The organism is Pandoraea morbifera (genome assembly GCF_902459575.1).
Taxonomy (GTDB): Bacteria; Pseudomonadota; Gammaproteobacteria; order Burkholderiales; family Burkholderiaceae; genus Pandoraea; species Pandoraea morbifera.
Genome location: NZ_CABPSD010000009.1, coordinates 1 through 114921, shown reverse-complemented (window position 1 = coordinate 114921; position 114921 = coordinate 1). Strand labels below are relative to the sequence as shown.

Below are 114921 nucleotides of genomic sequence, written 5' to 3'. Positions count from 1 at the left end.
CCACGGCGGACGTCGGCTACGACCGCACCTCGCCGATCTACCTGGGCGACTACGTGACGACCGACACGGGCACGGGCGTGGTGCACTCGGCGCCCGCCTACGGCGTGGAAGACTTCATGTCGTGCAAGGCGCACGGCATGCCGGACTCGGAAATCCGCATGCCGGTGCTCGGCGACGGACGCTATCAGGACAGCCTGCCGCTGTTCGGCGGCCAGTCGATCTGGGACGCCAATCCGCAGATCGTCGAGGCGCTGCGCGAGGCGGGTACGCTGTTCCACTCGTTCAAGTACACGCACAGCTACATGCACTGCTGGCGCCACAAGTCGCCGATCATCTACCGCGCCACCAACCAGTGGTTCGCGGGCATGGACGTGAAGCCGGTCGACGGTGCACCGGGCGACGGCAAGACGCTGCGCGAGATCGCCCTGGCCGGCATCGAGGCCACGGAGTTTTTCCCGTCGTGGGGCAAGCAGCGCCTGCACAACATGATCGCGCACCGCCCGGACTGGACGCTTTCGCGCCAGCGCCAATGGGGCGTGCCGATGGCATTCTTCGTGCACAAGGAAACCGGCGCGTTGCACCCGCGCACGCCGGAACTGCTCGAAGCCGTGGCCAAGCGCGTGGAGACCGAAGGCATCGAGGCGTGGCAGACGCTCGATCCGGTCGAACTGCTCGGCGACGACGCCAAGGATTACGTGAAGAACCGTGACACGCTCGACGTGTGGTTCGACTCGGGCACCACGCACTGGCATGTGCTGCGCGGCTCGCACGCACACGAGCTCGGCTTTCCCGCCGACCTCTACCTCGAAGGCTCGGACCAGCATCGCGGCTGGTTCCACTCGTCGCTGCTCACCGCGTCGATGATGGATGGCCGTCCGCCCTACAAGGCGCTGCTCACGCACGGCTTCACCGTCGATGGCCAGGGCCGCAAGATGTCGAAGTCGATCGGCAACACCATCGTGCCGCAGGAAGTCGCCGGCAAGCTCGGCGCGGAAATCATCCGCCTGTGGGTCGCGTCGACCGACTATTCGGGCGAACTGTCGATCTCCGACGAAATTCTCAAGCGCGTGGTCGAGAGCTATCGTCGTATCCGCAACACGCTGCGCTTCCTGCTCGCGAACCTGGCCGACTACGACCATGCGAAGCATGCGCTGCCGCCGGAGCAATGGCTCGAGATCGATCGCTACGCCGTGGCGCTCGCCCAGTCGCTGCAGACCGAAGTCCTCGGCCACTACGACCGCTACGAGTTCCACCCGGTCGTGGCCAAGCTGCAGACGTTCTGCTCGGAAGACCTCGGCGGTTTCTACCTCGACATCCTGAAGGACCGCCTGTACACGAGCGCGCCGGACGCCCCCGCGCGCCGCGCCGCGCAGAACGCCCTTCATCACATCACGCACGGCCTGCTCAAGCTCATGGCGCCGTTCCTGTCGTTCACTGCCGAAGAAGCGTGGCAAGTGTTCCAGCCCGGCAACGACACGATCTTCACGGAAACGTATTACGCGTATCCGGAAGTCGCGCAGGGCACGCGTTTGCTGGAGAAGTGGCACCTGTTGCGCGCTGTGCGCGGCGACGTGACCAAGGCACTCGAAGAGGCGCGAGCGGCCGAGAAGATCGGCTCGTCGCTGCAGGCCGAAGTCGACGTGCGGGTCTCGGGCCGCAAGTTCGACGTGCTGGCCAGCCTCGGCGACGATCTGCGCTTCGTGCTGATCACGTCGGCCGCGACCGTCACGCAGGTGGCCGCGGAAGCCGACGAAGGCGTGGTCGTCACGCCGTCGTCGCACCAGAAGTGCGAACGCTGCTGGCACTACCGCGAAGACGTGGGTGCCGACGCAGATCACCCGACCCTTTGCGGGCGTTGCGTGTCGAATCTCTTCGGCAGCGGCGAACACCGGAGCGCGGCATAATGGCAAGCAAAGCAGGCGCGCGTTCAGGCGCGCAACGACGAAACGGCAATAGCGGCAGCAATGGCAGCAGGGGCGGCGCGCGTGGTGGCGCCACCTTCGGGCTGGCGCCCTGGCTGGGGATCGCGGTCATTGCGATCCTGCTCGACCAGGTCACCAAGCTGACGATTCTGAAGACGTTCCAGTACGGCGAATTCCACCCGCTGACGTCGTTCTTCAATCTGGTGCTGGTGTACAACAAGGGCGCGGCGTTCAGCTTTCTGGCCGCCGCGGGTGGGTGGCAACGCTGGTTCTTCACGCTGCTCGGCGTGGTGGCGGCAACGGTCATCGTCGTGCTGCTCAAGCGTCACAACGGCCAGAAGATGTTCTGCCTGTCGCTGTCGTTGATTCTCGGCGGTGCGCTGGGCAACGTAATCGATCGCGTGATCTATGGCCACGTGATCGACTTTCTGGACTTTCACGTCGGCGGCTGGCACTGGCCGGCGTTCAATGTGGCCGACTCGGCAATTTGCGTGGGCGCCGTACTGCTGGTGATCGACGAGCTGCGGCGCGTGCGACGCGGCAAGTAGTGCTCATCGCAGGATCCGCCGCGGCAGCCGCGGCGCGATCCGCGCGCACGGCCACGGCACGTGCGCGCGGACGACATACACCGTCGCGGCGCCCCGAAGGCGCCGCGCGGCACTTTGGAGGAAGCATTTCTATGGAACGCGGCGAACTGGCGGGCAAGACCATCGTTCTCGGCCTGACGGGCGGCATTGCCTGCTACAAGTCGGCCGAACTCACCCGGTTGCTCATCAAGGCAGGCGCCACGGTACAGGTTGTGATGACCGAAGCCGCCACGCAATTCATCACGCCGCTCACGATGCAGGCCCTCTCCGGGCGTCCCGTCTTCACGAGCCAGTGGGACAACCGCATCGACAACAACATGGCGCATATCGACCTCTCGCGCGCGGCCGACGCCATTCTGATCGCCCCCGCTTCCACCGACTTCCTCGCCAAGCTCGCGCACGGCATGGCCGACGACCTGCTCTGCACGCTGTGCGTAGCGCGCGACTGTCCGCTGCTCGTGGCGCCGGCCATGAACCGCCAGATGTGGGCCAACCCTGCCACCCAGCGCAACGCGGCAACCCTGCGCGGCGACGGCATCGTGGTGCTCGGCCCGGACAGCGGCGATCAGGCGTGCGGCGAAATCGGCGACGGACGCATGCTCGAACCTGAAGCGCTCTACGAGGCGCTCACCGCCTTCTTCCAGCCCAAGCGCCTTGCCGGACGACGCGTGCTGATCACCGCCGGCCCGACCTTCGAGCCGATCGATCCGGTGCGCGGGCTGACCAATCTGTCGAGCGGAAAGATGGGTTTCGCGCTCGCGCGCGCCGCCGCGCAAGCGGGCGCCGAGGTGCACCTCGTGGCCGGCCCGAGCGCGCTGGACACACCCTACGGCGTGACGCGCACCAACGTCCAGACCGCCCGACAGATGTACGACGCGGTCATGGCCGACGTCTCGCACAACGACATCTTCATCGCGGTGGCTGCAGTGGCCGACTGGCGGGTGCGCGACGTCGCCGGAGAAAAGATCAAGAAGACCGGCGAGGCGGACGTGCCGCGCCTCGAGTTCGTGCAGAACCCCGATATTCTGGCGGCCGTGGCGCAGCTGCCCAACGCGCCGTACTGCGTGGGATTCGCCGCCGAATCGGGCGATCTGGAAAAGCACGGCGCGCAAAAGCGCCTCCGCAAGCAGGTGCCGTTACTCGTGGGCAATCTCGGCCCCGCGACGTTCGGCAAGGACGACAACGAAGTCATTCTCTTCGACGAAGCCGGTCAGAAACGCCTGCCGCGTGCCGACAAGGCCTCGCTTGCGCGCAGCCTGATCGTGGAGATCGCCGCCCGATTGCCGTCAAGCGCCCCGGGCTGACGCGGGCGGATCATCGCGGCGGCAGCGTGACGCCGCATGAGGTCGCGAGCCGTCGCGCGACATCTGAGGGCATCCGCCCCGCCGCGCCGCGCTGCCCCAAGCCGTTCCCCGGCGCGAGCGTCTGTCATCGTCGTTGTCCGGCAACGCTGGCAGACTCCTGGAAACCGGTGGCCCGCCGGTCGCCGCAACGTCCGCCCGTCATTGGCCCATCGCGGCCGGCGGGCCATGGCACCACCCCCTATCGAAAATGACGCAACCTCCTACGTCCGCGCGTCCGAGTGTCAGTGTCTACGGGACACTGAGCATGCTCGCCGCGATCATGTTCTTCGGTTTCATGACAATCGGCATGCCGCTGCCCGTGCTGCCGGTCTACGTGCACGAAACCCTCGGCTATGGCTCGTTCGTGGTCGGGGTGACGATCGGCATCCAGTCCGTCGTCACGCTGCTGCTGCGCTCGTATGCCGGGCGCACCGTCGATACGCGTGGTCCGCGCCGCGCCGTGCTCACCGGACTGTGCGGCTGCGCCGCCGCGGGGGTGCTCTATCTCGTCGCGTCCATCGCACCGAATCCCGCGCTTGCACTGGGTATCCTGATTGCCGGGCGCGTCGTGCTGGGTTTCGGCGAAAGTCTGATCCTGACCGGCGGCATGTCGTGGGGCATTGGCCTGCTCGGCGCCGCGCACGCCAGCAAGGCGATTTCGTGGCAGGGCGTGTCGATGTACACGGCGCTGGCCACCGGCGCTCCATTCGGGGCGTATCTGCTGCAGTCGGCAGGGTTCACCGTCGTCTCGCTCGTGAACATCGCGCTGCCGGCCGTGGCCTTCGCGATCGCCTTGCGTCTCCCCGCAGCGGCGCCCGTGGGCGGCAATCGCCTGCCGTTCTTCCGTGTCGTCGGACTGGTCTGGCGTCCGGGCCTCGCCATGACGCTCGGCAGCATCGGGTACGCGGTCATCGCGGCATTCATCACGCTGTACTACGCCAGCCATGGCTGGACGGGGGCCGCATACGCGCTCACGCTGTACAGTGCCTGCTTCATCGGCATGCGGATTCTGCTCGCCCATGCGGTCGATCGCTTCGGCGGACGCCGCGTGGCCATGTGCTCGCTGGTATTCAGCGCAATCGGTCAGTTCCTGCTTTGGGGCGCCGTGAGCCCGCACATGGCGCTCGCGGGCGCAGGATTGACCGGCGTGGGCTTCTCGCTGGTATTTCCCGCGCTGGGCGTGGAAGCCTTGCGCCAGGTGCCGCCACAGAACCGCGGCGCGGCGCTGGCGGCCTACTCGGCGTTCTTCGATCTGGCCCTCGGCCTGATCGGGCCGATGGCCGGCCTCGTCGCCAACTTTTTCGGATATGCCTCGATCTTCCTGTGCGGCGCACTGGGCGGTATCGTGGCGATTCTGATGATTGCGCGCCTGCCGCATGCAGGACCCGGTACCGTACCGGTGGATTCGTCCGCCGGCAGCGGCCACTGACTCGCAAGACGACGCGCCGGCGCCCTGCCCGTCGGCCCCTCGGAGCCCGAACGCATGTCACAACCCTCCACTGCCCGCATCAAGCTGTCGATCCTCGATCAGACGCCCGTCATCCACGGCCATGATGTGGCCGATGCCATCGCGGCGACCGTCGAGCTGGCCCAGGCCGCCGACGACCTCGGCTACACGCGTTACTGGTGCGCGGAACACCACGGCCTGCGCGGCGTGGCGAATCCCGCGCCGGAGGTCATGATCGCCCGGCTGGCGAGCGTGACGAAGCGGCTGCGCGTGGGCTCGGGCGGCGTGATGCTGCCCTACTACAGCCCGTTCAAGCTGGCGGAACAGTTTCTGATGCTCGAAGCGCTGTTTCCGAACCGCATCGACCTGGGCGTGGGACGCGCGCCGGGTGGCGACATGCGCACCGCGCGCGCCGTCGCGAAAGGCCCGTACGACGCCGGCGAGCACTTCCCGCAGCAGGTCGCGGAACTCGCGGCGCTGTTCGATGGCACGCTCGCCGACGACCATCCCTATCGCGGGGTGTTGCTGCAACCTGCCGTGGCCACTCGGCCCGAGGTGTGGGTGCTGGGTTCCAGCGAATTCGGCGGACTGCTCGCCGCACAGCTCGGTCTGCGCTACTGCTTTGCGCACTTCATCAACGCGCATTACGGACACCGCGTCACGCAAGCCTATCGGGAGCGCTTCACGCCCGGACGACTGGACAAGCCGTACTGCGCCGTTGCGCTATTCGTCATCTGCGCCGACACCCAGGCCGAGGCCGAAGCACTCGAAGCCGGTGTGGATCTGCGACGCGTGCAAATGGCCTACGGCATGAACGAGCCGATCCCGAGTCTGGAACAGGGCGCTCAGGCCAGGGCGCAGTATCGCGAACGGGAATTGTCGGTGATCGCGCGCGAGAAACCGCGTAGTATCATCGGCACCCCGGAGCGGGTGACCGAGCGCGTCATGGAATTGCAGGAGCAGTTCGAAGCCGACGAAATCGTCGTGCTTACGGTCGCCGGCAGTTATCGCGCGCGCCTGCGCTCGCATGAACTGCTCGCACAGGCCTTCGCGTTGCGAGCGGACGACTGAACCGGTGCGCGTGCCCGAGCCACTACGGGCACGCCCCGCCCCCACGTCCCGGCATAGTTTCCATGCGCCTTGCGCCCCCATGTGTTCGCACACAGGGTTGCTCGGCCCCGCTGTCCTCATTAACGTCGTCACGCCCTAACGTACCCACTTCCTAACGCCATGAAACTCGACGTCAAGATCCTCGACGAACGCCTGCGCTCGCAGTTGCCCGCTTACGCCACGCCGGGCAGCGCCGGGCTTGACCTGCGCGCCTGCCTCGATGCGCCCATGACCATCGCCCCCGGTCAAACCGTGCTCGTCCCCACCGGGATGGCGATCCATCTGGAAGACCCGGGCTACGCCGCGTTGATCCTGCCGCGCTCGGGCCTCGGCCACAAGCACGGCATCGTGCTGGGCAATCTGGTCGGGTTGATCGACTCGGACTACCAGGGTCAATTGATGGTGTCGACGTGGAACCGCGGCAACGAGCCGTTCGTCCTTAACCCGTTCGAGCGCCTGGCACAGCTCGTGATCGTGCCGGTCGTGCAGGCCGAGTTCAATATCGTCGACGAGTTCCCCGAGAGCGATCGCGGTGCGGGCGGCTTCGGCAGCACCGGCAAGCACTGACGCACCGACGTCGAAAAAAAAGCGCCGCTCGAAGCGGCGCTTTTTCATGGGCGCGAGGCCCTGAAGTTGACTGACGGGGCCTGACGGTTACTCGACCTCGGCCGCTTCCGGCTCGGGACGCGTGTTGCCGTCCTCGGGGAACGACAACTGCACCTGATCGTGCTCGTCCAGATCGACGGTCACGCGCCCACCGCCGGTCAACCGCCCGAAGAGCAGTTCGTCGGCCAGCGCACGACGAATCGTGTCCTGGATCAGACGCTGCATCGGACGTGCGCCCATGAGCGGATCGAAGCCCTTCTTCGCCAGATACGCACGCAGCTTGTCAGTGAACACCACCTCGACCTTCTTCTCATGCAGTTGGTCTTCCAACTGGATGAGGAACTTGTCGACGACGCGCAGGATGATCTGCTCGTCGAGCGGCTTGAAGCTGATGATCGCGTCGAGGCGGTTGCGGAACTCCGGCGTGAACATGCGCTTGATGTCGGCCATTTCATCGCCGGCCTGGCGCTCGTTCGTGAAGCCGATGCTCGCGCGGTTGATCGTCTCGGCGCCCGCGTTCGTCGTCATGATGATGATGACGTTGCGGAAGTCCGCCTTCCGGCCGTTGTTGTCCGTCAGCGTGCCGTGATCCATCACCTGGAGCAGCACGTTGAAGATGTCCGGGTGCGCCTTCTCGATTTCGTCGAGCAGCAGCACGCAGTGCGGCTTCTTCGTCACGGCCTCGGTCAGCAGGCCACCCTGATCGAAGCCCACGTAACCCGGCGGCGCGCCGATCAGACGGCTCACCGCGTGGCGCTCCATGTACTCCGACATATCGAAGCGAATCAGCTCGATGCCCAGCGTGAACGCAAGCTGCTTGGCGACTTCGGTCTTGCCGACCCCGGTCGGACCCGAGAAGAGGAACGCGCCGATCGGCTTGTCCGTCTTGCCCAACCCGGCGCGCGACATCTTGATCGCCGCAGAGAGTGCGTCGATGGCCGGGTCTTGTCCGAACACCACGCTCTTCAGGTCGCGATCGAGCGTCTGAAGCTTGCCGCGATCGTCCGCAGAAACGCTCTGCGGCGGGATGCGCGCGATCTTCGAGACGATTTCCTCGATCTCGCCCTTGCCTATCGTCTTCTTCTGCTTGGACTTCGGCAGGATGCGCTGCGCGGCACCGGCTTCATCGATCACATCGATGGCCTTGTCCGGCAGGTGACGATCGGTGATGAACTTGGCCGACAGTTCCGCGGCGGCGGACAGCGCGCTCGACGAATACTTCACGCCATGGTGCTCTTCGAAGCGCGACTTCAGTCCACGCAGGATCTGCACGGTTTGTTCGACGGTCGGCTCGTTCACATCGATCTTCTGGAAACGGCGCGACAGCGCGGCGTCCTTCTCGAAGATGCCGCGGTACTCGGTGAAAGTCGTGGCGCCAATGCACTTGAGTTGCCCCGACGACAACGCCGGCTTGAGCAGATTGGACGCGTCCAGCGTGCCGCCCGAGGCGGCGCCTGCACCGATCAGCGTGTGAATTTCGTCGATGAACAGGATCGCGTTACTGCGCTCCTTGAGTTCCTTGAGCACCGCCTTCAGGCGTTGCTCGAAGTCGCCGCGATACTTGGTGCCCGCGAGCAGCGCGCCCATGTCCAGCGAGTAGACAGTGGCGTCCTGCAGGATCTCGGGCACTTCGCCGCGCGTCACGCGCCACGCAAGCCCTTCGGCGATGGCAGTCTTGCCCACGCCGGCTTCGCCGACGAGCAGGGGATTGTTCTTGCGGCGGCGGCACAGGACCTGCACCACGCGCTCGACTTCCGATTCGCGCCCGATGAGCGGATCGATCTTGCCGTCGCGCGCCATCTGGTTGAGGTTCTGCGTGTACTGCGCGAGCGGGCTTTCCTTGGTGTTGGCGCCCTCCTCGCCTTCGGCACTGCCCTCACCGGCCTTGGCCGACTCGCCCGACGCACCGGTCTTGGTGATGCCGTGCGAAATGAAATTGACGACGTCCAGCCGCGTCACGCCCTGCTGCTGCAGGTAGTAGACGGCGTGGGAGTCCTTCTCGCCGAAAATGGCGACCAGCACGTTCGCGCCCGTGACTTCCTTCTTGCCGTTGGAAGTGGACTGCACGTGCATGATGGCGCGCTGGATCACGCGCTGGAACCCGAGCGTGGGCTGGGTGTCGACCTCGTCGCTGCCAGGCACCGTCGGCGTATTGTCGGCGATGAAGTTGCGCAGGTTCTGCCGCAAATCGTCGAGATTCGCGGCGCACGCGCGCAACACCTCGGCGGCGGTCGGGTTATCCAAGAGGGCGAGCAAAAGGTGCTCGACCGTGATGAATTCGTGTCGTGCCTGGCGCGCTTCCATAAACGCCATGTGCAGGCTGACTTCCAATTCCTGGGCAATCATGCTTCCTCCATCACGCACTGCAGCGGGTGCCCGGACTGCCTTGCATGGCTAACGACTTGCTCAACTTTGGTCGCCGCGACGTCGCGCGTAAAGACCCCACAAACTCCCCTGCCCTCGCGATGGACCTTGAGCATGATCTGCGTGGCAGATTCCCGGTCCTTATTGAAATATTCCTGAATGACCATCACCACGAATTCCATCGGGGTGAAGTCGTCGTTCAACAGTACCACCTTGTACATCGACGGCGGCTTGAGCTGTTGCTCCTGCCGCTCCTGTACGGTGTCGTCATGCGTTGTCGGTAAGGTTGCCATACGTGGATTCTAAACAACTCCCGGGCGCAGGAAGCAATCGGAGCTCCTATTGCCGCCTGCCGGCCGGTCGTCCACCGGAATGCCAACACTCGTCGATGATCGCGCGCGTTGTCCAGCAAGGCGCCGCAGCCCCCGACCACCGGGGGTGCCACACCCATATGAGTCAGCTTAACCCAAATTTCAAGGGTGTGTCGCGGCACCCTTTATGCCCTGCCAGATATAAGGGTAAAACCTGATCGAACGCTACTTCTATCGTTCAAAAAGGGCTTGACACTATTGGCGGTTAGCGAAAACAATCATCGTGGCGCTTTTCCTCTATAAGCGTTTTAAAAGAAAAGATGCCTGGGTGAGCCTAAGAAGCCGCCGCCAGCCGGCGGGTTTTTCAGATGTGCTCGTTGTTGCGGTGATATGTAGTAGTCGTAATTGTTTAGGGGAAGTTTGTATGGCAACCGGTACGGTCAAATGGTTTAACGACGCCAAGGGTTTTGGTTTCATCACGCCGGACGAAGGTGGCGAGGATCTGTTCGCGCACTTCTCGGCAATCCAGATGAACGGCTTCAAGACCCTGAAGGAAGGACAGAAGGTGCAGTTCGATGTCGTTCAAGGCCCGAAGGGCAAGCAGGCTTCGAACATCCAGGCAGCTCCCTGAGCGCCACGGTTCGACGCATTGGAAACCCGGCTCCGGCCGGGTTTTTTATTGCGCCGCAGCAACATATGCACCAGCTTGTCTCATTTTGGATCCATTTTCGCTCAGTGAATTCGACGCGACTTTCCACTCACGACCCAAAGTCGTGCGAAATTTGTCTGCATTAAAACCTGTATATAAGTTGATTCATCGCAATATTCCGCTCAATTATTAAATTACCCAACGGGATTGCCGGAATGCGGAAATCAATTACGCATTTACTTCAATAATGTAAGCATTCCTACGCAGCCGCTTCCCGCATCTCCGCATCCCAATACCGCCGATTCGGCCGATGGGAAAGGTATCGACCAATACGCCGGCGCGGCGCGTCAGAATGCAATAGGCATTTGACGATCGCGAAAGCACACGGCGCGGGGGCCGGGCAATCCGCAGGATGAACCATTTGTTTCATGTCTTCCCATTTGATTCATCGCGTCACGCCGTCGTGGCGGGACGCGGACTCGCGAGAGGCCGCGCTGCGCTGCAATAGCCACGGGCCGCCCCTGGGGGCAGCCCGTTCATAGGTGGTCTCGATGTTTCAGGGCTGGGAAGGTGCCGTGCTCCGCTTCGCTTGCACCGCTTGGGGGCAGGCCGTCTCAGCCCAGGTCGACGTAAACCTTGTCGGCCTCGATACGGATCGGATAGATTTTCACCGCCTCGGTTAGCGGCGCGCACAGGGCGGCGCCCGTCCGCACGTCGAACTTGCCCTGATGCAGCGGGCACTCGATCTCATGACCTTCCAGAAATCCGTCGCAAAGGCGGGCGTTCCCGTGGGTGCAGACGTTGTCGGTCGCGAACACCTCGCCGCCCACGCCATACAGGGCGATGTCCCGTCCGGCCACCACCACGCCGATCACGTCGTCCTCTGGGATGGCGTCGAGCGACGCCGCTTCCATCCAGTTTCCACTCATGTCGTTCCTCGCTTCAGATCGGGTAGATCAGCGAGTTGGGGATCATCTCGCTGTCGAAAATGCATTGGCGCGACGCGAACTTCCATCCCTCGTCGGTACGTTTGATGACGTCCAGATACCGGCCGACCGACAGGATGTCGCTCAACTGATCCGGTTTGGTGCGAAAAACGGCGTAATTCGCCTCGACCTCGAGCGTGTCGGCATCGCGCTCGCGAATCGACGGCAGGCCGATCACGTGCCGCTGGTAGTAAGGATCGTGAAAGAGTGTGTCGCGAATCCCGTAGATGCGGTCGCGCAGCATGCCCTTGCTCTCGAACGAGAGGGTGGCGAGCGGCAGTCCCATGTCGTAGTTCTCGCGCGGCTGGATCCGGTACACGCAATCGTCGAGAAAGAAGTCGGGCCAGGCGTCCCATTGTTGGGCGTCGAGCGCCGCCGCGTAGGCTGCGTTGAGTTCGACCACGGCCTGAAAGGTTGCGAAATCCACCATCTGTCGTCTCCTCAAACGTCCATCACACGGCGCCAATAGGCATACATGCCGCGAATCAGCGTTTCGGTCACCATGTGGTCGGTGTTCTCCACGCCGGTGCCGCCCAGCTCGGCGATGACGCGGTGCCACGGCTTCTGCGCGAAGCCCTCCTGCGAGCACTCGATGGCCTCACCGTCGTCCGCCGAGACAAAGCCTGCGGGCCCGAACAGATTCGCCTGGCGCAAACGGCGCTGGGTCATCTCCTCGGTGTCGTCCTCGAAGCCGAAGTGTGTCCAGACGAAGTCGAACGCATTGGGCCCGCGCGGCTGGATGTGGCGCGTCGACACCGAATTGACCTGCTGCTGGAGGATCACGCTGGGGAAAAGCGTCATGAGCACGGCGGTCGGCCCCTTCCACCAGTCTTCCTGGACGATGTCGAGAAAGCGCATGTCGTTGAGCGACATCGATTCCTTGAAACTCGACACGCCCGAGGTCACCTCTCCGCCACCGCCCTGACCGCGCGTGGAAATCATGGCCGCGTGGCGACCGTGCGCGTCCATCACGAGACGCGACTTGTTATCGGCACGCCACAGGCCGAACGTGACGAACCAGGTATGCAGCAGCCCCGGGTGATACGGGTCCTTGATGTTCTCCTGCATGAGCTTCCAGTTGCCCGGGATGCGCTGCTTGTTATAGCCCAGCAGTTTGAGCTTGCGCCCGTCGAACAACCGGTCGAAATAGGCGCAGATCTCCGGCCCGAAGAAGTCTTCGAGCGATTCGACCTCGTGATCGAACGACGCGAAGATCACGCCGCCGCGCGTGGCGACCTTCAGTTTGGTCAACCCGTGCTCCTCGGGCTTGAAATCCTTCGGCATGCCGCCGTTGACCTTGCCGTCCTGCTTCACGCCCCGGCGGAACGGAACGCCCTGAAGATTGCCCTTGAGGTCGTAGTTCCACTGGTGATACGGGCAATGGAAATCGGTGCGATTGCCGCGCTTTTCCCGACAGAACTTCATGCCGCGATGCGCACACACGTTCTCGACCACGTTGATGTCGCCCGTGGCGTCGCGCGTGACGATGACCGAGCGCTCGCCGATCACCGTGCGCTTGAAGTCGCCCGGTCCGGGCACCTCAGCCTCCAGCCCGACGTAGTTCCAGTGCTTGCGATAGAAGCATTGCTCGAGTTCCCGGCGATAGAGCTGCTCGTCCGTATAGACGCGAAACGGAATGCGGCTCGATCCCTCGGCGGGCCAGATGTCCGTTGCCGAATGGCCGTCGGACGGCGCCGGGTCGAACCCGGTCTGCGGTGTGGTACTCACGATCGTCTCCTTTGGGTGTGCGAAATCCATCGATACGGCGAAACGTCAGGCCGGTCGGCGCTCACACGACGTGGTCGACAGCGCGCACGTGCACGTCCGCCGCCCGCCTGGGCCGAACGCCCTTTGCGTGCCTAGGGGGCCGTGGCGTAGAACGCGTCGGCGTAGATATGCGCGCCGTCGATTCCACGCTCGCGCAGCAATCGCGTGGCGGCCTCGACCATCGGCGGGGCACCGCACAGGTAGGCGCGCCATCCGCCCAGCGCATCGGGCGAGGCGAAATCGGCCGCGATCGCCTCCGTCACATATCCGACACGGAATGTTTCGTCACGCGGCGCACCCGCGTCGATCGCCGCTGTGGTCGTCACCACGTGCAGGCGAATGCCCGCGTGTCGCGACGCCAGCTCGCGCAGCCACGCAAGACCGTACACGTCGTCCGGCGAACGGGCACCGACGTAGATGTCGATGGGATTGGTCATGCCACGCGCCACCGCCCCACGCACGATTGAGAGCACCGGCGCGAGCCCCGTCCCGCCAGCCACGCAAAGCATCGGCCCCTCATGGCGGGTACGCAGATACGACGTGCCCAGCGGGCCCGATACGCGAACCGCATCCCCCACTTTGAGTTGCTCGGCGACGTAGCCGGTCACCGCGCCGCCCGGCACGCGGCGGATGTGAAACTCGAGCGTGTCGTCGGCGTCGAGGCCTGCCATCGAATACGGACGGACATGCGCGGGCGTGAATTGCAGCGTGGCGTATTGGCCCGGCGAGAAGCTGAGGGGCTTCGCGGGCTTGAGGACCAGCCGTTTGATGTCGTGCGTGAGCGTTTCGATGGCGAGCACCGTCGCCTTCAGGATCTTCGCGGGATGCACGACGACTTCGTCGACCTCCGGCAACGCGATCTCGCAATCGCCATGCACCGTTGACTGGCAGGCCAGCACGTGGCGCTCGCCTTCGCCCGGGGAGGGTTCGTCATGATGACGGTACTCGACCCCGTCGGCCTGACGCACGTCGCCCGACAGGACCCGGCAACGGCAAGTGCCGCATCGGCCGGACAGACAACTGTAGGAAATCGGGATCTGGCGCTCGGTCAGCGTCTTGAGCAGGTTGTCGCCGGGGGCGACATCAAGGCGCTCGCCGAGCGGCTGCACGTGAACTTGCATGGGGGTTGTCTCCGTTCTGACGGTGCATCCAGCGCACCGCGCATGGCGTTTTGACGCCGTTTGCAGACAGCATCGCGCAACCCTCGATATAAACCAATAGAATCTCGTTTATATTCCCCATAAATTTCAGTGATTTCATCGAGCGATCCGGCACGCCCATGGACCTCCATTCTGTCGATCTGAACCTGCTGGTGGTCTTTCAGCACCTGTACAACGCAAGACGCGTATCGCGCGTGGCCGAGGCTCTGGGCGTTACGCAACCAGCGGTGAGCAATTCGCTCGCGCGCCTGCGCAAGCTGTTCAACGACGAGCTGTTCATCCGCACCTCGCGCGGCATGCTGCCCACGCCGATGGCCATTGCGCTGGCCGAGCCCGTGGCGGCGGCGCTCGACGCCCTGCACGGCGTCTTCAACCGTCAGCTTGCGTTCGATCCCGCGACCAGCCGGCGCGCGTTCCAGATCGCCATGACGGACATCGGCGAGGTGCACTTCCTGCCGAAACTCATGCACGCGCTCGGCGAGCGGGCGCCCGGGATCACCGTCAGCACCGTGCGCAATACGGCGGTGAATCTGCAGGAGGAAATGGCGGCGGGTCAGGTCGACCTCGCGGTGGGGCATTTGCCGGATCTCACGGCAGGCTTCTTCCAGCGGCGACTCTTCCGCCAGAAATATGTCTGCATGTTCCGGCCGGGACATCCGCTGGATCGACCGAAGCAGACACGGATGACGCGCGAGAATTTCGAACGCGCCGAGCAGGTGATGGTCGTCGCCGCGGGCACTGGACACGGCCAGGTCGACGAATTCATGGCGCGCGCCCACGTGCATCGCAACATCCGGCTGCGCGTGCCGCACTTCGTCGCGCTGGCCGACATCCTGCATGCGACCGACCTGATTGCCACCGTGACGGAAAAGTTCGCCGAGCGAAGCGCGCGGCATTTCGGCCTGCGTTACGTCGATCACCCGCTCGACGTGCCCGACGTCCAGATCAACCTGTTCTGGCACGCCCGGTATCATCAGGAGCCGGCAAGCCAATGGATGCGCACGCTGCTGTTCGAGCTCTTCTCGGAGTGACCGTCGCCGCGCTCGGCAGCGGCCCAAGCCCCATGCCGGGCGCGTTGGCGACGACGACGCCGCGGCCCCGGGCTTGCGCGCGCCGCGCGACCTGCCGGGCCACGACTCAGGCGTTGAATCCGCCGTCGATGGTGAGACTCGCGCCGGTCACGAACCCTGCCTCCTCGCTCGCGACATACGCCACCATCGCCGCAATTTCCTCGGGGCGAGCGTGGCGCCTGAGCGCCATCAGATCGTGCAGCGCCCCCGCGAAATCGCCGGCAGCCGGATTCATGTCGGTGTTCGTTGGCCCCGGCTGCACGTTGTTCACGGTAATGCCTCTGGGGCCGAGATCGCGCGCCATGCCCTTGACCAGCCCGACCAGCGCCGCCTTGCTCATCGCGTAGGTCGCGCCGCCCGCGAATGGCATGCGCTCGGCGTTGCACGAGCCGATGTTGATGATGCGCCCGCCCTCGCCCATGTGCGCAAGCGCCGCTTGCGATGCGATGAACACGGCGCGCACGTTGACGTTGAGCATGCGGTCGAACTCGTCGACCGGAATGTCCGCGATCGATGCCATGGAAAACACACCGGCGTTGTTCACGAGAATGTCGATCCTGCCAAAGCGAAGCGCCGCCTCATTCACCGCTTGCGTCAATGCGGCGGCGTCGCCCGCGTCGGCATGCAAGGCAAGCGCGCGCCCGCCCGAGGCTTCGATTTCAGCGACCAGATCCTCGGCGGCCGCCCTCGATCCCTTGAACGTAAACGCAACGGCCGCGCCGCCATCGGCCAGCCGCCGCACCACGGCCGCGCCAATCCCGCGCGAGCCCCCCGTCACGAATGCCACCTTGCCTGGAAAGTTCGTCGCCATGTCATTGCTCCACCGGGTTAAGAAGTGGAGCCAGTATGGTTCGCGAATTACATTCCCACTAGACGATAATATCGATCATCAATTTCAACCATTTGGAACAGGTGACCCATGGACGCCATGCATCTGATCGAGTCTTTCGTGCTCAGCGCGCGCGCTGGAAGTTTTTCCGCCGCGGCGCGCCGGTTGGGGATGACGCCCGCGGCCGTGAGCAAGAATGTCGCGCGTCTGGAGGCACAACTGGGGTTGCGCCTGTTCCACCGCAGCACGCGCAGTGTGACGCTCACCGCGGGCGGCGAGCGGTTCCTGCTCGACGTCGACGCGCCATTCGCGGCGCTGACCGATGCGTTTGCCCGCGCCGCCGAGCGCGAGAGCGCGCCATCCGGCGTGCTCAAGGTCAGCGTCGCGCACGCGTTCGGGCGTCAGTACCTCTTGCCGTTGCTCGGCGACTTTCTCGCTCGCTACCCCGAGATCGTGCCCGACTGGCGCTTCGACAACCGCAGCGTGGATGTCGTGGCCGAAGGCTTCGATGCCGCCATCGGCGGCGGGATCGAGCTCACGCCCGGAGTGATCGCGCGACGGCTCGCGCCAACCTATGCGGTCATCTGTGCGTCGCCCGGCTACATGGCCGAACGCGAGACACCCACGCATCCGTCCGCGCTGGCGTCGTTCGATGCCGTGATCCGGCGCTCCGGTGCGACCGGGCGTCTGCGCGCCTGGGACTTGCGCAACGCGCTGGGCGAGCGCGTCAACATCGAGGCGCGCACGCGCATGATCTTCGACGATCCCGAGGCGATGGCGCACGCGGTTGCGCTCGGCTACGGGGTCGCACTGCTGCCGATGCCGCATGCCGCGCCGTTGCTCGCGTCGGGTCGCATTCACCGGCTTCTGCCAGGATGGTACGAAGAGTACGGCGGCGTGTTCATCTATTACTCGAACAAGAAGCAGCTTCCCCTGCGCACCCGGGTCTTCGTCGATCACGTGGTGCAGGCTTTCGAGGCGCAACGCCTCGCCGCATGCTTCGACGGACGGTGATACACCCCCGAGGCACACGATCGCGCGGCGCCTTGCCTTGTGCGCGCGCGTGAACTGTAATGGAAGCATCGTGCCGACGACAGGGATGAGCCGGGAGAACACTCGGCGTCGGCAGTATCGGGGGGTGGGAGATCCGTCATGGATACCATCGAGATCGCATGGCGTGCGGTGGCTCTCGCCATGCTCGCGCTGGCACCCGGCGCGCCGCGTGCTCAGTCAGCGCTTCCCCCGTATCCCCCAAGGGAAATCACGCTTACGGTTGCCGTCGGCGAGAAGGCGGCGATCTGGGTGCAGCCCAACTACAGCGTGCTGTGCCGCTCGCTCGGCCAGCCGACGTTTGAACTCGACTCGACACCCACGCTCGGCGAAGTGATCCCCGAATGGATCGACTACACGGTGCCAGCCGGGCAGCGCTGCGAAAGCATGCGATTTCCCGGCATGGTGGTCTGGTACCAGGCCGGCAAATCGCCCGGCACCGACGTGGTCACCTGGACCGTAGGCTTCCCGCGCGAATTCGGCAGCCACACCCCCACCACCGGCGACCACCGCGTCACGACGACGATCGTCGTGAACTAGCCGGCGCGACGCGCGGGACAGGTTGGCATTGCCGGGCGGTTCGCGGCAAAACGCTTGCGCACGACGTCAAGAAAAAACCCCGCCTGTTCCATTCGGTGGCGGGGTTGTTCAGCAATCCGAGATATCGGATCACATGTTGTCGATCATCACCTGACCGAAGCCGGAACAGGACACTTGCGTCGCGCCTTCCATCAGACGGGCAAAATCGTAGGTGACCTTCTTCGAGAGAATCGACTTCTCCATGGACGCGATGATCAGGTCGGCCGCTTCTGTCCATCCCATGTGGCGCAGCATCATCTCCGCCGAGAGAATTTCCGACCCCGGATTGACGTAGTCCTTGCCGGCGTACTTCGGCGCCGTGCCGTGCGTGGCTTCGAACATCGCGACCGAATCCGACAGATTCGCCCCCGGTGCGATACCGATACCTCCGACCTGCGCCGCGAGCGCATCGGAAATGTAATCGCCGTTCAGGTTCAGCGTGGCGATCACGTCGTACTCGGCCGGACGCAGCAGAATCTGTTGCAGGAACGCGTCGGCAATCGAATCCTTGATCGTGATCTCCTTGCCGGTCTTCGGGTTCTTCACCTTGCACCAAGGTCCGCCGTCGATCTCCGTCGCACCGAATTCGTTCTTGGCGAGCGCATACCCCCAATCGCGGAACCCGCCCTCCGTGAACTTCATGATGTTGCCCTTGTGCACTAGCGTCACGGTGTCGCGGTTATTGTCGATCGCGTATTGAATGGCCTTGCGTACCAGGCGCTCCGTGCCCTCGCGCGAAACCGGCTTGACACCGATGCCGGAGGTTTCCGGAAAGCGAATCTTGGTGACGCCCATTTCATTGCGCAAAAACGCGATCAGCTTCTTCGCCCCCGCCGATTCCGCCTCCCACTCGATGCCGGCGTAGATGTCCTCCGAGTTCTCGCGGAAGATCACCATGTTGATCTTCTCGGGATGACGCACCGGCGACGGGACGCCCTTGAAGTACTGCACCGGACGCAGGCAGACATACAAGTCGAGTTGCTGGCGCAGCGCGACATTGAGCGATCGGATGCCGCCGCCGACCGGTGTCGTCAACGGCCCCTTGATCGACACGACGTAGTCCTTCACGGCCTGCATCGTTTCGTCGGGCAACCACACATCGGGGCCATAGATGCGCGTGGATTTTTCTCCCGCGTAGACTTCCATCCAGCTGATCTTGCGCTTGCCGCCATAGGCCTTCTCCACGGCCGCATCGACGACCTTGAGCATCACCGGCGTAATGTCCACGCCCGTGCCGTCTCCCTCGATGTACGGGATGATCGGATTGTCCGGCACGTTCAGCGAGAAATCCCTGTTGACGGTGATCTTCTCGCCGGCCGGTACCTTGATGTGCTGATACGACATGGTGGGGCTCCAATGGAAAAATCGGGCTGCGCTCGCCAAATGCGCCCGAGGGGGAACGCTCGACGTATTTCGTCCCTATTGTAGTCACTGCATCGCAGGGTGCGCGTAACGCAAGACAACTCTTATATAAGACATAAGACTTACATTCCCGATTATGCATTAACATGGCGGGGCTGACCAGCGGTTCAAGAACGCATATTGCGTTCCGCTGCCATGTCCCACGGCGGGCGTGTCCGTCGGCACTCTCCGATTTTGCGCTACCGGTATGACACTTCTCGCACTCAATAAACCCTTCGGCACGATCTGCCAGTTCTCGCCGCATCCCACTCGCCCCACACTCGCCGAATGCATCGCGCAGCCCGGGGTTTATCCGGCGGGTCGCCTCGATGCCGACAGTGAAGGACTGCTGCTGCTTACCGACGACGGTCGCCTTCAGGCGCGGATTGCGGAACCGGAGCGCAAGTTGCCCAAGACCTATTGGGCGCAGGTCGAAGGGGCTTACGAAGAAGCGGCCGTGGCTCGCCTGCGCGCCGGTCTCGATCTGGGCGATTTCGTCACCCTGCCCTGCGACGCCCGCGAGATTCCCGAGCCGCAGGCACTTTGGCCCCGCCATCCGCCCATCCGCTATCGCGCAAGCATTCCGACCCACTGGTTGGAGATCACGCTGGTCGAAGGCAAGAACCGCCAGGTCAGACGCATGACGGCCGCCGTGGGCAAACCGACCCTGCGACTCGTACGCGTAGCCATCGGTCCGGTCGACGTCTTCGCGCTGAATCTGGCGCCAGGACAATGGTGCGAACTGCCGCAACAAATACTTACACTTTCCGGTCAACGCCGCGACCGTCCATCTCGTTGAGGGAACAGGTGCGCAACATACGCACCACGAACTGAAACGAGGAAACCAAGTCATGAACAAACTGCTGCTCGCATTGACCGCCGGCCTGATCGTGTCCGGCGCCGCGATGGCCCAACAATCGGCGCCGGCCACGGCGCCTGTCGCACCGGCGGCGCCTGCGGCAGCAGCGCCCGCTCCGGCGGCACCGGCAGCGGCTACCCATGCCGCGCCGGCGAAGAAGGCCAAGCACAAAAAGCATCACCACAAGAAGACCGGCAAGAAGGCTGCCCAACCCCCGGTCGGTAACAAGCCGTAATACTTTGGTTCGAAAAAATCTGCGGGTGGGTTGTCAACGGATGTCCTGAACGGACGTTAAAGGAGATGACTCACTTCGCGGGTCAACGAGTACATCACCCCAACATCGAGCTTCAACGAGGAATCTCATGAAAAAACTGATCGCTGCCCTGGTCGCTGGCCTGTTCGCAACTGGCGTGTTCGCTCAAGCTTCGGCTCCGGCCGCTGACGCGGGTGCTGCTCCGGCCGCCGCAAGCAAGCCGGCTGCAAAGAAGAAGTCGACGCACAAGAAGTCGCACAAGAAGTCGGCAAAGAAGGCTTCGGCTGCTGAAGCGCCGGCCGCTGCCAGCAAGTAAGTCCCGCGTGGCGCAGCACGTCTGCGCAACGTGCGGTAACAAGCAGGTTGCTCTCGCAACCTGCTTTTTTTTCGTCCGGCGGCTACAATGATCCGCCTCCCTCTGACGTTCCCCCCGATCTTTCAGGAGTCGTTCGTGATCCGGATTTCACGTCAACTGGCCGCGCTTGCCGCCAGCGCCGCGTTTGCCGCCTCTGCCGCCTTCATGGCCCTTGCGCCGACGAGCGCCGCCGCGCAAATCAAACAACCCGGCCAGTTTCCCACCGTCCAGCTTTCCGCCGGCATGTACCTGATCAAGGCCGAAGTGGCCGCCAACGAAGCCGATCGCGAGCAGGGTCTGATGTATCGCAAGACCATGCCCGACAACGCCGGCATGCTGTTCGTGTTCGAACAACGCGCCGGTCACTGCTTCTGGATGAAAAACACTGATCTGCCCCTGTCCATCGCCTTTCTGGCCGACGACGGCACGATCGTGAACATCGAGGACATGGCCCCGCAGACCGAAGACAACCACTGCCCTCGCGCCGCCGTGCGCTTCGCGCTCGAAATGAACCAGGGCTGGTTCAGTAAGCGAGGTATTGGACCGGGCATGAAAATCTCCGGCCTGCCGCGCTGATCGTCAGTTGCCGGGGCGGCGCACTCAGCGTGCGCCGCTCGATACGCCCAGCGCGGATGTGAGCGATCGCTCGAGAAAGCAGTCGAGCAGCCAGGGATCGAAGTGACGTCCCCGTTCGCCGAGCATCGCACCGACGATTTGCGTCGGGCTGAGCGCGTCCCGATAAGGCCGATGACTCGCGAGCGCATCGAACACGTCGACGATGGCAACGATGCGCCCCGCCAGCGGAATGCGATTTCCCGACAGCCCGTACGGATACCCCAGTCCGTCGTAACGCTCGTGATGGGTCAGCGCCACCGAGGCGGCCAGTTCGCACGCGGCCCCGCCAATGGCGCGGAGCATGTCGGCGCCGAGTCGGGGATGCATCCGCATCACCTGCATCTCGTCGGGTGACAATTTGCCCGGCTTCTCCAATATCGTATTGGGAATGCAAAGCTTGCCCGTGTCGTGCAGCGCGGCCGCGAGGCCGAGCGCCTGCGCCTCCACGGCGGGCAGTCCCAGCGACTTCGCGAAACGCCATGCGAGCGTGCCAACGCGCCACATGTGACTGGCGGTGCCACCGCGCTTGTGTTCGGCCAGGCGGAACAACGTCCATGCGGCACTCGGCAAACTGCGCATTAGCCGGGCATCGGCGAGCCGGCGCCGATGCGGCGCCACGGGCTGAATGTCTGCCGCGGTGACCTCCGGGCCCGCGCGACGCACGTGGCGCTCGGGAAGGGAATCACCGGAAGGGGCGCGGGAGGGTGGCGCAGGGTCTGGCATGAGTCGTTCGTCTGGTTTGGAGCCCTCACTCTATCGGGGCTCGCATCGCCAAACGTTGATGTCGATCAAGCCCACCGCACATCCATGCGATCCGGCAACGGCTGAATACGAAAAAAGCCCACCGCAAGCGGTGGGCTTTTCGATTGCCGGCAACGTCGCGCGCTCGGGTTGGGCGCCTGACGCGGCATCACATCACGAACCGCACCTCGAAATGCGCGATTCGCGATTGTCGATCGGCAAGTTCCGGGACGTTCGATCAGGCGAAGTTCTTCGCGGCGAAATCCCAGTTGACCAGCGTCCAGAATGCCTCGGCAAACTTCGGACGGGCATTGCGGTAGTCGATGTAGTACGCATGCTCCCACACGTCGATCGTGATGATCGGCTTGTCGGTCGTGGTGAGCGGCGTGGCGGCGTTGCTCGTGTTCACGATGTCGAGCGAACCGTCGGCCTTCTTCACCAGCCACGTCCAGCCCGAACCGAAGTTGCCCACGGCCGACTTCGTGAAGGCTTCCTTGAAGGCGTCGAACGACCCCCACTTGGCGTCGATGGCCTTGGCCAGATCACCCGTCGGTGCGCCGCTGCTCTTGGGCGTCAGGGTGTTCCAGAAGAAGGTGTGGTTCCACACCTGGGCTGCATTGTTGAACACGCCGCCCGACGACTTCTTGATGATGTCTTCGAGGCTGGCGTTTTCGAATTCGGTGCCCTTGATCAGGTTGTTCAAGTTGGTCACATAGGCTTGGTGGTGCTTGCCGTAGTGATACTCCATCGTTTCCTTGGAGATGGTCGGCGCCAGTGCATCGATGGCGTACGGCAGTTCAGGGAGCTTGTGTTCCATGGCAATTGTCCTTTGTGCTCTGAGGGGAACCCGATTTGCGTTATCCGGAGCCATCGATTCTAGGGCAGATGCGATAACCCCGCAAACCCAACGGGTACTTGGCTTCCCGCAATGTGCCCGTCGAATGTGACGATTGTTTGCCGATCCCGGCCAATCGACGCAGGATCCCTGCGATTTGCCAGCTTCCCCGAACCGTCCACGCCTAAAAAGTATCGTCTAGCCTGACTTGAACGTCACCAATCCCGACGTCGGCCGCGCCTTGCGCCAAGTGCATGGTGACCTGCTGGCCGCGTTGCAGCCGGCGCGGGTCGCGCAGCGGTTGCCCCTTGGCGTCGAGCACCGCGGCATAACCGCGCTGCAGCGTTCGACGAGGGTTTAGCAGCTCCAGTTGCGCACTGGCGTCGGCCAGACGCTGCGCCGAGCGCTCGGCACGGCGCAACATGGCACGCTGCATGCGCTGCCCGAGCAATGCCATGCGCTCATGCTGCGACGCAATATCCGGCACGGCGCGCGCCAGGCGCAGGCGCAACATCTCGAAGCGGCCTCGCCGCTGCGCCAGCGGGCGCTCCAGCGCGTGCCGCATGCGATCTGACAAGTGCGCGAGCTCGCCGCGCTGACGCGCCAAACGCTCACGCGGCGACACCAGCCCGCGTGACAGGCTGTCCAGTTGCTGGGCGCGTTGCTCCAGCGTACGCCACATGGCGCGCGTGAGACGCTGGCGCTCGCGGTCGACCTCGCGCAGGCATTCGTCGCGCGCGGCACTGATGAGTTCGGCGGCCGCGGTCGGCGTAGGAGCTCGGACGTCGGCCACGAAGTCCGCAATGGTGAAATCGGTTTCGTGCCCCACGCCCGAGACGACCGGCAGTTCGCTTCGCGCAATGGCATGCGCCAGCACTTCCTCGTTGAACGCCCAGAGGTCCTCGATCGAGCCACCGCCTCGGCAAAGCAGAATCGTATCCACTTCGCGGCGGGCATTGGCGATGTCGAGCGCGGCGGCGAGGCGGGCGGCGGCATCGACGCCCTGCACCGGGGCCGGATAGACCACGACCGCGACATGCGGCGCACGACGGGCCAGCGTGGTGAGCACGTCGCGCAGCGCGGCGGCCTGCAATGACGTCACCACACCCACGCGGCGTGCGTACTTTGGCAACGCGCGTTTTCGGGCGGTATCGAAAAGGCCTGCCGCGGCGAGCTTTTCCTTGAGTCGCAGGAACGCCTCGTACAGGTTGCCCTGTCCGGCGCGACGGATAGCCTCCACGTTGAGTTGCACTTCGCCGCGTGGCACATACATCGAGAGCAAGGCGCGAACTTCGACGCGATCGCCCTCCTTGGGCATGAAATCGGCATGCTGGGCGCGTCCGCGGAACATCACGCAGCGCATCTGCGCCTGCGCGTCCTTGATGGAGAAATACCAATGGCCGCTGGCCGCTCGCGTGAAGTTCGAAATTTCGCCGCTGACCCACGCCAGAGGGAAGCTCCGCTCGAGCACGCCGGCCACGGCCTTGTTCAAATCTGAAACGCTTAGCACGCGATCCGCACCACCGGTGGGCCGGGCGTCGTCGAAAGAAAGGTTCATGCGCGTTGGCTGACGAAAAACTGTCCACAGGCCCGCTAATTTAAGGGTTTTCGCGTGCAAACGCCCGACATTTCCAGTCAGAGAAACTCAAACCCTTGATTTATCGGGATTTCCGAGCTGAAGACCGATGGTGTCAAACACGGAATTCGGTACCGGGGCCAAGATATATCCTGACGCGCGGACATGTGCACATAGTTATCCACAGGCTCGCGGGGTTTTCCTGGGATTCGCGAGCTTGCGGTGGTGTTCATTTCTGAAACAGCTCACTGCGCATTTTTTAATCACGGACCAAAAAGCTTCGCTGCGTCAAAGGGTTGCCGAACGTATCCCACTGTTGTCCACATCCTTGTGCTCGTCCAATGTGGAAAACGGTGCTTGCCCATCCCCACCCTGCACGCTACAGTGCGGACTCGTTTGCCCATCCCCCGCAACAAGCAAGAGGTCGTCTTTGTTTGCCGTCATCCAGGCCGCCGGCTGGCCCATCTGGCCACTTCTCATCGCTTCCGTCATCGCCCTCGCCCTGATCGTGGAGCGCGCCCTGTCGCTGCGCCGCGCACGCGTGCTGCCCGCAGGCATTCTCGAGAATGCAATCACACTCGCTCGTCGTGGCGCCAAGCAGGAGGCCACCGACGCACTGGCGAGAGGCTCGCTGCTCGGTCGTGTGCTCGCCACGGGGGTGCGCTACGTTGCCCACAATCCACAGGGGCCGCGCGACGCCGCCAAGGAAGCCCTCGAGGAGACCGGACGTGCCGTCGCCCATGAACTCGAGCGATTTCTGCCCGCGCTCGGCACCATTGCCTCGATCGCCCCGTTGATGGGGCTGTTCGGCACGGTCGTCGGCATGATCGAGATCTTCGGCTCGCAAGACGCCACGGGAACCGACCCGGCGCAGCTCGCCCACGGCATCTCGGTCGCGCTCTACAACACCGGTTTCGGTCTGATGATCGCGATTCCCGCAATGATCTTCTACCGCTATTACCGCACACGCGTCGACGCCTTCCTGGTGGAACTCGAGACGCAGGCGGTCCATTTTCTCGATGCCACGCTGCCGCGGCACTGACGCGAGAGTTGCGCGATGAATTTCCGTCGAGGCCTCTCCACACGCGACGAGCCGGAGATCAACCTGATCCCGCTCATCGACGTGCTGCTTGTCATCCTGATCTTTCTGATGGTCACCACGACCTATACGCGTTACACCGCGCTCAAGGTCAATCTGCCGACCGCCGACGCGGAGAAGGCCGTGGTTCCCCCCCGCCAGATCGTGGTCTCGGTCGGTGCGGACGGCAGCTACGCCATCGACCGGCACGCGCTCGCGCAACGTGACGTGGCCAGCCTGACAGCGGCGCTGCGCCAGTCGGCGGGCCCGGCGAGCGACGACGCGCAAGCGCCCGTCATCATCATCAACGCCGATGCGAAAAGCAGTCATCAGTCGGTCATCAACGTGATGGAGGCCGCGCGCGAAGCCGGGCTGTCGCGACTGACCTTTGCCGCGCGCGCCACGGCCGCGCGCCCGTCCCGATGACATCGCCTCCGCACGACGTCGCGCGAGGTGCGCGCGCTCGGGCGCTGGTACCGCGCCTGTCCGGCTCGCTGGTGCACTGGGTCGGCATGCAATGGCAGCGGCGCGGCGCCGTCGCATGGCTGCTTTGGCCGCTGTCATGGATCTTCGGTGCGATCGCCGCATGGCGACGTCTGAGTTTTCGTCGCGGCTGGAAGGCCTCGACGCGCCTGCCCGTGCCCGTCGTCGTGATCGGCAATCTCACGGTGGGCGGCACCGGCAAGACGCCGACCGTCATTGCGCTGGTCAACGCGTTGCGCGCACGCGGGTACACCCCGGGCGTGCTGTCGCGCGGCTACGGCGCACGGCTCTCGCACCCGACCGAGGTGACCCCGACGGCGCGCCCCGAAGCTGTCGGCGATGAACCCCTGCTCATCGCCAGACGAACGGGCGCCCCGGTGTGGGTCTGGCCGGCGCGCGTCGAAGGGGGACGCGCGCTGCTCGCCGCGCATCCCGAGTGCGATGTCATTCTGTGCGATGACGGGCTTCAACACTATGCACTGGCGCGCGATGTCGAGATCGCGGTGTTCGATCATCGTCTTGCCGGCAACGGGTTCCTGCTGCCGGCGGGTCCGCTGCGCGAACCGCTCTCGCGAACGCGCGACGCCAACCTGATCAACGACCCTTACGGCAAGACATTGCCGGCCTGGCCCAACACCTCGCGCCTGACCCTGTCGCTGGGCGACGCGTGGTGCGTGAGTCAGCCGTCGCTCGCCCGGCCGCTTTCGCACTTCCGCGGCAAGCGGGTGCTGGCAGCCGCCGGCATTGGCGCCCCGGAGCGATTCTTCGCGGCGTTGCGCGCCGCGGGCGTGCAGATCGAGACGCTCCCCCTGCCCGATCATTACGACTTCGCCACGAATCCGTTCGATGGCGTGGCGGCCGATGCCATCCTGGTCACTGAAAAGGATGCAGTAAAATGCGTCACCTGGTCCGACCCACGTGTGTGGGCCGTGCCTGCCGAGGCAGCGCTCGATGCGCGTCTCGTATCACTGGTAGTGGAGAAATTGCGTGGACAACCGACTGTTTGAGATTCTCGTCTGCCCTTTGTGCAAGGGGCCCCTGGAGTACGACAAGAAGGCCCAGGAGCTGATTTGCCACGCCGACAAGCTCGCATATCCGATTCGTGACGGCATTCCCGTCATGCTGGCCGACGAAGCGCGTCAGTCCGTCGAAGGGACGCCCGTGCCCCCGAGCGACGACACGTCCGCATCGTGAGCGCCGCCCCCGCTGTCGTCGACTTCGTCGCCGTGGTGCCGGCCCGGCTCGCGTCGACGCGCCTGCCGAACAAGCCGCTCGCCGATATCGGCGGCAAGCCGATGGTCGTCCGCGTGGCGGAACGGGCGCGCGAGTCGGGCGCCCGCCAGATCGTCGTGGCAACCGATGCGCAAAGCGTTGCCGACGCCGTCTCGGCCCACGGCTTCAACGTTGCCCTGACGCGAGCCGATCACCCCACCGGCACCGACCGGCTGGCCGAGGTGGCAGTGCAACAAGGCTGGTCCGACGACACCATTGTCGTCAACGTCCAGGGCGACGAACCGCTCATCGATCCGCGTTTGGTGCATGCGGTAGCGGCCCACCTCGCGGCGCATCCCGAATGTGCGCTCTCGACCGCGGCACATCCCATCACGGAGAACGCCGAGATCTTTTCCCCGAACGTCGTCAAGGTCGTGCTCGATGCGCACGGCCGCGCGCTCTATTTTTCCCGCGCCCCCATTCCCTGGTCGCGCGACGCATGGTCGGCCGGACTTGCTCACACGGCGACGTTGCCCGCAGCCGGCACGCCGATCTTCCGCCACATCGGGCTGTACGCCTATCGGGCGAAATTCCTGCGCAGCTACCCTAGCCTGCCGCAGGCGCCGATCGAGACCGCCGAATCGCTCGAACAACTTCGTGCGCTGTGGCATGGCGAGCGCATTGCGGTACTCGTCACCGAGGACGCGCCGTTGCCGGGCGTCGATACCGCTGAGGACCTCGAGCGGGTTCGCGCGTTGCTGCAAGGCTGACGCGAGGCGGTTGACGCAAGTCGCCTGCGACAGGCATCGAGGCGGCGCGGTTGGCAGGCCGACTCGACGACGGCACGGAGGTTGAAGTGGCCGGCGACGCGAATTCCAACGCCTGGGCATCGTGGGTCTTACCGCGCGTGCGCACCGCGAGGTCCGTCCCGGAATTCGAACAGGCGCGCCGCGCATCCGTCGGCAAAACGCCGCCGGGCGGGCACGTCGTGGCATAATCGCTCTGATTCTCGCGAGCAGATCCCGGTCGTGCGCGCGTCGCGCCTTGCCGAGCGCGGCGCCGGCGCGCGGTGAGGTTGGCCGGTCAACGGACCCGCAACCCACTGCAGATCGCCGGGAAATGTCTGCCTGCCGCACGCACAGCATTCACAAATCACAAACTTTCAGGAGTCATCGATGCGTCTGATTTTGTTGGGGGCACCCGGGGCCGGCAAGGGCACCCAAGCCACGTTCATCAAAGAAAAATTCGGCATCCCGCAAATCTCGACCGGCGACATGCTGCGCGCTGCGATCAAGGAAGGCACCCAACTCGGTCTCGAGGCCAAGCGTTTCATGGACGCCGGCGATCTCGTGCCGGACGCCGTGATCATCGGCATGGTGCGTGAGCGCCTGACGGCCGACGACTGCAAGAACGGTTACCTGTTCGACGGCTTCCCGCGCACGATCGCGCAAGCCGAAGCCATGAAGGAAGCCGGTGTGGCCATCGACTACGTGCTCGAAATCGACGTGCCTTTCGATGAGATCATCACCCGCATGAGCGGCCGTCGCACGCACCCGGCCTCGGGTCGCACGTATCACGTCAAGTTCAACCCGCCCAAGGTGGACGGCAAGGATGACGTGACGGGCGAGCCGCTCGTGCAGCGTGAAGACGACAAGGAAGAAACCGTGAAGAAGCGTCTGGCCGTGTACGAATCGCAGACCAAGCCGCTCGTCGCCTATTATTCCGATTGGGCGAAGCACGGTAGCCAGGGCGCGCTCGTCGAGGCGCCGCAGTACCGCAAGATCTCGGGCCAGGGTAGCGTGGACGAGATTCGTGCACGCGTGTTCGACGCCCTGAAGTAAGCGCGCCAACGTCAGCGGTAGACGGCACGGCCCGGTCGTGTCGACGCCATACAGGCAGCCGTAACGCCACGAAAAAGGCGGCCAGTGCAGACTCGGCCGCCTTTTTTGCCAAAGGAGGATGACGCATGGAAATTCAGGGCAATGTGTTTCTGATCACCGGTGGCGCCTCGGGGCTCGGCGCGGCGGCCGCGCGATGGCTCGCCGGACTCGGCGCCAAAGTCGTGCTCGCCGACGTGAACGTCGCCGAAGGCGAGGCGCTCGCGGAAAAGCTCGGCGGCAAGTTCGTCAAATGCGATGTGACCCGCGAGGATGACGGCAAGGCCGCCGTCGTCACGGCGCAAGCGCTCGGCACGCTACGAGGTCTCGTCAATTGCGCGGGCATCGCGATCGGGAGTAAGACCGTGGGGCGCGACGGCCCACACCCGCTCGACGCCTTTTCGCGCGTGATCCAGATCAACCTGATCGGCACCTTCAACATGATTCGCCTCGCCGCCACGGCCATGAGCCACGGCGAGCCCAACAGCGAAGGCGAGCGCGGCGTGATCGTCAATACCGCTTCGGTCGCCGCCTTCGACGGCCAGATGGGGCAGGCCGCGTACGCAGCGTCGAAGGGCGGGGTCGCGAGTCTCACGCTGCCCGTCGCCCGCGACCTGTCGCGCAGCGGTATCCGCGTGATGACCATCGCCCCCGGTATCTTCGAGACGCCCATGATGCTCGCCATGCCCGCCGAAGTGCAGGCGTCGCTCGGCCAGATGGTGCCGTTTCCGCCTCGGCTCGGGAAACCGTCGGAGTACGCCATGCTCGTGGAGCAGATCGTGCGCAATCCAATGCTCAACGGCGAAGTCATCCGTCTGGACGGTGCGATCCGGATGCAACCGAAGTAGGCACGGCACGAGACGCACGCTCCCGGGCGTACCTTGACGCACCGCAACATGCCGTCCTCCGGACTGTGACTACAATGGAATGCCGATCGCCACCGCGCTCGGTCCCGACGCCGGTCGAGTCGCCGGCACCCTCGTGTTCTTCCCGTCCCCCCCGAGGCAGGAGGCTGGCATGAAATCACTGGCGCAACAGATGTCGTTCTACCAGCGCTATCACCGCAGTCCCAAGAACCGTCTCACGCATTTCTTCGGCGTTCCCATGATCATCCTCGCCGTGATGCAGGCCCTGTCATGGGTGCCGCTCGGCCCGAGCGGACTGAATCTGGCGCACGTGGTCATGCTGGTGCTGCTGTCGTATTACTTCATTCTCGACGTGCCGCTCGCGCTCGCCATGACGGCGTTCTTCGCCGTGCTGCTGGCCGTGACGCAGCATCTCGCACGCCTGCCTTGGACGTGGGCGCTCGTCGTGTTCGGGGTCTTGTTCGTGGGCGGGTGGATCATTCAGCTGATCGGCCATCATTTCGAAGGCCGCAAACCAGCCCTGCTCGACAACTTCTTCCAGATATTCATCGCCCCCATGTTCCTGATGGCCGAAGTGTTCTTCCATTTCGGTTACAAACCCGGGCTGCAACGACGCGTGCAGGAGCTGGCGGCGCAGTCCGCCTGACGTCTGACGCGGCGCTGTCCGGCAAGCGGCACCGGGCACCCGCTCGCCGCGCGACGCCGTCGCGGCGGTAAGATCGCCAGAATCAAAACGCCAGTCGATACCGACTGGCGTTTTTCGTGGCGAACGGCGAAACCGGCGCGCGCGCCGTCGGCGTCAGCCGTGACCGCCGGGACGTCGGCTCAGATCGTCAAGCACTTGCCGGATGGCATCGCCATCCTCCGCTTCCGGCCGGGCACTCAGATAGCACTCAAGATCGTCCTGCGCCGGACGTACCAGCCCGAGCCGGGCGTATGCCAACCCGCGGTCGCGTTTCTCGACGGGATGGTCCGGCAGCACGAGCACCATGCGCTCCTGCACCGCCAGCAAACGCTCCCAACGCTCGTTCTGCGTGTAGATGGCCCGCAGATTGCGCAGCATCCTGGCGAGGATTTCACGCGGCGTGGCGGGCTCCAGAAACGGGTGGAGCAATGCCCATAGGGCCAACTCCTGAATCGGCTCGGCGCTCTCGTCCCGGTAGTGCTTCAGATACGGCTCGACCATTTCGAGCAAACGCTGCGGCGAGAGCGAATTGCCGGAGAGCGGGTCGATGACGACGTCGCCGGCCGGCACTGCCAGACGCAACAGGAAATGTCCGGGGAACGACAGGCCGCGCAGCGGCAGGCCAATCTGGTGCCCGATTTCCATGCACAACACCGCGAGCGAAATCGGAATGCCGCGCCGACGGTCCAGCACGATGTGCAGATGACTGTTGTCCGGGTCGTAGTAGTCGTTCTGGTTGACGGCGAACCCGAGTTCGCGAAAGAAGAAATGGTCCAGCAACTGCAGCTTTTGCAGCGGCCCGGCGTCAGGCGGCAGCCGCCGTGACAGGCGTGCGGCGAGCGCGTCGATCTGGGTGAGCGTGCCCTGCACGTCGAGGTCGGGATAGACGTCCTGCGCAATGGCAATGGCCGCCTCGGTGAGCGGCAGGCCGTCGTCGGACGCGACCAGCGCAGCAAAATACTCGAGAATTCGATTCGCCATGCGGTATCCGTGAATGCTGCCGTGCCGCAGCCGTCAAGCCTCCGGCCATCGCCCATCGGGTTCTGGCGGGACGCGATCAACGCGTGCGGCGGCGGAAGAACGAGAAGTTGAAACCCATGAGGAATAATGCCCCGAAATACACGACGGCGCATAGCACCAGGCTCGCGCCGAGCAACGCAATGCGCGAGAGCGGGCGCGCGCCGAGCGCAACCCAGTCGAAGCTTTGCGTGAACCACAGCAGCGTGCCGGCCAAAATCAGGCAGGCGGCAAGCAGTTGCACGAAGAACAGACGCCAGCCTGGTGCCGGACGGTAAATGCCGCGTTTGTAGAGCCCCGCGAACAGCAGCGCGGCATTCATGCAAGCCCCCACCCCGATCGACAGCGACAGACCGGCGTGTGCGAACCAGCGCACGAACAGCACGTTCGACAATTGGGTGGCGATGAGTACCACCACGGCGATCTTCACCGGCGTCTTGATGTCCTGCTTGGCATAGAAGCCCGGCGCGAGAATCTTGATGAGAATCAGGCCGACCAGTCCGACGCCGTAGGCGGTGAGCGCGTGCGCGGTCATCACGACGTCGGTGGCGTCGAACCGTCCGTATTGATATAGCGTGGCGGTCAGCGGCTCGGCGTAGACGAACAGCCCCACCGCGCTGGGCATCGCGAGCAGGAACGTCAGCCGAAGTCCCCAGTCCAGCAGGGCGGAATATTCCGCGGCATCGCCATCCGCGTGGGCGCGCGACAAGCTCGGCAGCAGGATCGTGCCCAGCGCCACACCCAGCAACGCCGTCGGGAATTCCATCAGGCGATCGGCATACGCCAGCCACGAAACGCTGCCCTGCGCGAGCCGCGAGGCAATGTTCGTGTTGATGATGAGACTCACCTGAGCGACCGACACGGCCAGCGTGGCCGGCACCATCTTCGCCAGCACGCGCTTGACCCCAACGTTGCGGAGCGCGGCAGCAATATTGAGCGTGATGCGCGGAATCATGCCGATGCGTGCGAGCGCCGGGAGCTGGATCAGCAGTTGCAGCACGCCGCCCACGATCACGGCATAGGCCAGCGCATAAACCGGCGTCTCCAGGTGCGGCGCCACCCACAGCGCGGCCACGATGGAGCTGACGTTGAGCAGCACCGGCGCGAATGCCGGCATCGAAAACTGCCGCCACGTATTGAGCACCCCGGCGGCCAGCGTCGTAATGGAGATGAGCGTGATGTAAGGGAACATCACTCGCGTCATGAACACCGCGGCGTCGAACGTGCCGTTCTCGCGCGACAGGCCCGTCGCCACCGCGTAGACCACCGCCGATGCCCCGAGCACGCCGAGCACGGTGATGGCCAGCAGTACCCAGAAGAGCACCGTCGTGACCGAGTCGACGAGGGTCTTCGTCTCCTGTTCACTGCGTTGCGTCTTGAATTCGGCCAGAATCGGAACGAATGCCTGCGAAAACGCCCCTTCCGCGGACAGGCGGCGCAGCAGATTGGGGATACGGAACGCCACGTTGTAGGCGTCGGTCATGGGACCCGCGCCGAACATGCGTGCGATCAGGATTTCACGGACCAGACCGGTGATGCGCGAGAGCATCGTGAAGCCGCTGACCGTAGCGAGAGCTTTGAGCAAATTCATGTTGCGCGTATTATACGCACAGCCTCGCAGCAAAGAAGTTGCAATTTCCGTTGGCCTTCGGCTATAATCGTCGGTTTCGAAGTCAATGGATTGCTTCCTGGCCACCGTGTCTCCCAGGGAGCCGAGCCAAACTGCATAGAAGCCGCATCAGGCGGAGCAATTCAAGGAATTCACCGAACATGGCAAATACCGCACAAGCACGCAAGCGCGCGCGTCAAACCGTTAAGATCAACGCCCACAACTCGGCGCTGCGTTCGCGCCTGCGCACGGCAGTGAAGGCTGTCCGCAAGGCCATCGCCGCTGGCGATCAGGCTGCCGCCAAGGAAGTGCTGCGCGCTTCGGCCAAGACGATCGACATCATTGCCGACAAGAACATCGTTCACAAGAACACCGCCGCTCGCCAGAAGAGCCGCCTGTCGGCCGCCATCAAGGCGATGTCGGCTGCTGCGTAAGTCAGCAAGACACCATCTGTTGCTTGCCGGTTCCGACTACGGTCGGGACACTAAAAAGCCCGCTTCGCGCGGGCTTTTTTCTTTTCCGCGCCAAACGTCGCATCAGCGTGACGCCCCGCTCCTCCCCCTCAATCGTGCCTGCCGTTGATCGCCGATGAACCCCACGACATATCCGGGAGAGCGGCGCGAATGAATGGCCGGAAGCATCGCGAACGGAGAAGGACGAAGGCGGGATGTTGGCCTCAGGACGGCCGGGGCGGCGGGCGGATCGACGGTGAGTCAGGGCCAAAGGCCCGGCACTCACGTCTGGCCGGAAACGGCCAAGGGGGAATTACTTGACGTCGGGGACGATGCAGGCTTCCGTCAGTTGCAAACCGTTGTCACGCGCGAAATTCATCGCGAAATCGAACGCCATCGGCTCGATATCGCGCAGTCGCTCGTCAACGACGACGCACTTGACGTCACCCACCATAATTGGACGCACGTAGGGGGAGTACTGCATGTATGCGTTCGGGCCGGCATTGCTTCGGCCGCAGAACGACAAGACACCGCACAGACGTTCCGCCCAGTCGCTCGGCCGGAACTTCTTGCCATCCCGGGTGATGCCCTGGATGAAATACTCGCGCGCGGAAACCTGGTCGGTCATATCGCTCAATCACCTCAAAAAACACCTGGCCAGCCGTACGCGGGTAGCGTTGCTGACAGAGACAGTATTATATCTTATATAAGACTCAAACCCGTCTCCCCACCACAGCTGCGGACGTTTTTTTCGGTCTTGCCAGCCGTTTTTGGCTGTGCCGCAGCGGGGTCGATGATACGCTTTTCGTGTGACGGCAAAACGATTTGGTAGACTAGGGCCTGTTCCCCCGAGTCCAGCAACCGGCAGAACACCTTCACGCGCCTGATCGGGGGACAGGCCTCAAGGCTTGTTCGTCGTGCCGCAAGCGAGCGAGTTCCCGGCGAACTCCCGCGAGAGCGGCCTCCAGCAGAACATCCAAATGACCACCGCCAAACCCATCAAGCATTACCTTCAGTTTTCGGATCTGACCCTCGACGAGTACGACTATGTGCTTGAGCGCACCCGCATCCTCAAGAAGAAATTCAAGAACTACGAGACTTACCATCCGCTGCACGACCGCACGCTGGCGATGATCTTCGAGAAGAGCTCGACCCGCACGCGTCTGTCGTTCGAAGCCGGCATTCACCAACTGGGTGGGCATGCCGTATTCCTGAACACGCGAGACACGCAGCTCGGTCGCGGCGAGCCGATCGAAGACGCCGCGCAGGTCATCTCGCGCATGACCGACATCATCATGATCCGCACGTTCGGCCAGGAGATCATCGAGCGCTTCGCGCAACATTCGCGCGTGCCGGTCATCAACGGGCTGACCAACGAGTACCACCCGTGTCAGGTGCTGGCCGATATCTTCACGTATTACGAGCATCGCGGCCCCATCAAGGGCAAGACGGTGACGTGGATCGGCGACGCGAACAACATGTCGTACACGTGGATCCAGGCAGCCGAGATCTTCGGGTTCCAGTTCAACATTTCGACGCCGCCGGGCTACCGTCTCGATCAGGCGATGGTAGCGGAGTCGAGCCGCCCGTTCGTGCGCGAGTTCGACGACCCCCGCGAAGCCTGCAAGGGCGCCGACCTGGTGTCGACCGATGTGTGGACCAGCATGGGCTTCGAAGCGGAGAACGAAGCCCGCAAGGCGGCCTTCGCACAATGGTGCGTCAATGCGGATCTGATGCAGCAGGCCAAGCCCGATGCGCTGTTCATGCACTGCCTGCCGGCCCATCGTGGCGAGGAAGTCTCGGCGGACGTGATCGACGGCGCGCAAAGCGTCGTGTGGGACGAGGCCGAGAACCGCCTGCATGTCCAGAAGGCACTCATGGAGTACCTGATGCTGGGCCGCGTCTGACGCGGTTGCGCCACGCCCGGGCCGGTACTCTGCCCGCCCGGGTCGCCCCCCGCCGTCTCGCGTTTCCCTCGCCTCACCAATAGGCTGCACGGCCGCCTTGGTTCCGCTTCATTCTCGCTTCCTTCCCGCGCCGTTCTCACTCCGTTCCCGCCTTGTTCGGGCGACACGCCCGCCCCACCGCGATCAGCGTTCCGCTATCATCCGTGACGCGCCTCCCGTCCAACAAAGACGCGCGCGTTTCATAGCCGCACTGCATCGTCAAATCCCTTCGTCAGAACATTTCGGCATATGCACCAATACGAGGCAAATCCGTTGTGCAATGCACAAAACGCTCCCGGGTGGACGCGCGAAACGTGCTAGCATGAATTCACGTCCGTCCCGCGGGGATGGGCATCTTCACCACTCCATGCGACTTTCCCTCGCATTCAATACCGCATTCGGTCATGACGCAAAACGCAACGCAGTTCGACAACGTTTCTGTAATCAAGCGCGCCAATACCTACTTCGACGGCAAGTGCGTTTCGCACACCGTGTTGTTCCCGGACGGCACGCGCAAGACGCTGGGCGTGATTTTCCCGGCCACGCTCCAGTTCGGCACCGATGCGCCCGAAATCATGGAACTCACGGGTGGACGCTGCCGCATCCGCCTCGCAGGCCAGAGCGAATGGCAGGAATATGCCGCAGGCCAGCAGTTTTCCGTGCCGGGCGACAGCAAGTTCGATATCGAGGTCGTTGAGACGCTCGATTACGTTTGCCACTACGGCTAACCGACCGGCCAGCATCGCGACGGCGCGGGGCAACCGGCGCCATCGCCCTCTCGGCCGGTTCAGCGCGGCCCGGCGCCGCTACTTACTATGTCGCGTCTGCCCCCCCGACCTGCCGAGACCCTTGCCGACGATCCCGACGGCAACGCCACGGCCAGTGATCCCACCGCTTCGGCGCCTGCCGACGAGCGGGCCGAGACATCGCTGCGCGCGAGCGACCCTGGCTCCGATCTCGAGCCGAGCGACGTCCCGCTGCTCCCACCGGACGGCGCCGCATCCCGCACCAGAACACGCACCAAGGCCCCGAAAGCGGCGCGCTCGCGTCGCGGCAACGCCAAACGCAAGGGAATCGACCTCGGGCTTCAGGGCGGCGGCGCGCACGGTGCCTACGCGTGGGGCGTACTGGATAAATTGCTCGAGGACGGACGTCTCGAGTTCGAAGGCATCAGCGGCGCGTCGGCAGGCACCATGAATGCGGTGGTGCTGGCTCACGGGCTGCTCGATCGCCCGGGCGTCGACCCGCGCGAGAAGGCGCGTGAAGCGCTGCACAGCTTCTGGCTGGGCGTGTCGCAGGCCGGATCGTCGGCCACCGCATGGGCGCAAACCGTCTTCAGCTGGCTCAATGGCCGCCCAACGGAGTACCCGGTGTGGCACGACTGGATGCAGAGCATGCAGCAGTGGATGATGCCGTTCTCGCAACCGACCGCGGAGATCAATCCGCTGCGCACGGTGCTCGAGGCGCAGGTCGACTTCGAGCGCTTGCGCGAGAGTACCGCCACGCATCTGTTCGTGTCCGCGACGAACATCCGTACCGGCAATATCCGCATCTTCCGGACGCACGAAATCACGCTCGACGTAGCCATGGCGTCAGCCTGCCTGCCGTGGCTGTTCAAGCCGGTGAAGATCGACGAAGACTACTACTGGGACGGCGGCTACCTGGGCAATCCAGCGCTCTACCCCTTCTACTACGAGACGGTGACGAGCGACATCCTGATCGTGCACATCAATCCGATCGAGCGAAAGGAGAAGCCCGTGCTGCCGGGACAGATCATGAATCGCGTCAACGAAATCACGTTCAACGCGTCGCTGCAGCGCGAATTCCGGGCCATCTCGTTCGTGCACAAGCTGCTCGACGAGGGGTGGCTGAAGCCTGAGTTTCGCAAGCGTCTGAAGTATCCGCTGATCCATTCGATCCGGGCGGACAAGGAGCTTTACGACCTGTCGTCATCGACGAAATTCGTGACCGACTGGCATTTCCTGACAACGCTGCGCGACCGTGGCCGCGAGGCGGCCGCGCGCTGGCTCGACGAGCACTATGCCGACGTGGGTGTGCGCTCCAGCGTGGACCTGCGGCGCGACTACCTGCAGCGGCTGCCCGACGCCACGGCCATCAAAGCATGAGCGGTTCCGGGTCGAGGCGAATGCCGAAGCGCTCCTGCACGCTCGCTTGCACCGCGCGAGCGAGCGCGACGATGTCGGCGCCGCTCGCGCCGCCGCGATTGACGAGCACCAGCGCCTGACGCTCGTGCACGCCGGCTTTCCCAAGCGATTTGCCGCGCCAGCCGCATTGGTCGATCAGCCAGCCGGCGGCCACCTTCCATGAGCCGTCGGGCTGCGCGTAGCCGACCGCTTGCGGTGAGCGCTCGCGCAACGCGGCGAACGTAGCGGCATCGACCACCGGGTTCTTGAAGAAGCTGCCGGCATTGCCCAGTTCCGCGGGGTCGGGCAGCTTGCGCCGGCGAATGTCCACGACAGCGTCGAAGATCTGCCGCGCCGAGGGCCGATCGATGCCGGCCTCGGCCAGCGTGCGTGCCACATCGGCATAGCCGGTCACCGGCTGCCACGGCTGAGGCAGGCGCAACGTGACGGCCACGATGATGTAGCGACCCGGTTCGTGCTTGAAGCAGGAATCCCGATAGCCGAACGCGCATTCCTCACGCGAGAGCGTGACGAATGCACCCGTGGTGGTGTCGAGCGCGCGCACGTGGGCAAGACGCTCGGCGAGCTCGAGCCCGTAAGCGCCGATATTCTGGATCGGGGCGGCGCCCAATGTGCCGGGAATCAGGGCGAGGTTCTCGAGACCGGCACAGCCCTGTGCGAGCGCCCAGTCGACGAAGTCGTGCCAGACCTCGCCGGCGCCGCCACGCACGTAACGGGCGTGGACATCGTCAGCGAGCCGCTCGCGGCCGCGGATCGCCATGCGAAAGACCACGCCATCGAAATCGCGCGTGAGCACCACGTTGCTGCCACCACCGAGCACCAGGCGCGGCACGCCTGCCAGCTCGGGCATGGCCAACGCCTCGAGCAGGGCCGCTTCGCTGTCGATCGTCACGACATAGCGGGCGCTCGCGGGCAAACCGAAGGTATTGAAATCGCGCAGGCTGACGTCGCGTTGCAACTGGAGCATGGAATATGGGAGAGCCAGTGGGCGCCGCCGGGACGGACGCGGGACCGACGGCTGAATTACAATGTCGGGCGAAAGAATTTTGCGCATCATTATACCGGCCGCGCGGCGCGTCCCGCGCCAACGCCGAATGCCTGCGGCATGCCCGTCGTGCCGCTCCACGAACCCTTTTCAATTCAGGAGAGCCAGATGCCATCGTTTGACGTGGTTAGCGAAGCCAACATGGTAGAGGTCAAGAACGCCGTCGATCAGGCCAACAAGGAGATCTCGACGCGATTCGACTTCAAGGGATCGGACTCGCGCGTCGAGCACAAGGATCAGGAACTCACGCTGTTCGCCGACGACAACTTCAAGCTCGATCAGGTCACGCAGGTGCTCGTGAGCAAGATGGCCAAGCGCAACGTCGACGTGCGCTTCCTCGACTACGGCAAGATCGAGAAGGTCAGCGGCGACAAGGTCAAGCAGGTCGTCAAGGTGAAAAAGGGCGTGGAGGGCGATCTGGCCAAGAAGATCGTGCGTCTGATCAAGGACAGCAAGATGAAGGTGCAGGCGAGCATCCAGGGCGACAGCGTGCGCATCTCGGGCGCCAAGCGCGACGATCTCCAAAGCGCCATCGCGCTGCTGCGCAAGGACGTGACCGACACGCCGCTGGACTTCAACAACTTCCGCGACTGATCGTCGCGGTCGCCTGTCTCGCGGGCCGGCAGACACAAAAAACCCGCAGCTTCACTGCGGGTTTTTTGTTGGGCGTCGACCGGCCGGCCCGGCTCACTTCTTTTGCCCGATGCGACTTTCCTTGCCGGCGATCAGCTTGCCGATGTTTGCGCGGTGACGATAGATCAGCAGGATCGCCATGACGATGACCGCCGGCGCATACGGCCCGAATCCGAACATGAACACGTAGTAAAGCGGCGCGAACACGGCGGAGACCAGCGCGGCGAGCGACGAGTAGCGGAAAAAGATCGCAATGATGAGCCACGTGGCGACCACGGCGAGGCCGAGGATCGGATCGATGGCGATCAGTACCCCGGCCGCCGTCGCCACGCCCTTGCCCCCGGCGAAGCGCAGGAAGACCGGGTACAGGTGACCGACGAACACCGCGAGCGCGACCGCCGCGAGGCCGAAATCGCCCACCCCCCAGGCGTCGGCGAAGCGCTGCGCCAGATAGACGGCCAGCCAGCCCTTGAGGGCGTCGCCAACCAGCGTGAGCACGGCCGCTTTCTTGTTGCCGGAGCGCAGCACGTTCGTGGCCCCCGGATTGCCCGAGCCGTAGCTGCGCGGGTCCGCGAGGCCCATGGTGCGGCTGACGATCACCGCAAAGGGAACCGAGCCCATCAGATACGCAAGGACGATAAAAACCAGTGTGGCCATGAACTTCGTGAGTGAGGAGAATTTGTGATGGGCGCCATTCTACTTGAGCGGCCCCGGCGCCCCATTCTGGCAAACACGGGGTTGCGCCAGCGCCCAAAGTCCCAGGGCGACGCTCGTTACCGCCAGTGTTGGCCCGCGCACCGCGAGCCGAGACGCGCGACGCGCCGAATCGCCGTAGCCGCAGGCGCTCAATCGTCGCTCAAGGCGCAGTTGACCGGCTTCGCACCCAGTGCGTTGAGCAGCACCTGCGGCGCAATGCCGACGAGATAGCCGCGACGTCCGCCGTTGATGTAGATCTTCGGCAAGTCGAGCACCGACGCCTCCACGTACACCACCATCGCTCGCTTGGTGCCGAACGGCGACGTGCCACCCACCATGTAGCCCGAATGCCGCTGTGCGACTTCCGGCTTGCAGGGCTCGACGCGCTTCGCACCGATCTGACGGGCAAGGTTCTTCGTGGAGACCGTGCGGTCGCCATGCATCAGCACGATCAGCGGCTTGGCCTTGTCGTCTTCCATGACGAGCGTCTTGACGACGGCGTGCTCGTCCACGCCGAGCTGTCGCGCCGACTCGCCGGTCCCGCCATGCTCGACATACTCGTAGACGTGCTCGGTAAAGGCCACTTGCTTTTGCTTCAGAAACTGCGTGGCCGGCGTTTCCGAGACATGTTTGGTCTTGCTCATGGGCGCCTATTGTAATGAAACCCGTCGTGCGTGCGGTGACATCATGCGGCCGCGGCCATCGGGTGCCGCACTGCCGATGCTCGTCGGCGCTCCCGGCATTGTCCGACGTCCCTGTCCCTGTCTTCGCTGACCGTGTCTTCGCTGTCCGATGGCGCCGGGCGCATTACAATGCGCCCATGTCAGCCCCTACCGACACCTCAGACGCCCCCGCCATGCCGGACTCGGACCCGTCAGTTGCCGCGTTGCTCGCGACGCTTCCCGCCCGCATCGACGCCCTGCCCGCGCGCATTGCCTCGAACGCGCCCGCGCGCATCGCGCTGATCGACGACTTCGGACGGATGACCTACGGCGAACTCGCGAACGCCGTGGCCGCGAGTGCGGACCGACTGCGCGCGCATGGCGTGCGTGGCGGCGATCGCGTCATGATCGTTGGCGAGAACGGCATCGCATATGTGGTGTTGCTTCTCGCCACGGCGTCGCTCGACGCATGGCCGCTGCTGTGCAACGCCCGCCTGTCGTCCGCCGAGCTAAGCGTGATCCGCGCGCATGCGCGCCCGCGCTGTGCCATTTACACGATCGACGCCTCGCCCGACGCGGCTGCCCACGCGCGTGCCGACGCCGCGAAGGTGGCCTGGACCGAACTCGCGCTGGGCGCCATCGCAGTGTCCGACGTCGACGACGAGAGTGCCGCCGAGCCCGTCTCGGCAGACCCGGCGACCCAATGCGCGGCGCTCATCTATACGACGGGCACGACAGGCACGCCGAAGGGCGTGCGCCTGTCGCATCGCAACCTGATGTTCATCGCCGCGGTGTCCAGCACATTGCGGCGCGTGAGCGCCGACGACATCGCATACGGTGTGCTGCCGATTTCCCACGTCTACGGCCTCACGTCGGTGTGCCTCGGCACGCTCTACGCGGGCGGCACGCTCCGACTGGCCGCGCGCTTCAGCCCGGAGGCCGTGCTCGACTCGCTCGCCCACGACGGCCTGACCATCCTGCAGGGCGTGCCTGCCATGCACGCCCGCCTGATGGCGCATGTGGCGACGCAGGGGGTACCGCTGGTCGCGCCGCGGCTGCGTTTCGTCTACTCGGGCGGCTCGCCGCTCGACGCCGCGCTCAAGGCCCGCGTCGAAGCGTTCTACGGCCTGCCGATCCATAACGGCTACGGGCTGACCGAGAGCAGCCCCACCGTGTCGCAGACGCTGCTCGATGCGCCGCGCGACGATTGTGCCGTGGGACCGGTCATCCCGGGCGTGGCGGTGCGGATCGTCGATCGCGACGGCCGCGACGTGCCCGACGGCGAGGTCGGCGAACTGTGGGTGCGCGGCCCGAACGTCATGCTGGGCTACTATCGCGCACCCGAGCTGACGGCCGCCGCCGTGAGCGCCGACGGTTGGCTACGCACCGGCGACCTGGGGCGCCGCGCCGCCGACGGCGCGCTTTTTCTCGCCGGACGCGCCCGGGAACTGATCATTCACTCCGGTTTCAATGTCTACCCGATCGAGGTCGAACAAGCGCTCGCGAGCCATCCGGACGTGCTTCAGGCCGCCGTGCTCGGTCGCGAACACGAAGGGAACGAACAGGTGATCGCGTTCGTGGAGGCACGTCCGGGCCACGTCATCGACGAACCGGGCCTGGCGGCGTGGGCAGCGCAGCGCCTCGCGCCGTACAAGCGCCCGGCACAAATTCGGGTGCTCGACGCCCTGCCCGCCGCATCGACCGGCAAGGTCCTCAAGCACAGACTCAAGGCATTGCTCTGAGGGGCCTCGCGCGGCACCTTGGCGTGCCCGCGCCCGATCAGCCTCGCGGGTGATGCTGCGCGTGCAGCGACTTGAGACGCTCGCGCGCGACGTGCGTATAGATCTGCGTGGTGGAGATGTCGGCGTGGCCGAGCAACAACTGCACCACGCGCAGGTCGGCGCCGTGATTGATCAGGTGCGTGGCGAAGGCGTGGCGCAGCGTGTGCGGCGAAAGCGGTGCGCGAATGTCCGCCTGCAAGGCATAGCGCTTGATCAGATACCAGAAGGCCTGCCGCGTCATGCCCTCGCCACGCTGGGTAACGAACAGCGTGTCGCACGCGCGCCCGGCAAGCAGCACGCCCCGGCTCTCGGCCAGATAACGCGTGAGCCATCCATTCGCCTCCTCGCCGAACGGCACGAGCCGCTCCTTCGCACCTTTGCCGAAAATGCGCAGCACACCCTCGTTCAGGCCCACTTCGATGGTCTTGAGCGAAACCAGCTCCGACACGCGCAACCCGCTCGCGTACATCAATTCGAGCATGGCCCGGTCCCGCAGGCCAAGCGGCTGGGTGAGATCGGGAGCGGCGAGCAACGCTTCGACCTGCGCTTCCGATAATGTCGAGGGCAGCCGCTGCGCGCGCTTGGCCGAAGCGACGCGCAGACACGGATCCTGCCGTGCGATGTGCTCGCGCAAGGCCCATTGATAGAACCGCTTGAAGACCGACAGACGCCGGTTCACGCTGCTCGCCAGACTGTCGCGCCGCCACGCGAGGTAGGCGCTGAGTGCCGCCTCGTCCACGCCGTCGAGCGACGTGTCGCGGGTCGCAGCCAGCCACTGCGCGAAAAGACGCAAGTCGCGCCGATAGGCGTCGAGGGTGTTGCGCGAGAGACCGTCTTCGAGCCAGAGCGTGTCGCAGAACTGATCGATGAGCGAGGCGCTGCGAATGTAGGTCGCGCCGTCGGCATCGAAAGCGAGCGCGGCGGCCTCGCGGTCGTGCCCATCAGGAGGGTCGGCATCCGCGGCGCCGAGCGCTGCCTGTTCGAAGGGTTCCCCGGCCTCGTCGAACGGGTCGGGGGCCGCGCCGAAGTCGTCGTCAGCCTCGTCGTTGACGTGCACCGGCGGAGGTGTGCGCTTGGTCAAACGGTGACTCCTTCCTGAGCCAGCGCCCATTCGATGTGCTCGCGCACCAGGGCACTGGGATGATCGCGTCGCGCGAGCAAGGCGTCGCGCAACGAGGTCCGGGCGCCGGCGTCGGCCGTCTCGCGCAAGGCATTGCCCAGCCCGACCGCCAGATTGCGCAGCCACCGCTCATGACCGATGCGCCGGATCGGACTGCCGGCCAGTTTCTGCGTGAAGTCGGTTTCGCTCCATGCGAACAGCTCGACCAGCGAGGCGCGATCCAGACCGTTGCGCACCGCGAAATCGGGAACCGAGGCCGGTTGCGCGAATTTGTTCCACGGACAATAGAGCTGGCAATCGTCGCAACCGTAAATCCGGTTGCCCATCTTCGCGCGCAACGGTTCGGGAATCGCGCCCTTGTGTTCGATCGTCAGATATGACACGCACAGCCGCGCGTCGACACGAAAGTCCTCGGTGATGGCGCCGGTCGGACATACGTCGCGGCATCGCCGACACTGCCCGCAGTGTTCGCCGCGCTGCAACGCCCTCGCCCCTGCGTCGCCGCGCGTGCCATGAGTATCGCGAGGCTCGATGGCTGCGTCGACATCCACCGGCAGCGGCAAATCGATCAGGATTTCGCCGAGGAAGAAGAGCGACCCGGCGTCGCGCGAAAGCAGCAGCGTATGCTTGCCACGCCAGCCGAGGCCGGCCTTCTGCGCGAGTTCGACTTCGAGGATCGGGGCGGAATCGGTAAACGCGCGGTACCCAAACGGCCCGATCGACTCGCAGATCCGGTCGGCCAATTGCTGCAGGCGATTGCGCACGACCTTGTGATAATCGCGCCCCCGGGCGTAGAGCGACACCACGGCTTCGCCCGGCACGGCAGCGCGCGCGGCCTCGCGCTCGCGCCAGGTCGCGGTGTCGGTGTCGCTGGGCAGGTAATTCATGCGCACGGAAATCGCGCGCACGGTGCCAGGCACCAGTTCGGCGGGGCGCGCGCGCTTCATGCCGTGCGTGGCCATGTAGTCCATATCGCCATGACAACCGTCGTCGAGCCACTGTTGCAGGCCCGGTTCGGCGTGCGAGAGATCGGTGTCCGTGATGCCGACCTTGTCGAACCCCAACTCACGTCCCCACTCGCGAATTTGTGCGACAAGCGCGCTCAGGCGCCCGGCATCGAGCGCGAGAGATGTCGCATTGTCGCGCGATGACGACACTTCCGAAGCGTTCGGAGGCGTCGATGGCTCGACTTGTGCGGCGGTAGCGGGGAAAATCACGGAAGCTTTCATCGACTCCATTTTACGCAATGCCCGCCATGTCCGATTCTTCGGCGCCGCCCCCGCTGGGCGAGCGCGTTTTCGCGTTGCCGGACGAAACCGCGACCGAAGCCTTCGCGGCGGCCCTCGCGCGCGTGATCGTGGCCCGCATGACGCACACCGACGCGGCGCATGCGGGCCTTCACGTGCAGCTCTCGGGCGATCTCGGCGCGGGCAAAACCACGCTCGTGCGGGCGCTGCTGCGGGCGCTGGGGCACACGGGACGCGTCAAAAGTCCCACCTACGCACTGTGTGAACCCTACAACATCGACACACCCCATGGCGTGTTGCCGGTCTATCATTTCGACCTGTACCGCTTTGCCGATCCGGCCGAATGGCATGACACGGGCTTTCGCGAGCACTTCTCGGGAGACGCGCTGTGTCTGGTCGAATGGCCGGAAAAAGCCGAAGGCCTGCTCGGCACCCCCGATTTGCACCTTTGGCTGGAACCCGTGGGCAACAGCCGCCGTCTGACGACGAGCGCCTACACGCCGGCGGGTCTTGCTTGCCTGAACTCATGCTGATCAAACGCTTTGCCCGAACCGATGACGCCTCATCGCCCAATGCCGGCCGACGCCGAGCACTGCGCGCGGGCGCATCCACACTGATCCTCGCCCTAGCCGGACCCCGCCTCGCGCGCGCCAATGCCATCGTGGCAGTGCGAGTCTGGCCGGCCAAGGATTACACGCGCGTCACGCTCGAGACGGACAATCCGGTCAAGTTCCAGCAGCAGTTGATGGAGAGTCCGAACCGTTTTGTGATCGATCTCGACGAAGTCGATCTGAGTCCGACGCTGCGCGATCTCGTCTCCAAGATCCAGCCGAACGATCCGCAGATCATGCAGGTGCGCGTGGGGCAGTTCAAGCCCGGCGTGGTGCGCATGGTCTTCGACCTGAAGGCCGGGGTGAAGCCCCAATCGTTCACGCTGCCGCCGGTGGCCGGCTACAAGTACCGCACGGTGTTCGACCTGTATCCGGCCGTCGAGCCCGACCCGCTCATGGAGTTGCTCGCGAAGTCCAGCCGCAAGGCCGAGGCGCTCGCTCAGAACCCGCCGCCCGCCACTCCGGGTGCGGGCGCGGGGACGGGCACTCCGAGCACGGACGAGAGCGAAGCGTTCTTCCAGCGTTATGCGCAGCGCGAGCCCGGCCCGCGTGTGTCACGTCCGACGCCGGCGCCGGACAGGACGCCGCCGCTCGCCCAGCGCGGGAACGAAAGCGACGACGGCCTGCCCACGCCGCCCGCGCGCGGGCCGAAGACGGCACGCCTGCTCACCATCGCCATCGACCCCGGTCATGGCGGGGAGGACCCCGGCGCGATCGGCAGCAGCGGCACGTACGAAAAGGTTGTGGTGCTGCAGATTGCCAAGCGGCTGCGCGAGAAGATCGACGCCCAGCCCAACATGCGCGCCATGATGACCCGCGACGCCGACTTCTTCGTGCCGCTCGGCGTGCGCGTCCAGAAGGCGCGCCGCGTGGACGCCGATCTGTTCATGTCGATTCACGCCGACGCCTTCACGTCGCCGTCGGCCAACGGCGCCTCAGTATTCGCGCTGTCGGAGCGCGGCGCGACGAGCGCGACGGCGCGCTTGCTGGAGAAGACGCAGAACGCTTCCGACCTGATCGGCGGCGTGAACATCAAGACCAATGACCGGGCAGTGGCGCACGCCCTGCTCGACATGTCGACGACCGCGCAGATCCGCGACAGCAAGGTGTTCGGCACGGCACTGCTCGCCGAGATCGGCACGGTGGCGGACCGCCTGCACAGCAAGCATGTCGAGCAAGCGGCCTTCGCCGTGCTCAAGGCCCCGGATATCCCGTCGGTGCTGGTCGAGACGGCCTTCATCAGCAACCCCAGGGAAGAACAGTCGCTGAACGATCCCGCCTACCAGGAACGGCTCGCCAACGCCCTGCTCAAGGGCATCAAGGCCTACTTCGCGAAAAATCCCCCCCTCGCGAAGAACCGTACGGCCTGACACCGAACGGCAAGGGCAAAGCAAAATGGCGCGTCCGGGTTTCCGGATGCGCCATCTTTTTGCGGGTCATGCCGGGCGCGGTGCCGGCCCGATTCGACCGGCCTGCGCCGCGGTATGCCTCCTTATTCGCCCTGACGTTGCGGCTCGCGGCGACGACCGCGCGCGAACATCTTCCAGAGCGCGCCGAGCGCGATCGGCACGACGGCGGCCGAGATACCCACCAGCACGATGACGTTCAGGTACTGCTTGACGACCGGCAGGTTGCCGAACAGGTGGCCGCCACCCACGAGCAGCGCGACCCAGATGGCCGCGCCGATCACGTTATAGAGCTGGAAGCGTGCCCACGACATGGCCGACACGCCCGCCACGAACGGGGCGAACGTGCGCACCACGGGCACGAATCGCGCGATCACGATCGTCTTGCCGCCGTGGTGTTCGTAGAAGTCGTGAGTCTTGCGCAGCGCGTCGCGATCGAGAAATCGCCAGTTCTTCTCGTAGACGCGCGGCCCGATCTTCGAGCCGATCCAATAGTTGAGCGTGTTGCCGGTCACCGCCGCGATGAAAAGCAGCGCGCCGAGCAGCCATGGATCCATGGCGCCGGTGGCCGCGAAAGCGCCGCCGATGAACAGCAGGGAATCGCCGGGAAGGAACGGAAACAGCACCAGCCCCGTCTCCACGAACACGATCATGAACAGGAACAGATACACCCAGTTTCCGTACTGATCGATAAACACCCCCAGATGTTTATCGATATGGAGCACCATCTCCAGCAATTGCACCAAAGTATCCAAGACGATTCCTCAAGATAAAGGACGCCGGCCCGTCCCTGCGGGCGCACGACGAGTCGCATCATACCAGCGCGGCCGTCGGGCGTCGTTAAGTCTGCATGACGGCCGGGGCAGGCCGGGTCACGCGTTTTTCATGCCATCTCGCGTCGCGTGCCGACGCGTCCGTCCGCCCGCCCAACCTTCCCACGGTTTCCCGCGATTTGTCGCGATTTCCCGCGATTTCCGACGGTGAGCGGCCAGGCGGTTCGGGTGGATCGGACGGGACGATCTTCCGCCGACACCTTCGCACACGGAAATTAGTTGCGAATTAAGAGGGGTATCGCAGGCTGAAACGCCCGGGACCAATGTCTTTGAGGGCTGCCTTTATAATGGTTCCCATGTCTGCCACCCCGACCCCCGCTCCCGCAGCGCAAGACCCGGCCGCCGTGCCCGTCGACGCCACGCCCGACGCTCCCGAGCGCCGCCCCGGCCCCATGCCGGCGGCCCTCGCGCCGGCGCGCGCCATTCGCGTGCTTCCCGACCAGTTGATCAGCCAGATCGCCGCCGGCGAGGTGGTCGAACGCCCGGCTTCCGTGGTCAAGGAATTGCTCGAAAACGCCCTGGACGCGGGGGCTCGCGCCCTTCAGATCAAGCTCGAGGAAGGGGGTGTGCGCCGCATCGCCATCACCGACGACGGCGGCGGCATGTCAGCCGAACAGTTGCCGCTCGCGCTCACCCGTCACGCCACCAGCAAGATCCGCTCACTCGACGAGCTCGAATCGGTGCTCACCCTCGGGTTCCGGGGCGAGGCGCTTGCGTCCATCGCGTCAGTCGCCCAGCTCACGCTGTCGAGCCGGCAGATCGACGCGCCGCACGCGACCGCGATCGACGGCAACACCGGTGCGCTGACGCCGGCGGCGGGCCCCGTAGGCACCACCGTCGACGTGCGCGACCTGTATTTCAACACCCCCGCGCGCCGCAAATTCCTGAAGACCGAGCAAACGGAATTCGGCCATTGCATGGACGTGATCCGCCGCAGCGCCCTGGCGCGCCCGGACGTCGGCTTCTCGATTCTGCACAACAACCGCGCGGTGGAGCACTGGAATGCGTCGGATGCGGCCACGCGCGTTTCGCGCGTGCTCGGCAGCGACTTTGCCGATGCCCATCTCGCGCTCGACGAAGGGGCGGCCGAGCTTCGCCTGTCCGGTTTCGTCGGCCTGCCCACGGCCAGCCGAGGCCGTGCCGACCAGCAGTTCTTCTTCGTCAACGGCCGCTTCGTGCGCGACAAGCTGCTCACGCACGCCGTACGCGCTGCCTACGAAGACGTGCTTCACGGCGATCGCTATCCCGCCTACGTGCTGTATTTCGAGCTGCCGCCGCAACTCGTCGACGTGAACGTCCACCCATCGAAGATCGAAGTGCGATTCCGCGACGCGCGCAGCGTGCACCAGTTCGTCTTCCATGCCGTGCAGCGTGCGCTCGCGCGCGCAGCCGGCAGCGGCGGCGCCACGCACGCCGCGCACCTCACGGACACCGGCGGCCTTGCCGCCGGTCCTGGCGCCATCGCGGGCGTGGGGGGCTTGGGGGGCGCACGCCCGAGCGGCGGCTTCGGCACGCCCGGGGGCAGCAGCTGGAGTTCGCGCGTGCAGCAAGGCACGCTGCCGGTAGCGCAGCCGCTTTCCGTCTACGACAACCTGTTCGGACGCGCGGCGCCGCCCGCACCGCGCCCATATGGCCAGCCGGGCCAGCCGGGCGCCACGCATGCCTCGGACGCCCCGGCGGCGCCATACGGCAATGCGAGCGGGCCCGGCGACACACAGGACGCCACGGCGCCCGACCAACCGCTCGGCTTCGCACTCGGACAACTGCACGGCATCTACATCCTGGCGCAGAACGACCAGGGGCTGGTGCTCGTCGACATGCACGCGGCGCACGAGCGCATTCTTTACGAGCGCTTCAAGCAGGCGCTGCTCGAGCAACGCGTACCGGTGCAGCCGCTGCTCATTCCGGTGACATTCTTCGCCGATCCGGTGGAAATCGGCACGGCCGAAGAGCATCAGGAAACGCTCACCGCGCTCGGCTTCGACCTCGCGGCTATCTCCCCGACGACGCTTGCCGTGCGCGCCATTCCCGCGCTGCTTGACGGCGCCGACGTGCAGGCGCTTGCACGCGCGGTGCTTGCGGACCTTCGCCAGTACGGCGGCTCGCGCGTGCTCACCGAGCGTCAGCACGAACTGCTGGGCACGCTCGCGTGCCATACGGCCGTGCGCGCCAACCGCCGCCTCACGCATGAAGAGATGAACGCGCTGCTGCGCCAGATGGAAGCGACCGAACGCGCCGACCAATGCAATCACGGGCGCCCCACCTGGTACCAGCTCACGCTCGGCGACCTCGACAAATTGTTCATGCGCGGACGTTGAGCGGTTCATGAAGGCACACTCCCCGATCGTTTGCCTGCTGGGCCCAACGGCATCCGGCAAGACCGCCGCCGCCCTGGCGCTCGCGCAGGAGACACCGCTGGAGATCGTCAGCGTCGATTCCGCGCTCGTCTACCGCGAGATGGATATCGGCACGGCGAAACCCAGCGCCGCCGAACTGGCCGCCGTGCCGCATCACCTGATCGACATCATCGATCCGCGCGACGCCTACTCCGCCGCGCAATTCCGCGAGGACACGCTGCGGCTCGTCGACGAAATCGCTGCGCGCGGACGTCGCCCGCTGCTCGTCGGCGGCACGATGCTCTACTACAAGGCGCTCACGCAGGGCTTGTCGCCGCTGCCGTCGGCCGACGCCGCCGTGCGCGCCAGGCTGGACGAAGACGCCGCGCGCATTGGCTGGCCCGCGATGCACGCCCGGCTCGCGAGCGTCGATCCCGCGACGGCCGCCCGCCTTGCCCCGAACGACGCGCAGCGCGTTCAGCGCGCGCTGGAGATTTTCGAGCTGTCGGGCAAGCCGATGTCGCAATGGCTTGCCGAGCAGGCGCAGACGCCGCGCACGTCACCCGGGCATACGTTCGTGCCGGTGGCCCTCGAGCCCGGCGATCGCTCGGTGCTGCACGCGCGCATTGCCGAGCGGTTTCGTCTGATGCTCGCAGCGGGCTTCGTCGACGAGGTCGAACGCCTGCGTGCGCGCGGCGATCTCGATCCCGGCTTGCCGTCGATGCGCTGCGTCGGCTACCGACAGGTGTGGGAATACCTCGACGGCGAAACGGACTATGACACGATGCGCGACAAGGGCATCTTCGCCACGCGTCAGTTGTGCAAGCGCCAGCTCACGTGGCTGCGCTCGATGCCTGAGCGCCACATCGTGGACTGCACCGCCGCCGACGCCTCACAGCGCGCACTCGCCACCGTGCGCGCTCTCTGGCAAGACTGAAATGCGGCGGCCCCGCCGCCGCGCCCACGCCGACCGCTTCCATTGCGTTTCCGCTTCGGCGGCTACCACCGCGTCCGTCACGTCCATCGCTCCCTCGCTTCTGTCGCTTCTGTCGCTTCTGTCGCTTCTGTCGCTTCGGCGGCTTATCCCACTTGAACCACCGCAGGCGGCTGGCCCGACCGGACGCCCGGCGAGGCTTACCGACGACACGCCGCGTTGCTCGCCAAGCTGCATTCCCATTGCATTCGCGCGCCCTTCCACGGTGCGAAACAGGCACCAGCAGGCACCAGCAGGCACCAACAGGCACCGCCAGACTCGGTTGAAACCCTGACAGCTTTCCGGTTTGCATGTCGATTTTGATATGCTAATTTGCATATCAACGTTTCGATCAATGCAAATTTGCATCGAATCCACGATACGGGGAAGGACGTCAATGACGCAGACTTCGATGGAGCCGAGTGGGATCACGGGCAACGTGCTACCGCGACCCGCCGGTCGGCCGCGGCGTGTACCGCTCGCGGCTTGGGCCGTGCGCGCCGCGGTGACGCTGATCTACCTGTTCATGCTCAGCCCGCTGATCTTCGTGGTCTGGCTGAGTTTCTTCAAAGACGCGATCATCACTTTCCCGCCCAGTGGTTACACGGTCTCCTGGTATCTGAACGCGTGGCGCAATGCCGCGTTTGCCGACGGCTTCCTGCTCTCGCTGCAACTGGCCGCCTGCGCCGCCATTGGCGGCGTGATTCTCGGGGTTGCCGCCTCGCTGGCGCTCGCGCGCTACCGCTTTCCGGGCCGCCGCACGCTCGGCAACGTGCTCCTGCTGCCGTTGGTGGTGCCGGGCATCGTTGCCGGCATCGCCACCTACCTCTTCTACCTGCGCGCCGAAAACGCGCTGGACATGGACATCGTCGGCACATTCGGCGGTCTGGTCATCGCGCACATCTGCCTGACCATTCCGTGGACGATGCGACTCGTGGGCGCGAGCCTGGCGCAAATCGACGGCACCATCGAGGAGGCCGCGCGCAATCTCGGCGCGGGGCCCTGGCGCACGCTGTGGCGTGTCACGCTGCCGATGCTGCGCCCCGCCATCGTCGCGGCGGTGCTGTTCAGCTTCATCGTGTCGTTCGAGAACCTCGAACTCACGCTGCCGCTGGTGGGCCCGGGCAAGACCACGTTGCCCATCGCGATCATGCAGTACCTCGAATTCAATCTCGATCCGACGATTGCGGCGGTCTCCGCCGCGCAGATCGTGCTGCTCGGCATCGTCATGCTGATCACCGATCGCTTCGTCAAACTCAGCCAGGTGATCTGACATGGCCAACGTTTCGCTGCGCGGACTGCGCAAGCAATACGGCACCGCCGCTGCCGTGACGGACTTCTCGCTGGAGATCGCCGAAGGCGAACTCGTCGCGTTCCTCGGCCCGAGCGGCTGCGGCAAGACGACCACGCTGCGCATGGTGGCGGGCTTCGTGGAGCCCACGGCGGGAGAAATCTGGATCGGCGGCAAAGAGGTCTCGCGCCTGCCTCCCCATCGCCGCAACACGGGCATGGTATTCCAGCGCTACGCCCTCTTTCCGCACATGACCGTGGCCGAGAACGTGGCGTTCGGACTGGAGATGCGCCGCGTATCCAGCGCCGAGCGCGCCACGCGAATTCGCGAAGCCCTCGACATGGTGCGCCTGTCCCAGTTGGCCGACCGCTACCCGCGCCAGCTCTCGGGCGGTCAACAACAGCGCGTGGCGATCGCCCGCGCGCTCGCGATTCGTCCCGACGTATTCCTGCTCGACGAACCGCTCTCGAACCTCGATGCCAAGCTGCGCACCGAAGTGCGCGAGGAAATTCGCGCGCTCCAGAGACGCCTGGGCCTCACCACGATCTTCGTCACCCACGACCAGGAGGAAGCGCTCGCGATTGCCGATCGCCTCGCGGTCATGCATGACGGCTGCGTGCAGCAGATCGGCACGGCCGACGCGCTCTACGAGCGACCCGCGAACCCGTTCGTGGCGAACTTTCTCGGCAAGATGAATTTCCTCGCCGGTCAGATGCACGACGGTCACTTCGTGACGGCCCGCGGCGAGCGCCTCGCGCTCGCAAGCGCCACTCCGGACGCCCGCACGCTCGGCATTCGCCCCGAACGTCTGCGCCTGTGCGACGCACCGGCACACGACGAGACGGCCCTGCCCGTCACGGTCGATCAGACAATCTATCTGGGCGCCACGCTGGAGCTGCGCCTGAAGAGTCCGCAAGGCGAGACGCTCGTGGCGCATGTGCCCAATACGGCGCGCGACGACGCAGGCCGTTACGCCCCGGGACGCGCGCTCAAGGCCTGCTTCGCGAGTACGGACTGTCTGTTCTTCAACGCCTGACGACCGCCGACCGCACTGGGTCGCCACGATGGGCCGCTTCGATGCGATAACGCGCGGCGACCTTGCCGACGATCCGATATCCGTAACGCACGCACCACACCACCACACGAAGGCTTCTCGCTCCATACCCCGGCCAGTCGCCTGGCCCACGCTACGAAGGATGACGACATGACGCACGCTCTGAACCGCCGCACGTTTCTGAAGACCGCTTCCGGCCTGGTGATCGCCCCCGCGCTGGGTCTCGACGCCCTTTCGGCACACGCCGCCGCCGCGTGCCCGAACGTGGTCGTGGGCACCTGGGGCGGAGACTACCTGAACCTGCTGGAGCAGAACATCGGCAAACCGATCATCGAGGCGGCCGGCGGCAAGGTCACTTACGATTCCGCGGGACAGGTCGAACGCATGACCAAGCTGCGCGCCGAAAAGGCCTCGCGCCGCGGCTCGCTCGACGTGGCGTGCCTGGCCGATCTCGACATGTACGACATCAACCGCTCGGGCATTCTCGAGACGGTCGACGTCAAGCTCGTGCCGAATCTCGCCAATGCGCTCGACGCCTTGCGCCGCCCCTACTCGATTCCGCACATCTTTAGCGCGATGGTGATCGTGTACAACCCGGAAAAGCTCGGCACGAAGCCCGACTCGTTCACGGCCGCGCTCGATCCGAAGCTCAAGGGCAAGGTCGGGTTCTCGGACATCCTCTACAACTTCAACGTGGTGAGCAGCTCGCTTGCGGCCGGACACAAGGACGGCGACATGGCCGGCGGCGTGCAATTCCTGCGCGAGCTGCGCAAGACGCAACAGCCCAAGGTGTATCCGTCGAACGAAGCGGTGGCCTCGGCGCTCAAGAGCGGCGACATCTGGTTCACCTGCATGTGGAAGGCGCGTGCTTTGCAATGGAAGAAGGCCGGCGTGCCGATCGACTACGTGGTGCCCAAGGAGGGCGCGGTGCCGGTGACTTTCGAGGCCGCCGTGCCGAAGAACTCGCAATCCAAGGTGTGCGGCTTCAACTATCTGAACGCGATGCTCGATCCGCGCGCGCAGATCGGCTTTGCCGAGACAATGGGTTACGCCCCGACGGTGAAGAACGCCAATTTGCCGCCGTCGCTGCAGCAAAGCGTGGGCTTCACCAACGACGAACTCGATCGCATGGTCAAGCTTGATTACGCACGCTTCACCGCCGACAAGCCGGCGCTGCTCGATTTCTGGAACAAGGAATTCAAGGTGGGCCTGTGAATCTCGCCGCCCCGCCCGAGCCCTCGATGACCTCGCCCGCCGCCCCGCCATCCGCGCAAGCCGCCCGGGCCGCCACCGCACGCGCGGTGCGCGGCGCGCTCACCGGGGGCTCGCTCGTCACGCCGGCCACGTTCGTGGTGCTGTTCGTGATCGTGCTGCCAGGCCTGCAACTGGTGCGCTACAGCTTCAACCGGTTCGATCCCGTCGACATGATGCAGGCGGCGCTCACGGCCGAGAACTACGTCAAGTTCTTCACCGACCCGTATTACCTGTCGGTGCTGTGGACGACCATCAAGATCGCTTCGCTGTGCACGGCGCTCGCGCTCGTGTTCGGCTTTCCGGTCGCGTATATGCTCGCCCGCACGCAGACCCGCTTCAAGAGTCTGCTGGTCATGCTGCTGGTCTTCCCGCTGCTCGTGGGCAACGTCGTGCGCGCGGCCGGCTGGATGGTCATGCTCGGCAATGCCGGCTTCGTCAATTCGCTGCTCGTCTCGCTGGGCATCGTGCCGCAGCCGGTGCGATTGCTGTACACGCCGTTCGCCGTGGTGGTGGGCACCACTGCCGTGGTGCTGCCGTACATGATCCTCACGCTGCAAAGCGTGCTCGAAGGCATGGACTTCTCCGTGGAAGAGGCCGCGCGCAATCTCGGCGCCACCTTCGGACAAACGCTCCTGCGAGTGATCCTGCCCATGGCGGCGCCGGGCATCGCGGCCGGCACCATGCTCGTGTTCATCCTGTGCATGAACGCCTACGCGACACCGGTCCTGCTGGGCGGCACCGGCATCACGATGATGACGCCCACGATCTACGACCAGATCGCCAAGGCGAACAACTGGCCCTTCGGCGCGGTGCTCTCGATCGTGTCGATGGTCGTGACCTTCGCGCTCGCCATCGCCTCCCACTGGGTCATCCATCGTCGCTACGCGAAGACGATGATGACCTGACGCTCCCGACGCGTTCCCGACTCGCTCCCGGCGGCAGCGCGGCACTGCCGCAGGCATTTCCGCCGGGCCTTCACAGACAGCGCAGCCGCCTCACAAGGATTTCGCCATGCCAATACTCACCGATGCCACCCGTCAGTACCGCCGCAGTCTCATGAACGACCTGATGGACCGCACGCGCGTCGATGCGCTCGTGTTCACCGCTGCCGACTTCTTCCAGTGGGCCACCAACTTTCACGTCGACGTGCAGACGTGGGAGCGTCCCATCGCCGTATGCGTGCCGCGCAACGGCGAACCGTTTGCCGTGATGAACGAGCTCTCCACGCACCACCTGATGATGGCCCGCGAGCGCCACCATCTCTGGCTGGATCCGGCGCGCGTCACACTGTACGCCGAGCACCCGCGCGTGACGCAACGTCAGCCGCTGCTTGCCGAGGTGCCGACGCTGATCGCCGATGCGTTGAGCGCGGCCGGGCTGGGCGGCTCGCGCATTGGCGTCGACGCCGCCGGTGGCCCCCTCGCGCGCGCGGGCGCCCTGCTGCCCGACGTGAAGCTCGTGCCGATGCTCGCGCAGATGCGCGGACTGCGCTGGGTCAAGCACGACGAAGAGATCGCCATCATGCGCGCGGCGGCCGAACTGGCGGACTGGGTGCAGGAGCGCTATCGCGAGAACATCCGCCCCGGGCGTCTGGTGCAGGAGCTCGATTACTCGATGGCCGCGCTCATGGTCACCGAAGGCGCGAAGCGCTTCCCGGGCGAGAACCTCGAAGTCATGCGTTGCTGGACCCTCTCCGGCCCGGCCTCGGCCTCGCCGCATGGCGACGGCGCATCGTGCGGCGCGCGCATCCAGGCCGGTGACGGCATGGTGAACATCGTGATCCCGCGCCTGAACGGGCTCGTCATCGAGAACGAACGCACGTGGTTCTGCGGGAAGCCATCGAGCGAGCAGGCGCGCTTCTACGAGGTCGCGCGCGCGGCCAACGAAGCCGCGGTGGGCGCCGCCGTCACGGGCAAGCCGGTCTCGGGCATCGACGCGGCCGCGCAGGCCGTCATCGAGAAGGCCGGCTGCGGCGAGTTCATCCGGCATCGCACGGGACACGGCATGGGCATCATCGGCCACGAATACCCCGACGATATGGCGTTCAACCATCGTCCGCTGCTCGCCAACGAGGTCTACTCGGCCGAACCGGGCATCTACGTCTACGGGCTGGGCGGATTCCGCCTGGACGACTCGGTGGTGACGGGCGACACCCCGCTGATGCTCACACGCACGCCGCGAACGCTCGCGCACGCCACGATCGATTGAACGCACATACCCAATTCGGAGGAGAGGTCATGGAGTCGATTCTGTTGTCGAACTGCGCGCTGCTGGACCCGGTCAAGGGCGAACTGCGCGAGGATCACGCCGTTCTGATCGAGAACGGACGCATCAAGGAAGTCTCGGACAAGCCGATCCGCACGCAGGCGGCGCGCGAGATCGACGCACACGGGCGCACCGTGATGCCCGGTCTGATCGATCTGCACGTGCATGTGCACGCCACCCAGCTCAATCTCGCCGCGCAGGCGCATCTGCCGAACGTGCTGGTCACGCTCAAGTCGGTGCCGATTCTGCAGGGCATGCTACGGCGCGGCTTTACCACGGTGCGCGACGCCGGTGGCGCGGGCCACGCGATCAAGCACGCCGTCGAGAGCGGGCTCGCCGAGGGACCGCGCCTGTTCGTGTCGGGCCGCGCGATCAGCCAGACCGGCGGACACGGCGACGGACGCCCACGCACCGACTACATCGGCACCGACGGGCCGTGTCCGTGCTGCGTGCGCGTGGGCGCGCTCTCGCGCGTGGCCGACGGCGTCGACGCCGTGCGCCGCGCCGTGCGCGAAGAACTGCAAATGGGGGCCGACCAGATCAAGATCATGGCCTCCGGCGGCGTGGCCTCGCCCACCGATCCCGTGGGCGCGTGGGGTTACTCCGAAGACGAAATCCGTGCCATCGTCGCCGAAGCGCGCGGACGCGGCACCTATGTGCTCGCGCATGCATACACCGCCGCGGCGATCGAGCGCGCGGTGCGCTGCGGCGTGCGCACCATCGAACACGGCAACCTCGTCGACGCCCCGACGGCGCGCTTCATGGCCGAGCAGGGGGCGTACGCCGTGCCGACACTGGTGACGTACGACGCGCTCGCGAACGAAGGAAAATCGCTCGGCCTGCCGGACGACAGCGTGGCCAAGATCGCCGATGTGCATGCCGCCGGCCTGCGCTCGCTGGAGATCTTCCGCGACGCCGGGGTCAAGATGGGCTACGGCTCCGATCTCCTGGGCGAGTCGCAGCGCCTGCAAAGCGACGAGTTCCGCCTGCGCGCCGAGGTCCTCACGCCCGCCGAGATCCTGCGCAGTGCGACGGTGGTGGGCGCCGAGGTACTCGGCCAATCCGGCCAACTGGGCGAGATCGTGCCTGGCGCGCATGCCGATGTGCTGATCGTCGACGGTAATCCGCTCGCGTCGCTCGACTGCCTGCTCGGTCAGGGCGAGCGAATTCCCATGGTGATGAAGGGCGGTAGAATCCACGCTTTCGCAATGTAAGGCGAGCGCCGCCGGGCGCATCGCATGGTGGCGCCACCGGCGCCGATGCGGCCGCATGCGGCGGTGGCGCACCGCGCGACGCCGTGGCACAGCGGCATTCGGCGTGCGGCGCGGCGACAAGCACGTGCGCCAACCCACACGCCAACCCTTCCGTGGAGAATCGATGGACTTTCGGCACATCGACGCCTTTCGGGCGCTGATGCTCACGCGCACGACCACCAAGGCCGCCCAGGTGCTCGGCACGTCGCAGTCCGCGGTCAGCCGCCTTGTGGCTGACCTCGAACGCTCGACGCGGCTCACGCTGTTCGACCGCGCGAGAGGCCGGCTGGAACCGACGGCCGAAGCTTTCGCGCTGTTCGAGGAGGTCGAGCGCCGCTACGCCGGACTCGACAATATCCGCGAATTCGCGCTGAATCTGCGCAACCCCGATCGCGCCGTCATTCGCGTGGGATCGGTCGTCTCATTCGGTCTCGGCTTCTTCGCCCGGGTGATGGCGGGGTACCGGGCGTTGCATCCGAGCGTGCAACTGGCGCTCACGACCGGTGCGTCGGATCTGATTCGCGATCAGGTCGTCACCCATCAGCTCGCGCTGGGCATCGTGACCGACACGATCGACGTGGCGGCAACGGACGCCGTCTCGTTCGCCAAGCTCGACGCCATCTGCGCCCTGCCCGCCGGACATGCGCTCGCGCGCAAGAAGGTCATTCGACTGGCCGATCTGAAAGGCCAGCCGATTCTCTCGTACGAGCCCACCGACATGGTCCGCTGGGGCATGGACCAACTCTTCGCCGACGGCAATCTGCACGAGCAGGTGGTCGCCACGGCGCGCTACTCGATCAACATCGGCACGATGGTCAAGGAAAACGTGGGCATCGGGTTGCTGCACCCGGTCTCGGCGTACGACTTTCTCGACTCCGACCTCGTGCTGCGCCGCTTCGAACCGTCGATGCCGTTCCACACGCTGCGCATCACGCCGCGCGCCGCCGCGCCCAGCACGCAGCTCGACGATCTCGTGCGCGTGATGGAGACGACGCTCGACGACGTGCTTCGCGCGGTCCAGGCGCGAATGAGGGCCTGAAACCGGTCCCCGCGCCGCGGCGCCGACAAAAAAAGCCCGCCGGGGGATCCCCTGGCGGGCTTTTTCATGCATGGCTCGCGGCGTGGCCGCGCGTTATCGTCGCGCGCGCCTCGCTTCGTTGCCGGGCATCGTCAACACCTTGCGCTTACGAGACGATCGTCTGCGCTTCGCCTTCCTTGCGCTCACGGATCGCGCCCAGACGGTAAACCGTTTCGCCCGAGGCCTCGAGGTGCTTGACCGCGGCGTCGGCGTCGGCCGCCGACACGATCACCGCCATGCCGATGCCGCAGTTGAATACGCGATGCATCTCCGCGTCGGCCACCTTGCCGTGGGCCTGCAGCCACTGGAACAGCGGCGGCAGCGTCCAGGCGTCCTGCTTGATGTCGGCCGTCAGATGATCCTGCAGGACACGCGGGATATTCTCCACGATGCCGCCGCCGGTGATGTGCGCCATGCCCTTGACGTTAAGCGTCTGCATGAGCGCGAGCAGCGGCTTGACATAGATGCGCGTGGGCGCCATCAGCACATCGCGCAGCGGCTGGCCGTGAAAGTCGGCGTCCAGGTCGGGCTTCGCGACTTCGATGATCTTGCGCACCAGCGAATAGCCATTCGAGTGCGCCCCCGACGAGGCCAGCCCCAGCACCACGTCGCCCGGCACGATGGTCGTGCCGTCGATGATCTTGCTCTTTTCCACCGCGCCGACCGCGAAACCGGCCAGATCGTACTCGCCGTCCGGGTACATGCTCGGCATTTCCGCCGTCTCGCCACCGATCAGCGCGCATCCGGCCAGCTCGCAACCCTGCGCGATCCCCTTGACGACCGTGGCCGCCGTGGCCACGTCCAGCTTGCCGCAGGCGAAGTAATCGAGGAAGAACAGCGGCTCGGCGCCCTGCACCAGAATGTCGTTCACGCTCATGGCGACCAGATCCTGGCCAACCGTGTCGTGCTTGTTCAGCGTGAAGGCCAGCTTGAGCTTGGTGCCCACGCCGTCGGTCCCCGAAACGAGCACCGGCTCCTTGTAGCGCTTGGGCACTTCGAACAGCGCGCCGAAGCCGCCGATGCCGCCCAGCACGCCGTCGCGCAGGGTTTTCTTGGCAAACGGCTTGATCGCTTCGACCAGCGCGTCGCCCGCTTCGATGTCGACGCCAGCGTCGCGATAGGAAAGGCCGGAAGTTTCGTTAGGGTGTGACATGACGGGAATGCATCAAGGTTCGGTAAAATGCGATTTTACCCGATGCGCGTGTCCTTTCGGCACGCAAACCGGATATCGGACGCCGGCTGACCCCGTCGTGCCCCGTAAACCGTACTCCGCCGGCCTGTCGCCGGCTTTCTTCGTTCGTGATTCAGCAACTGTATCTCGACCTCGGCACCCCGCCGCCCGCCACGTTCGACAATTTCATTGTCGGGCCCAATCGCGAGGCGGCGCAGACGCTTGCCGGCCTGAGCGCCGAACTGGCGGCCGGCACCGCGCGCGACCGTGGCATCTACCTCTGGGGGGAGGCCGGATCGGGCCGCACCCACCTGATGGAGGCGCTGTGCCATGCCGTGGGCCCGAGCGCCCGGTATCTGCGCCCGCACAGCCCGCTGGCCGCCTTCACGTTCGACGAGGCCAGCACGGTCTATTGCGTGGACGATTGCGACACCCTCTCGTCCACCCAGCAGATTGCCGCGTTCAACCTCTTCAACGAAACCCGCGCCCGGCCCCATTGCGCTTTCGTGGCCGCCGGGTCGCAGCCGCCGGTCGACATGCCGCTGCGGGAAGACCTGCGCACCCGCCTCGGCTGGGGGCTCGTATTCCACATTGTGGGACTCGACGACGAGGGCAAGAAGCAGGCGTTGCAGAACGCGGCCCGCGAGCGGGGCCTGCAACTCGCGGCCGACGTGCCTGCCTATCTGCTCACGCATTTCCAGCGCGACATGTCGAGCCTGATGGCGCTGCTCGACCGCCTGGACCGATTTTCGATGGAACAAAAGCGCGCGGTGACCTTGCCGTTGCTGCGCCAGATGCTCACCCACACCGATCCTGCCGCCCCCGACGGCAAAAACTGACCGGTGTTAGCTTCAGGTAAAATTCGCGCAATGACCAATTTAGCTCTCTTCGATCTCGACCACACGCTGCTGCCCACGGACAGCGACAAGGAGTGGGGTCGCTTCCTCGTGCGCCAGGGCGCGGTCGAGCGTGACTCGTACGCGCAGGCCAACGAGGCCTTCTATCAGGATTACCGTGCGGGCCGGCTCGACATGCCGGCTTATCTGCGTTTCTGCCTGGCGCCGCTCGCGCGTTATCCGCGCGACCAGCTCGACGCGTGGCACGCGCAGTACATGGAGGAGTCGATCCTGCCGCACGTGCGCAGCGAGGCGCTCGAACTGATCGATATGCACCGCAAGGCCGGCGACCTGTGCGCCATCGTGACGGCGACCAATACATTCGTGACGCGTCCGATCGCGAAGGCCTTCGGGATCGATCACCTGATCGGCACCGAACCGGCCACCGCCGGCGACGGTCCGAACGCGCGCTACACCGGCGAGTATGTCGGCACGCCAAGCTTTCGCGAAGGCAAGATCATCCGCACCGAAGCGTGGCTCGCGAGCCTGGGCAAGACCTGGGACGACTTCGACCACGCCTTTTTCTACAGCGATTCCGCCAACGACGTCCCCCTGATGGAGAAGGTGAACCATCCGGTGGCAACGAACCCCGATGAGGCGCTGCGCGAGATCGCGCTGGCGCGTCGCTGGCCCATTCTCGAGTTGTTCCAGTGATCCGCAAACTCATCAAGAAGCTGCTGGGCAAGGACGGTCAGCCCGGCGCGGCCGGCCCGACGCCCCCCGGCACCCCCGTCGTCATTCCCGTTGGCGTTCACCGCATCGATCCCTCGCTGCTTTCGAAGAACGCCGTGCGCGTGACCGACACGTTGCAGCAGGCCGGCTTCAAGGCCTTCATCGTGGGCGGTGCGGTGCGCGACCTGTTGCTCGGTATCGCGCCGAAGGATTTCGACGTCGCCACGAGCGCCACGCCCGAACAGGTGCAGCGCCTGTTCCGCCGCGCCCGCATCATCGGCCGCCGGTTCCAGATCGTGCATGTGCAGTTCGGTCAGGAGATTATCGAGACCTCGACGTTCCGCGCGTTGGTCGACGCCGTCGACAGTGAGCAGATCGGTGCGCGCCGTCCGAAAAAGGGCGAACTCGATCGCAAGACGCACGTGACCGACGAATCGGGCCGCGTGCTGCGCGACAACGTCTGGGGCGAGCAGGAAGAAGACGCCGCGCGGCGCGACTTCACCGTCAATGCCATGTATTACGACCCGGCCGCGCAGACGGTGCACGATTACCACCACGGCTGGGAAGACATCCAGAAGCGCGTGCTGCGCATGATCGGCGACCCGGCCACGCGCTATCGCGAAGACCCCGTGCGCATGCTGCGCGTGGTACGTTTCGCGGCCAAGCTCGGCTTCAAGATCGACGAGGCGACCGCCGCGCCGATCTCGCAGCTCGCCCCGCTCATCGACAACGTGCCCGCCGCGCGGTTGTTCGACGAGATGCTCAAGTTGCTGCTCTCGGGCCATGCCTGGGCGTGCGTGCAGCAATTGCGCGCGCAAGGTCTGCATCACGGCCTGCTGCCCCTGCTCGACGTGGTGCTGGAGCAGCCGATGGGCGAGAAATTCGTCACGCTCGCGCTTGCCAACACCGACGCGCGCATTCGCGCCGGCAAGCCGGTCTCGCCAGGCTTCCTGTTCGCCGCCCTGTTGTGGCATCTCGTGCTCGAGAAGTGGCAGGCCTATCAGCGCGCGGGCGAGTACCCGATTCCGGCGCTGCACCTGGCCATGGACGACGTGCTCGATGCCCAGACGGGCAAGCTGGCGATCCAGCGTCGTTTCGTTGCCGACATGAAGGAAATCTGGGGCTTGCAGGTGCGCCTCGACAAGCGCGTTGGCCGCACGCCGCTGCGGCTGCTCGAACATCCGCGCTTGCGTGCCGGCTACGACTTCCTGCTGCTGCGCTGCGAGTCGGGTGAAGTCCCCGCCGAAGCCGGGCAGTGGTGGACGGACTTCCTCGAGGGCGATGCCGCCGCGCGCGACGCCCTGCTCGCGCACGGCAGTGCGCCGAGCGGTACGCCGGCGGCCAAGCGTCGCCGCCGCCGTCGCAAGCCGACGGGGGGACGGGGCGGCGAAGGATCGGGCAACGAAGCGAGCGGTGGCGACGGCAATGAGAACGCTACCAGCGAGAATCATGGCAAGCGGGTATCATCGCGACAGCATGGTTCCGAAGGTGCTTCATGACTGTTGCCTATATCGGGCTCGGCGCGAATCTCGGCGACGCCCGCCAAGCGATCAAGGACGCCGTCGTCTGCCTGGCGCAGCAAATCGGCGTCACCATCATCGGCAAGTCCGATCTGTATCGCACCGCGCCCATCGAGTCGAGCGGCGAGGACTATCTGAACTGCGTCGTCGCCGTGGAGACGAGTCTCACGGCGCGTCAATTGCTCACGCTCTGCCTGAAGATCGAGCTGCACTTCGGGCGCGAGCGACCGTACAAGAATGCCCCGCGCACGCTCGATCTCGATCTGCTGCTGTATGGCGATGAGCGCATCGCCGAACCCGACCTGATCGTGCCGCATCCACGCATGGCCGCGCGCGCCTTCGTGCTGCGCCCGCTCTCCGATCTCGCTCCCGAACTCGACATTCCCGGCGTGGGACGCGTCAGCGCCCTGCTCGCCGATGTCGCCGACCAGCGCATCGAGCGCGTCGAGGCGTGCTGCTGCCCGACGAAGCGCGCCTACGTCTCATGAGATCGCCCGTCCTCGGGCGTTTCCGCTACGTGGCCGTCGAAGGCCCCATCGGGGTCGGCAAGACATCGCTCGCGCAACGGCTTGCCGATGCGGCCGGCGCCGACGTGATGCTCGAGCAACCCGCGCTCAATCCCTTTCTCGAACGTTTCTATCGCGATTCGGCGCGCTATGCGCTGCCCGCGCAGTTGGCGTTCTGTCTGCGACGCGTGGACGAAGCGATGGAAATCGCGCGCCGGGAAGTCGACGGCAAACCGATCTATACCGACTTCCTCCCGGAAAAAGACGGCCTGTTCGCGCGTCTCACACTGTCGGCGGACGAGCTCGATCTGTATCGCAAGCTCGTCGCGCACGTCGAGCGTGCGCACCGCGCGCCGGACCTCGTGATCCATTTGCAGGCCAGTCCCGAGACGCTATACGCGCGTATCCAGAAGCGCGCGATTCCGATGGAGCAACAAATCCCGGACACCTATCTGCGCGCGCTGTGCGACATCTACGGCGAATTCTTCTATCATTACGCCGCAGCGCCGGTATTGACTGTCGATACGGAACAATTCGACCCGGCGCACAACGACAGCGACTTTGCCCTGCTGGTCGAGCGCATCGATCAAATGCGCGGACGCAAGGAAGTCTTCGTCAAGGGCGCTCGCCCCTGATCGTCACCCGATTCGTCGCCGGCGCACTTGCCGCGCCGGCGAACCCTGCTGAACCGAGGCCGACATGAGTTATCTGCAAGAATCCAATCGCAAGGCCGTGACCGTTCCCGGTCTTGCTCAAATGCGCGAGCGTGGCGAGAAGATCGTCATGCTGACCGCCTACGACGCCAGCTTCGCCGCACTGCTCGACCGCGTCGGCGTCGATGCCATCCTGATCGGCGACTCGCTCGGCAATGTGATCCAAGGGCAGCGCACCACCCTGCCCGTCACGCTGCGCGACATTTGCTATCACACCGAATGCGTGGCCCGCAGTGTGAACAAGGCGCTCGTGCTGGCCGATCTGCCGTTCGGCACCTACGGCACGAAGGAGCAGGCCTATCAGAGCGCCGTGGCGGTCATGCAGGCCGGTGCCCAGATGGTGAAGATCGAAGGCGGCGCATGGCTGGCCGACACCGTGCGCTTTCTGGTCGAGCGCAGCATCCCGGTATGTGCTCACCTGGGCCTCACCCCGCAGTCGGTGCACGCGTTCGGCGGCTTCAAGGTGCAGGCGCGCGAAGATGCCGCGCAGGCGCAGTTGATCGGCGACGCCCGTACCTTGCAAGCGGCCGGCGCGCAGTTGGTCGTACTCGAAGCGATTCCGGCCGCCCTGGCCTCGCGCGTGACGCCGGAAGTGCCCACCATGCCGACCATCGGGATTGGCGCGGGCCCCGATTGCGACGGGCAGGTGCTCGTACTTCAGGACATGCTCGGCGTGTTCCCCGGCAAGTCGCCGAAGTTCTCCAAGAATTTCATGGAAGGCCAGCCGAGCATCGCCGCAGCCATCGAGGCCTACGTGCAAGCCGTGAAGCACGGCTCGTTCCCGTCGCAGGAACATTGCTTCTGACCTGGCGCACAGCACGGCGCATCGCGTGAACAGGCGGCCTTCGGGCCGCTTTTTCATTGCGCTGCCGGCAAAGTCAGCACCACGGCGAAGCCCTCGCCCGCCACACGCTCGAAGGTCATTTGTCCGCCGTGCGCGCCGACCACTTCGGCCACCATGGCCAGTCCCAGGCTGGCCCCTTCTCGGCCATCCGCCCGCGACGAGAACGGCGTGCGCACGCGCGCCCACTCCGACTCGGGGATGCCCGGGCCGTCGTCGAAGAATCGCAAACGCCATTGGTCGTCGACCTTCGTCACATCGACATGCAGACGATGCGGTGCGCCGTAGGCGAGTGCATTGACCAACACGTTCTTGATCGCCTCACGCAGGCTCAGCGGATCGCCTACGATTCGGCACGGCGTGTCCGGCGCATGCAGCGCGACATCGATATCTCGCGTGGCATAGGACAACGTTTCGCGCATGGCCGTTTGCAGCAACTCGTTCAGGTCGACCGGTACGGGCGCCACGCTGTCGGCCCGGTGCTGCACCATCGCGTGATTGATCAATTGATGGATGAGCCCGCCAAGTCCACGCGCCTGCTTCTGGATGCGTGCGACGTGCGCCTGTCGCGCCGTTTCATCCTGTGTCTGCGTGAGCAGTTCGGCCTGCGCCGTGAGCGCCGTCACCGGCGTGCGCAGTTGATGCGCGGCGTCGCCGATCACACGGCGCATCAGCGCGCGCGACGTGGCCAGTCGCTGCATGAAATCGTTGATCGCGCCCACGAGGGCGAGCGTTTCGGCGGGCGCCGTGACCGCCAGCGGCACGAGATCGTTCGAATCGCGTGCGCGTATGGCCGCCTCGATCTGCTTGAGCGGCGCGAGCGCCTGACGCAGCGTCCACAACGCCGCGAGCATCGTCAGCACGCCCGTGGCGATGGTGATGAGCAGCGTGTTGTCGGCGAGGCCGCGCGTGAACCGCACGCGCGCGTTCTGCGTGTGCGCGAGTGCGACCACCGCCCACGGGTGCGCGGCGGCCACCGGCATGCGTCGTCCCACGATGGCGATGCGAATCGGCATTTCCTGATACGTGCCGTCGACGACGAGCGGCCCGTCCGCCAGCTTGTCCCATGGAATCGGCGGACGAAATTCGGAATCGCCGGCCACCGAGCGTCCGTCCGGGTCGAGCACGGTATAGAAGATCTGATCGCCCGGCGCGAGCGCGGAGAACGCGGCCAGCGGAACGTCCACATTCACTTCGCCGTTCTGGTACCACGTGTTCTCGGCGACCTGCAGCGCACTGCCGAGCAGCCAGCGGTCATAGGCGCGGTCGACCGCTGCGCGGGTGGAGAACCAAATGCCGAGCAGCACGGCGGCGACCGCGAACGCGAGCACCGCGCCCATGCGCACGACCAGGCGAAGATACAGGGAACGGCCGGGAACGATCATGACAGCACGAGCTGATAGCCCAGTCCGCGCAACGTGCGGATCTGGAATTGTGCCGCGGCCAGCTTCTTGCGCAGGCGCGCGACATATTGTTCGATGGCATTGGCGTTCGGCACGGGTTCGTCGCCGTACAGGCGATCCATGAGTTCGTCCTTGCCAAAGATGCGCCCAGGCCGCGCCGCGAGAATTTCGAGCAGCGTGACTTCCCGGCGCGTGAGCTCAATGGGATGACCGTCGATCTCCACGCCGCGGCTCTTGCGATCGAGCGTGAGATTCGCGCATGCCAGACGGTTCGTCGCATCCTGGCCGGTGCGGCGCATGAGCGCACGCACTCGCGCTTCGAGCTCGCGAAAATCGAAGGGCTTGGTGAGATAGTCGTCTGCCCCGAGGTCGAGCGCGCGCACGCGCTCCTCGATCTCGGCGCACGCGGTGAGCATGAGCACGCGCGTGGCCAGGCCGCGCTCGCGCACCCGCCGAAGCAGCTCGAAGCCGTCGACGTGGGGCAGCATCACGTCGAGAATGAGCAGGTCGTAGTCGTCGCCGATGCGCGCGGCGGCCGCGGCGCCGTCCGTCTCGCAATCGAGCGCATGACCGAGCTTGCGCAACTGGGTGGCGATCGCTTCGGCGACGTCGGCGGTGTCTTCCACCAGCATGATGCGCATGATGTGTGTGTCTCCTTCTCGTCGGCGGCCACGCACGGCGCTTGACGCGCTTTCGGGTTGCCGGTGGGCGCGATTGTCCCGGAATTCGGCGCGGGCGTCCTCGGGGTTTGCCCTGAATAACGGCCCGGCGGCCGCCGATGTCAGCTTCGTTACAGCTTGGCTGCTTAGTATCGAAGCCGATTATAAAAGCATCCATTCGGAGACACGCCATGCCGCATGCCCCCCTTCCGGGCGCCGGGACACCTGCGTCCACGGTGCCGCCGCTGCTCGAAATCGACGGCGTCACGCTGCAATACAAGACCGACGACTACCTCGTCACCGCCGCCCAGCAAGTGAGCTTCAACGTCTATCCGGGCGACCGGTTCGTGTTGCTCGGCCCTTCCGGCTGCGGCAAGTCGACCTTGCTCAAGGCCATCGGCGGCTACCTGCCGCCGGTAAGCGGCGAGATTCGCCTCAAGGGACGCGCGATCAGCGAGCCGGGGCCGGACCGCATGATGGTGTTCCAGGAATTCGACCAGTTGCTGCCGTGGAAGACGGTGCGCCAGAACGTGGAATTCGCGCTCATCGCGAGCGGTCGCCTCAAGGGGCGCGATGCCGCCGATCGCGCCGCGCACTATATCGAAAAGGTCGGTCTGGCCAAGTTCATCGACAGCTATCCGCACACGCTCTCCGGCGGGATGAAACAACGCGTGTCGATCGCGCGCGGCATGGCGATGGAGCCCGACGTGCTGCTCATGGACGAGCCGTTCGCCGCGCTCGACGCGCTCACGCGTCGCAAGATGCAGGACGAACTGCTGCGCCTGTGGGACGACACGCGCTTCACGGTGCTGTTCGTCACGCACGGCATCGACGAGGCGATCCGCATCGGCACGCGCATCCTGCTGCTCTCGCCGCATCCCGGCCAGGTCAAGGCCGAACTCAACAGCATTGCGCCGGAGCAACTCGGCACGGCGCACCAGAGCGCCCTGGAGGCGCGGATCGATCAACTGCTGTTCGCAACCCATTGAGGACGACGTTCATGAACACGATGGCTCAGGCGACGACGTCGCAGCCCCCTACCCCCAGCAGGATCGAACCCGTCGTGCGGCCCGAGTTCGTGCTCGAACCCGTGCAGGCCGAGTTATCGTCGATCCAGCGCCCGCTCTCGACCTTCGAGACGCTTTACCGCCTCGGCTGGCTGCGCAAGACCGTCATTCTTTGCGTGCTCGCCATCATCTGGGAAATCTACGGCCGCTGGCTCGACAACGCCCTGCTGTTCCCGAGCTTCACCGACACGCTCGGCGCCTTCGTCAATGGCCTCACGAGCGGTGTGCTGCTGCTGCGCGCGGCCGTCTCGCTCAAGACGCTGCTGATCGGCTACGGCATCGGCATCGCGCTCGCCGCCGTGCTCACCACGGTGGCGATCAGCTCGAAGATCGGCAACGACCTGCTCGAAACGCTCACGGCGATGTTCAACCCGCTGCCCGCCATCGCCCTGTTGCCGCTCGCGCTCATCTGGTTCGGCCTGGGCAACGGCAGCGTGATCTTCGTGCTGGTGCACTCGGTGCTGTGGGCCGTGGCGCTCAACACGCACAGCGGATTTCGCGGCGTGTCGAAAACGTTGCGCATGGTCGGCCAGAACTACGGGCTTAAACGCTTTGCACTGGTGCGCCACGTATTGATTCCCGCGGCGTTCCCGAGCATTCTCACCGGCCTGAAAGTGGGCTGGGCCTTTGCGTGGCGCACGCTGATCGCCGCGGAACTCGTGTTCGGCGTGTCGTCGGGCTCGGGCGGTCTGGGCTGGTACATCTTCGAGAACCGCAATTCGCTGGAGACGGCCAATGTATTCGCCGGGCTGTTCTTCGTGATTCTCATCGGGCTGGCAGTCGAGAACCTGCTGTTCGCCCGTGTCGAGAAGCGCACGCTGCATCGCTGGGGCATGCAGCATTGATTGACGCCCCTTCGGGGGCATGAATAATTCCAACTATCCGGAGACGACAACATCATGAATCGACGTCATTTCACGCGCTGGGCCAGCACGCTCGCGCTGGCGGTCACGACGGCCGCGGCCACGCTCGCACCGCTGGGCAACGTTGCCCACGCCGAAGCGAGCACCGTGCGACTGTCGCACGGCTACGGCATTCTCTATCTGCCGCTCATGGTCATGCGCGACCAGCATCTGATCGAGAAGCACGCCAAGGCGATGGGTCTGGGCGACGTGAAGACCACGTGGACCATTCTCGACGGCGGCAACGTGATCAACGACGCGATGCTCGCCGGCAATCTCGACGTGGCCGGCACCGGCGCACCGGGCTTCGTCACCCTGTGGTCGAAGGCGCACGGCATTCCGCGCTCGGAGGTGATCGGCCTGTCGGCACTGTCGACCGGCCCGCTCTGGCTCAACACAAACAACCCGAACATCAAGACGCTCAAGGACTTCACGCCGAAGGACAAGATCGCGATTCCGGGCATCAAGACGTCGCTCTCGGCCGTGCTGCTGCAAATGGCCGTGGCAAAGACGTTCGGCATCGAGAACTATGCGAAGCTCGACCCGCAAACCGTCAGCCTGAGCCATCCGGAAGCCGTGAGCGCCCTGCTCTCGGGCAAGACGGAGATCACCGCGCACTTCACCTCGCCGCCGTTCTCGTATCAGGAGCTGAAGGACCCGCGCATCAAGCGCGTGCTGAATTCGACCGACGTGCTCGGCAACATCACCATCGACGTGGTATTCGCGCCGAAGCAGTTCACGGTGCAGAATCCGAAGCTGGTCCAGGCGATTCTGGCGGCGCAGGACGAAGCCGCGGCCTATATCGCGAAGGATCACGTGGGCGCGGCGAAGACCTTCCTGCGCGTGTCGAAGATGAACCTGCCGCAAGCAGAGATCGAACAGATGCTGGCCGACCCGGGCCTGCAGTTCACCACCACGCCCAACGGCCTGATGCAATACGTCGAATTCATGAGCCGCGCGGGCACGATCAAGACGCGGCCGGCGAAGTGGAGCGAACTGTTCGTGCCGGAGATGGCGTCGCGTCAGGGAAGCTGAGCGACGCGACACGCCTCGCACGATACGCGACACGCAACGCTCCGCGCGCATCGACGGTCCCAGCGCGGGCCGCGATGCGTGAAGCGATGTGCAGGTCGAGGAGAAACGCAGCGGCGCCCGAGGGCGCCGCTGTGCATTTCAGGAGCGGGAGCGGTGAGGGGCGCTCGTCAGGCGGGTGCGCAAGCCAGCTTCGCGGGTAGCGCGCCGCGCAATGCGTTGCAAACCACGATGGCCTGCGCGCTCTCGAGGTCTTCACGGGTCAGCACGTCCTCGACGGCGGCCCACGACGGGTCGTCGAGCATCACGCCGCGCATGATCCCCGGCAACAGCCCGCACGACAGCGGGGGCGTCACCCAAACACCGTCGCGCTTGACGAACACACTGCTGCGCCCGCCTTCGGTCAGCTCGCCGCGCTCGTTGAAGAACAGCATGTCGAACGCGCCACCGGCCTGCGCCGCCTTCCACGCCGCATCGTAGCGCTCGCGCACGGTCGTTTTGTGACGCAGGAAGAGATCGTCGGCACGCGTCGCCTCGCTCATGTTCGCGAGCCACACCGTCACGCTCGGCTGCGCGAGCGGTTCGAGCACGCCGTGCGTGATCGTGACGGTGCCGTCGTGCGAGAGGGCGAGGCGCACGCGATGGATCTTGCTCGCGTCGAGCGTGGCGACCACGGCGTCGAGTTGTACCCGCAACGATGCCTCGTCGAAACGAAAGCCAAAGTACTTTGCCGACGCCGCCAGACGCGCCAGATGTCGCGAGAGATGGTCGATGCCCGACAACGGTGTCGCCCGCATGGTCTCGAAGATCTCGAACCCCGGGTCGAGCGCACTCAGGAAACGCGCCTTGAGCCTGCACTCCTCGCGCTCCTCGCGGGCACGGCTGTCGAGCACGATGCCCGCACCGATACCGAGACGTCCGCGACGTAATCCGCTGGCCATGGGTGCATCGAGTTCGAGGGTTCGAATGGCGACCGACAGGCAGAAGTCGCCGAGCGCTTCCGGCGCGTCTTCGCGGGCATCGAGCCAGCCGATGGCACCGGTATAGAGCCCGCGCGGGGACGTTTCGAGCTCGCCGATCAGTTGCATCGCACGATATTTCGGCGCACCGGTGATCGAGCCGCACGGATACAGCGCGCGCATGACATCGGCCAACGACAGCAAGGGCGGTAGCGTGGCCGTGACGGTCGACGTCATTTGCAGCACGCTCGCGAAGCGGGTGACCTCGAAGAGTTTCGGCACCTTGACCGAACCCGGCGCCGCGATGCGCCCGAGATCGTTGCGCAGCAGGTCCACGATCATCAGGTTCTCGGCGCGGTTCTTCTCATCGGCGGCAAGCGCCGCACTGCGCTCGGCGTCGACGGCGGCGTCGCCGCACGCGGGGGCCGTGCCCTTCATCGGCCGGGCCTCGACCCGTCCGCGCGAATGGCGCAGGAACAGCTCGGGCGAGAGCGAAAGTATCGCCCGACCTGCCACGCGCCCGGCACCGGGAAGCATCACCAGCGCCCCGTAGGGCACGGGCTGGCGCGCACGCAAGCGGCGGTACAGTGCCACGGGCGAGCCGAAGGCGTCGAAATTCAGGCGATAGGTGTAATTGATCTGGTAGCACTCGCCTTGCGCGAGCCAGTCCTGAATGCGAGCGATGGCGTCGTCGAAGGCCGCATCGCTCACGTCGTCCTGCAACGCGGCAACGCCTGCCACGCCCGGCGGCGCGATATCGTCGGTGCCGGCGGCGCGGTCGATCTCCCGCGGGCTCGCCTGCGCGCAGGCGGCCTCACGGCCGGCCAGCCAGGCTTGCGTCTGCGCGGCGCTCAGACGCGCCAGCGTGGCGAACAACAGGGCGCGGAACTGCCCGGGTGCGCGACGCGTCGCGACCGTATGCACGCCGGCCAGGCGCACGCCGAATTCGTAATCGGCCAGCAGCACGGCATGCAGGCCGTCGCGGGTGGCTTCCTCCACTTCGCGAAGCGCGTCGGAAAGCACACCGGGCTCGTCGCAAGTCACCTCGCGCACGAGCCCGGTATACAGACGCGCTCCACCGGCCGGATCGGCGCTGTCGTCCAACAGCGCGAACGCGGCCAAGGGCGCTTCACTTTGCATGAAATTACTCGAAGAACTGCTTCACACGGTCGAACCAGCCTTTGGTCTGCGGGCTGTGGCGCGCGCCGCCCGCCTTGAGCGAAGCGTCGAAGTCGCGCAGCAACTGCTTTTGCTTGTCGTCGAGCTTGACCGGCGTTTCCACCTGCACGTGCACGTACAGATCGCCCGGATAGCTCGCACGCAACCCCTTGATGCCCTTGCCGCGCAGGCGGAACGTCTTGCCCGTCTGCGTGCCTTCCGGTACTTCGAAGGTCGCCTTGCCGTGCAGCGTGGGCGCGTCGATATCACCGCCGAGCGCCGCCGTCGCGAACGAGATCGGCATCTGGCAGTGCAGGTCGTCGCCGTCGCGCTCGAACACGTTGTGGGGCTTGATGTGGATTTCCACATACAGATCACCCGCCGGCCCGCCATTCACACCCGGTTCGCCGTTGCCGGCCGAACGAATGCGCATGCCGTCTTCGATGCCCGCCGGGATCTTGATCTCCAGCGTCTTGGTCTTCTTGAGCTTGCCAGAGCCATGGCAGTTCGTGCACGGCTCGGGGATGTACGACCCCGTGCCGTGGCACTTCGGGCAGGTCTGCTGAATGCTGAAGAAGCCCTGCGACATGCGCACCGAACCCGAACCGTTACAGGTCGGGCAGGTCTCGGGCTTCGTGCCCGGCTTCGCGCCGTTGCCGTGGCAGACCTCGCACTCCTCCCAGCTCGGCACGCGAATCTGCGTGTCGAAACCGTTTGCCGCCTGCTCGAGCGTGATCTCCATGTTGTATCGCAGATCCGCGCCGCGATATACCTGCGGGCCGCCCCGGCCACCGCGCCCACCCGGGCCGCCCTGGCCGAAGATGTCGCCGAAGATGTCGCCGAACGCGTCGGCAAAGCCGCCGAAGCCCTGACCGCCCGCCCCGCCGAAGCCGCCCATATTCGGGTCGACGCCCGCGTGGCCGTACTGGTCGTACGCCGCGCGCTTCTCCGGCTCGGAGAGCATCTCGTAGGCCTCTTTGACCTCCTTGAACTTCTCTTCGGCGTCCTTGCTGTCCGGATTGCGGTCCGGGTGGTACTTCATCGCCAGCTTGCGATACGCCTTCTTGATTTCGTCGTCGGTGGCGTTCTTGGCCACGCCAAGGACTTCGTAGTAATCACGTTTGGCCATAAGTCTTTCCAGTGTTGGCGCATGTCCGCCATCAGGCAAAAAGCCGGGTCGAGATTCCCTTCGCAGAGAACTTCGATACCCGGCCTACACGCGGCGCCCGTCACCGGACACCGCGCGCCACGCACGCCTTACTTCTTGTCGTTGACTTCCTTCACTTCTGCGTCGACGACGTTATCGTCATGCGGCTTGGCCTGCTCGGCGCCCGCGGCACCCGCAGCGCCGGCCTGGGCCTGCATGTCGGCATACATCTTCTCGCCGAGCTTCTGGCTGGCGGTGCCCAGCGCTTCGACCTTGGCATCGATGTCCGCCTTGTCCGAACCGCGCAGCGCACCTTCCAGTGCCGTGATCGCCGATTCGATGGCTTCCTTCTCCGACGCTTCGATCTTGTCGCCGTACTCGGTGAGCGCCTTGCGGGTGCTGTGCACCAGCGCGTCGCCCTGGTTACGGGCATCGGCCAGCTCGCGCGCCTTCTTGTCTTCCTCGGCGTTGAGCTCGGCATCCTTCACCATTTGCTCGATCTCGGCGTCCGACAGGCCCGAGTTCGCCTTGATGGTGATCTTGTTTTCCTTGCCGGTGGCCTTGTCCTTCGCGCCCACGTGCAGAATGCCGTTGGCGTCGATGTCGAAGGTCACTTCGATCTGCGGCGTGCCGCGTGCTGCCGGCGGGATCCCCTCGAGGTTGAACTCGCCCAGCGACTTGTTGCCGGCGGCCATCTCGCGCTCACCCTGGAATACCTTGATCGTCACGGCCGGCTGGTTGTCGTCGGCCGTCGAGAACACTTGCGAGTGCTTCGTCGGAATCGTGGTGTTCTTCGTGATCATCTTCGTCATCACGCCGCCGAGCGTTTCGATACCGAGCGAGAGCGGCGTCACGTCGAGCAGCAGCACGTCCTTGCGATCGCCCGAAAGCACCGAGCCCTGAATCGACGCGCCCGCCGCCACGGCTTCGTCCGGGTTCACGTCCTTGCGCGGATCCTTGCCGAAGAACTCCTTGACCTTCTCCTGCACCTTCGGCATGCGGGTCATGCCGCCGACCAGGATCACGTCGTCGATGTCGCTGACCTTCACGCCGGCATCCTTGATGGCCAGACGGCAGGGCTCGATCGTGCGGGCGATCAGGTCCTCGACCAGCGCTTCGAGCTTGGCGCGCGTGATCTTCAGGTTCAAGTGCTTCGGACCCGAGGCATCGGCCGTGATGTACGGCAGGTTGATCTCGGTCTGCTGGCTCGACGACAGCTCGATCTTGGCCTTTTCGGCGGCTTCCTTCAGGCGTTGCAGCGCGAGCACGTCCTTCGACAGATCGACACCTTGTTCCTTCTTGAACTCGGCGATGATGTAGTCGATGACGCGCTGGTCGAAGTCTTCGCCGCCCAGGAATGTGTCGCCGTTGGTCGACAGCACTTCGAACTGGTGCTCGCCGTCCACATCCGCGATTTCGATGATCGAGATGTCGAACGTGCCGCCACCCAGGTCATACACCGCGATCTTGCGGTCGCCGCCTTCCTTCTTGTCCAGACCGAAAGCCAGTGCGGCGGCCGTCGGCTCGTTGATGATGCGCTTGACTTCCAGACCGGCGATGCGGCCGGCGTCCTTGGTTGCCTGGCGCTGGCTGTCGTTGAAGTACGCGGGCACCGTGATCACGGCTTCCGTGACCGGCTCGCCAAGGTAGTCCTCGGCGGTCTTCTTCATCTTGCGCAGCACTTCGGCGGAAATCTGCGGCGGGGCCAGCTTCTGGTCGCGCACTTCCACCCAGGCGTCGCCGTTGTCGGCCTTGACGATCTTGTAGGGCATCAGGCCGATGTCCTTCTGCACTTCCTTTTCTTCGAAGCGACGGCCGATCAGTCGCTTGACCGCGTACAGCGTGTTCTTCGGATTGGTCACCGCCTGGCGCTTGGCCGGCGCGCCGACCAGGATCTCGCCATCGTCCATGTAGGCGATGATCGACGGCGTGGTGCGTGCACCTTCCGCGTTCTCGATGATCTTGACCTGGTTGCCTTCCATGACGGCCACGCACGAGTTCGTGGTGCCCAGGTCGATGCCGATAATTTTGCCCATATTGTTTCTCCTAGCGTCCTTTGCGTCTTTCCGTCAGGCCCGTGGCCCGTTCAATTCGTTGATCTGCACGTCATATGGGTGCAGCCCGGTACATTTCAAGACCCTTCTTGCGATCCGGTTTTGCCCCCGGCCGCCGCGATCTTCTCGCGGGCGGCGGCGACCGCCAGCCGGAACTGGGGCAGACCGTGCCAACCGGTCGCCCGGCCCAGTTTCTTCCCTCGATGGAAGAAGAAAAACGTCGGAACCCCGTGCAGCGCAAAGCGCTTGGCCAGCGCCATGTCCGCATACACGTTGGCGTGAAACCAGCGCAATCCGAGCGCCTCGATGGCATCGCGCTGCGCGAGCATGGTTTTCTTGGCGACTTCGCAGTTGAAACAGTCGACGCCCCAGAAAAACACCACCGCGAGCGCATCGCCCGCCTCGCGCAGCCCGTCATCGAAGCTGGCGGCCGTGAGTTCGCGCATCGAAAATGCCTCGAACGCCGCACCGTCCACGCGCTTCATGCCCGGATGATCGCCTGCCATGTCCCAAGTCCTCGTCCTCATCGCCCCGCAGGGCCGCGGCGCCGCCCGTGGAACCCGAAGCTTGCCATGATGGCATGGCAGAGCCGGGCGTCGCGCCGACGGATCCGGCCGGTTGGCACCGGCGGCCTTATTTGCCTGCGGCGACCGTCACCAATGCCGGGCGCAACACGCGATCGGCGATCAGATACCCTTTTTGCAGCACCGATACCACGGTATTCGGTTCCTGCTCCGCCGGCACCATCGAAATGGCCTGATGTTGATGCGGATCGAATTTTGCGCCGGCCGGGTCGATGACGGAAACCTTGCTGCGCTCCAGGGCCGAGACGAGCTGGCGCAGGGTCAGGGCCACGCCCTCCTGCAGCTTGGCCACATCGCCGCTCTTGTCGGCGGCGGCGGCTTCCAGACTGTCGATCACCGGCAACAGGTTCTCCGCGAAGCTTTCCACGGCGAACTTGCGCGCCTTGGTCACTTCCTCTTCGGCGCGGCGGCGCACGTTTTCCATTTCGGCCCGGGCACGCAGCGCTTCGTCGCGAAGACTGGCCGCTTCGGCCTGTGCGGCCAGCAGCTGCGCCTCGACCGAGGGCAGCGCGTCGTTCGCGAGCTCAGCGTCGTTCGGGGCCGCTTCGGCCTGGGACGGAATCGGCTGGTCGGGGGTGTTTTGCTGTTCAGTCATGAGCTTGAGTCGTCAAAAGGTTTTCGCAGCGCACCAAGACGATGCGCCACCGGTTCAAATCCCTTTGGATAGTAGGGGCGTTCACACCGATTTCAAGAGCTGGCGGGCATTCCGTGCGCCATACCGGTGCTTGCCGCGTGCCGGTAAATATCCGGTTACACGCGTTACGAGTCCTCTATTGTATCGGCCGTTGCTGCGACCTAACATGAATTACGGTCTGGTGATGCGAAGTGCCGCACCGGACCCGGCCGTCGGACGGACGACGTTCACGTCCGAACCGATGTTTACAGGTGTAAGGAGCGCATCATGAAGCTGCCACTGGCTGTTGTCTTCATCCTTGCGTTGGTGACGACGGTAACGATTACGATCTGCCTGTCCGGCGCGGTCACCCGGCGCGACACCGAATACGGAAGCGTGCGGGCCGTGCTGCATCACTATGTCGAGATGCCGGGCATGCCGGTCCATCGCTCGTCCAACTCCGGAATCCCCTCGCGCTGATCGCCCCCGGGGCGCGCGACACGTCGCCACGCTCACGAGCTACGTTTCCCCTGTTCCTCTTGTTCCCCTTCCGGGACTGCTGACTTCCGATCTTCCGCCCGCCGTCCGGCCCCGCGCCGACGGCGGCGTCCATTCGTGCCTCGGAAAATTCGAACCGTCGCGCCCGCGATGGCACGCAACGTCGCACTGCGCGGCGGATCCGCCGGATCGCGACGCTACGCTATTCGCCGATACCGCCCAGCCGGCGACGATCGCGCTTGGTTGGCCGGCCGTGCATCTGCGCGGCCGGCTCCTGAAACAGGCGTCGGCGCTCACTCTCATCAGCTCGAGCGCGAATACTGGCTTCCGTTTCCTCGTAGAGCGACTGTGCGACCGGCGCCGAGCCGCGAACCTCTGCGATGGCCTTGACCCGCACTTCCCACTTCGTGCTGCCGTTGTCCACTGTCACGACATCGCCCGGGCGCACGTCACGCGCCGGTTTGACGCGCGCTTCGTTGCACAGCACGCGCCCGCGGTCGACTGCCTGCGTGGCGAGCGAGCGCGTCTTGAAGAAACGGGCGGCCCACAGCCATTTATCGATGCGCGTTGCGGCATGCGGCGAATCGTCGACCTTGATCGTCACGTGCGAGCTCCCGGCGCCGTCGGCTCCACCGCCTGCGCGGCAGCGGCAGCCGCCGCGGCATTGGCCGAGTCAAATGCGGCAACCGCGGCAACCTGTCGCTGACGTGTCGATGCGGCCGCCGCGGCGGCCGCATCGGCCACGCCTTCCGGCGTGAGCACCGGCCACCCCTGCAAGTGGCGCGCAGCGATCTCGCCGAGCGCCGTGATCCAGGCGCTCGCACCGTTCAGGCACGGAATGAAATGGAACGCCTTGCCGCCGGCCGAAAGATAGGCGTGACGGCCTTCCATATTGATTTCTTCCAGCGTTTCCAGACAGTCCGAAGTGAAGCCCGGGCAGAAGACATCCACACGCGGCGTGCCGCCCCGGCCGAGTTCCTCCAGGGTGGGCGCCGTGTAGGGCTGAAGCCATTCGGCCTTGCCGAAACGGGACTGGAACGTGAGGCGGCAGGTGGTCTCGTCGAGGCCGAGCGCGGCAGCCAGCAGGCGTGCCGTTTTCACGCATTGGTCGTGGTACGGATCCCCCAGGTCGAGCGTGCGGCGTGGCACGCCGTGGAAGCTCAGCAGCAGTCGCTCGCCCGCCGCGAAGTCGGGCCGGCCGTGCTGCTGCCAGTAACCTTCGACCTGCTGGCGCAGGGCCTCGATGTATGCGGGATGGTCGTGATAGTCACGCACAGTCCGCACGTCGGGCTGATTTCGCAGCCGCCCGAGCACACGAAACACGGCGTCGGTGGCGGTCGCGGTCGTACTGCTCGAATACTGTGGATACAACGGCAGCAGCAGAATCCGCTCGACGCCGTTTTGCCGCAGCGCGCGAATGCGATCCGCGATCGACGGATTGCCATAGCGCATCGCGTAATCGACGACGACGTCGTAATCGTTGGCATGCAGCAGGCCGCGCAAGGCATTGGTCTGCTGCTCGGTGTTGACCTTGAGTGGCGAGCCTTCGCGTGTCCACACGGTCGCGTACTTCTGCGCCGACTGGCGCGAGCGCAACGGCAGGATCACCAGCCGCAGCAACGGTTGCCAGACGAAGGAAGGAATCTCCACGACACGCGGATCCGACAGGAACTCGCGCAAATAACGGCGCACGGCCGCCGGCCGTGGCTCATCGGGGGTGCCGAGGTTGATCAGCAGGACGGCCGTCTTTCCGGACGGACCGTGCGAAATGGGTTCTGGATCGAAGCGCATGAAGCGTACTTTACCGCAAACCCAGGACAAATCCGGCAGCGCTTTGCGCGCCCGCCCCGCGTCGGGGAAATCGACGCAGGGCGACGTCATTCCGGCACTCAGCCGTGCGAGTGCTCGCCTTCGCGCGGCGACCGATGCGCCGACGCGGCGTGCTCGCTCTCATGCGACGGCGCACGTGCGCCCTCCGGGCGTCCTTCGCGCGGCGCAGGCTGCGGATGTGCACGCTCCTGCGGCTGCGGATGAGGCGCGGCTTGCGGCTGGGGTTGCGGTTGAGGTTGGGAACGCGGCGCCTGCGGCCGTTCCTGCGCATGCGCCTGCCGCTGCGGCTCGGGTCGCGGTGCGATCTGCGGCTCAGGACGCGGTTGCCCGCGCTCCATCGGCGCCTGCACACGCGGCTGCGGCGACATCTGGGGTTGGGGTTGGGGCTGCGGCTGGCCGTGCGACTGCCACTGCTGGGGCTGCCGCGTCGGCTCGGCGGCTTCGGGGCGCGCACGCTGTGACATCTCGGGCGCGCCAGGTGCATTCAGCGCACCGGGCGTCCGATGCAGGTCAGGCGAGCCCTGCGGCATCGAACGACGCATCTGCATCTCCCGCTGCGCGGCGTCGTGCCCGGGCTGCGGCACCGCCTGCGGCGCCTCGCCCCGGCCCGCCGGCTGTCCTGCCACGCCCGTCTCACCGATCGCTCCGGGCGGATGCGGCACGCCGGACGGCGCCGGCTGTCCCGGGCGATACGGAGACCCGCCATATACGCCATGAGCGGGAACGCCTGGCTCGCCCGGGGCTCCAGGCGTTCCCGGTGCTCCCGGTGCTCTCGGGCCAGCCGGCTGCCCCGGCACGCCCGTTCGACCGGGAACGCCCGGAGCGCCATATCGAGGCGGCAGGGCGCTGGTGGACGGGTGAGCCCCCTGCGCAGGCGCCGAACCGGTCGCACCGAGCGCCGGCTGTGCGGGCGTTGGCCCATTCACACCGATCGGTGCCCCGACAGGCCCGTGCGTGCCGACCACCGTCACACGAGGCTGTACGCGTCCCGGTGCACTCGGTGAAGTCGTCGCGCCCCGCTGCGCCTGCGGCGTATCCGGGCCGAAATGCAATGGCGCGCCGCCGGCGTTCGGCACGGGATGCAGTTGGCTCGTGAGTTCTCGCGACGGCATCGTGCGCGCCACCGGCGCGCGCGTGGCCAGCACCGCGCGATTGAACACGCCGGCAGGCGGCGCGCCCGCTGCAGGACGGCTGTTACCGAACACACTCCGCTGAACCGGCGCGACGCCGGGCGTATTCCCCACGTGCCATCCCGCCGCCTGGCCCGGCGCGTTGCGCGGCGGCATCGCCAGGGCGGCGGGGGCGCCGACCGGACGTCCCTGCACGAAGGCCGGCGCGGGCATCGTCGAGATCGCGCCGCGCACGTTGCGGTTCACGTAGATGTTGTTGATGTTCGTGATGTTGGTGGTGCGTATCACCGTCGTGCGATTGATGTTCGTGATGTACGCGGAACTGGCGTGATACGCCGGTCGGTAGACGTCGTGCGGCCCCAGTGCGAACCACGCAAGTCCCACGCCGCCCGCGGCGAACGCGACACCCCAGGCGTTCCCGCCGCTGCTGCCGCTGCCGCCGTTGACCCAGCCAACGAGCGCCGGCGCGTACACGGGACGCACGGCGACCGGTCCCGGCACCCAGCACCAGCGGGCATCGACGTACGCCCACCGGCCGTAGTGATACGGCGCGAAGCCCCAGGGTGCATCGTCGACCCAGGTCCATCCCCACGGATCGACCCAGGTCCAGTGCCCCGTGCGGTAAGGCGCCCAGCCCGTCGGCACGTCCGAGGGCACCCATACCGCGCCGTAGTCCGGCGTTTCCTGCCAGGTGCCGTAATCGTCGAGACTCTCGTAGCCGGTCATGTCGCGCGACACGTAGCGGGCGGACACGGAGGCATCTTCCCGGGCGTCGAGCTGTCGCACCCACTGATCGAACGCATCCGCGCTCGACGGCCCGGTCGGCTGCTGCGTCAGATTCTGCCCCACGAACGCCACCCGCTGGCCCTGCCGCAACGGCACCGACGCGCCCTGCCCGTACACCGTGGCCGCACCACGCGACACGCTCACGGTCGTCACGCCGCCGGGATCGACGTCGAGGCGGTACTCGCCGGCCTGCTGGGGGACGAAAGCGAGGTTCGGCGTGTCGATTTCGTAGGGCTGGTTCGGGTCATAGCCGCGAAGTCGCAGCCCGATCGTGCCCTGCGTTACGTTCAGTTGCACATTCTGGTCGGTGACCGCCGAGAGCGCGACGCTCGTCGAGGCCCCCAGGCGCACCGCCGCGCCGCCCACGCGCATTTCCGCGCGGCTGTTGCGGTCGACCCAGACGGCGTCGCCCGTGGTGAGCGGACGGTTGCGCTCGGCGTAGCGCCAGTCTCCCGTGCCGCTTGGCGAGAAGGTCACGGTGCCGTCGAATTGGCTCAGACGCGCCACGCGCCCGGGGGGGTCCGCGCTTTGTGCCTGCGCGAAGGCGGGCATGCCCGCTACGCCAAGCGCCCCGAGCGCCAGCCCAACGCCGACGACGCCGAGATGGCGGACCGCGGTCCGCCAGGAAATCAGGGGGTTCATAAAGACTCCGAGGCCCTTCGGGCAACGCGCCGACCAATGGTGCCGGCGTGCCGCCTTCGTTCTTCTGTCCGAATCCTTCGGCGAACCTGACACCCGCCATTCCGGGGACTTCGCCGCAAGTGACACTTCGAGCGTAAGCCCGTCGTGTGTGACAGCGTGTAAAGGAATGCTACGGGCGTGTAACCGGAAGCCCCGCTCGGCCGGACCGCGCCCTATCGGGTGGCGGGCAACGGGCAGCGGGCGGCCGCGCCAGGGCGTCGACCGACGGATGGCGCGCATGCGCCTGGGCCAGGCGACCCAGGCGACGCGCCGCGGGCACGTCAATGCTGGCTGAGCGCGTTGGACAGGAGCTTGGCGGTGATGTCGACGATCGGAATCACGCGCTCGTACGCCATGCGCGTCGGCCCGATCACGCCCAGCGTGCCGACGACCTCGCCATCGACCTCGTAAGGCGCCGTAACGACTGACATCTCCTCGAGCGGCACCAGATGCGACTCGCCGCCGATGAAGATCTGCACCCCCGAGGCGCGGCTCGACACGTCGAGCAACTGCAGCAGACCGGTCTTGGACTCGAATACGTCGAAGAGCTTGCGAAGCCGCTCCATGTTCGACGACAGGTCCTCCACACCCAGCAGATTGCGCTCGCCAGAAATCAGCACGCTCTCTCGACTGGTGTCGGCCATGGCGTCGCTGCCCGCCTGCACCGCCGCCTGCATCAGCGCGCTCATGTCGGAACGCAAGGCGTCGAGTTCGCCGCGCAAGCAGGCGCGCACCTCATCGAAACTGTGACCGCCGAAATTGGCGTTCAGGTAGTTCGCCGCCTCGACCAGTTGCGCCGGGGAATAATCCTTTTCGGTCAGGATGATGCGGTTCTGCACGTCGCCATCGGGCGTGACGATGATGAGCAGCACGCGCTTTTCGGACAACCGCAGGAATTCGATCTGCCGGAACGTCTGGGTACGCCGCGGTGTCAGGACCACCCCGGCGAACTGCGACAGATTCGAGAGCACCTCGGCGGCGGAGGCGACCAGCTGTTGCGGCCCGGCCGGTTGCAGACGGTTCTGCACCTGCGACGCGAGCTGGTTCACGGCATCCTCGAGCGGACGCACCGAGAGGATCGTGTCGACGAACAGGCGATAGGCACGGGGCGTGGGCACCCGCCCGGCCGACGTATGCGGACTGGCCACGAAGCCCAGGGCTTCCAGATCGGCCATGACGTTGCGGATCGTCGCCGGGGAGAGGTCGAGCCCCGAGTATCGGGAAAGCGTGCGCGAGCCGACCGGCTGGCCATCCGCGATGTACCGTTCGATCAGGGTTTTGAGAAGCGTTTGCGCACGTTGATCTAGCATGGCAAAAATTGTAACGCGAAATATGCATACGCGGCGTGCGGCAAACCCCGAGGCGGAAACCGCCGCAGGCCTTGCGTGCCGATGGTTGCTGTCATCGACTTATGGTGTAATGGCGGCATGAAAACTGGGAGCCCCTTCAAGACCGTGGCGCTCGTCGGGAAATATCATGCCGACGGCGTTGCCGAACCCCTGCTCACGCTCGCGGCATGCATCGCCCAGCGCGGGCACCACGTCGTATTCGAGCGCGACACGGCGCACACCATCGGTGCGGCCGCCGATCCTTATGGAACCCTCGACATCCAGGAAATCGCCACGCAGGCCGACGTGGCGGTGGTCGTTGGCGGCGACGGGACGATGCTCGGCATCGGCCGTCAGCTCGCGGCGTCAAAGGTACCGCTCATCGGCGTGAACCACGGGCGCGTCGGTTTCATCACCGATATTCCGCTCGACGAGATGCGCCAGGTCGTGCCGGCCATGCTGGAAGGTCACTTCGAAGCAGAGCAGCGCACACTGCTGGCCGCGCGCATCGAGCGCGAAGGCAAGACGCTTTACGAAACGCTGGCATTCAACGACGTGGTCGTCAATCGCTCCGGCATCTCCGGCATGGTCGAACTGCGCGTGGACGTGGACGGCCGCTTCATGTACAAGCAGCGCTCGGACGGCCTGATCGTGGCCACCCCGACCGGCTCGACGGCCTATGCACTCTCGGCGAGCGGGCCGATCCTGCATCCGCGTCTGGGCGGCGTGGTGCTCGTGCCGATCGCACCGCACGCCTTGTCGAATCGCCCCATCGTGCTGCCGGACTCGAGCGACATCGTCATCACGATCACCGGCGGACGCGAGGTCGGCGCCAACTTCGACATGCAGTCGTTTGCCGAACTGCGGCAGGGCGACCAGATTCTGGTGGGTCGCTCCGAGCATCAGGTGACGTTCCTGCATCCGGTCGGCTACAACTATTACGCCACGCTGCGCCGCAAGCTGCACTGGAACGAGCATATCTCCGACGAAGATACGCCGCAGAACTGACTCCACGCCTCATCGATATCCCATGCTACGCAGTCTCTCGATTCGCGATTTCGTAATCGTCGATCGTCTCGACCTGGAATTCTCCGCCGGTTTCACCGTGTTCTCGGGGGAGACCGGCGCGGGCAAATCGATCCTGATCGACGCGCTGGCCCTGGCCATGGGCGAGCGCGGCGACGCCAGCATGGTGCGCACCGGGCAAACGCGCGCCGACATCACCGCGGAGTTTGCCGCCGATGCCGAAGCGCGCCCGGATCTCGAAGCCTGGCTGCAGGCGCAGGCGCTCACGCTCGAAGAGCATGGCGGCGTGCTGCTGCGCCGTGTGCTCGATTCCGGCGGCCGCTCGCGCGCCTTCATCAACGGCACGCCCGCCACGCTCGCGCAGCTCCGCGAGCTCGGCGAAATGCTCGTCGACATCCATGGCCAGCATGCGCACCAGCAACTGCTGCGCCCCGACGCCCAGCGTCGGCTGCTCGACTCGCACGCCGGCGCCACCGCGCTGGCCGCCGACACCGCCGCCGCGCACAAGGAGTGGCGCCGTCTCGTCAAGCGTTGCGAGGAAGCCCACGGACGCGACCGCGAGTTGCAACTCGAACGCGAGCGCCTCGAATGGCAAACGTCCGAACTGGACAAGCTCAATCCGCAGGAAGGCGAGTGGGACGAGGTGAGCGCCGAACATCGGCGTCTGTCGCACGCCGCAAGCCTCATCAACGGCGTGCAGGGCGCACTCGACGCGCTTGCCGAAGCCGACGGCGCCATCGTCCCGTCGCTGGGCCACGTGGTGCATCAGATCCGCGAACTGGCCGAGATCGACGCCGGACTCGCCGACACGCTCGCCGCGCTCGAGCCCGCCGAGATCCAGCTTCGCGAGGCGGTGCATTCGCTCACGCACTACGCGCAGCGCATCGATCTCGATCCGGAACGGCTCGCGGTGGTCGAACAACGTCTGGACGCCTTGCATTCGGCCGCGCGCAAATTCCGCGTTACGCCGGAACAATTGCCCGCCGAACACGCCGGGCGCCGGGCGCAGCTCGCCGAACTGACCGCGTCGCAGGACATGGCCGCGATGCAGGCCGCCGCCGACGCCGCGCAGGCGACCTATCTGAAGCTGGCAAAGACGTTGTCCCGGGAACGCGCCAGGGCGGCGGCGTCGCTCGCGCGGGAAGTGACGCGCGCGATGCAGGATCTGTCGATGCCGGGCGGACGCTTCGAAGTCGCGCTCAGCCCCACGACAGAGCCGCAGTCGTTTGGCATGGAGACAGTGGAATTCCTGGTGGCAGGCCACCCGGGTGTGCCCACCCGGCCGCTGGCGAAAGTGGCGTCGGGCGGCGAACTGGCACGCATCAGTCTCGCGTTGCAGGTGATCGCCAGCAGTGCGAGCCTCACGCCAACGTTGATTTTCGACGAGGTGGATTCCGGCATTGGCGGCGCGGTGGCCGAAGTGGTCGGCCGCCTGCTGCGCGAGCTGGGCCAGGGGCGCCAGGTGCTGTGCGTCACCCACTTGCCGCAAGTCGCCGCGCTAGGCCATCAACATCTGCGGGTGAAAAAGCGCAGTGACGGCGACACGACCATGAGCGAGATCGAACCGCTCGGACGGACCGAGCGCGTCGAGGAAATCGCGCGCATGCTGGGCGGCGTCGAGATCACGGCCACGACGCGCAAGCATGCGCGGGAAATGTTGGCGCTTTAGCGCCGCCTTGCGCGCCCCCGAGTCGCCCCGCCGGCGTCAGGCGTCACCTCGAACCGGCGGGCTCTCCCATTCGTCAGGCCGGGGCAACGGCCGAAAACACCGAATCCCAAAGCGCGATCACGGCTTCGCGTTCGGTCGCAACCTGCTCGGCCGGTACGCGCGCCGCTTCCACGCCATCGAGCCGCAGCTTGTGCTGACGCTTGCGATACGTCCGATAAGCGGCGGCCGCGCCGTCCGCGAGGTCCGCATCGATCAATCCGAGTTGCGCCGATTCGCGCAGCAGCGCGATGTTGCCGGCATTGCGCAACAGCGCCGGATGCGCCCCCGAGTGCAGCAGCACCAGGTACTGCACGGTGAACTCGATGTCGACCATACCGCCACGATCGTGCTTCAGATCGAAGAGTTGTGTCGGGTTCGGGTGCCCTTCCGTCACCTTGCGGCGCATGGCCACGATTTCCTGCGCGAGCGGTAGCGCTTCGCGCGGCGTGGCGAGCACCTGCGCGCGGATGCGCTCGAACGCGGCGCCGATGTCCTCGTCGCCCGCGCAGAAACGCGCGCGGGTGAGCGCCTGATGCTCCCACACCCACGCCGTATTCGCGTTGCCTTCGCGGAACTGGTACTGCCGGAAACTCTCGAGACTCGTCACCAACAGGCCCGACAGGCCATTCGGGCGCAAACGCAAATCCACGTCGAACAGCATGCCGGCGCCGGTGTGCGTGGTGAGCCAGGTGACAAAGCGACGGGCGAGCGCCGCGTAAGCGTCGGGCGCGCGCTCGTCGTCATCGTCATAAAGGAAGATCAGGTCCAGGTCGGACGCATAGCCCAGTTCCTTGCCGCCGAGCTTGCCGTACGCGATCACCGAGAAGCGAGGCACTTCGCGATGGCGCGTGGCCACGTGCGGCCAGACGGTGGCGATGGTCACGTCGACGATGATGTCGGCCAGCTCCGAGAGCCGGTCGCCGATGGCCTCCACCGACAGCGTGCCCTGCAGATCCAGCAACAGAATTCGGAAAACCTCGGCGTGGTGCGCGCGCCGCAGAATGTCCATCTGCACTTCGACATTGCCCGCGGCGCCCGAGGCGTTCAGGCTCAGCAACAGTTGCGTCTTGAACGACGGCCAGTCGAACGGCGCGGCGAGCGCCTCGTCGTCGAGCAACTCATCGAGCAATTGCGGGTGGCTGATCAGATACCCCGCCGCCCATCGCGACCCCGCCAGCACCTTGACCACACGCTCGAGCGCGCGCGGATACTCCGTGAGCAGCGCCAGATAGGAACTGCGACGACTGATGGTCGAGAGCAGATCGAGCATGCGGGCGAGCACGGCGTCGGCCTCGCCCGTGCCCGCCGCGCCCTGCACCGCACGCTGCACCAGCTGGTCGAAGCGCCGCCGGCTGGTCTCGCCGAGCGCCTTGTAGCGCGACGACGTCCACACCGCGCGCAGTCGGTCGAGCGCACCGGGAGCATCGGCAAAGCCGAGTTGCGTGAGCTGGTTGCCGAGGTCACCCGTCTGCGCCTCGTCGGCCAGGCACTCGCTCCAGAGTTCCGGCGGGCAACTGCAGTCGCCGCCGGACGACGCCCCCTTGCGCCCGCCTGTGCCGGCCTTGTCCTTGTCGGCGAAAATCTCGTCGAACTGCGCCGCCACCAATTCGCGATGCTCGTCGAGCACCGTCATGAACGTGGCTTCGTCGGGAAAGCCCATGGCGCGGGCCACCGCCAGGCGGTCCTCGCCGGCGGCCGGCAGGACGTGCGTCTGTGCATCGTCCAGATACTGGATACGGTGTTCGAGCTTGCGCAGGAATACGTAGGCGTTGGCAAGTTCGTCGGCCACGTGCTGCGCCAGCCAGCCCCGACGCGCCGCCACGCCCAGCACCGACAGCGTCGGCCGCACGCGCAGCTCCGGCTCCTGTCCGCCACGAATCAACTGGAACACCTGCGCCGAGAATTCGATTTCGCGAATCCCGCCGCGCCCGAGCTTGATGTCGTTGATGCGCGCCGGCTTCGCGCGCGCTCGACGCTCCGCCTCGTGCCGAATCTGTTCGTGCAGCGCGCGAATCGCCCCGATCACGCCGTAATCGAGATAGCGACGGAAGACGAACGGCTGCACCAGCGACGACAGCAGACGCTCGACGCGGCGTCCCGGTTCGCTCGCGACCTCGGACACCAGTCGCCCCTTGATCCAGGCATAGCGCTCCCACTCCCGCCCCTGCACATAGAAATACTCCTCGAGCATCGGCAGGCTGCACACGAGCGGCCCGGAATCGCCGTTCGGACGCAGACGCATGTCCACGCGGAACACATAGCCATCCGGCGTGAGCTCCGAGATCATGCCGATCAGCTTGCGGCCGAGCTTGGTAAAGAATTCGTGGTTCGACAGCAGGCGCAGGCGGCCGGCGACGGCCGGATCGGCGTCGTCCGGCGCGGACGTCTCGCCGTCGTCCTCGTAAAGGAAGATCAGGTCGATGTCGGACGATACGTTCAGTTCGCGCCCACCGAGCTTGCCCATGCCCACCACGCCGAGCGTCTGGCGCTCTCCCTCGGCATTGCGCGGCACGCCATGGATCGCCTCGAGCTCGCGCGAGAGCACCGCGATACCCGCCTGCACGGCGAACTCGGCCAGCGCCGTCATCGCCTCGGTCACCTCGGCGAGTTCCGCGCGTCCGTCCAGATCGCGCTGCATGACCGCGCAGATCGCCTCGGCGCGCAACACGCGCAGCGCACGGGCCAACCCCGCTTCGTCGAGTCCCGAGGCACCGGCGACGCCCGAGGGCTGATCGGGTGGCGAGAGCACCGTGCCGGTGATCGCCTCGAAGCGATGCGCCAGCCAGCGGGCGTCGACCGGATGCTCGGCCAGGGTGGGCAGCGCCTCGGCAAGCGCGGGCCGACTCGCGAGCATGCGCGCGGCGTAACGCGAGTAGGACGTGATTTCGATCGGATATTCGGGTGAACTCACTGGCGGGGTTCCGGTCTGCAATGAGAATGAAGAGACGCTCGCATGCTTACCCTGGCGTGATGAAACGCCGGATCACACGTCTGTTTCTCCTACGGCCGGGCCGTCGAACGGCCTTGGGCTTGTGTTACAGTCTTTGCCACAGAAACTACCACATTCCCTCGTAGACGCGCAGCATGACCGACCGTAAGCCGCCCGCCTCGCCCACTGCGACCCGGTCCTGGTTCTCGTCACTGCCGCGTGGCTTGCGCCTGGGGCTGGAATGGCTGCTCGCGCTCGTCGTTGTCGCCTACTTCGGCCTCGGCGCCATCATCCTCGCGACCCGGTACGTGATTCTTCCGCGCGTGGCGGATTACCGTCCGCAAATCGAAGCGGCGGCCACGCGCGCCATCGGCCTGCCGGTGACCATCGGCCGTATCGACGCCGTCTGGCGTGGCTGGCACCCTTATCTCACCCTGCAAGACGTGCGCATCACGCGCACCGCCGCGAGTCCGCCGCCCAAGGCGTCGCGCATCGCGCGCGTCGTCAAGCCGGCGGCGTCAGCGGCATCAACTGCATCGGCTGCTTCGGCGGCATCAGTGGCATCGGCCTCCGCCGCTCCGGATAATCCCCCGGTGGCCTTCGCGCCACCCGGCGCGCCGCCCCCGGTCGAGCCGAGCCTCACCCTGAACCGGCTCGACGCCGTGCTCTCGTGGACCAGCCTGATCCACTTCGATCTGCGCCTGTCGAACCTCACGTTGTACGAACCGGACCTGACGATCGAGCGTCTCGTCGACGGCGCCATTCTCGTCGCGGGCATTCCCGTCGCCGGCAACGGCAACACCGCGGACACGCGCGCCGGCGACTGGCTGATGCGCCAGGCACGGGTCGTCATCCGCAATGGCACGGTGCGCTGGCGCGACGCCACGCGCGACGTGCCGGAAGTCGTCGTCACGCACATGAACGCCATGCTGCGCAATCGCGGCTTCGAGCATCGCTTCGGCATGCAGGCGAACCCGCCGGCGGGCATCGTCGCGCCGCTCGACATTCGAGCGCGCTTCACCAATCCGCTCTTCGCGCGTCCCGGCGAAGTCAGGCGCTGGCGCGGCCAGGTGTACGGTGAAATCGGCACGCTCGACTTGACGGAACTCGCGCGTTACGTCGAATTGCCGGGCAAGCATCCGCACGGACGTCTGGCCGCCCGGGCGTGGGTCGACTTCGACAGCGGCGCGATCACCGGTGCGACACTGCGCGCCGCCGGAGCGAACACCTCGGTGCAGTTGGCCGACGACCTTGCGCCGCTGACGTTCGACGCCACGCAGGGGCGCATCGACCTGACCCGGGCCGGCCCCAGGCCCGACGCCGGATGGAACCTGCGCGCGCGCGATCTGACACTGCAAGCCGCCGGCCGCCCGACGCTGGACGTGCCCGACCTGCGGGCCAGCTACGCCCCGGGCACCGCCGACCAGGGACTGCACGTCGCGGTCTCGGGTCAACGCCTCGACATCGGCGCCGCCATGGCGATCATTCCGTCGATGCCGGTCGATGCGCAAACGCGCGATACGTTGGCGAGTTTCCGTCCACGCGGGCGTCTCGCGAAGTTCGACATCAGCTATCAGGCCCCCAAGCCGCACGGTCCAGGCAACTGGCGCGATCTGCCCGGCATCAAGCAACTGCCGCCCGAGCGCGATCGCTACCGTGTCGTCGCCGATTTCGAAGGCCTCGGCATCGAGAGCCAGCCGAGTCAGGCCGCGCCCAGACCCGGTTCGCCTAACGCCGGCCGGCCCGGCTTCGCCAACCTCAGCGGGCATGTGGACGCCGACCAGTCGCGTGGCAGTCTGACGCTCAACAGCCGCAACGCCGTCCTCGATTTCCCCGGCCGCTTCGATCAGCCTCGCATCGACCTCGACACGCTCACGGCGCGCAGCGCCTGGCGCGTCTCGCATTCGGCGACCCGGCGCGACGCGCCCGCGGACGTGCGGGTGCGCGTCGACGCTTTGCACCTGCAAAACGCCGAACTGGCCGGCGACGTAAGCGGCACCTGGCGCAACGGCGGCAAGGGCAATGGCATCGTCGACCTGAAAGGCACCGTGGCGCGCGTGAACGCGGCGTCGGTGCCGCGCTATCTGCCCACGGACATCGGCGCGAGCGTGCGCGACTATCTGCAACGCGCCCTGCTTGCGGGCACGGTGCAGAATGCGCCGTTCGCGGTGCAGGGCGATCTGGACGATTTCCCGTACGGCACGGGGGGCGGCAAGTTCCGCATCGACATTCCGCTCGCCGACGTGACCTTCAACCCGTCGCCGCTGCGCACAGGCCATACGGAAGTCTGGCCGGCGTTCGAGAAGGTTCGCGGCAACCTGCGCTTCGACGCGGACAAGCTGCACATCGCGATCGACAGCGGCGCGGTCTATGGCGTGACACTCACGCAGGTGCAGGGCGACATCAACAATATCGGCCAGGACGACTCGACGCTCACGCTCAAGGGTGACGCGCGCGGCCCGGCCGCAGACTTCGTGAAGTACCTGAACAACAGCCCGGTCGGCCACTGGATCGGCGACTTCACCGACGAGACACGCGCGAGCGGCACCACGCAGCTCGCCATGCAGGTGTCGATGCCCCTCGACCATACCGACCGGTCCAGGGTCACCGGGCGGGCGCGCTTCCTGCGCAACGACGTCACGCTACTGAGCGGCCTGCCGACCTTCGGCGCGGTGGACGGCGAACTCGCGTTCACCGAACGCGGCATTTCGCTGGACAATCTGCGCGGCACATTCCTCGGCGGCGACGTGCGCGCTTCGGGCGGCAGTCGCAACGACGGCACGATCGCGCTGAACATCAACGGCACGATGAGCGCGCAGGGGCTGCGCGAGAACCGCGAGAACGCGTCGCTCGCGCAACTTGCCAGGCGCATGACCGGCAGCACGCCCTATTCGGCGACGGTCACCGTGCGGCAAGGCATGACCGACGTGGCGGTGCAGTCCACGCTCGCGGGACTCGCATTGAATCTGCCCGCGCCGCTGGGCAAGAGCGCCGAGACCGCGCTGCCGGCACGCTTCACGCTGCGGCCCCAGCCCAATCCGGGCGGGCGTCGCATCGATACGCTCGACATCTCCATCGGCAGCGTCCAGGCGAGCTACGTGCAACAACGCAACGGCGCGCGCGTCGACGTATTGCGCGGCGGCATCGGCATCAACCAGCCGGTGCCGGCGCCGCGCGAGGGCGTGCAGGCCGCCGCCCAGTTCGACACGCTCGACGTGGACGCCTGGCGCGGGGTGATCGCGTCGCTCGGCAGCGACTCGGTCACACCGGGCACCCAGGGTACGCCGCCGGCCCCTGCGGCCACGGCCGCGGCGGCGCGCGACGAATTCGGCGCCCTCACCCCGTATGTGCCCACGCGTCTGGCGCTTCACGCAAAGCAAGTGCGCCTGATGTCGCGACTGTGGCCGGAGTTGGTGGTCGGCGCACAGCGCAACGACCGCGACTGGCAGGTCAGTCTCGCGTCCGATCTGGTGTCCGGCTTCGCGGAATGGAAGGCGCCCGACCAGAAGAACCCGTCGGGCGAGATCCGCGCGCGGCTCGCCAAGCTCGTGATTCCGCGCGAGGAGCACGGCAGCGACGTGCTCACACAGGTCCTGGACGAGCCGAGCGACGAGTTCCCCGCCATCGACGTGGTGGCCAACGATTTCGTGCTGCGCGACAAGCCGCTGGGCCGGCTGCAACTCAACGCCCACAACGACGTCGAGGACGGCGTGCCCGTGTGGCAGTTGACCAAGCTGGAGCTGAGCAACGACGCCGCCACGCTCGATATCAAGGGCAACTGGCGGACCTCGCGCCGCCGGGCGGCGGTCGCGGGCAGCGACGACGACGTGCCGCGCCGCACCCTGCTCGACTTCAATCTGGAGGTGAAGAACGCGGGCGGTCTGCTCGACCGGCTGGGCCTGCCCAAGACGCTCAAGGACGGCTCGGGCGTCGTCTCGGGCCGCTTCGGCTGGCGCGGCGGCCCCGACGCCATCGACTATCCGACGCTGTTCGGGCGCGTGAAGGTCGACCTGCGGCGCGGGCAGATCCTGAAAGCCGACCCGGGGCTCGCCAAGCTGCTCGGCATTCTGTCGCTGCAAACGCTGGCCAAGATCCTCACGTTCGACTTCAATAGCGTGATCGGCAGCGGCCTGCCGTTCGACAGCATCGACGGGAACGCCACGATTCAGGGCGGTGTCGCCAATACCAGCGATCTGACGATCAACGCCAACGCGGCCACCATCAAGATCGACGGACACACCGATCTGGCCCGTGAAACGCAGGACCTGAACGTGCTCGTGCTGCCGAAGATCAATGCGGCGTCGGCGTCGCTGGCGTGGGCGATCATCAACCCGGCGCTGGGCATCGGCTCGTTCTTCGCCCAACTGGCGCTCGGCGACCAACTCTCGCGCACGCTCTCCACCACCTACCACGTGACCGGCTCCTGGGACAATCCGGTCATCGGACAGGGCAGCGGCAATAAGAGTAAGATCGATGCATCCCCGGAAGCCCGGCCGGAGGCGCAAAACAATGTCCCGCCCGCCGGCGTGCGCGGCAACTGAGCGCACACCGGAGACGCTTCCCGCATACGCCACGCGCCTCGCGCGACGAATTCAGCCACGACATGACGAGTCCCGACACGCAGTCCGCCCCCCCTTCGTCCTCCGCCGCCCCGGTTCGCGTGGCGGCCGCGCAGATGGTGAGCGCGCCCGACGTCGAACGCAACCTGCAGGACGCCGGCAGCCTGGTGGCGCAAGCGGCCGATGCCGGCGCGCAACTGGTGCTGTTGCCCGAGTATTTCTGCTACATGGGCCAGCGCGATACCGACAAACTCGCCCTGCGAGAAACGCCGGGCCAGGGGCCGATTCAGGACTTCCTCGCCGAGACGGCCCGCCGGCACGGTGTCTGGCTCGTTGGCGGCACCCTGCCGCTGGCGGCGCCGGAACCCGACCGGGTGCTCAACACGACACTCGTGTTCGGGCCGGACGGGACGCAGGCCGCGCGTTACGACAAGATCCACTTGTTCAACTTCGTCAAGGGCGACGAGGCATACGACGAAGCGCGTACCATCCGACCCGGCGACGCCGTACGCACGTTTGAAGCGCCCTTTGGCCGCGTGGGGCTGTCGGTGTGCTACGACCTGCGTTTTCCCGAGTTGTACCGCGCCATGGGCGACTGTACGCTCATGGTCGTACCGGCCGCCTTCACGTACACGACGGGCCGCGCGCACTGGGAACTGTTGCTGCGCGCCCGCGCCATCGAAAACCAGTGCTACGTGCTCGCTTCCGCGCAGGGCGGTCATCACGAGAACGGACGGCGCACCTGGGGGCATTCCATGCTGATCGACCCGTGGGGCGACATCGTTGCGCAGCGCGAGGCGGAAGGCGCGGGCGTCGTCGTCGGGGACCTGGATCCGAACCGACTGACGGGCGTGCGCCAAAGCCTGCCGGCGTGGCGACATCGCGTCCTGCACGGTTGACATCGCCGAATCCGCCCCCATCTACCGAATACATTTCCTTGGCCTGACACCGCATGAAAATCATCGACACCGGCATCCAGAACCTGGCCACCGCCCGCGAGCTGCTGCTCACGCCGTATGGTCTCGACGAGAGCCACCTGCAACGCGCCCTCGGCGACATCTTCACGCACCGCGTGGATTACGCCGACCTGTATTTCCAGTACACGCGCAGCGAGGCGTGGAGCCTCGAGGAAGGCATCGTCAAATCGGGGTCGTTCTCGATCGATCAGGGCGTGGGGGTGCGTGCCATCGTGGGCGACCGCACCGCGTTCGCCTACTCCGACGACATCTCCGAGATCGCGCTCAAGGACGCGGCCGCCGCCACTCGCAGCATCGCGTCGGCCGGACGCGGTCGCGTCAAGGTCGGCAACAAGCTCTCTAACATGTCGGGGCACGGGCTGTATCTGCCGTCAGACCCACTTGCCTCGCTCGACGCCAACGGCAAGGTCGCCTTGCTCGAGCGCATCGAGAAGCTTGCCCGCGCCCGCGATCCGCGCGTGTCGCAGGTCATGGCCGGGCTCGCAGGCGAGTACGACGTGGTGCTCGTGGCGCGCAGCGACGGCGTGATCGCCGCCGATGTGCGCCCGCTCGTGCGCGTGTCCGTCACCGTGATCGTCGAATCGAACGGCCGCCGCGAAATCGGCAACAGCGGCGGCGGCGCCCGCCTGGACTATGGCTACTTCACCGACGACCTCATCGAGAAGTACGTCAAGGAAGCCGTCGACGGCGCGATCGTCAAGCTCGATGCCCGTCCCGCGCCCGCCGGCGCCATGACCGTCGTGCTCGGCCCGGGCTGGCCCGGCGTGCTGCTGCACGAAGCCATCGGCCACGGGCTCGAGGGCGACTTCAACCGCAAGGGATCGTCGGCCTTTTCGGGCCGCCTCGGCGAGCGTGTCGCCGCCAAGGGCGTCACGGTAGTCGACGACGGCACGCTGTCGAACCGCCGCGGTTCGCTCAACGTCGACGACGAAGGCAATCCGACGCAGTGCACCACCCTGATCGAAGACGGGATTCTGCGCGGCTACATGCAGGACAGCCTGAATGCACGCTTGATGAAGATGCCCGTCACGGGCAACGGACGCCGTGAGTCGTATGCGGCGTTGCCGATGCCGCGCATGACCAACACGTACATGCTCGGCGGCGACAAGGACCCGGAGGAAATCATCAAGTCGGTCAAGCGCGGGCTTTACGCCGTGAACTTCGGCGGCGGCCAGGTGGATATCACCAACGGGAAGTTCGTCTTCTCGATGTCCGAGGCCTACATGATCGAGGACGGCAAGATCACCTATCCGGTCAAGGGCGCCACGCTGATCGGCAACGGCCCGGAATCGCTCAAGGACGTGACCATGATCGGCAACGACATGTCGCTCGACTCGGGGGTGGGCGTGTGCGGCAAGGAAGGCCAGAGCGTGCCGGTGGGCGTGGGCCAGCCGACGTTGCGCATCGAGAACATGACGGTCGGCGGCACGGCATAAGCGCGCCTCGGCCCGTGTGACGCGCCGCAAAAAATGCGTGAAGCTCAGCAAAGCGCCCGGTTCAAACCGGGCGTTTTCGCATAAAAACCGAAAAACACCGAAATTTCACCGCAATTTTTACACTAAAAATGCGGATTTTTCGCGCGTTTTCCCGCCGAATGGCGATCTCACACGGTTGCGGCGTCATCCGATTCAGCGTATAAAGTGGGTTCTGTGCATGGCAACCGCCTGCAAAGCCTGTCCAAGACATCCGTCATGAACGCCAGCAAGTTTTACTTTTACTTTTTTGCGTATCTCACACCGCTGGCGGATGGAGAGGGACAGTTGCAGCAGTAAGCACCGAACGAATCCTGAAAAACCGCCAGCGAGTCTGGCGGTTTTTTTTTACCCCGGTTTTTACGCCGGTTTTCACCCATACCCCAAGCAACGAACCGCAGTCCGAACTGCCCAGGAGAAAATCCATGCCTCCCCACAATACCGATGACGTCCGTATTCGCGAGCTGAAGGAACTGACGCCCCCGGCGCACCTGATTCGCGAATATCCCTGCTCGGAAAAGAGCGCGGACCTCATCCATCGCTCGCGCGGCGCGATCCACCGCGTGCTGCACGGCATGGAAGACCGACTCGTCGTCATCATCGGTCCCTGCTCGATCCACGACACGAAAGCCGCGCTGGAGTACGCCTCGCGTCTGGTCGAGCAGCGTGAGCGCTTCAAGGGCGAGCTGGAGATCGTGATGCGCGTGTACTTCGAAAAGCCGCGCACGACGGTGGGCTGGAAGGGTCTGATCAACGACCCGCACATGGACAACAGCTTCAAGATCAACGACGGCCTGCGCCTCGCGCGCGAACTGCTGGCCCAGATCAACGAAATGGGGCTGCCTGCCGGCACCGAATACCTCGACATGATCAGCCCGCAGTACATCGCCGATCTCGTGTCGTGGGGCGCCATCGGAGCGCGCACCACGGAGTCGCAGGTGCACCGCGAACTGGCGTCGGGGCTGTCCTGCCCGGTCGGCTTCAAGAACGGCACTGACGGCAATGTGAAGATCGCCGTCGACGCCATCAAGGCCGCGTCGCAACCGCATCACTTCCTGTCGGTGACCAAGGGCGGACACTCGGCCATCGTGTCGACGTCGGGCAATGAAGACTGCCACCTGATTCTGCGTGGCGGCAAGGCACCCAATTTCGACGCCGCGAGCGTGCAGAGCGCCTGCGAAGACATCGCGAAGTCCGGCCTCGCCGCACGGGTGATGATCGACGCCTCGCACGCCAACAGCCAGAAGAAACATGAAAACCAGATCCCGGTGTGCGAAGACATCGCGCGCCAGATCGCGGGCGGCGACGATCGCATCATCGGCGTGATGGTCGAGTCGCATCTGGTGGCCGGTCGTCAGGACCACGTGCCGGGCAAGCCGCTGACCTACGGTCAGAGCATCACCGACGCCTGCATCGACTGGGAAGACAGCCTGCGCGTGCTCGAGACGCTGGCCGAGGCGGTGCGCGAGCGCCGCCTGAAGCGCGGCGCGGGCAACTGAGGGTACCGGGCCGCCGGGCTTACCGGGCCCCGTCGCCGGGCGTCGCCGCCCGGTCGCGTCGCCACAGCACGTCGGCGCCTCCGGCAGCCCGGTTGAGCACCCGGGCGAGGACGAACATCAGATCGGAAAGCCGGTTGATGTATTGACGCGGCGCCGGATTGACCGTCTCCTCGGCGCCGAGGGCCACCATGGCCCGCTCGGCCCGGCGCGACACGGCGCGCACCACGTGCGCCAGCGCCGCCGCGCGCGAGCCGCCCGGGAGAATGAATTCCTTGAGAGGCGGCAATTCCGTGTTGTAGTGCGCCAGCCAGCCGTCGAGCTTCACGACATGTGCGTCGCCGAGCAGCGTTTGGCGCGGCATGCTCAACTCGCCGCCAAGATCGAACAGATCGTGCTGGATATCGAGCAGCATCGCCCGGACGTCGGCCGGCAACGTCTCGCAAAGCAGTACACCAATGTGCGAATTGGTTTCATCGATCTCGCCGATGGCGACGATCCGCTGGCTGAACTTGTCCACACGCGACCCATCGCCAAGGCCGGTTTTCCCCCCGTCGCCCGTACGCGTGACGATCCTGCTCAAACGATTGCCCATCTTCTGACACCTACCCCTTGCGGCAGCCCGTGAACGCAGCGCCGGATCGGCGCCTGCGCGGTGGACCTTCATGAATTGAAATTGACCGTTCTCGGCCCGGAATGCCCGCTTTTCGGGCAATTCCGATGGCGCGGCAATGCAGCCAGTCCGTATGATATGACGCAAAGGGTGGGGAAAAACGCCGTCCCGGCGTAAAATCCCCGCTCATGAGGTGTCAGGGGGCGCCGCCGGCAATCCGATGATTCGAGCCCGTCGCTCCCGAGACCCCACCCGATATGGCGCTTGCCGCCGCCGCCCGGCGTCGGTAACCCGGAGACCCGAAGGAGATAGCCGTGAATCACCCCCATCTGCCGTTCGCCGCCAAGCGTGCGTTCCCTGACGCCCTGCTCGCCGAGTTGCAAGCCTTACTGGGCGAGCGTGTCAGCACCAAGGAGGCGCTGCGCGAGCATCACGGCCGGGACGAGTCGCCGTTCGATCCGATGCTTCCCGACGCGGTCGCCTTTGCGCACAACACCGACGAAGTCGCGCAGATCGTCAAGCTCTGCGCAAAATACGACACCCCCATCATTCCCTACGGCGCGGGCTCGTCGCTCGAAGGCCACCTGCTTGCCGTGGAGGGGGGTCTGTCGCTGGACCTCTCGGAGATGAATCAGGTCGTATCCATCAATGCCGAGGACCTGACCGTCACCGTGCAACCGGGCATCTCCCGCAAGGCGCTCAACGAAGCGCTGCGCGACACCGGTCTGTTCTTCCCCATCGATCCGGGCGCGGACGCCAGCATCGGCGGCATGTGCGCCACCCGGGCATCCGGCACGAACGCCGTGCGTTACGGCACGATGCGCGAGAACGTACTCGCCCTCACGGTGGTGCTCGCCGACGGTCGCGTCATCCACACCGGCACGCGTGCACGCAAATCCTCCGCCGGCTATGACCTCACGCGCCTGTTCGTCGGCAGCGAGGGCACGCTGGGCATCATTACCGAGGCCACGGTGCGCCTGTACCCGCAGCCCGAGGCGGTCTCGGCCGCCATCTGCTCGTTCCCCAGCATGACGGACGCCGTGAACTGCACCATCCAGACGATCCAGCTGGGCGTTCCCGTCGCTCGCGTGGAATTCGTCGACTCGCTGGCGGTTCGCGCCATCAACAAGCACTCGAAGATGGAGTTGCCCGAAACACAAACGCTGTTCTTCGAATTCCACGGCAGCGAAGCGGGCGTGAAGGAACAGGCGGAGACGGTGCAGGAACTGGCCAAGGACAACGGCGGCACCGGTTTCGAGTGGGCGACGCGCACCGAGGACCGCAACCGCTTGTGGAGTGCGCGCCACAGCGCGTACTTCGCCATGCTCCAGCTCAAGCCCGGCTGCCGCGCCGTCACCACGGACGTATGCGTGCCCATCTCCCGCCTGGCCGAATGTGTCGGCGAGACCGAGGAGGATCTGAGCGCATCGAGCCTGCCCTGCCCGATCGTCGGTCACGTGGGTGACGGCAATTTTCACGTGGCGATCCTGATCGACCCCGACAAGCCCGAGGAAATCGAAGAAGCCGAGCGACTCAACCAGCGCATCGTCGAACGTGCTATCCGCATGGGCGGCACTTGCACCGGCGAACACGGCGTGGGCTTGCACAAGATGGGATTTCTCGTGACCGAGCATGGCGAGGACGCCATCGATGTAATGCGCGCGATCAAGACGTCGCTCGACCCGCACAACCTGTTCAATCCAGGCAAGATTTTCCGACTGCGCGCGGCGGGCTGATCGCCGATGGGGCACGATTCCGCGCGCGCGATCCCCATCGCGCCCGCAGCCGCCCCAACCAGCGACCGAGCCAGCGACCCAACCAACCACCCAACTGGCGTCCCGACCAGCATCGAAAATAGCGCCGCGAACAGCGCCCCGACCATCGCACTCATTACCGCGTCCTCTACCGCGCCCATGAACGCACCCAACACACCGGACAGACCTGGCGACGCATCCGGGCCGCAGCAGGCGGAGGCCGCGCTCGACGATGCCGATGCGTTGGCCACGCGTCAACGTCTGCTGCTCGACGCGCTCACTCAGATCCTGCCGGCGAACTGCATCCTGCACCGCCGAGAGGACACGACGCCTTATGAGTGCGATGGACTGGCGGCGTATCGCCGCGTGCCGCTCGCGGTCGTGTTGCCAGAATCGGAATCGCAGGTCCAGCGTATTTTGCAGGCTTGTCACCAGTTGGGCATTCCGGTCGTGCCGCGCGGCGCCGGCACCAGTCTGTCCGGCGGCGCCATGCCGATCGCCGACGGGCTCGTGCTCTCGCTTGCAAAGTTCAAGAAAATCGTCGAGATCGACCCGTACGCCCGCACCGCGACCGTGCAACCCGGCGTGCGCAATCTCGCGATCTCCGAAGCCGCCGCCCCCTACGGCCTGTATTACGCGCCCGATCCGTCGTCTCAGATCGCGTGCACCATCGGTGGCAACATCGCCGAAAACTCGGGCGGCGTGCACTGCCTGAAATACGGGCTGACCGTGCACAACGTGCTGCGCGTGCGTGCCATCACGATGTCGGGCGAATCGATCGAATTCGGCTCGCTCGGCCCCGACGCCCCGGGCCTCGATCTGCTCTCCGTCTTCATCGGCAGCGAAGGCATGTTCGGCGTGGTGACCGAAATCACGGTCAAGCTGGTGCCCAAGGCGCAGACGGCGCAGGTCATCATGGCGAGCTTCGACAACGTGGAGACCGGCGGCAACGCCGTGGCGGCCATCATCGCCGCGGGCATCATCCCGGCGGGTCTGGAGATGATGGACAAGCCGGCAACGCGCGCCGTCGAGGAGTTCGTGCACGCCGGATACGACCTGGACGCCGCCGCCATCCTGCTGTGCGAATCGGATGGCACGCCGGAAGAGGTCGCCGAAGAAATCATGCGCATCTCCCACGTGCTGCGAACGTCGGGAGCGACACGACTGCAAATCTCGCGAAGCGAAGAAGAGCGTCTGCGTTTCTGGTCCGGGCGCAAGAACGCGTTCCCCGCGGCGGGGCGCATCTCGCCCGACTACTACTGCATGGACGGCACGATTCCTCGCCGTGCGATTGGGACATTACTCAAACGCATCGAAGGCATGGAACAACAATACGGATTGCGCTGTATTAACGTCTTTCACGCGGGAGACGGCAATATGCATCCGCTTATTCTTTTCAACGGCAACGACCTCGACGAGTGGCATCGCGCCGAGGCATTCGGCTGCGACATTCTGGAAGCGTGCGTGGAACTCGGCGGCACGATTACCGGCGAGCACGGCGTGGGCATCGAGAAGATCAATTCGATGTGCGTGCAATTCTCGGCCCAGGAGCGCGACGCGTTCTTCGGGGTGAAGCGCGCATTCGATCCGGTGGGACTGCTCAATCCGGACAAGGGTATTCCGACACGGGCGCGCTGTGCGGAATATGGCAAGCAACTCGTTCGCGGCGGACTGTTGCCGCACCCCGACCTGCCGAGGTTCTGACATGCGCCCGCTGTCGGAGTGGCTGCCGCATGATTGGCGGCAGCGTCTCTACATCATCATCTTCGAGGCCGATACGCGCGAAGGGCGACTGTTCGACATCGCATTGCTCATCGCCATCATCCTGTCGGTGCTCACGGTGGTCGTCTCTAGCGTGCCCGCCGTGCAGGCCACGGCATCGCTGCCGATGGCGATCCTCGAGTGGTTCTTCACCCTGCTCTTCACGGCCGAATACATTGCACGCCTGCTCAGTGCGCATCGGCCGTTGCGCTACGCGCTGTCGTTCTACGGCATCATCGATCTGCTGGCCATCCTGCCGACCTACCTTGCGATTCTCGTGCCGGAGTTGCACGGGCTGATCGACGTCCGGTTGCTGCGCCTGATGCGCGCCTTCCGGATCCTGAAGCTCACGGCATATGTCAACGAAGCGGGCGTGCTGAGCATCGCCCTCTACAACGCACGCCGCAAGATTCTCGTGTTTCTCGGCTTCATCTCGATCATCGTGGTGATCTTCGGCACGCTCATGCATATCATCGAGGGGCCCGAGCACGGCTTCACGAGCATCCCGGTGGGCATCTACTGGGCGATCGTGACGCTCACGACCACGGGCTACGGTGACGTCGTGCCGGTAACCGGTCTGGGCAAGGCGATCACCGGCTTCGTGATGCTGCTCGGCTACAGTGTGATCGCGATTCCCACCGGCATCATGGGTGCCGAGATTCACTCGGCCATGCGCAATCGGACGGTCACGACGCGCACCTGCCCGCAATGTCTTTCCGAAGGTCACGACCCCGACGCACGCTACTGCAAGCATTGCGGCGGCACGCTGGGGGCCTATCAATCCGACATGCCACCGCCGCCAGAACCGAGCTGATGACCGAAACGACCGACACGACCGACACTCTCGAGCATTTCCGCACCGTCATCGAACAGGCCACGGCCCGACGCTCGCCGCTCCAGCTACGCGGTGGCGGCACCAAGGCCTGGTACGGCCAGCAGCGTGTGGGCGACGTGCTCGACACGCGCGCCTACAGCGGCATCGTCGCCTACGATCCCGCCGAACTCGTCATCACCGTGCGCTGCGGCACGCCGCTCGCCGATGTCGAAGCGGCGCTCGCCGAGCACAACCAGTTGCTGCCGTTCGAGCCGCCGTACTTCGGCCCCGGCGCCACCATCGGCGGCGCAGTGGCGGCCGGTCTCGCCGGGCCGCGGCGCAGCGCGGTCGGCTCGGTGCGCGATTTCGTGCTTGGAGCGAAGTTGATGGACGGTCGCGGACACGTGCTGAACTTCGGCGGACAGGTGATGAAGAACGTCGCGGGTTACGACGTATCGCGCATGCTCGCGGGTTCGCTCGGCACGCTGGGTCTGATCCTCGAAGTGTCGCTCAAGGTCCTGCCGCAGCCGTTCGCCGAACTCACGCTCCAATTCGAAATGAACGCCGTCGATGCGGTGCGCAAGCTCAATGAATGGGGTGGGCAGCCGTTGCCGATAACCGGCAGTGCCTGGCGCAGCGATTTGCTCGTGATTCGTCTGGCGGGAGCGTCGGCGGCCATCAAGGCCGCCCGCGTAAAGATGGGGGGCGAGCTGGTCGATGCGATTCACGCCGCCAAGTTCTGGCACGCGATTCGAGAGCAAACCGACAATTTCTTCGCCGATGCCGGGCCGGGCCAGGCGCTATGGCGCCTGGCGGTGCCGTCGACCGCGGAGCCGCACCGCCTGCCGGGCAAGCAACTGATCGAGTGGGGAGGCGCACAGCGCTGGTGGATCACCGATGCCGATGCGCAGATCGTGCGCTCGGCGGCGCGCCAGGACGGCGGTCACGCCACGCTCTTTCGCTACGGCGAACCGGGCGTGGGCGTGTTCACACCGCTGCCGGCACCGGTCATGCGCATTCACCGCAACCTGAAGTCGGTGTTCGATCCGGCCGGCATTTTCAACCCCGGACGCATGTATCCGGAGTTTTGACCGCCACGGGCTCACACGTCGCGCTCGCTCAGGCCGGCGCGCCGAAAGTCCGGTGCCTGACTGCCCAACACGCCCTGGCGCGCCGCGCCGGTTCCGTCAGGACGCTCCGTTCTCGTCGAGCAGCCGGATCACTTCCGCGGCCAGCGTGCGCACCGCCTTGTCGACCTCGCGCGTGAATGGCTGTCCACCATTGATCCGCAGGAAATGGTCATAGCGCGCCGAATTCGAAAAGAGACTGCCCGGCGCAACGCGAATCCCCTTCGCCAGCGCCGCGTCGAACAATCGTTCGGAACTCACGCCGCCGGGCATTTCCACCCACAGGCTCAACCCGCCCGCGGGCAGCGTCAGGCGCGTGCCCGCAGGGAAATAGGTCGCGATCGCCTCGGCCATCGCCGCGCGATGCTCACGCAACTGCGCGCGCAGATGCCGAAGGTGTCGGTCGTATCGAGGCGAATCGATGAACTCGCCCATCGCAATCTGCGCCAGCGCTTCGTTCGGACGCGTCTGCGCATACTTCAGCATTTCCACACGCCATTGCCACTTGCCGCCGGCGATCCAGCCCAGACGCATGCCGGGGGCGAGCGTCTTGTGCAGCGAAGCGCAGTGAATCACGTTTCCCGTCGTATCCCATGAGCGAATGGCGGCAGGAATGACGCCGTCGTCGCTCAGCGAGGCGTAGGTGTCGTCTTCGATGATCGCAATACCGCGCGACTCGGCCCACTTCACCAACTGCGCCTTGTGCGAATCCGGCATCACCGAGCCGAGCGGATTCTGAAAATGCGGCACGACGATAACGGCCTTGATGTTGTCGTACGTCTGGCTCGCCAGCTCCAGCGCATCGAGCGAAATGCCCGTTTGCGGACTCGTTGGAATCTCGAGCGCGCGTATGCCCATGCTCTCCAGCGTCTGCAACAGCGCGTAGTACGTCGGCGATTCAACCGCCACGAGATCCCCGGCGCTCGCCACCGCACGCAGCGCGAGGTTGATCGCCTCGATGCAGCCGTGCGTGACGACGATCTCTTCCGGGTTGATATGCATGCGCGCTTCGAGCGCCCGTCGGGCGAGCGCCGCGCGAAAACGCGACTCGCCCCCGCCGGGCGGCGGGTTGCCGAAGAGCAGCGGATGATCGCGCAACGCGCGCATCGTCGCCTGACGCAGCGCATTGACCGGATAGAGCGACGGCGAACCGTGCGCTACCGCGAGATTGACCTTGATGTCGGCCTGAAGCCCGCGCGCGAGAATCGACGAGACCCGCTGGTTGATCCCCACGTACTGGCGCAGATCCGGCACCCATGGGCGCGGCTCGGGTACCGGCACGAGGCTGGCCCGGGCGGGCGTACGCACGAAGTAGCCCGAGCGGGGGCGCGCCTCCAGCATGCCCTGCGCCTCGAGGTGACGGCAGGTTTGCAGCGCCGTCGACAGGCTGACCTGATGGCGCTCCATCAGCGTTCGCACGCTGGGCATGCGGTCGCCCGGCGCGAGCGTACCGGCCTCGATGGCGAGTCGGTAGTGGTCGGCGAGCTGACGATAGAGCGGTATGCGCTCCTCCGGCCCGGAAGCCGTCACCGGTGCGGGGTCAAGCGTACGGGGCGCCGGCGAGCGCAGCGGCGTGTCGTCCGGATTAGCAAGGTTGGGAGTGGCGGCATCCATGCGCAGATCATCGGGCATTGCACGGGACCATAACAGATACAGATTCGTCGAATTGGCATCGTAACAGAACCTCTGGCGACGTCCTGTTACGCGCGCGGCCGACGCACTGTGTGCCTACCGGGGCAGGCCCGCGGCCGATACGCTGTTCCTACCTGTTCAACGCCCCTGGAGTCCGCCATGACCACGCCCCGCTCGAGCTTTTCCCGCGCTTCCGGCGCTTCGCGTTCGTCGCTCACCGCTTCGTCGGTCGGCACCCCGTCGTCGCTCGCGTCGATGTGCCTGTCGGCTCCGCTGTCGTCGCTATCGCCGCTCTCGCCCCTGTCCCCGCCTTCGCCGACGGCCCCGCGCTCAACGGCCTCAACGGCCTCTCGCGACGTTGCGCCACCACAAGCCGCCGACGATGCGGCCCCCTGCCGCCCGCACGACGCGACCGGCACGCATCCATCGGTCATCGTGCTGTCAGCGGGTCAGTCGTTCTACGGCCATCTGCCGCGCGGCACGGTGCTGCATGTGGAGCGCGGCCGGGTCACGTTGACCTTGGCGCCACGCTGGATGGCGGCGAGCGTCTGGCAAACGACCGTGTCGCTTGCGGCGGGCGAGGTTTGCGTAATTCCGGCGACCGGCTGGCAGGCGTTGACGAGCGACACAGGCGCCCAGCTTGCCGTGAGGGAGGGGACGGCCCGCGCGAGCCTGTGGCAACGCCTTCGCACACGCCTGGGCCGCTGATCCCCCGGCGCGCGCCACCCGGAGGCACGCCACGAATGGGATTCGGACGTTCAGGCGGCCAGCAGCCGCTCGATATCGGCGCGCAGGGCCTCGGGTTTCGCGCTCGGCGCATAGCGCGCCACCACGTTCCCCTGCGAGTCGACGAGAAACTTCGTGAAATTCCACTTGATGGCCTTCGTGCCAAGCACGCCGGGCTTCTCCTGGGTGAGAAAGCGGTACAGAGGGGCGGCATCCGGCCCCTTCACGTCGATCTTGGCGAACATCGGAAACGTGATGTGAAAACGCAGATCGCAGAAGCTGCGAATCGCCTGCGCGTCACCGGGCTCCTGTTTGCCGAACTGATTGCACGGAAACGCGAGCACTTCGAACCCGCGCGGCGCGAGCGCTTCGTACAGCGCCTGCAATCCCGCGTATTGCGGCGTGAATCCGCATTCGCTGGCCGTGTTGACGATGAGCAGCACCTTGCCGCGATATTGCGCGAGACTCACCGTCTCGCCGGACAGCGTCTGAACCGAAAAGTCGTACACCTGTTGCGAAGTCTCGCTCATCTCTGCTCCCTGTCGATGCTTGCGGATACCGGTGAATGCCGGTGGATGCCGGCACCGCGAAGTCTGCCACAAGCCGTGCCATTCGGCGCTCCGCCTCGCACCGGGGAGCGCGGGTAGCACCTCGATTTTGACCGGGTAGCACCGCTGGTGCGGGCACGGCTATAATCGATGACCAGTCGCGTCCAGCGCTTACGTCATCGCCTCACCCACGCCCGAACCCGCCTCATGTCGACCATTGCCGCACATCTCGACGACGTGCTTTCCCGAATCGCCCGAGCCACCGCCGATGCCGGCCGACCGGCGAACAGCGTGCGCTTGCTGGCGGTGTCCAAGACGTTCGGCGCCGACGCCGTGCGCGAGGCCGCTGCCGCCGGGCAACGGGCGTTCGGCGAAAACTATGTGCAGGAATCGCTCGACAAGATCGCCGCGCTGGCTGGCGAGACGGTCGGCGGCGAACGGCTGGAGTGGCATTTCATCGGTCCTCTGCAAAGCAACAAGACGCGGCCGGTGGCCGAGCATTTCGACTGGGTGCACTCCGTGGATCGGCTGAAGATCGCCGAACGCCTGAGCGCGCAGCGCCCGGCCGGCATGGCGCCGTTGCAGGTCTGCCTCCAGGTCAACATCAGCGGCGAGGCGAGCAAGAGCGGCGTCGCACCGGCCGACGTGCCCGCCGTGGCACGTGCCATCGCCGCCTTGCCGAATCTGCGGTTGCGCGGCCTGATGGCGATTCCCGAGCCGGAGGACGATCCCGCCCGACAGCGCGCCCCGTTCAGGGCGGTCCGCGAACTGTTCGACGCGCTCTGCGCCGGGGGCCTGACCCTCGACACGCTCTCGATGGGCATGTCGGGCGACCTCGAGGCGGCCATTGCCGAAGGTGCGACAATGGTGCGCATCGGCACAGCGATTTTCGGTGCCCGCCATTACGGCGCCAAGGCCTGATCGCGGCACCCGGCGGCGGGCCCATCGCGAGGCCCGCCGCCCCTGAAGTTTCAGCGGCAAAGGCCACGCCCTGGGCCGCGGCAAGATCCACGCATACACGCAACGCAAAGGATGGTTATGAGAATTGCATTCATCGGCGGCGGCAATATGGCCAACGCCCTGATCGGCGGACTCGTCAAGCGCGGCACGGCCCCTCGCGACATTCTCGCGATCGACGTCAACGAATCGACCCGCGACGGCCTGGTCAAGCAATACGGCATCGAAACGGCCAGCGCTTCGAGCGACCGCCTGCGCGATTACGACACGCTTGTGCTGGCCGTCAAACCGCAGGTGCTCAAGGATGTGGCGCAGGCCCTCCAGCCGCACCTGAACGGCCAGCTCGTCATCAGCATCGCCGCCGGCATTCGTGCCTCCGATCTCGCCCGCTGGCTCGGCGGACACAACCAGATCGTGCGCTGCATGCCGAACACGCCGGCGCTCATCGGCATGGGCATCACCGGTCTGGCCGCGCTCTCGGGGGTGGATTCGGACCAGCGCAAGCGCGCGGAGAGCGTGCTGGGCGCAGCCGGACAGATCGTCTGGGTCGACAAGGAAAGCCAGCTCGACGGCGTGACCGCCATCTCGGGCAGCGGCCCGGCCTACGTGTTTTATTTCATCGAAGCGCTGGAGCAAGCGGCACAGGAACTCGGCTTTACGTCCGAGCAGGCACGCCAGCTCGCCATCGCCACGTTCACCGGCGCGTCGCAACTGGCCGCACAATCGAGCGAACCGGCAAGCGTGTTGCGTGAGCGTGTGACGTCCAAGGGCGGCACCACCTTCGCCGCGTTGAGTTCGTTCGAGCGCGACAACATCAAGGCCGCCATCGTGCGCGGGGTGAAAGCGGCCAATACGCGCGCGCGCGAACTGGGCGACGAACTCGGCGACGCCTGATCGATTACCCGCGGGATGGCTGGCAGACGATGGCAGACGCCGGACGTCTGCCGGAGCGGCTGCGGTCGTACCGCACGTCTCGCCCCTGGATTCGCGTTCGCGATTCGGGGGCGAGCGTCATTCGGCGGTGCGCACGCCCTGCGCGAGTCAGCCTTGCGCCGTAAGCAGATAGTGACCGGCGATGCCCGCGAACACGGCGGCACCGAGCCAGTTGTTGTGACGAAACGCGGCGAAGCAAGGCATGCGCTCGCGGCCGCGAATCAGGAAGTAGTGATAGATGGCGAAGCTCACCGCCACGGCCATGCCGAGCCAGAACGGCCAGCCGAAGCCAAGCAACACACCCACGCCCGCCTGAATGCCGAGGGCGACGGCATAGCAGAGCATGATGGCCAGCACATCGAAGCGGCCAAACGTGATCGCCGACGTCTTGATGCCGATCTTCAGGTCGTCGTCGCGGTCGACCATCGCATATTCGGTGTCGTAGGCCACCGACCAGAACACGTTCGAGAGCAGCAGAATCCAGGCCAGCACCGGCACCTGGTCCTGCACTGCGGCAAAGGCCATCGGAATGCCGAAGCCGAATGCCACGCCGAGATACGCCTGCGGAATCGCCAGAAAACGCTTCGTGAACGGATACGTGCCGGCCACGAACAGCGCCGGGATCGAGAGCCACTTGGTCAGGGCATTGAGCGGCAGAATCAGCAGGAAGCTCGCGAGCGCGAGCGTGGCCGCCACCGCCACCGCCTCCCAGGCGCGAATGCGTCCCGAGGTGATCGGCCGCTCCTTCGTGCGCTTGACGAACTTGTCGAAGTCGCGATCCGCGTAATCGTTGATGGCGCAGCCTGCCGAGCGCATCAGAAAAGTGCCGAGCGTGAAGATGACGAGGAGCCACGGGTCGGGATGGCCGTTGGACGCGATCCACAGCGCCGAGAGCGTCGGCCACAGCAGGAGCACCGTGCCGATCGGCTTGTCCAGGCGAACGAGGCGGAAATACAGCGGAAGGCGTTGAGCGAGCAACATGGGCGGCGTCACACAGAAAGACTTGTGGCGACATTGTAGGCCACGCGGTGCGGGCTCGCCAATCGAGGCAAGGCCCGGCGCGCGGGGGCCGTCACCAGATCCAGAACATCAGCAGCCAGAGCCAGTTGATCAGCGCGAGCGCCGCGACGATCCCGGCCATGCCGGCCAGGCGCCGCACGAGCGAGACGGCATGCCGTCCGGTGACGCGCCAGCCCAGCCAGAGGCTCCAGAGCGTGGTCGCGGCGAGAATCGCGGCGCGCACGTCGTTCGCCCAGTAAACCGGCAGGTGTTCCGCGCGCAGCAGGCTAACCGTCGTGGCCGACAGGCCGATGAAGACGCCGGCCCCGGCAATCGGAATGAGCGACTGCACCAGATGATTGAAGCGCGCGGCGCGCCACGGCCCCATCGCACGATTGGCCAGCGCGAAGATGGCCGTGAACGCCAGCCCCAGCACCAGGCCGTTGCCGAGGATGTACGTGACGACCATGCCGCCGTCGAGCCATGTGAAGACGTCGCTCTGTTCCGGGTAGTTGGTGAAGACGAACCACGGCGCGTTGGTCTCGAACGGCCACATGATGTTGCGATCGATGAGCCACGTGGCCAGCGCGGTCTTGGTCGCGACGAACCACGGATTGACCGTCCAGTGGAATGCGCCGATGGCCACGCCTAGCAGGCCGTACATGACCAGCACGCTGTCCCAGACGCTGTTGTTCTCCGTCGCACCGAAGGTCACGATCTCTTCGCTCGGCGAGCGGCTCGTGAGCGCGATGGCGTCGCGATGACCGGCGCAGCGGCCGCACATGTGGCACTGCGCACCGCCCTTCATGTTGCGCAGCGGCACGATCGGCGCGCAATTGATCGGGATGATCTTGTGGCCGTTGGTGTGATAGGACTGGCGCCAGGCGTCTTCGTTGACCTTGAAGTGAAACGGCGCGAGGCGCGCGAGCAGCGAAAACACGCCGTTGACCGGGCAGAGATACTTGCACCACACCCGTTTGTCGCGACCGTAGAAATAACCGATGACCATCGCGCCGATAGTCGAGCCGCCAAGCACCAGCAGCACCGCCTTCGGGTATTGGTAGACGCTCACCATCTGACCGTACAGCGTGGTGCCGGCAAACGCCACGAAGGGCCAGCCGCCCCATCGCATCCAGCGCGGAATCGCGCGTCCGCGACCGTGACGGCTCGCAAATTCGGAGAGCGTGCCTTCGGGGCACAGCACACCGCACCAGACCCGGCCCATGAGCACCATGCTGATGAGCACGAACGGCCACCAGATTCCCCAGAACGTAAACTGCGCGAACACCGTGAGGTTGTTGAGGATATGCGCGGTCTCGTCGGGCAACGGCAGCACGACTGGCACGCAGATGAGGAAGGCATAGACCAGCACGACGCCCCACTGCACGCCACGTATCCATTTGCCGTGGCGTTGCATCCATAGGCCCAGGCGGGCCAGTCGGTTCGGGACAGGGATGGCGATACTCATGCTCAAACTCTTGCGTCGGGGGAACAACCTTGCCGGGCTGACGGACGCGCTGTGCGGTCGTCGGTGTGCGCGTCTGTCCGGACTCTTGTGAACGGTCCGGGCACTCGGACCGTTGCGGTGCGCCGGGCGGCACCACGCCGCCCGATGCACCCTGCCCGCTTATGCGGGCCTGACCTGCTTGGCCGGCGCGCCGGCACGCTTGAGCAACGCCCAGATGAACAGCCAGTAGAGCGCATACACCAACAGATTCATGCCGGACGGATGCGCACGGTAGCCGGTGAGCGTGGCCACGAGGCTGCCGAACGGGCTGGCGTCGTCCAGAATCGCGGAAGTATCCCACAACTGGTCGACCAGCGTCGGCACGAACTCCAGCGAAATCAGGCGGTCCAGACCGGACTCCAGCAGACCGGCCGCGAGGAACAGCAACATGATTTCCGTCACGCGGAAGAACAGGCGCCACGAGAAAACCTTCCCACCCAGTTGCAGCAGCCAGAAGGTGACGAGCGCCAGTCCGAATCCCACGATCACGGCCAGCCACATTGACGCCGATACGCTGCCCTGCTGACCGAACCCGATGCCATAGAGGAAGATCGCCGTCTCGCTGCCTTCGCGGGCAATGGCCAGCGCCACGAGCACGAGCACGCCCCACCAGGTGCCCTGGTCCTGGTTTTTCTGCAGCGATGACTCCATGTCGCGTTTGAGCGTTCGCCCGTGGCGCTTCATCCAGAACACCATCTGCACGATCAGCACGCAGGCGATGAGCACCATGGCGGTCTGGAAGTAATCCTGGGCATCGCCGGAGAGCACCTCGGTGAAGCCCACCAGCGCGGCGCCAAGGCCCACGGCGGCGGCAATACCGAGTACGACGCCAGCCCACAGATACGGCAAGCCGCGCTTGGCGCCGTGATCCGGGTTGGCCAGCCAGGCATGGAGAATGCCGACGACCAGCAGTGCCTCGACGCTTTCGCGCCAGACGATGAACATGACCTGACCCATCTGATTCCTCTTGTGATGCGTGTCCTACCGTGTGACTGAAACGATGCCCGCAGCGCTTACTTGGCGACGATCACGCCTTGCGCCTGCTGGTGGAAATCGTCGAAAAACTTGTATTCGCCCGGTTGCAGCGGCGCAATCACCACGAACGACTGCGCGCCCGGGGCGAGCACCTTTTCCTTGCGCAACTGCAGGCTTTCGAACTCCACCGCGTTCGTGCCGGTGTTATGCACCTCGATCTTGATGCGCTTGCCAGCCGGCACCTCGATGCGCGCCGGGTTGAGCTTGCCGTTGTTCATTTCCAGCTTGAAGGTGGGCAACTCGTCGGCACGCGCGAGCGACGTGCCGCCCAGTGCAAACATGGTGACCCCCACGGCCGCCATCGTGGCCAGCAGGCGCGCGATGCGCTGATTCATCCTTGTGCTCCAAACGAAAACAGCGCTGACCTCAGGCCAACGCTGCATCCAGGTTATGCCGGCTTAGTAGCCACCCTTCTTGCCGATACCCGAGAAAGTGAAATCGACTTCCTTCGTGATCGGCTTGAACCACGGACCCACGCCGGTTTCCTTGTCGACGTGACGACCGAAACACCATGGGCCCATGCCGCCATGCGCGGCGTGAGCGCCCGCCGCGGGGGAGCCGCCCATCTTGCAACCGAATTCCTGCAACGTGCCCGGCGCGTTCACCACCATCGTCAGCTTGTACTTGCCCACGCCGGCCAGCTTCACGTTATCGCCGTAGTGCGGACCATCGCTCGCCACCATCGGCATCATGAGGCCATCGATGGCCGCGCCGTCCGGCGTCTTGCCGTCGGACTTCATCTTCTGCAGCTTGTACGTGATCTCCAGGCCCGGAATCCAGTCGCCCTCGGCGTAGCCGTTCGGGTTGTTCTTGATCGCGTGAATGTCGGCCTCGAGGTGGATGTCCGACTTCGCCGCGTCGCGCATCATGCCGGCAGGCTCCATGGTGATCGGCTGGAGATACACCGTGTTGATTTCCATGCCTCCCGCATTCAGCGGTTTGCCGATCGGAAACTCGGCGGCCGAAGCCATGGTGGCCGCACCGGCGAGCAACATCGCCGCCACGAGGGATTTCACGCGCATACGCACTCCAGTTTGATGAAGAAGTTAATGCAAACAATTCTCAATAAGTTTAGCACCATCGCCACAACCAGACAAACCGGAGCGAGGCGGACAATATGGGGAACCCGGTGACAGGATCGCCAGGCGCGAGCACCGGCGGGGCGGACACGCGATTGGCACGCGATTCTTAGCGACGGATTACGAGAAATTACGGGCGTCGACGCTGCACGGTGAACGCTCAGGGCAGCACACCGCCCCGGTCGATCTTGCGGGCGAGCACGACCGATGTCGTGGTGCGTGTCACGCCATCGATTTCGCCGATGGCGTCGAGCAGCGCGTCGAGTTGATCGGCCGACGCCGCGTGCAGCCAGGCAACGTAGTCGAACTCCCCGCTGACGGTGCACAGCAGGTGGATTTCGGGCATCTTGTTCAGACGCCGCAGGACGTCCCGGCCCGAGCGCGGCTGCACGCTGATGCCCACGCAGGCCTGTAATCCGCCGCCGGCGGCATCCTGCCCGAGGCGCACCGTGTACCCTGCGATAACACCCGCCTGCTCCAGCCTGCCGATACGCGCCACGACGGTCGTTCGGGCCACGCCCAGGCGGCGCGCCAGATTGGCCGTGCTCTCGCGCGCGTTCACCCGCAGAAGCGCAAGCAGATTACGGTCGAGTTCGTCGAGCGCCGTGGCGGAAAGAGTCATCAGGCTGCGCCTTCGCAAAGGGTTGGAGGCCGCCGGTTGGCATCGCGTCGTGTGCCCCGAGTCCGCACACACCCGCCCGGCGGCGGCTAAGCGCGATTATAGAACCGGCAGCCCACCGTGGGGGCGTCGCGATCGAGCGGCAAGACATACGATGACAGGGCTGAGAAAACCGCCGTGATCAACCCGGCGTTGAAGCGACCTCACACGGGCCGCACGCCCCTTTACACCGCCCCGCGCCCCTTTAACCCTTGTTCCATCAAGGCTATAGCGAGGGTATCCCCCAAGGCCGGACTATTGACAACGCCAGAACGCACTGCGCAAAATCACATCACTTATATGACGACGTACAAGAAAGACTCACCACGGCAGGCGCGGCGGGCAAGCGCGACACTGCCGTTTGGCGCGTCGGCCCCGAACGTCACCGGAGACAAGCGTCAGCCATGCATTTCTCGTTGAATTTCGCCCCGCTGGTGCCGTACTGGCCGGTCTTTCTTGAAGGCGCATGGCTGACGTTGAAGATGACGGCGGTGGCCGTCGTCATCGGCACGGCGCTCGGCACGCTGGTCGCCTTCGCGAAGCGAGGTCGTCATCGCTGGCTTGCGCGTTTGTGCGCCATCTATATCGAAGCGGTGCGCAACACGCCGTTTCTCGTCCAGATCTTTCTGCTTTACTTCGGCCTGGCCAGCGTGGGTGTGCACATGCCGACCTTCGCGGCCGCGGTCATTGCCATGGTGATCAACATCGGCGCCTACGCGGCGGAAATCATTCGCGCGGGGCTCGAGTCGGTGCCGCGCGGACAAATCGAAGCGGCCGAGTGTCTCGGTCTGTCGAAGTGGCGAATCGCATGGCACGTGATGCTGCAGCCATCCATCGAGAAGGTTTATCCGGCCCTCACCACGCAGTTCATTCTCATGATGCAGGCCTCCGCGATGGCTTCGCAGATTTCGGCCGAAGAACTCACGGCAGTGGCTAACACGGTGCAGTCCGATACGTTTCGCTCGCTCGAGACCTACATCGTGGTCGCTGCGCTCTACCTCGTGCTTTCGCTGCTCGTGAAACTCCTGGCGTGGGCGGCAGGCGAGTACTTCTTCCGGCGCCGGCGCACGGTGAGACGCGCCGCCGCGCAAACCGCCCAGGCGGCGCGCCGCCGGGCC

At 65.6% G+C, this 114921-nt stretch carries 105 protein-coding genes (1 of these 105 only partly in view); 63 read left to right on the top strand and 42 right to left on the bottom strand.

Features of this window, described 5'->3' with window-relative positions; translation table 11 throughout:
• The 6 genes from ileS to dut form a co-directional block, all read left to right on the top strand.
• Positions 1-1904: the 3' portion of an isoleucine--tRNA ligase gene (gene ileS, locus PMO31116_RS15815; RefSeq protein ID WP_150567565.1), read on the top strand. It extends 934 nt beyond the left edge of the window; the window shows 1904 of its 2838 coding nt (coding positions 935-2838); the start codon falls outside the window, past its left edge; the stop codon is at positions 1902-1904.
• Positions 1904-2470, top strand: coding sequence for a signal peptidase II (lspA, locus tag PMO31116_RS15810; RefSeq protein WP_150567564.1), 567 nt, complete (start codon positions 1904-1906; stop codon positions 2468-2470). Before ileS ends, lspA begins: the two co-directional genes overlap by 1 nt.
• A 131-nt stretch (positions 2471-2601) precedes the next feature.
• A complete protein-coding gene (gene coaBC, locus PMO31116_RS15805; protein ID WP_150567563.1) occupies positions 2602-3813 on the top strand; it encodes a bifunctional phosphopantothenoylcysteine decarboxylase/phosphopantothenate--cysteine ligase CoaBC in 1212 nt (403 codons plus the stop codon).
• A 247-nt stretch (positions 3814-4060) separates the two neighbouring features.
• Positions 4061-5281 carry an MFS transporter gene (locus PMO31116_RS15800; RefSeq protein WP_150567562.1) on the top strand — a complete coding sequence of 407 codons (1221 nt, stop codon included), beginning with the start codon at positions 4061-4063 and terminating at the stop codon, positions 5279-5281.
• Positions 5282-5335: 54 nt separating this feature from the next.
• The gene (locus tag PMO31116_RS15795; RefSeq protein WP_150567561.1) at positions 5336-6370 is read left to right on the top strand and encodes an LLM class flavin-dependent oxidoreductase; all 1035 of its coding nucleotides are present in this window, start codon (positions 5336-5338) and stop codon (positions 6368-6370) included.
• Between the two features lie 159 nt (positions 6371-6529).
• The gene (dut, locus tag PMO31116_RS15790) at positions 6530-6976 is read left to right on the top strand and encodes a dUTP diphosphatase (protein ID WP_023594578.1); all 447 of its coding nucleotides are present in this window, start codon (positions 6530-6532) and stop codon (positions 6974-6976) included.
• Between the two features lie 87 nt (positions 6977-7063).
• Here the strand turns inward: dut and clpA are convergent, their stop codons facing one another.
• Positions 7064-9361 (bottom strand): ATP-dependent Clp protease ATP-binding subunit ClpA, encoded by a 2298-nt coding sequence (gene clpA, locus PMO31116_RS15785; RefSeq protein ID WP_150567560.1) that lies wholly within the window; start codon positions 9359-9361, stop codon positions 7064-7066.
• The gene (gene clpS / locus PMO31116_RS15780) at positions 9358-9672 is read right to left on the bottom strand and encodes an ATP-dependent Clp protease adapter ClpS (protein WP_010807118.1); all 315 of its coding nucleotides are present in this window, start codon (positions 9670-9672) and stop codon (positions 9358-9360) included. Before clpS ends, clpA begins: the two co-directional genes overlap by 4 nt.
• Positions 9673-10114: 442 nt before the next feature.
• Between clpS and cspD the strand changes: the two genes are divergently transcribed.
• Positions 10115-10321 (top strand): cold shock domain-containing protein CspD, encoded by a 207-nt coding sequence (cspD, locus tag PMO31116_RS15775; RefSeq protein ID WP_150567559.1) that lies wholly within the window; start codon positions 10115-10117, stop codon positions 10319-10321.
• A gap of 632 nt (positions 10322-10953) precedes the next feature.
• Here the strand turns inward: cspD and PMO31116_RS15770 are convergent.
• From PMO31116_RS15770 to PMO31116_RS15755, 4 genes are all read right to left on the bottom strand, one after another.
• A complete protein-coding gene (locus tag PMO31116_RS15770) occupies positions 10954-11268 on the bottom strand; it encodes a non-heme iron oxygenase ferredoxin subunit (protein ID WP_150567558.1) in 315 nt (104 codons plus the stop codon).
• Positions 11269-11281: 13 nt separating this feature from the next.
• Positions 11282-11755 (bottom strand): aromatic-ring-hydroxylating dioxygenase subunit beta, encoded by a 474-nt coding sequence (locus tag PMO31116_RS15765; RefSeq protein WP_150567557.1) that lies wholly within the window; start codon positions 11753-11755, stop codon positions 11282-11284.
• An 11-nt stretch (positions 11756-11766) separates the two neighbouring features.
• Positions 11767-13053 carry an aromatic ring-hydroxylating dioxygenase subunit alpha gene (locus PMO31116_RS15760; RefSeq protein ID WP_246185323.1) on the bottom strand — a complete coding sequence of 429 codons (1287 nt, stop codon included), beginning with the start codon at positions 13051-13053 and terminating at the stop codon, positions 11767-11769.
• Between the two features lie 131 nt (positions 13054-13184).
• Positions 13185-14213 carry a 2Fe-2S iron-sulfur cluster-binding protein gene (locus tag PMO31116_RS15755; RefSeq protein WP_150567556.1) on the bottom strand — a complete coding sequence of 343 codons (1029 nt, stop codon included), beginning with the start codon at positions 14211-14213 and terminating at the stop codon, positions 13185-13187.
• A gap of 158 nt (positions 14214-14371) precedes the next feature.
• Here PMO31116_RS15755 and PMO31116_RS15750 point away from each other — a divergent pair, with 158 nt between their 5' ends.
• Complete coding sequence (locus PMO31116_RS15750) at positions 14372-15283, top strand: LysR family transcriptional regulator (protein WP_150567555.1); 912 nt, start codon at positions 14372-14374, stop codon at positions 15281-15283.
• 106 nt (positions 15284-15389) lie between these two features.
• On the opposite strand, the gene PMO31116_RS15745 is transcribed toward PMO31116_RS15750, so the two are convergent.
• Positions 15390-16133, bottom strand: coding sequence for an SDR family oxidoreductase (locus PMO31116_RS15745; RefSeq protein ID WP_150567554.1), 744 nt, complete (start codon positions 16131-16133; stop codon positions 15390-15392).
• A 108-nt stretch (positions 16134-16241) separates the two neighbouring features.
• Here PMO31116_RS15745 and PMO31116_RS15740 point away from each other — a divergent pair, with 108 nt between their 5' ends.
• Positions 16242-17165 carry a LysR family transcriptional regulator gene (locus PMO31116_RS15740; protein WP_150567553.1) on the top strand — a complete coding sequence of 308 codons (924 nt, stop codon included), beginning with the start codon at positions 16242-16244 and terminating at the stop codon, positions 17163-17165.
• A gap of 138 nt (positions 17166-17303) precedes the next feature.
• Complete coding sequence (locus tag PMO31116_RS15735; protein WP_150567552.1) at positions 17304-17741, top strand: hypothetical protein; 438 nt, start codon at positions 17304-17306, stop codon at positions 17739-17741.
• Between the two features lie 129 nt (positions 17742-17870).
• Here the strand turns inward: PMO31116_RS15735 and icd are convergent, their stop codons facing one another.
• Positions 17871-19124, bottom strand: coding sequence for an NADP-dependent isocitrate dehydrogenase (gene icd / locus PMO31116_RS15730; protein WP_150567551.1), 1254 nt, complete (start codon positions 19122-19124; stop codon positions 17871-17873).
• 265 nt (positions 19125-19389) lie between these two features.
• Here icd and PMO31116_RS15725 point away from each other — a divergent pair, with 265 nt between their 5' ends.
• From PMO31116_RS15725 to PMO31116_RS15710, 4 genes are all read left to right on the top strand, one after another.
• A complete protein-coding gene (locus tag PMO31116_RS15725; protein ID WP_150567550.1) occupies positions 19390-19980 on the top strand; it encodes a pseudouridine synthase in 591 nt (196 codons plus the stop codon).
• Positions 19981-20032: 52 nt separating this feature from the next.
• Positions 20033-20275, top strand: a complete 243-nt coding sequence (locus PMO31116_RS15720) for a hypothetical protein (protein ID WP_150567549.1) — start codon at positions 20033-20035, stop codon at positions 20273-20275.
• A 127-nt stretch (positions 20276-20402) separates the two neighbouring features.
• Positions 20403-20609: a hypothetical protein gene (locus tag PMO31116_RS15715; RefSeq protein ID WP_023594564.1), complete on the top strand. Its 207-nt coding sequence runs from the start codon at positions 20403-20405 to the stop codon at positions 20607-20609.
• Positions 20610-20696: 87 nt separating this feature from the next.
• Positions 20697-21224 carry a DUF192 domain-containing protein gene (locus tag PMO31116_RS15710; protein ID WP_425494799.1) on the top strand — a complete coding sequence of 176 codons (528 nt, stop codon included), beginning with the start codon at positions 20697-20699 and terminating at the stop codon, positions 21222-21224.
• A 24-nt stretch (positions 21225-21248) separates the two neighbouring features.
• On the opposite strand, the gene PMO31116_RS15705 is transcribed toward PMO31116_RS15710, so the two are convergent.
• The 3 genes from PMO31116_RS15705 to xseA form a co-directional block, all read right to left on the bottom strand.
• The gene (locus PMO31116_RS15705; RefSeq protein WP_150567548.1) at positions 21249-21986 is read right to left on the bottom strand and encodes an HD-GYP domain-containing protein; all 738 of its coding nucleotides are present in this window, start codon (positions 21984-21986) and stop codon (positions 21249-21251) included.
• 256 nt (positions 21987-22242) lie between these two features.
• A complete protein-coding gene (gene sodB, locus PMO31116_RS15700) occupies positions 22243-22821 on the bottom strand; it encodes a superoxide dismutase [Fe] (RefSeq protein WP_150567547.1) in 579 nt (192 codons plus the stop codon).
• Positions 22822-23023: 202 nt separating this feature from the next.
• On the bottom strand, positions 23024-24397 hold the full coding sequence (gene xseA / locus PMO31116_RS15695) for an exodeoxyribonuclease VII large subunit (protein WP_150567546.1): 1374 nt from the start codon (positions 24395-24397) through the stop codon (positions 23024-23026).
• Positions 24398-24845: 448 nt separating this feature from the next.
• Between xseA and PMO31116_RS15690 the strand changes: the two genes are divergently transcribed.
• The 8 genes from PMO31116_RS15690 (at position 24846) to PMO31116_RS15655 (ending at position 30577) form a co-directional block, all read left to right on the top strand.
• Complete coding sequence (locus PMO31116_RS15690; protein ID WP_150567545.1) at positions 24846-25457, top strand: MotA/TolQ/ExbB proton channel family protein; 612 nt, start codon at positions 24846-24848, stop codon at positions 25455-25457.
• A 15-nt stretch (positions 25458-25472) separates the two neighbouring features.
• Positions 25473-25919, top strand: a complete 447-nt coding sequence (locus tag PMO31116_RS15685; protein WP_150567544.1) for an ExbD/TolR family protein — start codon at positions 25473-25475, stop codon at positions 25917-25919.
• Between the two features lie 86 nt (positions 25920-26005).
• Complete coding sequence (gene lpxK / locus PMO31116_RS15680) at positions 26006-26983, top strand: tetraacyldisaccharide 4'-kinase (RefSeq protein WP_246185333.1); 978 nt, start codon at positions 26006-26008, stop codon at positions 26981-26983.
• A complete protein-coding gene (locus tag PMO31116_RS15675) occupies positions 26964-27170 on the top strand; it encodes a Trm112 family protein (RefSeq protein WP_150567542.1) in 207 nt (68 codons plus the stop codon). Before lpxK ends, PMO31116_RS15675 begins: the two co-directional genes overlap by 20 nt.
• Positions 27167-27958 (top strand): 3-deoxy-manno-octulosonate cytidylyltransferase, encoded by a 792-nt coding sequence (kdsB, locus tag PMO31116_RS15670; RefSeq protein ID WP_150567541.1) that lies wholly within the window; start codon positions 27167-27169, stop codon positions 27956-27958. The genes PMO31116_RS15675 and kdsB overlap by 4 nt, the downstream gene beginning before the upstream one ends.
• A gap of 405 nt (positions 27959-28363) precedes the next feature.
• A complete protein-coding gene (adk, locus tag PMO31116_RS15665) occupies positions 28364-29029 on the top strand; it encodes an adenylate kinase (RefSeq protein ID WP_150567540.1) in 666 nt (221 codons plus the stop codon).
• 125 nt (positions 29030-29154) lie between these two features.
• The gene (locus tag PMO31116_RS15660) at positions 29155-29913 is read left to right on the top strand and encodes a 3-hydroxyacyl-CoA dehydrogenase (protein ID WP_150567539.1); all 759 of its coding nucleotides are present in this window, start codon (positions 29155-29157) and stop codon (positions 29911-29913) included.
• Positions 29914-30082: 169 nt separating this feature from the next.
• Positions 30083-30577 carry an Mpo1 family 2-hydroxy fatty acid dioxygenase gene (locus PMO31116_RS15655; RefSeq protein WP_174971389.1) on the top strand — a complete coding sequence of 165 codons (495 nt, stop codon included), beginning with the start codon at positions 30083-30085 and terminating at the stop codon, positions 30575-30577.
• A 153-nt stretch (positions 30578-30730) separates the two neighbouring features.
• Here PMO31116_RS15655 and PMO31116_RS15650 read toward each other — a convergent pair whose 3' ends face one another.
• Positions 30731-31597, bottom strand: coding sequence for a SirB1 family protein (locus PMO31116_RS15650; protein WP_150567537.1), 867 nt, complete (start codon positions 31595-31597; stop codon positions 30731-30733).
• A gap of 76 nt (positions 31598-31673) precedes the next feature.
• Positions 31674-33224 carry a murein biosynthesis integral membrane protein MurJ gene (gene murJ, locus PMO31116_RS15645; RefSeq protein WP_150567536.1) on the bottom strand — a complete coding sequence of 517 codons (1551 nt, stop codon included), beginning with the start codon at positions 33222-33224 and terminating at the stop codon, positions 31674-31676.
• A gap of 179 nt (positions 33225-33403) precedes the next feature.
• Between murJ and rpsT the strand changes: the two genes are divergently transcribed.
• On the top strand, positions 33404-33676 hold the full coding sequence (rpsT, locus tag PMO31116_RS15640) for a 30S ribosomal protein S20 (RefSeq protein WP_150567535.1): 273 nt from the start codon (positions 33404-33406) through the stop codon (positions 33674-33676).
• Between the two features lie 331 nt (positions 33677-34007).
• Here the strand turns inward: rpsT and PMO31116_RS15635 are convergent, their stop codons facing one another.
• A complete protein-coding gene (locus tag PMO31116_RS15635) occupies positions 34008-34322 on the bottom strand; it encodes a DUF3579 domain-containing protein (RefSeq protein WP_150567534.1) in 315 nt (104 codons plus the stop codon).
• 352 nt (positions 34323-34674) lie between these two features.
• Between PMO31116_RS15635 and argF the strand changes: the two genes are divergently transcribed.
• The 3 genes from argF (at position 34675) to PMO31116_RS15620 (ending at position 37766) form a co-directional block, all read left to right on the top strand.
• Positions 34675-35601, top strand: a complete 927-nt coding sequence (argF, locus tag PMO31116_RS15630) for an ornithine carbamoyltransferase (RefSeq protein ID WP_150567533.1) — start codon at positions 34675-34677, stop codon at positions 35599-35601.
• A 443-nt stretch (positions 35602-36044) separates the two neighbouring features.
• Positions 36045-36368: a pyrimidine/purine nucleoside phosphorylase gene (gene ppnP, locus PMO31116_RS15625; protein WP_150567532.1), complete on the top strand. Its 324-nt coding sequence runs from the start codon at positions 36045-36047 to the stop codon at positions 36366-36368.
• Positions 36369-36455: 87 nt separating this feature from the next.
• On the top strand, positions 36456-37766 hold the full coding sequence (locus tag PMO31116_RS15620) for a patatin-like phospholipase family protein (protein WP_246185322.1): 1311 nt from the start codon (positions 36456-36458) through the stop codon (positions 37764-37766).
• On the opposite strand, the gene murB is transcribed toward PMO31116_RS15620, so the two are convergent.
• Entirely contained in the window at positions 37756-38772 is a 1017-nt protein-coding gene (murB, locus tag PMO31116_RS15615; protein WP_150567531.1) for a UDP-N-acetylmuramate dehydrogenase, read from the bottom strand. The two genes, PMO31116_RS15620 and murB, sit on opposite strands and share 11 nt — an antisense overlap.
• A 186-nt stretch (positions 38773-38958) precedes the next feature.
• On the opposite strand from murB, the gene PMO31116_RS15610 reads away from it, so the two are divergent.
• Positions 38959-39444, top strand: coding sequence for a YajQ family cyclic di-GMP-binding protein (locus PMO31116_RS15610; RefSeq protein WP_150567530.1), 486 nt, complete (start codon positions 38959-38961; stop codon positions 39442-39444).
• Between the two features lie 93 nt (positions 39445-39537).
• On the opposite strand, the gene plsY is transcribed toward PMO31116_RS15610, so the two are convergent.
• Together plsY and ybaK are read right to left on the bottom strand one after the other, a co-directional pair.
• On the bottom strand, positions 39538-40140 hold the full coding sequence (gene plsY / locus PMO31116_RS15605; RefSeq protein ID WP_150567529.1) for a glycerol-3-phosphate 1-O-acyltransferase PlsY: 603 nt from the start codon (positions 40138-40140) through the stop codon (positions 39538-39540).
• Positions 40141-40328: 188 nt separating this feature from the next.
• Positions 40329-40823 carry a Cys-tRNA(Pro) deacylase gene (gene ybaK, locus PMO31116_RS15600; protein ID WP_150567528.1) on the bottom strand — a complete coding sequence of 165 codons (495 nt, stop codon included), beginning with the start codon at positions 40821-40823 and terminating at the stop codon, positions 40329-40331.
• Positions 40824-40999: 176 nt separating this feature from the next.
• On the opposite strand from ybaK, the gene PMO31116_RS15595 reads away from it, so the two are divergent.
• Positions 41000-42583 carry a class I adenylate-forming enzyme family protein gene (locus PMO31116_RS15595; RefSeq protein ID WP_246185321.1) on the top strand — a complete coding sequence of 528 codons (1584 nt, stop codon included), beginning with the start codon at positions 41000-41002 and terminating at the stop codon, positions 42581-42583.
• A 37-nt stretch (positions 42584-42620) separates the two neighbouring features.
• On the opposite strand, the gene xerD is transcribed toward PMO31116_RS15595, so the two are convergent.
• On the bottom strand, positions 42621-43508 hold the full coding sequence (gene xerD, locus PMO31116_RS15590) for a site-specific tyrosine recombinase XerD (protein WP_150567667.1): 888 nt from the start codon (positions 43506-43508) through the stop codon (positions 42621-42623).
• Between the two features lie 191 nt (positions 43509-43699).
• Positions 43700-44980, bottom strand: coding sequence for a tRNA epoxyqueuosine(34) reductase QueG (queG, locus tag PMO31116_RS15585; protein WP_150567527.1), 1281 nt, complete (start codon positions 44978-44980; stop codon positions 43700-43702).
• Positions 44981-44988: 8 nt separating this feature from the next.
• Here queG and tsaE point away from each other — a divergent pair, with 8 nt between their 5' ends.
• Complete coding sequence (gene tsaE / locus PMO31116_RS15580; RefSeq protein ID WP_150567526.1) at positions 44989-45522, top strand: tRNA (adenosine(37)-N6)-threonylcarbamoyltransferase complex ATPase subunit type 1 TsaE; 534 nt, start codon at positions 44989-44991, stop codon at positions 45520-45522.
• Entirely contained in the window at positions 45504-46970 is a 1467-nt protein-coding gene (locus PMO31116_RS15575) for an N-acetylmuramoyl-L-alanine amidase (RefSeq protein ID WP_150567525.1), read from the top strand. The genes tsaE and PMO31116_RS15575 overlap by 19 nt, the downstream gene beginning before the upstream one ends.
• A gap of 122 nt (positions 46971-47092) precedes the next feature.
• Here PMO31116_RS15575 and PMO31116_RS15570 read toward each other — a convergent pair whose 3' ends face one another.
• A complete protein-coding gene (locus tag PMO31116_RS15570) occupies positions 47093-47761 on the bottom strand; it encodes a VTT domain-containing protein (protein WP_150567524.1) in 669 nt (222 codons plus the stop codon).
• 374 nt (positions 47762-48135) lie between these two features.
• On the opposite strand from PMO31116_RS15570, the gene mutL reads away from it, so the two are divergent.
• The 9 genes from mutL (at position 48136) to PMO31116_RS15525 (ending at position 59304) form a co-directional block, all read left to right on the top strand.
• Positions 48136-50157 carry a DNA mismatch repair endonuclease MutL gene (gene mutL / locus PMO31116_RS15565; RefSeq protein WP_425494798.1) on the top strand — a complete coding sequence of 674 codons (2022 nt, stop codon included), beginning with the start codon at positions 48136-48138 and terminating at the stop codon, positions 50155-50157.
• A 7-nt stretch (positions 50158-50164) separates the two neighbouring features.
• The gene (gene miaA, locus PMO31116_RS15560; RefSeq protein ID WP_150567523.1) at positions 50165-51112 is read left to right on the top strand and encodes a tRNA (adenosine(37)-N6)-dimethylallyltransferase MiaA; all 948 of its coding nucleotides are present in this window, start codon (positions 50165-50167) and stop codon (positions 51110-51112) included.
• Between the two features lie 433 nt (positions 51113-51545).
• Positions 51546-52421 carry an ABC transporter permease gene (locus PMO31116_RS15555; protein WP_150567522.1) on the top strand — a complete coding sequence of 292 codons (876 nt, stop codon included), beginning with the start codon at positions 51546-51548 and terminating at the stop codon, positions 52419-52421.
• Between the two features lies 1 nt (position 52422).
• Positions 52423-53475: an ABC transporter ATP-binding protein gene (locus PMO31116_RS15550; RefSeq protein ID WP_150567521.1), complete on the top strand. Its 1053-nt coding sequence runs from the start codon at positions 52423-52425 to the stop codon at positions 53473-53475.
• A 168-nt stretch (positions 53476-53643) separates the two neighbouring features.
• Positions 53644-54708: an extracellular solute-binding protein gene (locus tag PMO31116_RS15545; RefSeq protein ID WP_150567520.1), complete on the top strand. Its 1065-nt coding sequence runs from the start codon at positions 53644-53646 to the stop codon at positions 54706-54708.
• A 26-nt stretch (positions 54709-54734) separates the two neighbouring features.
• Positions 54735-55652: an ABC transporter permease gene (locus tag PMO31116_RS15540; protein WP_223272010.1), complete on the top strand. Its 918-nt coding sequence runs from the start codon at positions 54735-54737 to the stop codon at positions 55650-55652.
• Positions 55653-55758: 106 nt separating this feature from the next.
• Entirely contained in the window at positions 55759-56955 is a 1197-nt protein-coding gene (locus PMO31116_RS15535; RefSeq protein WP_150567519.1) for a M24 family metallopeptidase, read from the top strand.
• 29 nt (positions 56956-56984) lie between these two features.
• Positions 56985-58226, top strand: coding sequence for a metal-dependent hydrolase family protein (locus PMO31116_RS15530; RefSeq protein ID WP_023594526.1), 1242 nt, complete (start codon positions 56985-56987; stop codon positions 58224-58226).
• Between the two features lie 163 nt (positions 58227-58389).
• Positions 58390-59304, top strand: a complete 915-nt coding sequence (locus PMO31116_RS15525) for a LysR substrate-binding domain-containing protein (RefSeq protein WP_150567518.1) — start codon at positions 58390-58392, stop codon at positions 59302-59304.
• A gap of 145 nt (positions 59305-59449) precedes the next feature.
• Here PMO31116_RS15525 and purM read toward each other — a convergent pair whose 3' ends face one another.
• Positions 59450-60496, bottom strand: a complete 1047-nt coding sequence (purM, locus tag PMO31116_RS15520) for a phosphoribosylformylglycinamidine cyclo-ligase (RefSeq protein WP_023594524.1) — start codon at positions 60494-60496, stop codon at positions 59450-59452.
• 146 nt (positions 60497-60642) lie between these two features.
• Between purM and hda the strand changes: the two genes are divergently transcribed.
• From hda to panB, 6 genes are all read left to right on the top strand, one after another.
• Entirely contained in the window at positions 60643-61353 is a 711-nt protein-coding gene (gene hda, locus PMO31116_RS15515; protein WP_150567517.1) for a DnaA regulatory inactivator Hda, read from the top strand.
• A gap of 30 nt (positions 61354-61383) precedes the next feature.
• Complete coding sequence (locus PMO31116_RS15510) at positions 61384-62064, top strand: histidinol-phosphatase (RefSeq protein WP_150567516.1); 681 nt, start codon at positions 61384-61386, stop codon at positions 62062-62064.
• The gene (gene pcnB, locus PMO31116_RS15505; RefSeq protein ID WP_150567515.1) at positions 62061-63581 is read left to right on the top strand and encodes a polynucleotide adenylyltransferase PcnB; all 1521 of its coding nucleotides are present in this window, start codon (positions 62061-62063) and stop codon (positions 63579-63581) included. The genes PMO31116_RS15510 and pcnB overlap by 4 nt, the downstream gene beginning before the upstream one ends.
• Positions 63578-64090 (top strand): 2-amino-4-hydroxy-6-hydroxymethyldihydropteridine diphosphokinase, encoded by a 513-nt coding sequence (gene folK, locus PMO31116_RS15500; protein ID WP_150567514.1) that lies wholly within the window; start codon positions 63578-63580, stop codon positions 64088-64090. Before pcnB ends, folK begins: the two co-directional genes overlap by 4 nt.
• Positions 64087-64743: a deoxynucleoside kinase gene (locus PMO31116_RS15495; protein ID WP_150567513.1), complete on the top strand. Its 657-nt coding sequence runs from the start codon at positions 64087-64089 to the stop codon at positions 64741-64743. The genes folK and PMO31116_RS15495 overlap by 4 nt, the downstream gene beginning before the upstream one ends.
• 64 nt (positions 64744-64807) lie before the next feature.
• The gene (gene panB / locus PMO31116_RS15490) at positions 64808-65626 is read left to right on the top strand and encodes a 3-methyl-2-oxobutanoate hydroxymethyltransferase (RefSeq protein ID WP_150567512.1); all 819 of its coding nucleotides are present in this window, start codon (positions 64808-64810) and stop codon (positions 65624-65626) included.
• Between the two features lie 53 nt (positions 65627-65679).
• Here panB and PMO31116_RS15485 read toward each other — a convergent pair whose 3' ends face one another.
• Both PMO31116_RS15485 and PMO31116_RS15480 read right to left on the bottom strand, forming a co-directional pair.
• Positions 65680-67047 (bottom strand): sensor histidine kinase, encoded by a 1368-nt coding sequence (locus tag PMO31116_RS15485; RefSeq protein ID WP_150567511.1) that lies wholly within the window; start codon positions 67045-67047, stop codon positions 65680-65682.
• Positions 67044-67706 (bottom strand): response regulator transcription factor, encoded by a 663-nt coding sequence (locus PMO31116_RS15480; RefSeq protein ID WP_150567510.1) that lies wholly within the window; start codon positions 67704-67706, stop codon positions 67044-67046. The genes PMO31116_RS15485 and PMO31116_RS15480 overlap by 4 nt, the downstream gene beginning before the upstream one ends.
• A 209-nt stretch (positions 67707-67915) precedes the next feature.
• On the opposite strand from PMO31116_RS15480, the gene PMO31116_RS15475 reads away from it, so the two are divergent.
• The 3 genes from PMO31116_RS15475 to PMO31116_RS15465 are packed head-to-tail and all read left to right on the top strand — an operon-like array spanning position 67916 to position 70728.
• Positions 67916-68713 carry an ABC transporter ATP-binding protein gene (locus tag PMO31116_RS15475; RefSeq protein ID WP_150567509.1) on the top strand — a complete coding sequence of 266 codons (798 nt, stop codon included), beginning with the start codon at positions 67916-67918 and terminating at the stop codon, positions 68711-68713.
• Between the two features lie 20 nt (positions 68714-68733).
• Positions 68734-69636 (top strand): ABC transporter permease, encoded by a 903-nt coding sequence (locus PMO31116_RS15470; RefSeq protein WP_150567665.1) that lies wholly within the window; start codon positions 68734-68736, stop codon positions 69634-69636.
• Positions 69637-69690: 54 nt separating this feature from the next.
• A complete protein-coding gene (locus tag PMO31116_RS15465; protein WP_023594513.1) occupies positions 69691-70728 on the top strand; it encodes an ABC transporter substrate-binding protein in 1038 nt (345 codons plus the stop codon).
• A 167-nt stretch (positions 70729-70895) separates the two neighbouring features.
• Here the strand turns inward: PMO31116_RS15465 and PMO31116_RS15460 are convergent, their stop codons facing one another.
• From PMO31116_RS15460 to grpE, 5 genes are all read right to left on the bottom strand, one after another.
• The gene (locus PMO31116_RS15460) at positions 70896-72824 is read right to left on the bottom strand and encodes a chorismate-binding protein (protein ID WP_150567508.1); all 1929 of its coding nucleotides are present in this window, start codon (positions 72822-72824) and stop codon (positions 70896-70898) included.
• Between the two features lie 4 nt (positions 72825-72828).
• Positions 72829-73971, bottom strand: a complete 1143-nt coding sequence (gene dnaJ, locus PMO31116_RS15455) for a molecular chaperone DnaJ (RefSeq protein WP_023594511.1) — start codon at positions 73969-73971, stop codon at positions 72829-72831.
• A 128-nt stretch (positions 73972-74099) separates the two neighbouring features.
• The gene (dnaK, locus tag PMO31116_RS15450; protein WP_150567507.1) at positions 74100-76025 is read right to left on the bottom strand and encodes a molecular chaperone DnaK; all 1926 of its coding nucleotides are present in this window, start codon (positions 76023-76025) and stop codon (positions 74100-74102) included.
• A 95-nt stretch (positions 76026-76120) separates the two neighbouring features.
• Positions 76121-76528 (bottom strand): thioredoxin family protein, encoded by a 408-nt coding sequence (locus PMO31116_RS15445; RefSeq protein WP_150567664.1) that lies wholly within the window; start codon positions 76526-76528, stop codon positions 76121-76123.
• A 148-nt stretch (positions 76529-76676) separates the two neighbouring features.
• Positions 76677-77222, bottom strand: coding sequence for a nucleotide exchange factor GrpE (gene grpE / locus PMO31116_RS15440; RefSeq protein ID WP_150567506.1), 546 nt, complete (start codon positions 77220-77222; stop codon positions 76677-76679).
• Positions 77223-77528: 306 nt separating this feature from the next.
• On the opposite strand from grpE, the gene PMO31116_RS15435 reads away from it, so the two are divergent.
• Complete coding sequence (locus PMO31116_RS15435; protein ID WP_425494797.1) at positions 77529-77720, top strand: hypothetical protein; 192 nt, start codon at positions 77529-77531, stop codon at positions 77718-77720.
• Between the two features lie 220 nt (positions 77721-77940).
• Here PMO31116_RS15435 and PMO31116_RS15430 read toward each other — a convergent pair whose 3' ends face one another.
• From PMO31116_RS15430 to hrcA, 4 genes are all read right to left on the bottom strand, one after another.
• Positions 77941-78336, bottom strand: coding sequence for an RNA-binding S4 domain-containing protein (locus PMO31116_RS15430; protein ID WP_023872150.1), 396 nt, complete (start codon positions 78334-78336; stop codon positions 77941-77943).
• 2 nt (positions 78337-78338) lie between these two features.
• Positions 78339-79529 (bottom strand): ferrochelatase, encoded by a 1191-nt coding sequence (hemH, locus tag PMO31116_RS15425; protein ID WP_150567504.1) that lies wholly within the window; start codon positions 79527-79529, stop codon positions 78339-78341.
• A gap of 98 nt (positions 79530-79627) precedes the next feature.
• The gene (locus tag PMO31116_RS15420) at positions 79628-82126 is read right to left on the bottom strand and encodes a DUF6600 domain-containing protein (protein WP_150567503.1); all 2499 of its coding nucleotides are present in this window, start codon (positions 82124-82126) and stop codon (positions 79628-79630) included.
• Between the two features lie 320 nt (positions 82127-82446).
• Entirely contained in the window at positions 82447-83475 is a 1029-nt protein-coding gene (hrcA, locus tag PMO31116_RS15415; RefSeq protein ID WP_150567502.1) for a heat-inducible transcriptional repressor HrcA, read from the bottom strand.
• 117 nt (positions 83476-83592) lie between these two features.
• Between hrcA and PMO31116_RS15410 the strand changes: the two genes are divergently transcribed.
• Both PMO31116_RS15410 and recN read left to right on the top strand, forming a co-directional pair.
• Positions 83593-84501 carry an NAD kinase gene (locus PMO31116_RS15410; RefSeq protein ID WP_150567501.1) on the top strand — a complete coding sequence of 303 codons (909 nt, stop codon included), beginning with the start codon at positions 83593-83595 and terminating at the stop codon, positions 84499-84501.
• 22 nt (positions 84502-84523) lie between these two features.
• Positions 84524-86188, top strand: coding sequence for a DNA repair protein RecN (recN, locus tag PMO31116_RS15405; protein ID WP_150567500.1), 1665 nt, complete (start codon positions 84524-84526; stop codon positions 86186-86188).
• Between the two features lie 73 nt (positions 86189-86261).
• Here the strand turns inward: recN and glnE are convergent, their stop codons facing one another.
• On the bottom strand, positions 86262-89081 hold the full coding sequence (glnE, locus tag PMO31116_RS15400) for a bifunctional [glutamate--ammonia ligase]-adenylyl-L-tyrosine phosphorylase/[glutamate--ammonia-ligase] adenylyltransferase (protein WP_246185332.1): 2820 nt from the start codon (positions 89079-89081) through the stop codon (positions 86262-86264).
• A 230-nt stretch (positions 89082-89311) separates the two neighbouring features.
• Between glnE and PMO31116_RS15395 the strand changes: the two genes are divergently transcribed.
• The 4 genes from PMO31116_RS15395 (at position 89312) to aroG (ending at position 97663) form a co-directional block, all read left to right on the top strand.
• The gene (locus tag PMO31116_RS15395; protein ID WP_150567498.1) at positions 89312-93697 is read left to right on the top strand and encodes a YhdP family phospholipid transporter; all 4386 of its coding nucleotides are present in this window, start codon (positions 89312-89314) and stop codon (positions 93695-93697) included.
• Positions 93698-93759: 62 nt separating this feature from the next.
• Positions 93760-94614 (top strand): carbon-nitrogen hydrolase family protein, encoded by an 855-nt coding sequence (locus PMO31116_RS15390; RefSeq protein WP_150567497.1) that lies wholly within the window; start codon positions 93760-93762, stop codon positions 94612-94614.
• Between the two features lie 53 nt (positions 94615-94667).
• Complete coding sequence (gene tldD, locus PMO31116_RS15385) at positions 94668-96128, top strand: metalloprotease TldD (protein ID WP_150567496.1); 1461 nt, start codon at positions 94668-94670, stop codon at positions 96126-96128.
• A gap of 461 nt (positions 96129-96589) precedes the next feature.
• Complete coding sequence (aroG, locus tag PMO31116_RS15380) at positions 96590-97663, top strand: 3-deoxy-7-phosphoheptulonate synthase AroG (RefSeq protein ID WP_150567495.1); 1074 nt, start codon at positions 96590-96592, stop codon at positions 97661-97663.
• Between the two features lie 19 nt (positions 97664-97682).
• Here aroG and PMO31116_RS15375 read toward each other — a convergent pair whose 3' ends face one another.
• Positions 97683-98255: a cob(I)yrinic acid a,c-diamide adenosyltransferase gene (locus PMO31116_RS15375; protein WP_150567494.1), complete on the bottom strand. Its 573-nt coding sequence runs from the start codon at positions 98253-98255 to the stop codon at positions 97683-97685.
• A gap of 332 nt (positions 98256-98587) precedes the next feature.
• Here PMO31116_RS15375 and PMO31116_RS15370 point away from each other — a divergent pair, with 332 nt between their 5' ends.
• The 4 genes from PMO31116_RS15370 to glcE all read left to right on the top strand — a co-directional run bounded on the left by PMO31116_RS15370 (position 98588) and on the right by glcE (position 103693).
• The gene (locus PMO31116_RS15370; RefSeq protein ID WP_150567493.1) at positions 98588-100009 is read left to right on the top strand and encodes an FAD-binding oxidoreductase; all 1422 of its coding nucleotides are present in this window, start codon (positions 98588-98590) and stop codon (positions 100007-100009) included.
• Between the two features lie 177 nt (positions 100010-100186).
• Positions 100187-101731, top strand: coding sequence for an FAD-linked oxidase C-terminal domain-containing protein (locus PMO31116_RS15365; protein WP_246185319.1), 1545 nt, complete (start codon positions 100187-100189; stop codon positions 101729-101731).
• A 1-nt stretch (position 101732) separates the two neighbouring features.
• Complete coding sequence (locus PMO31116_RS15360; protein WP_150567492.1) at positions 101733-102602, top strand: ion transporter; 870 nt, start codon at positions 101733-101735, stop codon at positions 102600-102602.
• Positions 102602-103693, top strand: coding sequence for a glycolate oxidase subunit GlcE (gene glcE, locus PMO31116_RS15355; protein ID WP_150567491.1), 1092 nt, complete (start codon positions 102602-102604; stop codon positions 103691-103693). The genes PMO31116_RS15360 and glcE overlap by 1 nt, the downstream gene beginning before the upstream one ends.
• 96 nt (positions 103694-103789) lie before the next feature.
• Here the strand turns inward: glcE and PMO31116_RS15350 are convergent, their stop codons facing one another.
• Positions 103790-105343, bottom strand: coding sequence for an aminotransferase-like domain-containing protein (locus tag PMO31116_RS15350; RefSeq protein ID WP_246185318.1), 1554 nt, complete (start codon positions 105341-105343; stop codon positions 103790-103792).
• A gap of 177 nt (positions 105344-105520) precedes the next feature.
• On the opposite strand from PMO31116_RS15350, the gene PMO31116_RS15345 reads away from it, so the two are divergent.
• The gene (locus tag PMO31116_RS15345; protein WP_150567490.1) at positions 105521-106069 is read left to right on the top strand and encodes a hypothetical protein; all 549 of its coding nucleotides are present in this window, start codon (positions 105521-105523) and stop codon (positions 106067-106069) included.
• Positions 106070-106119: 50 nt separating this feature from the next.
• Here the strand turns inward: PMO31116_RS15345 and PMO31116_RS15340 are convergent, their stop codons facing one another.
• Positions 106120-106617 (bottom strand): glutathione peroxidase, encoded by a 498-nt coding sequence (locus PMO31116_RS15340; protein WP_150567489.1) that lies wholly within the window; start codon positions 106615-106617, stop codon positions 106120-106122.
• 225 nt (positions 106618-106842) lie between these two features.
• Between PMO31116_RS15340 and PMO31116_RS15335 the strand changes: the two genes are divergently transcribed.
• Together PMO31116_RS15335 and proC are read left to right on the top strand one after the other, a co-directional pair.
• Positions 106843-107556 (top strand): YggS family pyridoxal phosphate-dependent enzyme, encoded by a 714-nt coding sequence (locus PMO31116_RS15335; RefSeq protein WP_150567488.1) that lies wholly within the window; start codon positions 106843-106845, stop codon positions 107554-107556.
• 117 nt (positions 107557-107673) lie between these two features.
• A complete protein-coding gene (gene proC, locus PMO31116_RS15330) occupies positions 107674-108486 on the top strand; it encodes a pyrroline-5-carboxylate reductase (protein WP_150567487.1) in 813 nt (270 codons plus the stop codon).
• A 147-nt stretch (positions 108487-108633) separates the two neighbouring features.
• Here proC and ubiA read toward each other — a convergent pair whose 3' ends face one another.
• From ubiA to PMO31116_RS15300, 6 genes are all read right to left on the bottom strand, one after another.
• The gene (ubiA, locus tag PMO31116_RS15325) at positions 108634-109506 is read right to left on the bottom strand and encodes a 4-hydroxybenzoate octaprenyltransferase (protein WP_150567486.1); all 873 of its coding nucleotides are present in this window, start codon (positions 109504-109506) and stop codon (positions 108634-108636) included.
• Between the two features lie 91 nt (positions 109507-109597).
• The gene (locus tag PMO31116_RS15320; protein WP_150567661.1) at positions 109598-110941 is read right to left on the bottom strand and encodes a 4Fe-4S binding protein; all 1344 of its coding nucleotides are present in this window, start codon (positions 110939-110941) and stop codon (positions 109598-109600) included.
• 210 nt (positions 110942-111151) lie between these two features.
• Positions 111152-111988, bottom strand: coding sequence for an FTR1 family iron permease (locus tag PMO31116_RS15315; protein WP_150567485.1), 837 nt, complete (start codon positions 111986-111988; stop codon positions 111152-111154).
• Positions 111989-112044: 56 nt separating this feature from the next.
• Positions 112045-112401, bottom strand: a complete 357-nt coding sequence (locus tag PMO31116_RS15310; protein ID WP_150567484.1) for a cupredoxin domain-containing protein — start codon at positions 112399-112401, stop codon at positions 112045-112047.
• 63 nt (positions 112402-112464) lie between these two features.
• On the bottom strand, positions 112465-113088 hold the full coding sequence (locus PMO31116_RS15305) for an iron transporter (RefSeq protein WP_150567483.1): 624 nt from the start codon (positions 113086-113088) through the stop codon (positions 112465-112467).
• 217 nt (positions 113089-113305) lie between these two features.
• Positions 113306-113767: an Lrp/AsnC family transcriptional regulator gene (locus PMO31116_RS15300; RefSeq protein WP_150567482.1), complete on the bottom strand. Its 462-nt coding sequence runs from the start codon at positions 113765-113767 to the stop codon at positions 113306-113308.
• Between the two features lie 440 nt (positions 113768-114207).
• Here PMO31116_RS15300 and PMO31116_RS15295 point away from each other — a divergent pair.
• Positions 114208-114921: amino acid ABC transporter permease (locus tag PMO31116_RS15295; RefSeq protein WP_150567481.1), on the top strand; the 714-nt coding region annotated here is incomplete at its 3' end.

Bases quoted from the DNA above. Each gene is read 5' to 3' on its own strand.
- lspA (WP_150567564.1), top strand. From the start codon at position 1,904: ATGGCAAGCAAAGCAGGCGCGCGTTCAGGCGCGCAACGACGAAACGGC.
- coaBC (WP_150567563.1), top strand. From the start codon at position 2,602: ATGGAACGCGGCGAACTGGCGGGCAAGACCATCGTTCTCGGCCTGACG.
- PMO31116_RS15800 (WP_150567562.1), top strand. From the start codon at position 4,061: ATGACGCAACCTCCTACGTCCGCGCGTCCGAGTGTCAGTGTCTACGGG.
- PMO31116_RS15795 (WP_150567561.1), top strand. From the start codon at position 5,336: ATGTCACAACCCTCCACTGCCCGCATCAAGCTGTCGATCCTCGATCAG.
- dut (WP_023594578.1), top strand. From the start codon at position 6,530: ATGAAACTCGACGTCAAGATCCTCGACGAACGCCTGCGCTCGCAGTTG.
- clpA (WP_150567560.1), bottom strand. From the start codon at position 9,361: ATGATTGCCCAGGAATTGGAAGTCAGCCTGCACATGGCGTTTATGGAA.
- clpS (WP_010807118.1), bottom strand. From the start codon at position 9,672: ATGGCAACCTTACCGACAACGCATGACGACACCGTACAGGAGCGGCAG.
- cspD (WP_150567559.1), top strand. From the start codon at position 10,115: ATGGCAACCGGTACGGTCAAATGGTTTAACGACGCCAAGGGTTTTGGT.
- PMO31116_RS15770 (WP_150567558.1), bottom strand. From the start codon at position 11,268: ATGAGTGGAAACTGGATGGAAGCGGCGTCGCTCGACGCCATCCCAGAG.
- PMO31116_RS15765 (WP_150567557.1), bottom strand. From the start codon at position 11,755: ATGGTGGATTTCGCAACCTTTCAGGCCGTGGTCGAACTCAACGCAGCC.
- PMO31116_RS15755 (WP_150567556.1), bottom strand. From the start codon at position 14,213: ATGCAAGTTCACGTGCAGCCGCTCGGCGAGCGCCTTGATGTCGCCCCC.
- PMO31116_RS15750 (WP_150567555.1), top strand. From the start codon at position 14,372: ATGGACCTCCATTCTGTCGATCTGAACCTGCTGGTGGTCTTTCAGCAC.
- PMO31116_RS15745 (WP_150567554.1), bottom strand. From the start codon at position 16,133: ATGGCGACGAACTTTCCAGGCAAGGTGGCATTCGTGACGGGGGGCTCG.
- PMO31116_RS15740 (WP_150567553.1), top strand. From the start codon at position 16,242: ATGGACGCCATGCATCTGATCGAGTCTTTCGTGCTCAGCGCGCGCGCT.
- PMO31116_RS15735 (WP_150567552.1), top strand. From the start codon at position 17,304: ATGGATACCATCGAGATCGCATGGCGTGCGGTGGCTCTCGCCATGCTC.
- icd (WP_150567551.1), bottom strand. From the start codon at position 19,124: ATGTCGTATCAGCACATCAAGGTACCGGCCGGCGAGAAGATCACCGTC.
- PMO31116_RS15725 (WP_150567550.1), top strand. From the start codon at position 19,390: ATGACACTTCTCGCACTCAATAAACCCTTCGGCACGATCTGCCAGTTC.
- PMO31116_RS15720 (WP_150567549.1), top strand. From the start codon at position 20,033: ATGAACAAACTGCTGCTCGCATTGACCGCCGGCCTGATCGTGTCCGGC.
- PMO31116_RS15715 (WP_023594564.1), top strand. From the start codon at position 20,403: ATGAAAAAACTGATCGCTGCCCTGGTCGCTGGCCTGTTCGCAACTGGC.
- PMO31116_RS15710 (WP_425494799.1), top strand. From the start codon at position 20,697: ATGATCCGCCTCCCTCTGACGTTCCCCCCGATCTTTCAGGAGTCGTTC.
- PMO31116_RS15705 (WP_150567548.1), bottom strand. From the start codon at position 21,986: ATGCCAGACCCTGCGCCACCCTCCCGCGCCCCTTCCGGTGATTCCCTT.
- sodB (WP_150567547.1), bottom strand. From the start codon at position 22,821: ATGGAACACAAGCTCCCTGAACTGCCGTACGCCATCGATGCACTGGCG.
- xseA (WP_150567546.1), bottom strand. From the start codon at position 24,397: ATGAACCTTTCTTTCGACGACGCCCGGCCCACCGGTGGTGCGGATCGC.
- PMO31116_RS15685 (WP_150567544.1), top strand. From the start codon at position 25,473: ATGAATTTCCGTCGAGGCCTCTCCACACGCGACGAGCCGGAGATCAAC.
- lpxK (WP_246185333.1), top strand. From the start codon at position 26,006: ATGCAATGGCAGCGGCGCGGCGCCGTCGCATGGCTGCTTTGGCCGCTG.
- adk (WP_150567540.1), top strand. From the start codon at position 28,364: ATGCGTCTGATTTTGTTGGGGGCACCCGGGGCCGGCAAGGGCACCCAA.
- PMO31116_RS15660 (WP_150567539.1), top strand. From the start codon at position 29,155: ATGGAAATTCAGGGCAATGTGTTTCTGATCACCGGTGGCGCCTCGGGG.
- PMO31116_RS15655 (WP_174971389.1), top strand. From the start codon at position 30,083: ATGAAATCACTGGCGCAACAGATGTCGTTCTACCAGCGCTATCACCGC.
- PMO31116_RS15650 (WP_150567537.1), bottom strand. From the start codon at position 31,597: ATGGCGAATCGAATTCTCGAGTATTTTGCTGCGCTGGTCGCGTCCGAC.
- murJ (WP_150567536.1), bottom strand. From the start codon at position 33,224: ATGAATTTGCTCAAAGCTCTCGCTACGGTCAGCGGCTTCACGATGCTC.
- rpsT (WP_150567535.1), top strand. From the start codon at position 33,404: ATGGCAAATACCGCACAAGCACGCAAGCGCGCGCGTCAAACCGTTAAG.
- PMO31116_RS15635 (WP_150567534.1), bottom strand. From the start codon at position 34,322: ATGACCGACCAGGTTTCCGCGCGCGAGTATTTCATCCAGGGCATCACC.
- argF (WP_150567533.1), top strand. From the start codon at position 34,675: ATGACCACCGCCAAACCCATCAAGCATTACCTTCAGTTTTCGGATCTG.
- ppnP (WP_150567532.1), top strand. From the start codon at position 36,045: ATGACGCAAAACGCAACGCAGTTCGACAACGTTTCTGTAATCAAGCGC.
- PMO31116_RS15620 (WP_246185322.1), top strand. From the start codon at position 36,456: ATGTCGCGTCTGCCCCCCCGACCTGCCGAGACCCTTGCCGACGATCCC.
- murB (WP_150567531.1), bottom strand. From the start codon at position 38,772: ATGCTCCAGTTGCAACGCGACGTCAGCCTGCGCGATTTCAATACCTTC.
- PMO31116_RS15610 (WP_150567530.1), top strand. From the start codon at position 38,959: ATGCCATCGTTTGACGTGGTTAGCGAAGCCAACATGGTAGAGGTCAAG.
- plsY (WP_150567529.1), bottom strand. From the start codon at position 40,140: ATGGCCACACTGGTTTTTATCGTCCTTGCGTATCTGATGGGCTCGGTT.
- ybaK (WP_150567528.1), bottom strand. From the start codon at position 40,823: ATGAGCAAGACCAAACATGTCTCGGAAACGCCGGCCACGCAGTTTCTG.
- PMO31116_RS15595 (WP_246185321.1), top strand. From the start codon at position 41,000: ATGTCAGCCCCTACCGACACCTCAGACGCCCCCGCCATGCCGGACTCG.
- queG (WP_150567527.1), bottom strand. From the start codon at position 44,980: ATGGAGTCGATGAAAGCTTCCGTGATTTTCCCCGCTACCGCCGCACAA.
- tsaE (WP_150567526.1), top strand. From the start codon at position 44,989: ATGCCCGCCATGTCCGATTCTTCGGCGCCGCCCCCGCTGGGCGAGCGC.
- mutL (WP_425494798.1), top strand. From the start codon at position 48,136: ATGTCTGCCACCCCGACCCCCGCTCCCGCAGCGCAAGACCCGGCCGCC.
- miaA (WP_150567523.1), top strand. From the start codon at position 50,165: ATGAAGGCACACTCCCCGATCGTTTGCCTGCTGGGCCCAACGGCATCC.
- PMO31116_RS15555 (WP_150567522.1), top strand. From the start codon at position 51,546: ATGACGCAGACTTCGATGGAGCCGAGTGGGATCACGGGCAACGTGCTA.
- PMO31116_RS15550 (WP_150567521.1), top strand. From the start codon at position 52,423: ATGGCCAACGTTTCGCTGCGCGGACTGCGCAAGCAATACGGCACCGCC.
- PMO31116_RS15545 (WP_150567520.1), top strand. From the start codon at position 53,644: ATGACGCACGCTCTGAACCGCCGCACGTTTCTGAAGACCGCTTCCGGC.
- PMO31116_RS15540 (WP_223272010.1), top strand. From the start codon at position 54,735: ATGACCTCGCCCGCCGCCCCGCCATCCGCGCAAGCCGCCCGGGCCGCC.
- PMO31116_RS15535 (WP_150567519.1), top strand. From the start codon at position 55,759: ATGCCAATACTCACCGATGCCACCCGTCAGTACCGCCGCAGTCTCATG.
- PMO31116_RS15530 (WP_023594526.1), top strand. From the start codon at position 56,985: ATGGAGTCGATTCTGTTGTCGAACTGCGCGCTGCTGGACCCGGTCAAG.
- PMO31116_RS15525 (WP_150567518.1), top strand. From the start codon at position 58,390: ATGGACTTTCGGCACATCGACGCCTTTCGGGCGCTGATGCTCACGCGC.
- purM (WP_023594524.1), bottom strand. From the start codon at position 60,496: ATGTCACACCCTAACGAAACTTCCGGCCTTTCCTATCGCGACGCTGGC.
- PMO31116_RS15510 (WP_150567516.1), top strand. From the start codon at position 61,384: ATGACCAATTTAGCTCTCTTCGATCTCGACCACACGCTGCTGCCCACG.
- folK (WP_150567514.1), top strand. From the start codon at position 63,578: ATGACTGTTGCCTATATCGGGCTCGGCGCGAATCTCGGCGACGCCCGC.
- PMO31116_RS15495 (WP_150567513.1), top strand. From the start codon at position 64,087: ATGAGATCGCCCGTCCTCGGGCGTTTCCGCTACGTGGCCGTCGAAGGC.
- panB (WP_150567512.1), top strand. From the start codon at position 64,808: ATGAGTTATCTGCAAGAATCCAATCGCAAGGCCGTGACCGTTCCCGGT.
- PMO31116_RS15485 (WP_150567511.1), bottom strand. From the start codon at position 67,047: ATGATCGTTCCCGGCCGTTCCCTGTATCTTCGCCTGGTCGTGCGCATG.
- PMO31116_RS15480 (WP_150567510.1), bottom strand. From the start codon at position 67,706: ATGCGCATCATGCTGGTGGAAGACACCGCCGACGTCGCCGAAGCGATC.
- PMO31116_RS15475 (WP_150567509.1), top strand. From the start codon at position 67,916: ATGCCGCATGCCCCCCTTCCGGGCGCCGGGACACCTGCGTCCACGGTG.
- PMO31116_RS15470 (WP_150567665.1), top strand. From the start codon at position 68,734: ATGGCTCAGGCGACGACGTCGCAGCCCCCTACCCCCAGCAGGATCGAA.
- PMO31116_RS15465 (WP_023594513.1), top strand. From the start codon at position 69,691: ATGAATCGACGTCATTTCACGCGCTGGGCCAGCACGCTCGCGCTGGCG.
- PMO31116_RS15460 (WP_150567508.1), bottom strand. From the start codon at position 72,824: ATGCAAAGTGAAGCGCCCTTGGCCGCGTTCGCGCTGTTGGACGACAGC.
- dnaJ (WP_023594511.1), bottom strand. From the start codon at position 73,971: ATGGCCAAACGTGATTACTACGAAGTCCTTGGCGTGGCCAAGAACGCC.
- dnaK (WP_150567507.1), bottom strand. From the start codon at position 76,025: ATGGGCAAAATTATCGGCATCGACCTGGGCACCACGAACTCGTGCGTG.
- PMO31116_RS15445 (WP_150567664.1), bottom strand. From the start codon at position 76,528: ATGAAGCGCGTGGACGGTGCGGCGTTCGAGGCATTTTCGATGCGCGAA.
- grpE (WP_150567506.1), bottom strand. From the start codon at position 77,222: ATGACTGAACAGCAAAACACCCCCGACCAGCCGATTCCGTCCCAGGCC.
- PMO31116_RS15435 (WP_425494797.1), top strand. From the start codon at position 77,529: ATGAAGCTGCCACTGGCTGTTGTCTTCATCCTTGCGTTGGTGACGACG.
- hemH (WP_150567504.1), bottom strand. From the start codon at position 79,529: ATGCGCTTCGATCCAGAACCCATTTCGCACGGTCCGTCCGGAAAGACG.
- PMO31116_RS15420 (WP_150567503.1), bottom strand. From the start codon at position 82,126: ATGAACCCCCTGATTTCCTGGCGGACCGCGGTCCGCCATCTCGGCGTC.
- hrcA (WP_150567502.1), bottom strand. From the start codon at position 83,475: ATGCTAGATCAACGTGCGCAAACGCTTCTCAAAACCCTGATCGAACGG.
- PMO31116_RS15410 (WP_150567501.1), top strand. From the start codon at position 83,593: ATGAAAACTGGGAGCCCCTTCAAGACCGTGGCGCTCGTCGGGAAATAT.
- recN (WP_150567500.1), top strand. From the start codon at position 84,524: ATGCTACGCAGTCTCTCGATTCGCGATTTCGTAATCGTCGATCGTCTC.
- glnE (WP_246185332.1), bottom strand. From the start codon at position 89,081: ATGCTCGCGAGTCGGCCCGCGCTTGCCGAGGCGCTGCCCACCCTGGCC.
- PMO31116_RS15395 (WP_150567498.1), top strand. From the start codon at position 89,312: ATGACCGACCGTAAGCCGCCCGCCTCGCCCACTGCGACCCGGTCCTGG.
- PMO31116_RS15390 (WP_150567497.1), top strand. From the start codon at position 93,760: ATGACGAGTCCCGACACGCAGTCCGCCCCCCCTTCGTCCTCCGCCGCC.
- tldD (WP_150567496.1), top strand. From the start codon at position 94,668: ATGAAAATCATCGACACCGGCATCCAGAACCTGGCCACCGCCCGCGAG.
- aroG (WP_150567495.1), top strand. From the start codon at position 96,590: ATGCCTCCCCACAATACCGATGACGTCCGTATTCGCGAGCTGAAGGAA.
- PMO31116_RS15375 (WP_150567494.1), bottom strand. From the start codon at position 98,255: ATGGGCAATCGTTTGAGCAGGATCGTCACGCGTACGGGCGACGGGGGG.
- PMO31116_RS15365 (WP_246185319.1), top strand. From the start codon at position 100,187: ATGAACGCACCCAACACACCGGACAGACCTGGCGACGCATCCGGGCCG.
- PMO31116_RS15360 (WP_150567492.1), top strand. From the start codon at position 101,733: ATGCGCCCGCTGTCGGAGTGGCTGCCGCATGATTGGCGGCAGCGTCTC.
- glcE (WP_150567491.1), top strand. From the start codon at position 102,602: ATGACCGAAACGACCGACACGACCGACACTCTCGAGCATTTCCGCACC.
- PMO31116_RS15350 (WP_246185318.1), bottom strand. From the start codon at position 105,343: ATGGATGCCGCCACTCCCAACCTTGCTAATCCGGACGACACGCCGCTG.
- PMO31116_RS15345 (WP_150567490.1), top strand. From the start codon at position 105,521: ATGACCACGCCCCGCTCGAGCTTTTCCCGCGCTTCCGGCGCTTCGCGT.
- PMO31116_RS15340 (WP_150567489.1), bottom strand. From the start codon at position 106,617: ATGAGCGAGACTTCGCAACAGGTGTACGACTTTTCGGTTCAGACGCTG.
- PMO31116_RS15335 (WP_150567488.1), top strand. From the start codon at position 106,843: ATGTCGACCATTGCCGCACATCTCGACGACGTGCTTTCCCGAATCGCC.
- proC (WP_150567487.1), top strand. From the start codon at position 107,674: ATGAGAATTGCATTCATCGGCGGCGGCAATATGGCCAACGCCCTGATC.
- ubiA (WP_150567486.1), bottom strand. From the start codon at position 109,506: ATGTTGCTCGCTCAACGCCTTCCGCTGTATTTCCGCCTCGTTCGCCTG.
- PMO31116_RS15320 (WP_150567661.1), bottom strand. From the start codon at position 110,941: ATGCAACGCCACGGCAAATGGATACGTGGCGTGCAGTGGGGCGTCGTG.
- PMO31116_RS15315 (WP_150567485.1), bottom strand. From the start codon at position 111,988: ATGGGTCAGGTCATGTTCATCGTCTGGCGCGAAAGCGTCGAGGCACTG.
- PMO31116_RS15310 (WP_150567484.1), bottom strand. From the start codon at position 112,401: ATGAATCAGCGCATCGCGCGCCTGCTGGCCACGATGGCGGCCGTGGGG.
- PMO31116_RS15305 (WP_150567483.1), bottom strand. From the start codon at position 113,088: ATGCGCGTGAAATCCCTCGTGGCGGCGATGTTGCTCGCCGGTGCGGCC.
- PMO31116_RS15300 (WP_150567482.1), bottom strand. From the start codon at position 113,767: ATGACTCTTTCCGCCACGGCGCTCGACGAACTCGACCGTAATCTGCTT.